101 protein-coding genes, 3 tRNA genes and 4 riboswitches (1 of these 108 running past the window's edge) are annotated in these 112,832 nt (G+C 66.7%); of the genes, 62 read left to right on the forward strand and 42 right to left on the reverse strand.

Going from position 1 to position 112,832, the window contains the following annotated elements:
- Positions 1-32 precede the first annotated feature (32 nt).
- On the reverse strand, positions 33-1,061 hold the full coding sequence (locus tag ACIPVK_RS06480) for an ABC transporter substrate-binding protein (protein ID WP_407611244.1): 1,029 nt from the start codon (positions 1,059-1,061) through the stop codon (positions 33-35).
- A gap of 109 nt (positions 1,062-1,170) precedes the next feature.
- Here ACIPVK_RS06480 and ACIPVK_RS06485 point away from each other — a divergent pair, with 109 nt between their 5' ends.
- Both ACIPVK_RS06485 and ACIPVK_RS06490 read left to right on the forward strand, forming a co-directional pair.
- Positions 1,171-2,283 (forward strand): iron chelate uptake ABC transporter family permease subunit, encoded by a 1,113-nt coding sequence (locus ACIPVK_RS06485; protein WP_407611144.1) that lies wholly within the window; start codon positions 1,171-1,173, stop codon positions 2,281-2,283.
- Positions 2,280-3,344 carry a FecCD family ABC transporter permease gene (locus ACIPVK_RS06490; RefSeq protein ID WP_407611145.1) on the forward strand — a complete coding sequence of 355 codons (1,065 nt, stop codon included), beginning with the start codon at positions 2,280-2,282 and terminating at the stop codon, positions 3,342-3,344. Before ACIPVK_RS06485 ends, ACIPVK_RS06490 begins: the two co-directional genes overlap by 4 nt.
- Here ACIPVK_RS06490 and ACIPVK_RS06495 read toward each other — a convergent pair.
- Genes ACIPVK_RS06495 through ACIPVK_RS06505 form a run of 3 tightly spaced genes read right to left on the reverse strand, consistent with a single transcriptional unit; the run spans position 3,341 to position 7,984 of the window.
- Positions 3,341-5,095, reverse strand: coding sequence for a glycoside hydrolase family 13 protein (locus ACIPVK_RS06495; RefSeq protein ID WP_407611146.1), 1,755 nt, complete (start codon positions 5,093-5,095; stop codon positions 3,341-3,343). The two genes, ACIPVK_RS06490 and ACIPVK_RS06495, sit on opposite strands and share 4 nt — an antisense overlap.
- 52 nt (positions 5,096-5,147) lie before the next feature.
- Positions 5,148-6,179: a LacI family DNA-binding transcriptional regulator gene (locus ACIPVK_RS06500; protein WP_407611147.1), complete on the reverse strand. Its 1,032-nt coding sequence runs from the start codon at positions 6,177-6,179 to the stop codon at positions 5,148-5,150.
- Between the two features lie 53 nt (positions 6,180-6,232).
- Positions 6,233-7,984 (reverse strand): glycoside hydrolase family 13 protein, encoded by a 1,752-nt coding sequence (locus ACIPVK_RS06505; RefSeq protein WP_407611148.1) that lies wholly within the window; start codon positions 7,982-7,984, stop codon positions 6,233-6,235.
- Positions 7,985-8,263: 279 nt separating this feature from the next.
- Here ACIPVK_RS06505 and ACIPVK_RS06510 point away from each other — a divergent pair, with 279 nt between their 5' ends.
- The 4 genes from ACIPVK_RS06510 (at position 8,264) to ACIPVK_RS06525 (ending at position 14,179) form a co-directional block, all read left to right on the forward strand.
- Positions 8,264-9,583, forward strand: a complete 1,320-nt coding sequence (locus ACIPVK_RS06510) for an extracellular solute-binding protein (protein ID WP_407611149.1) — start codon at positions 8,264-8,266, stop codon at positions 9,581-9,583.
- Positions 9,584-9,726: 143 nt separating this feature from the next.
- Positions 9,727-11,340, forward strand: coding sequence for an ABC transporter permease subunit (locus ACIPVK_RS06515; protein ID WP_407611150.1), 1,614 nt, complete (start codon positions 9,727-9,729; stop codon positions 11,338-11,340).
- Positions 11,340-12,266, forward strand: coding sequence for a sugar ABC transporter permease (locus ACIPVK_RS06520; RefSeq protein WP_407611151.1), 927 nt, complete (start codon positions 11,340-11,342; stop codon positions 12,264-12,266). Before ACIPVK_RS06515 ends, ACIPVK_RS06520 begins: the two co-directional genes overlap by 1 nt.
- Positions 12,267-12,271: 5 nt before the next feature.
- On the forward strand, positions 12,272-14,179 hold the full coding sequence (locus tag ACIPVK_RS06525; RefSeq protein ID WP_407611152.1) for a glycoside hydrolase family 13 protein: 1,908 nt from the start codon (positions 12,272-12,274) through the stop codon (positions 14,177-14,179).
- Here the strand turns inward: ACIPVK_RS06525 and ACIPVK_RS06530 are convergent.
- From ACIPVK_RS06530 to ACIPVK_RS06555, 6 genes are all read right to left on the reverse strand, one after another.
- The gene (locus ACIPVK_RS06530; RefSeq protein ID WP_407611153.1) at positions 14,176-14,445 is read right to left on the reverse strand and encodes a hypothetical protein; all 270 of its coding nucleotides are present in this window, start codon (positions 14,443-14,445) and stop codon (positions 14,176-14,178) included. The two genes, ACIPVK_RS06525 and ACIPVK_RS06530, sit on opposite strands and share 4 nt — an antisense overlap.
- Before the next feature lie 173 nt (positions 14,446-14,618).
- Positions 14,619-14,777, reverse strand: a complete 159-nt coding sequence (locus tag ACIPVK_RS06535) for a hypothetical protein (protein ID WP_407611154.1) — start codon at positions 14,775-14,777, stop codon at positions 14,619-14,621.
- An 81-nt stretch (positions 14,778-14,858) separates the two neighbouring features.
- Positions 14,859-16,190: a DUF4032 domain-containing protein gene (locus ACIPVK_RS06540; RefSeq protein WP_407611155.1), complete on the reverse strand. Its 1,332-nt coding sequence runs from the start codon at positions 16,188-16,190 to the stop codon at positions 14,859-14,861.
- Between the two features lie 134 nt (positions 16,191-16,324).
- Positions 16,325-17,449, reverse strand: coding sequence for an ABC transporter ATP-binding protein (locus tag ACIPVK_RS06545; RefSeq protein ID WP_407611156.1), 1,125 nt, complete (start codon positions 17,447-17,449; stop codon positions 16,325-16,327).
- 56 nt (positions 17,450-17,505) lie between these two features.
- Positions 17,506-18,288, reverse strand: coding sequence for a trehalose-phosphatase (otsB, locus tag ACIPVK_RS06550; protein ID WP_407611157.1), 783 nt, complete (start codon positions 18,286-18,288; stop codon positions 17,506-17,508).
- A 154-nt stretch (positions 18,289-18,442) separates the two neighbouring features.
- Positions 18,443-19,918, reverse strand: coding sequence for a trehalose-6-phosphate synthase (locus tag ACIPVK_RS06555; RefSeq protein ID WP_407611158.1), 1,476 nt, complete (start codon positions 19,916-19,918; stop codon positions 18,443-18,445).
- Positions 19,919-20,070: 152 nt separating this feature from the next.
- On the opposite strand from ACIPVK_RS06555, the gene ACIPVK_RS06560 reads away from it, so the two are divergent.
- The 3 genes from ACIPVK_RS06560 (at position 20,071) to ACIPVK_RS06570 (ending at position 21,871) form a co-directional block, all read left to right on the forward strand.
- Positions 20,071-20,934: a DsbA family protein gene (locus ACIPVK_RS06560; protein WP_407611159.1), complete on the forward strand. Its 864-nt coding sequence runs from the start codon at positions 20,071-20,073 to the stop codon at positions 20,932-20,934.
- 172 nt (positions 20,935-21,106) lie between these two features.
- Positions 21,107-21,183 (forward strand) — tRNA-Thr (locus ACIPVK_RS06565).
- Between the two features lie 274 nt (positions 21,184-21,457).
- Complete coding sequence (locus ACIPVK_RS06570) at positions 21,458-21,871, forward strand: hypothetical protein (protein WP_407611160.1); 414 nt, start codon at positions 21,458-21,460, stop codon at positions 21,869-21,871.
- Between the two features lie 42 nt (positions 21,872-21,913).
- On the opposite strand, the gene ACIPVK_RS06575 is transcribed toward ACIPVK_RS06570, so the two are convergent.
- Positions 21,914-22,258, reverse strand: a complete 345-nt coding sequence (locus ACIPVK_RS06575) for a hypothetical protein (RefSeq protein WP_407611161.1) — start codon at positions 22,256-22,258, stop codon at positions 21,914-21,916.
- A gap of 178 nt (positions 22,259-22,436) precedes the next feature.
- Positions 22,437-23,351 carry a dihydrodipicolinate synthase family protein gene (locus ACIPVK_RS06580; protein WP_407611162.1) on the reverse strand — a complete coding sequence of 305 codons (915 nt, stop codon included), beginning with the start codon at positions 23,349-23,351 and terminating at the stop codon, positions 22,437-22,439.
- A 39-nt stretch (positions 23,352-23,390) separates the two neighbouring features.
- Here ACIPVK_RS06580 and ACIPVK_RS06585 point away from each other — a divergent pair, with 39 nt between their 5' ends.
- A complete protein-coding gene (locus ACIPVK_RS06585) occupies positions 23,391-23,690 on the forward strand; it encodes a hypothetical protein (RefSeq protein ID WP_407611163.1) in 300 nt (99 codons plus the stop codon).
- Between the two features lie 8 nt (positions 23,691-23,698).
- On the opposite strand, the gene ACIPVK_RS06590 is transcribed toward ACIPVK_RS06585, so the two are convergent.
- The gene (locus ACIPVK_RS06590) at positions 23,699-24,742 is read right to left on the reverse strand and encodes a LacI family DNA-binding transcriptional regulator (protein WP_407611164.1); all 1,044 of its coding nucleotides are present in this window, start codon (positions 24,740-24,742) and stop codon (positions 23,699-23,701) included.
- Positions 24,743-24,933: 191 nt separating this feature from the next.
- Here ACIPVK_RS06590 and ACIPVK_RS06595 point away from each other — a divergent pair, with 191 nt between their 5' ends.
- The 3 genes from ACIPVK_RS06595 to ACIPVK_RS06605 are packed head-to-tail and all read left to right on the forward strand — an operon-like array spanning position 24,934 to position 28,304.
- A complete protein-coding gene (locus tag ACIPVK_RS06595) occupies positions 24,934-25,914 on the forward strand; it encodes a nucleoside hydrolase (protein WP_407611165.1) in 981 nt (326 codons plus the stop codon).
- Positions 25,911-27,332, forward strand: a complete 1,422-nt coding sequence (locus ACIPVK_RS06600; protein ID WP_407611166.1) for an MFS transporter — start codon at positions 25,911-25,913, stop codon at positions 27,330-27,332. The genes ACIPVK_RS06595 and ACIPVK_RS06600 overlap by 4 nt, the downstream gene beginning before the upstream one ends.
- A complete protein-coding gene (locus ACIPVK_RS06605; RefSeq protein WP_407611167.1) occupies positions 27,333-28,304 on the forward strand; it encodes a ribokinase in 972 nt (323 codons plus the stop codon).
- 78 nt (positions 28,305-28,382) lie between these two features.
- On the opposite strand, the gene ACIPVK_RS06610 is transcribed toward ACIPVK_RS06605, so the two are convergent.
- Positions 28,383-28,832: a hypothetical protein gene (locus ACIPVK_RS06610; protein ID WP_407611168.1), complete on the reverse strand. Its 450-nt coding sequence runs from the start codon at positions 28,830-28,832 to the stop codon at positions 28,383-28,385.
- 24 nt (positions 28,833-28,856) lie between these two features.
- Positions 28,857-29,474 (reverse strand): hypothetical protein, encoded by a 618-nt coding sequence (locus ACIPVK_RS06615; protein ID WP_407611169.1) that lies wholly within the window; start codon positions 29,472-29,474, stop codon positions 28,857-28,859.
- A gap of 148 nt (positions 29,475-29,622) precedes the next feature.
- Here ACIPVK_RS06615 and ACIPVK_RS06620 point away from each other — a divergent pair, with 148 nt between their 5' ends.
- Entirely contained in the window at positions 29,623-30,903 is a 1,281-nt protein-coding gene (locus ACIPVK_RS06620) for a glycosyltransferase (RefSeq protein ID WP_407611170.1), read from the forward strand.
- Positions 30,904-31,027: 124 nt separating this feature from the next.
- Here ACIPVK_RS06620 and ACIPVK_RS06625 read toward each other — a convergent pair whose 3' ends face one another.
- Complete coding sequence (locus tag ACIPVK_RS06625; RefSeq protein ID WP_407611171.1) at positions 31,028-31,231, reverse strand: hypothetical protein; 204 nt, start codon at positions 31,229-31,231, stop codon at positions 31,028-31,030.
- A gap of 238 nt (positions 31,232-31,469) precedes the next feature.
- On the opposite strand from ACIPVK_RS06625, the gene ACIPVK_RS06630 reads away from it, so the two are divergent.
- Complete coding sequence (locus ACIPVK_RS06630; RefSeq protein ID WP_407611172.1) at positions 31,470-31,610, forward strand: hypothetical protein; 141 nt, start codon at positions 31,470-31,472, stop codon at positions 31,608-31,610.
- A 427-nt stretch (positions 31,611-32,037) separates the two neighbouring features.
- A complete protein-coding gene (locus ACIPVK_RS06635) occupies positions 32,038-33,609 on the forward strand; it encodes an acetyl-CoA hydrolase/transferase family protein (protein WP_407611173.1) in 1,572 nt (523 codons plus the stop codon).
- Positions 33,610-33,719: 110 nt separating this feature from the next.
- Here the strand turns inward: ACIPVK_RS06635 and ACIPVK_RS06640 are convergent, their stop codons facing one another.
- Positions 33,720-34,304 (reverse strand): GNAT family N-acetyltransferase, encoded by a 585-nt coding sequence (locus ACIPVK_RS06640; protein ID WP_407611174.1) that lies wholly within the window; start codon positions 34,302-34,304, stop codon positions 33,720-33,722.
- A gap of 478 nt (positions 34,305-34,782) precedes the next feature.
- Between ACIPVK_RS06640 and ACIPVK_RS06645 the strand changes: the two genes are divergently transcribed.
- Positions 34,783-34,859: transfer RNA gene (locus tag ACIPVK_RS06645), tRNA-Val, on the forward strand.
- 79 nt (positions 34,860-34,938) lie between these two features.
- On the opposite strand, the gene ACIPVK_RS06650 is transcribed toward ACIPVK_RS06645, so the two are convergent.
- Positions 34,939-35,997 carry an LLM class flavin-dependent oxidoreductase gene (locus ACIPVK_RS06650; RefSeq protein ID WP_407611175.1) on the reverse strand — a complete coding sequence of 353 codons (1,059 nt, stop codon included), beginning with the start codon at positions 35,995-35,997 and terminating at the stop codon, positions 34,939-34,941.
- 200 nt (positions 35,998-36,197) lie between these two features.
- Here ACIPVK_RS06650 and ACIPVK_RS06655 point away from each other — a divergent pair, with 200 nt between their 5' ends.
- Complete coding sequence (locus ACIPVK_RS06655; RefSeq protein ID WP_407611176.1) at positions 36,198-38,003, forward strand: threonine/serine exporter ThrE family protein; 1,806 nt, start codon at positions 36,198-36,200, stop codon at positions 38,001-38,003.
- On the opposite strand, the gene ACIPVK_RS06660 is transcribed toward ACIPVK_RS06655, so the two are convergent.
- On the reverse strand, positions 38,000-38,773 hold the full coding sequence (locus ACIPVK_RS06660; protein WP_407611177.1) for a uracil-DNA glycosylase: 774 nt from the start codon (positions 38,771-38,773) through the stop codon (positions 38,000-38,002). The genes ACIPVK_RS06655 and ACIPVK_RS06660 overlap by 4 nt on opposite strands.
- A 136-nt stretch (positions 38,774-38,909) precedes the next feature.
- Here ACIPVK_RS06660 and ACIPVK_RS06665 point away from each other — a divergent pair, with 136 nt between their 5' ends.
- From ACIPVK_RS06665 to ACIPVK_RS06680, 4 genes are all read left to right on the forward strand, one after another.
- Positions 38,910-39,206, forward strand: a complete 297-nt coding sequence (locus ACIPVK_RS06665; protein WP_407611178.1) for a DUF3263 domain-containing protein — start codon at positions 38,910-38,912, stop codon at positions 39,204-39,206.
- Between the two features lie 94 nt (positions 39,207-39,300).
- Positions 39,301-39,966 carry a LytR C-terminal domain-containing protein gene (locus tag ACIPVK_RS06670; protein ID WP_407611179.1) on the forward strand — a complete coding sequence of 222 codons (666 nt, stop codon included), beginning with the start codon at positions 39,301-39,303 and terminating at the stop codon, positions 39,964-39,966.
- A 280-nt stretch (positions 39,967-40,246) separates the two neighbouring features.
- Positions 40,247-41,884 carry a chaperonin GroEL gene (gene groL / locus ACIPVK_RS06675; RefSeq protein WP_407611180.1) on the forward strand — a complete coding sequence of 546 codons (1,638 nt, stop codon included), beginning with the start codon at positions 40,247-40,249 and terminating at the stop codon, positions 41,882-41,884.
- A gap of 246 nt (positions 41,885-42,130) precedes the next feature.
- Complete coding sequence (locus ACIPVK_RS06680) at positions 42,131-42,889, forward strand: phosphotransferase (RefSeq protein WP_407611181.1); 759 nt, start codon at positions 42,131-42,133, stop codon at positions 42,887-42,889.
- Positions 42,890-42,913: 24 nt separating this feature from the next.
- On the opposite strand, the gene ACIPVK_RS06685 is transcribed toward ACIPVK_RS06680, so the two are convergent.
- The 5 genes from ACIPVK_RS06685 to ACIPVK_RS06705 all read right to left on the reverse strand — a co-directional run bounded on the left by ACIPVK_RS06685 (position 42,914) and on the right by ACIPVK_RS06705 (position 46,939).
- Positions 42,914-43,810 carry a DUF4031 domain-containing protein gene (locus ACIPVK_RS06685; RefSeq protein WP_407611182.1) on the reverse strand — a complete coding sequence of 299 codons (897 nt, stop codon included), beginning with the start codon at positions 43,808-43,810 and terminating at the stop codon, positions 42,914-42,916.
- Between the two features lie 56 nt (positions 43,811-43,866).
- Positions 43,867-44,157 (reverse strand): WXG100 family type VII secretion target, encoded by a 291-nt coding sequence (locus ACIPVK_RS06690; RefSeq protein WP_113762778.1) that lies wholly within the window; start codon positions 44,155-44,157, stop codon positions 43,867-43,869.
- 182 nt (positions 44,158-44,339) lie between these two features.
- Positions 44,340-45,809 (reverse strand): ATP-binding protein, encoded by a 1,470-nt coding sequence (locus ACIPVK_RS06695; protein WP_407611183.1) that lies wholly within the window; start codon positions 45,807-45,809, stop codon positions 44,340-44,342.
- 52 nt (positions 45,810-45,861) lie between these two features.
- Complete coding sequence (locus ACIPVK_RS06700; RefSeq protein WP_113762776.1) at positions 45,862-46,572, reverse strand: response regulator transcription factor; 711 nt, start codon at positions 46,570-46,572, stop codon at positions 45,862-45,864.
- A 136-nt stretch (positions 46,573-46,708) separates the two neighbouring features.
- A complete protein-coding gene (locus ACIPVK_RS06705; protein WP_407611184.1) occupies positions 46,709-46,939 on the reverse strand; it encodes a hypothetical protein in 231 nt (76 codons plus the stop codon).
- A gap of 249 nt (positions 46,940-47,188) precedes the next feature.
- Here ACIPVK_RS06705 and ACIPVK_RS06710 point away from each other — a divergent pair, with 249 nt between their 5' ends.
- Both ACIPVK_RS06710 and ACIPVK_RS06715 read left to right on the forward strand, forming a co-directional pair.
- Complete coding sequence (locus ACIPVK_RS06710; RefSeq protein WP_407611185.1) at positions 47,189-47,572, forward strand: cold-shock protein; 384 nt, start codon at positions 47,189-47,191, stop codon at positions 47,570-47,572.
- Positions 47,573-47,576: 4 nt separating this feature from the next.
- Entirely contained in the window at positions 47,577-48,110 is a 534-nt protein-coding gene (locus ACIPVK_RS06715) for a DUF3027 domain-containing protein (protein ID WP_407611186.1), read from the forward strand.
- Between the two features lie 142 nt (positions 48,111-48,252).
- On the opposite strand, the gene serC is transcribed toward ACIPVK_RS06715, so the two are convergent.
- A complete protein-coding gene (gene serC / locus ACIPVK_RS06720) occupies positions 48,253-49,374 on the reverse strand; it encodes a phosphoserine transaminase (protein WP_407611187.1) in 1,122 nt (373 codons plus the stop codon).
- A 194-nt stretch (positions 49,375-49,568) separates the two neighbouring features.
- On the opposite strand from serC, the gene ACIPVK_RS06725 reads away from it, so the two are divergent.
- The 12 genes from ACIPVK_RS06725 (at position 49,569) to ACIPVK_RS06780 (ending at position 64,244) form a co-directional block, all read left to right on the forward strand.
- Positions 49,569-50,264, forward strand: coding sequence for a metal-dependent transcriptional regulator (locus tag ACIPVK_RS06725; protein WP_407611188.1), 696 nt, complete (start codon positions 49,569-49,571; stop codon positions 50,262-50,264).
- Between the two features lie 92 nt (positions 50,265-50,356).
- A riboswitch (cyclic di-AMP (ydaO/yuaA leader) is annotated at positions 50,357-50,531 on the forward strand.
- A gap of 87 nt (positions 50,532-50,618) precedes the next feature.
- The gene (locus ACIPVK_RS06730; protein ID WP_407611189.1) at positions 50,619-51,542 is read left to right on the forward strand and encodes a M23 family metallopeptidase; all 924 of its coding nucleotides are present in this window, start codon (positions 50,619-50,621) and stop codon (positions 51,540-51,542) included.
- Positions 51,543-51,661: 119 nt separating this feature from the next.
- Positions 51,662-51,823, forward strand: a riboswitch (cyclic di-AMP (ydaO/yuaA leader).
- A 5-nt stretch (positions 51,824-51,828) separates the two neighbouring features.
- Complete coding sequence (locus ACIPVK_RS06735) at positions 51,829-52,665, forward strand: C40 family peptidase (RefSeq protein ID WP_407611190.1); 837 nt, start codon at positions 51,829-51,831, stop codon at positions 52,663-52,665.
- Positions 52,666-53,266: 601 nt separating this feature from the next.
- A complete protein-coding gene (locus ACIPVK_RS06740; protein WP_407611191.1) occupies positions 53,267-53,863 on the forward strand; it encodes a DUF305 domain-containing protein in 597 nt (198 codons plus the stop codon).
- Positions 53,864-54,555: 692 nt separating this feature from the next.
- The gene (locus ACIPVK_RS06745; RefSeq protein ID WP_407611192.1) at positions 54,556-55,053 is read left to right on the forward strand and encodes an HNH endonuclease; all 498 of its coding nucleotides are present in this window, start codon (positions 54,556-54,558) and stop codon (positions 55,051-55,053) included.
- Entirely contained in the window at positions 55,050-55,718 is a 669-nt protein-coding gene (locus ACIPVK_RS06750; protein ID WP_407611193.1) for a molybdenum cofactor guanylyltransferase, read from the forward strand. The genes ACIPVK_RS06745 and ACIPVK_RS06750 overlap by 4 nt, the downstream gene beginning before the upstream one ends.
- Before the next feature lie 15 nt (positions 55,719-55,733).
- Positions 55,734-56,012, forward strand: coding sequence for a DUF6457 domain-containing protein (locus ACIPVK_RS06755; protein WP_407611194.1), 279 nt, complete (start codon positions 55,734-55,736; stop codon positions 56,010-56,012).
- A 10-nt stretch (positions 56,013-56,022) separates the two neighbouring features.
- Entirely contained in the window at positions 56,023-57,222 is a 1,200-nt protein-coding gene (locus ACIPVK_RS06760) for a molybdopterin molybdotransferase MoeA (protein ID WP_407611195.1), read from the forward strand.
- Between the two features lie 63 nt (positions 57,223-57,285).
- Positions 57,286-58,119, forward strand: a complete 834-nt coding sequence (gene fdhD / locus ACIPVK_RS06765; protein ID WP_407611196.1) for a formate dehydrogenase accessory sulfurtransferase FdhD — start codon at positions 57,286-57,288, stop codon at positions 58,117-58,119.
- A 76-nt stretch (positions 58,120-58,195) separates the two neighbouring features.
- Positions 58,196-60,517 carry an FdhF/YdeP family oxidoreductase gene (locus ACIPVK_RS06770; protein ID WP_407611197.1) on the forward strand — a complete coding sequence of 774 codons (2,322 nt, stop codon included), beginning with the start codon at positions 58,196-58,198 and terminating at the stop codon, positions 60,515-60,517.
- 362 nt (positions 60,518-60,879) lie between these two features.
- Positions 60,880-62,169, forward strand: a complete 1,290-nt coding sequence (locus ACIPVK_RS06775) for a hypothetical protein (protein ID WP_407611198.1) — start codon at positions 60,880-60,882, stop codon at positions 62,167-62,169.
- Positions 62,170-62,387: 218 nt separating this feature from the next.
- Complete coding sequence (locus ACIPVK_RS06780) at positions 62,388-64,244, forward strand: ABC transporter ATP-binding protein (protein WP_407611199.1); 1,857 nt, start codon at positions 62,388-62,390, stop codon at positions 64,242-64,244.
- Positions 64,245-64,254: 10 nt separating this feature from the next.
- Here ACIPVK_RS06780 and ACIPVK_RS06785 read toward each other — a convergent pair whose 3' ends face one another.
- Positions 64,255-64,656 (reverse strand): NUDIX hydrolase, encoded by a 402-nt coding sequence (locus ACIPVK_RS06785; RefSeq protein WP_407611200.1) that lies wholly within the window; start codon positions 64,654-64,656, stop codon positions 64,255-64,257.
- 209 nt (positions 64,657-64,865) lie between these two features.
- Between ACIPVK_RS06785 and ACIPVK_RS06790 the strand changes: the two genes are divergently transcribed.
- Positions 64,866-66,095 (forward strand): ROK family protein, encoded by a 1,230-nt coding sequence (locus tag ACIPVK_RS06790; protein ID WP_407611201.1) that lies wholly within the window; start codon positions 64,866-64,868, stop codon positions 66,093-66,095.
- Between the two features lie 726 nt (positions 66,096-66,821).
- Here ACIPVK_RS06790 and ACIPVK_RS06795 read toward each other — a convergent pair.
- Together ACIPVK_RS06795 and ACIPVK_RS06800 are read right to left on the reverse strand one after the other, a co-directional pair.
- Positions 66,822-66,898, reverse strand: a tRNA-Arg gene (locus ACIPVK_RS06795).
- A gap of 99 nt (positions 66,899-66,997) precedes the next feature.
- Complete coding sequence (locus tag ACIPVK_RS06800) at positions 66,998-67,633, reverse strand: hypothetical protein (RefSeq protein WP_407611202.1); 636 nt, start codon at positions 67,631-67,633, stop codon at positions 66,998-67,000.
- Between the two features lie 73 nt (positions 67,634-67,706).
- Between ACIPVK_RS06800 and pcrA the strand changes: the two genes are divergently transcribed.
- From pcrA to ACIPVK_RS06820, 4 genes are all read left to right on the forward strand, one after another.
- A complete protein-coding gene (pcrA, locus tag ACIPVK_RS06805; RefSeq protein WP_407611203.1) occupies positions 67,707-70,115 on the forward strand; it encodes a DNA helicase PcrA in 2,409 nt (802 codons plus the stop codon).
- Positions 70,116-70,354: 239 nt separating this feature from the next.
- Positions 70,355-71,524: an ADP-forming succinate--CoA ligase subunit beta gene (gene sucC / locus ACIPVK_RS06810; RefSeq protein WP_407611204.1), complete on the forward strand. Its 1,170-nt coding sequence runs from the start codon at positions 70,355-70,357 to the stop codon at positions 71,522-71,524.
- A gap of 16 nt (positions 71,525-71,540) precedes the next feature.
- Positions 71,541-72,443, forward strand: coding sequence for a succinate--CoA ligase subunit alpha (gene sucD, locus ACIPVK_RS06815; protein ID WP_264268515.1), 903 nt, complete (start codon positions 71,541-71,543; stop codon positions 72,441-72,443).
- 195 nt (positions 72,444-72,638) lie between these two features.
- A complete protein-coding gene (locus ACIPVK_RS06820) occupies positions 72,639-73,856 on the forward strand; it encodes an alpha-hydroxy-acid oxidizing protein (protein ID WP_407611205.1) in 1,218 nt (405 codons plus the stop codon).
- 93 nt (positions 73,857-73,949) lie between these two features.
- Here ACIPVK_RS06820 and ACIPVK_RS06825 read toward each other — a convergent pair whose 3' ends face one another.
- A complete protein-coding gene (locus ACIPVK_RS06825) occupies positions 73,950-75,158 on the reverse strand; it encodes a cytochrome P450 (RefSeq protein ID WP_407611206.1) in 1,209 nt (402 codons plus the stop codon).
- Positions 75,159-75,343: 185 nt separating this feature from the next.
- On the opposite strand from ACIPVK_RS06825, the gene ACIPVK_RS06830 reads away from it, so the two are divergent.
- The 7 genes from ACIPVK_RS06830 (at position 75,344) to ACIPVK_RS06860 (ending at position 82,755) form a co-directional block, all read left to right on the forward strand.
- Positions 75,344-76,129 carry an IclR family transcriptional regulator gene (locus tag ACIPVK_RS06830; RefSeq protein WP_407611207.1) on the forward strand — a complete coding sequence of 262 codons (786 nt, stop codon included), beginning with the start codon at positions 75,344-75,346 and terminating at the stop codon, positions 76,127-76,129.
- A complete protein-coding gene (hutH, locus tag ACIPVK_RS06835; RefSeq protein ID WP_407611208.1) occupies positions 76,107-77,783 on the forward strand; it encodes a histidine ammonia-lyase in 1,677 nt (558 codons plus the stop codon). Before ACIPVK_RS06830 ends, hutH begins: the two co-directional genes overlap by 23 nt.
- A gap of 161 nt (positions 77,784-77,944) precedes the next feature.
- The gene (locus ACIPVK_RS06840; protein ID WP_407611209.1) at positions 77,945-78,844 is read left to right on the forward strand and encodes an ABC transporter substrate-binding protein; all 900 of its coding nucleotides are present in this window, start codon (positions 77,945-77,947) and stop codon (positions 78,842-78,844) included.
- The gene (locus ACIPVK_RS06845; RefSeq protein ID WP_407611210.1) at positions 78,841-79,797 is read left to right on the forward strand and encodes an amino acid ABC transporter permease; all 957 of its coding nucleotides are present in this window, start codon (positions 78,841-78,843) and stop codon (positions 79,795-79,797) included. Before ACIPVK_RS06840 ends, ACIPVK_RS06845 begins: the two co-directional genes overlap by 4 nt.
- The gene (locus ACIPVK_RS06850; protein WP_407611211.1) at positions 79,794-80,561 is read left to right on the forward strand and encodes an amino acid ABC transporter ATP-binding protein; all 768 of its coding nucleotides are present in this window, start codon (positions 79,794-79,796) and stop codon (positions 80,559-80,561) included. Before ACIPVK_RS06845 ends, ACIPVK_RS06850 begins: the two co-directional genes overlap by 4 nt.
- Positions 80,562-80,599: 38 nt before the next feature.
- Positions 80,600-81,751, forward strand: a complete 1,152-nt coding sequence (locus ACIPVK_RS06855) for an aminotransferase class I/II-fold pyridoxal phosphate-dependent enzyme (protein WP_407611212.1) — start codon at positions 80,600-80,602, stop codon at positions 81,749-81,751.
- Positions 81,748-82,755, forward strand: coding sequence for a PDR/VanB family oxidoreductase (locus tag ACIPVK_RS06860; RefSeq protein ID WP_407611213.1), 1,008 nt, complete (start codon positions 81,748-81,750; stop codon positions 82,753-82,755). The genes ACIPVK_RS06855 and ACIPVK_RS06860 overlap by 4 nt, the downstream gene beginning before the upstream one ends.
- Before the next feature lie 18 nt (positions 82,756-82,773).
- On the opposite strand, the gene ACIPVK_RS06865 is transcribed toward ACIPVK_RS06860, so the two are convergent.
- The 3 genes from ACIPVK_RS06865 to ACIPVK_RS06875 form a co-directional block, all read right to left on the reverse strand.
- On the reverse strand, positions 82,774-83,058 hold the full coding sequence (locus tag ACIPVK_RS06865; protein ID WP_407611214.1) for a hypothetical protein: 285 nt from the start codon (positions 83,056-83,058) through the stop codon (positions 82,774-82,776).
- A 22-nt stretch (positions 83,059-83,080) separates the two neighbouring features.
- Positions 83,081-83,213: riboswitch (SAM riboswitch) on the reverse strand.
- Between the two features lie 107 nt (positions 83,214-83,320).
- On the reverse strand, positions 83,321-84,349 hold the full coding sequence (locus ACIPVK_RS06870; RefSeq protein WP_407611215.1) for an agmatine/peptidylarginine deiminase: 1,029 nt from the start codon (positions 84,347-84,349) through the stop codon (positions 83,321-83,323).
- Between the two features lie 199 nt (positions 84,350-84,548).
- A complete protein-coding gene (locus ACIPVK_RS06875; RefSeq protein WP_407611216.1) occupies positions 84,549-85,109 on the reverse strand; it encodes a carboxymuconolactone decarboxylase family protein in 561 nt (186 codons plus the stop codon).
- A 115-nt stretch (positions 85,110-85,224) separates the two neighbouring features.
- Here ACIPVK_RS06875 and ACIPVK_RS06880 point away from each other — a divergent pair, with 115 nt between their 5' ends.
- The 6 genes from ACIPVK_RS06880 (at position 85,225) to ACIPVK_RS06905 (ending at position 92,631) form a co-directional block, all read left to right on the forward strand.
- Complete coding sequence (locus ACIPVK_RS06880) at positions 85,225-85,806, forward strand: CGNR zinc finger domain-containing protein (RefSeq protein WP_407611217.1); 582 nt, start codon at positions 85,225-85,227, stop codon at positions 85,804-85,806.
- Positions 85,807-85,909: 103 nt separating this feature from the next.
- Positions 85,910-86,965, forward strand: a complete 1,056-nt coding sequence (locus ACIPVK_RS06885) for a zinc-dependent alcohol dehydrogenase family protein (RefSeq protein WP_407611218.1) — start codon at positions 85,910-85,912, stop codon at positions 86,963-86,965.
- Positions 86,966-87,138: 173 nt separating this feature from the next.
- Positions 87,139-88,545 (forward strand): Nramp family divalent metal transporter, encoded by a 1,407-nt coding sequence (locus ACIPVK_RS06890; RefSeq protein ID WP_407611219.1) that lies wholly within the window; start codon positions 87,139-87,141, stop codon positions 88,543-88,545.
- 36 nt (positions 88,546-88,581) lie between these two features.
- Positions 88,582-89,625 carry an L-idonate 5-dehydrogenase gene (locus ACIPVK_RS06895; protein ID WP_407611220.1) on the forward strand — a complete coding sequence of 348 codons (1,044 nt, stop codon included), beginning with the start codon at positions 88,582-88,584 and terminating at the stop codon, positions 89,623-89,625.
- A gap of 235 nt (positions 89,626-89,860) precedes the next feature.
- Positions 89,861-90,469 (forward strand): hypothetical protein, encoded by a 609-nt coding sequence (locus tag ACIPVK_RS06900; protein ID WP_407611221.1) that lies wholly within the window; start codon positions 89,861-89,863, stop codon positions 90,467-90,469.
- Positions 90,466-92,631 carry a bifunctional polysaccharide deacetylase/glycosyltransferase family 2 protein gene (locus ACIPVK_RS06905; protein ID WP_407611222.1) on the forward strand — a complete coding sequence of 722 codons (2,166 nt, stop codon included), beginning with the start codon at positions 90,466-90,468 and terminating at the stop codon, positions 92,629-92,631. The genes ACIPVK_RS06900 and ACIPVK_RS06905 overlap by 4 nt, the downstream gene beginning before the upstream one ends.
- Positions 92,632-92,652: 21 nt before the next feature.
- Here ACIPVK_RS06905 and ACIPVK_RS06910 read toward each other — a convergent pair whose 3' ends face one another.
- Positions 92,653-95,985 carry a DEAD/DEAH box helicase gene (locus tag ACIPVK_RS06910; protein WP_407611223.1) on the reverse strand — a complete coding sequence of 1,111 codons (3,333 nt, stop codon included), beginning with the start codon at positions 95,983-95,985 and terminating at the stop codon, positions 92,653-92,655.
- Positions 95,986-96,088: 103 nt separating this feature from the next.
- On the opposite strand from ACIPVK_RS06910, the gene ACIPVK_RS06915 reads away from it, so the two are divergent.
- Both ACIPVK_RS06915 and ACIPVK_RS06920 read left to right on the forward strand, forming a co-directional pair.
- Positions 96,089-97,294, forward strand: coding sequence for an LOG family protein (locus tag ACIPVK_RS06915; RefSeq protein ID WP_407611224.1), 1,206 nt, complete (start codon positions 96,089-96,091; stop codon positions 97,292-97,294).
- On the forward strand, positions 97,291-98,253 hold the full coding sequence (locus tag ACIPVK_RS06920) for an ROK family protein (protein ID WP_407611225.1): 963 nt from the start codon (positions 97,291-97,293) through the stop codon (positions 98,251-98,253). Before ACIPVK_RS06915 ends, ACIPVK_RS06920 begins: the two co-directional genes overlap by 4 nt.
- 102 nt (positions 98,254-98,355) lie before the next feature.
- Here the strand turns inward: ACIPVK_RS06920 and ACIPVK_RS06925 are convergent, their stop codons facing one another.
- The 5 genes from ACIPVK_RS06925 to ACIPVK_RS06945 all read right to left on the reverse strand — a co-directional run bounded on the left by ACIPVK_RS06925 (position 98,356) and on the right by ACIPVK_RS06945 (position 103,949).
- A complete protein-coding gene (locus ACIPVK_RS06925) occupies positions 98,356-99,762 on the reverse strand; it encodes a DUF222 domain-containing protein (protein ID WP_407611226.1) in 1,407 nt (468 codons plus the stop codon).
- 195 nt (positions 99,763-99,957) lie between these two features.
- Positions 99,958-101,061, reverse strand: coding sequence for a VIT1/CCC1 transporter family protein (locus tag ACIPVK_RS06930; RefSeq protein WP_407611227.1), 1,104 nt, complete (start codon positions 101,059-101,061; stop codon positions 99,958-99,960).
- Positions 101,062-101,300: 239 nt separating this feature from the next.
- Positions 101,301-101,573: a hypothetical protein gene (locus ACIPVK_RS06935; protein WP_407611228.1), complete on the reverse strand. Its 273-nt coding sequence runs from the start codon at positions 101,571-101,573 to the stop codon at positions 101,301-101,303.
- A 19-nt stretch (positions 101,574-101,592) separates the two neighbouring features.
- Positions 101,593-101,704, reverse strand: a riboswitch (SAM riboswitch).
- A 12-nt stretch (positions 101,705-101,716) separates the two neighbouring features.
- Entirely contained in the window at positions 101,717-102,295 is a 579-nt protein-coding gene (locus tag ACIPVK_RS06940) for a DinB family protein (RefSeq protein WP_407611229.1), read from the reverse strand.
- A gap of 127 nt (positions 102,296-102,422) precedes the next feature.
- Positions 102,423-103,949, reverse strand: coding sequence for a sodium:solute symporter (locus tag ACIPVK_RS06945; protein WP_407611230.1), 1,527 nt, complete (start codon positions 103,947-103,949; stop codon positions 102,423-102,425).
- A gap of 162 nt (positions 103,950-104,111) precedes the next feature.
- Here ACIPVK_RS06945 and ACIPVK_RS06950 point away from each other — a divergent pair, with 162 nt between their 5' ends.
- Positions 104,112-104,687 carry a cupin domain-containing protein gene (locus tag ACIPVK_RS06950; protein WP_407611231.1) on the forward strand — a complete coding sequence of 192 codons (576 nt, stop codon included), beginning with the start codon at positions 104,112-104,114 and terminating at the stop codon, positions 104,685-104,687.
- Here ACIPVK_RS06950 and ACIPVK_RS06955 read toward each other — a convergent pair.
- The gene (locus ACIPVK_RS06955) at positions 104,653-105,312 is read right to left on the reverse strand and encodes a VanZ family protein (protein WP_407611232.1); all 660 of its coding nucleotides are present in this window, start codon (positions 105,310-105,312) and stop codon (positions 104,653-104,655) included. The two genes, ACIPVK_RS06950 and ACIPVK_RS06955, sit on opposite strands and share 35 nt — an antisense overlap.
- A gap of 102 nt (positions 105,313-105,414) precedes the next feature.
- Positions 105,415-107,226: an amino acid transporter gene (locus ACIPVK_RS06960; RefSeq protein ID WP_407611245.1), complete on the reverse strand. Its 1,812-nt coding sequence runs from the start codon at positions 107,224-107,226 to the stop codon at positions 105,415-105,417.
- Between the two features lie 334 nt (positions 107,227-107,560).
- On the opposite strand from ACIPVK_RS06960, the gene ACIPVK_RS06965 reads away from it, so the two are divergent.
- From ACIPVK_RS06965 to ACIPVK_RS06985, 5 genes are all read left to right on the forward strand, one after another.
- Entirely contained in the window at positions 107,561-107,998 is a 438-nt protein-coding gene (locus tag ACIPVK_RS06965) for a hypothetical protein (RefSeq protein WP_407611233.1), read from the forward strand.
- A 58-nt stretch (positions 107,999-108,056) separates the two neighbouring features.
- The gene (locus ACIPVK_RS06970) at positions 108,057-108,521 is read left to right on the forward strand and encodes a hypothetical protein (protein WP_407611234.1); all 465 of its coding nucleotides are present in this window, start codon (positions 108,057-108,059) and stop codon (positions 108,519-108,521) included.
- A complete protein-coding gene (locus ACIPVK_RS06975) occupies positions 108,505-108,810 on the forward strand; it encodes a transcriptional regulator (RefSeq protein ID WP_407611235.1) in 306 nt (101 codons plus the stop codon). Before ACIPVK_RS06970 ends, ACIPVK_RS06975 begins: the two co-directional genes overlap by 17 nt.
- A 131-nt stretch (positions 108,811-108,941) precedes the next feature.
- On the forward strand, positions 108,942-109,931 hold the full coding sequence (speB, locus tag ACIPVK_RS06980) for an agmatinase (protein ID WP_407611236.1): 990 nt from the start codon (positions 108,942-108,944) through the stop codon (positions 109,929-109,931).
- A complete protein-coding gene (locus ACIPVK_RS06985; protein ID WP_407611237.1) occupies positions 109,928-111,613 on the forward strand; it encodes a thiamine pyrophosphate-binding protein in 1,686 nt (561 codons plus the stop codon). Before speB ends, ACIPVK_RS06985 begins: the two co-directional genes overlap by 4 nt.
- Before the next feature lie 75 nt (positions 111,614-111,688).
- On the opposite strand, the gene ACIPVK_RS06990 is transcribed toward ACIPVK_RS06985, so the two are convergent.
- Positions 111,689-112,450 carry a MerR family transcriptional regulator gene (locus ACIPVK_RS06990; RefSeq protein WP_407611238.1) on the reverse strand — a complete coding sequence of 254 codons (762 nt, stop codon included), beginning with the start codon at positions 112,448-112,450 and terminating at the stop codon, positions 111,689-111,691.
- 235 nt (positions 112,451-112,685) lie between these two features.
- Positions 112,686-112,832, reverse strand: the end of a protein-coding gene (locus ACIPVK_RS06995) for a formate/nitrite transporter family protein (protein WP_407611239.1). 687 nt of this gene lie beyond the right edge of the window; the window shows 147 of its 834 coding nt (coding positions 688-834); its start codon lies off the right edge, out of view; its stop codon occupies positions 112,686-112,688.

The following is a 112,832-nucleotide window of genomic DNA, read 5'->3' on the forward strand; positions in this document are numbered from 1 at the left end:
GGGCCCCCACACAAATCAAAAGGTTGGTCGGGTTACTTGACCAGGTAGCCGCGCAGGTCCTCGAGAACCAGTGAGGCGCCTGTCGGGCCAAGGCCCAGGAACCAGACGTCGTCGTTCACGCGCTGCACGTTGCCGGCCTTGACGGCCTCGAGCTTGTCCCAGATCGGGCCCTCGAGCGCGGCCTTTTCGCCGGTGGCCTCGGGGGTTCCGTACGAGGTGTAGAAGATCCAGTCCGAATCGGCCTCTGCGAGGTTCTCCGCGGAGATCTCCTTTGCCAGGTCGTCAATGTCCTGGTTCTCCGGGCGGGAGAGGCCCGCGTCGTCAAGGATCACGCCGATCAGCGAGGCGTTGCCGTAGAGGCGGACCTTTTCGGGCATGAAGCGCAACAGTGAGATCTTCGGATCGCCCTCAACGTCCTTGCCCAGCGCCGTGGCCTTGTCCTGGTAGGCGTTGAGCACCTCGACGGCCTTGGTCTCCTCGCCAAGGGCCGCAGCGGCGAGGCGGAAGTTTTCCTTCCACGGGTAGCCCGGGCGGATGGAGAAGACGGTCGGGGCGATCTGTGACAGCTGCGGGTAGAGCTTGTCGGCGCGCAGCTGCGAGCCGATGATCAAATCCGGCTTCAGCGCCGCGACGGCCTCGAGGTTCAGTTCCTGGATGGTGCCCACGGTCTTGGCGTCCTTGACCGCGTCGGCCAGGTAGCTGGGGATCGAGTTGGCGCCCTCGGTGGAAGGGATGCCGACCGGGGTGATGCCCAAGGAGAGCACTGCATCGAGTTCGCCGGTGTCCAGCACCACGACGCGCTCGGGCTTCTTGGCGATCTCGGTCTCGCCGTTGGCGTGGTTCAGGGTGCGCGGGAAGACCCCCGGTGCCACGTTGGCACCGAACTTGGCGGTCGCCTCGTCCGCGGTGGAGAATCGCTCGCCGCCTACCGCGACGTCGGAATTGCCCGGCGCGGTGTCGGTTGCACCGCCGGCTGCGCAGCCCGCGGTCAAGGCGATCAGGAATAGTGCGGCTGCTGCCTTGGCGGCGCCGAAGCGGGGCCTGCGGCTCGAAGGAATCAATTTCACCACGCAAATGTATCGTATTGATGTTGCCCGTGCCTAAGCGGCGTTGTTCGAGGGAGACGGCGACGCGGTAGTGTTGAACGGTTCGAAGCTAAGGAGACGATTCGTGGCCAGTCCCACCCCCGCTGCGGTGAACCCCGAAAACGGCCAAGCCAGCGGCGTAAACGACGATCGCCTGGGCTTGCCGTCTGCCTCGGGAACGTTGTTGCCCACGAAGATTCCGGGCGCACTTGCCCGCCGCATGGCACTTTTGGTCTGTTTCGGAATGTTGCTTGCACTGCTGGCGCTTTTATCCCTGGCGGTGGGATCCAAGCACATTGAGCTCTCGGTGGTCCTGGATGCGCTGCTGGCCCCGAACGACTCTGCGGACCACGCCATCATCCGTGACTCGCGGCTCCCGCGGGCGGTCCTGGGCGTCCTGGCCGGAAGCGCCCTGGGCATTGCCGGGGCACTGGTCCAATCCATGACTCGCAACGCGCTGGCCGAGCCGGGCATCCTCGGCGTGAACGCCGGCGCCTCGCTGGCCATCGTCATCGCCGTGGGCACCTTCGGGGTGGACGGGTTCAGCGGATACGTCTGGTTTGCCTTTGGCGGTGCGGTGCTGGCCACCGGCGCGGTGTACCTGGTCGGGATGGCCGGGGCACGCTCCAACGATCCGGTCCGCCTGGTGCTGGCCGGGGTGGCACTCGGCGCGGTGCTTTCCGGGATCGGCACCGCCCTGGCCCTGGTGCACCCCGCGGCCTTCGACCAGCTGCGCGCCTGGACCATCGGCTCGCTGGAGGGGCGCTCCACCGAGGTCCTGGCCCCGCTGGGAATCGCCGTGCTGGCTGGCTTCGTCCTGGCGTCCTTCACCGGCCGCTCGCTGAACGCGCTGGCGCTGGGGGACGACACGGCCCTGGCCCTGGGCTACAAGGTGGGACGGGCCCGCGTGCTGATCCTGCTCGCCGTCACGGTGCTGGCCGGCGCGGCAACCGCCGCGGTGGGGGCGATCAGCTTCCTGGGCCTGATGGCACCGCACCTGGCCCGCCGCTTCTCCGGTCCCGACGCCCGCTGGATGCTGGCCTACACCGCGGTGCTCGCCCCGATCATCCTGCTTGTCGCCGACGTGCTGGGCCGGGTCGTCATCCCCGGTGAACTCGAGGCCGGGGTGGTCTGCGCGTTCGTGGGCGCCCCGGTGCTGATCATGCTGGCCCGCCGCAGGAAGCCGGTGGCGGTATGAGCGCCGAGACCCGGGCCCGGACAACCAAGCCAGGGAACGGTTTCGTGAAGGTTCCCGGCAGGGCCCGGCGACTGGGCCGCGAGGCCGCGCTCTGCCTGCTGCTCTCGGCCCTGGCCGTGCTGTTCGCGCTGCTGGTGGTCGGCAGCGGCGACTACCCCATGGGGCCCGGAAAGGTGCTGGAGGTGATCCTTGGCGGCGGCCAGGGGCTGGAGAACACCATCGTGTTCCAGTGGCGTGCCCCGCGCGCCGTCGCCGCCCTGGCCTTCGGCGCCGCGCTGGGCGTCGCGGGCGCGGTGTTCCAGTCGCTGACCCGCAACCCGCTGGGATCCCCGGACATCATCGGCTTTTCCACCGGCGCCTACACCGGGGCGCTGCTGGCCCTGACCCTGGTCGGAGGCAGCTTCCTGGCGACCTCGCTCGGCGCGCTGGCCGGCGGCCTGTTGACCGCGGTCGCCGTGTACTTCCTGGCCTGGCGGCGCGGCTCGCACGGCTTCCGGCTGATCCTGGTGGGCATCGGGATTTCAGCGATGCTCGCGGCCCTGAACCAGTGGCTGGTGCTGCGCGCGGAGATCGAGGTGGCCATGGCCGCCGCGGTGTGGGGAGCCGGCACGCTAAACGGGGTCGGCTGGCCGGTGCTCGTTCCGGCGCTGGTCGCCATCGTCCCGATCCTGGTGCTCACCGTGGCCGGCGGCCCGAAGCTGAACATGCTGGAAATGGGGGACGACACCGCGACCGCGCTGGGCGTGCACGTCGAGCCCACCCGCCTGGCGATGATCGTGCTGGCGGTGTTGCTGACCGCCGCCACCACCGCGATCGCCGGGCCCATCGCCTTCGTGGCCCTGGTGGCGCCGCAGCTGGCCAAGCGGCTGAACCGGGCGGCGGGCATGCGTCTGCTCCCGGCCGCCTGCATGGGCGCGCTGTTGCTGGTGGCCAGCGACCTGGTGGCCCAGCGCGTGTTCGCGCCGGTGCAGCTGCCGGTGGGCGTGGTGACGGTGAGCATCGGCGGGATCTACCTGATCTGGCTGCTGGCCCGCGAGGGACGTGCCGCCAAGCGGAGCTAAGCGTCGGCGGAGCGCAGCCAGGCCGCCGCGTTGGCGCCCAGCAGCCCCTTCGCGGCCAGCGCCGGCCCGTCCGCGGCGGAGAAGAGCAACGGCTCTCCCTGCGGCAGCGGCACCGGGGCGCCGGAAAGGTTCAGCACGTTGACGGTGTCCCCGTTGCGGATGGCCAGGACCTCGGGCAGCTGAGGGTTGGCGTAGAAGGCCAGCGAGCCCAGTCCGAGGCCCAGTTCGCTGCGCAGGGCAAGGGCCTTGCGGTAGAGGTTCAGCGTGGAGGCAGGGTCCTCCTCCTGCACGTCGCGGGAGAACGCCGCCCAGTCGCCGGGCTGCGGAAGCCAGGTGTCCCCGGTGGGGGAAAACCCGTAGGCGGGGGCGTCGTGCACCCAGGGGAGCGGCACACGGCAGCCGTCACGCCCGGTCTTGGCCCCGTTGGTGCGTAGGAACCCCGGGTCCTGGCGATACTCGTCGGCCAGCGTGGTGTGGTCGCCCAGACCCAGCTCCTCGCCCTGGTAGAGGTAGGCGCCCCCGGGCAAGCCCAGCATGAACAAGGTGGCGGCGCGCGCCCGGGCCAGGCCCAGCACGGTGTCCGGCTGCGGGTCCCGCGGGCCGATTCCGTCGCCCAGATCCAGGGCCACGTGATCGAGCCCGAAGCGGGTGGCGTGGCGCGAGACGTCGTGGTTGGACAGCACCCAGGTGGTGGGCGCGCCGACGGTATCGAAGGCGGCCAGCGAGTCAGCGATGACGGTGGCCAGCGCGTCGCGGTCCCACAGGGTGCGCAGGTAGTCGAAGTTGAAGGACTGGTGCATCTGGCCCGGGGCCACCCAGTCGGCCAGGCGCGTCAGCGGGCGCACGTTGGCCTCCGAGCAGAGCACCGGCTCGCCCGGGTACTGATCGCAGATCTCCCGCCAGCGGGCGAAGACCTGGTGCAGTTCGGGCTGCCCGAACATGGGTGCGTCCGCGAAGGGGAAGCCTTCGCGCGGGGTGCCGTCCGGGGCCCCGCCCCAATCCGGCATCCCGTCCTTCTTGAACATGGCGTGGGCAACGTCGATCCGAAAGCCCCCGGCGCCGGCATCGAGCCAGAAGCGCAGCGTTTTTTCGAACTCTTCCTGCACCGCCGGGTTGCGCCAGTTGAAGTCGGGCTGGGTGGCGTCGAAAAGGTGGAAGTAGTACTGGCCGGGTGTGCCGTCGGGGTTCGGCACGCGGGTCCAGCCGGAGCCGCCGAAGAGCGAGAACCAGTTGTTCGGCGGAATGTTCCCGCCCTCGCCAAGCCCGTCCGCAAAGTGGAACATCGCGCGTTCGGCCGAGCCCGGTGCGGCGGCCAGCGCGGCCTGGAACAGCGCGTGTTCGTTGGAACAGTGGTTGGGGACGATGTCGATGATGATGCGGATGCCGAAGGACTTGGCGGTACGGATCAGCGTCTTGGCGTCCTCCATGGTGCCGAAGAGCGGATCCACGCCCCGGTAGTCGGAGACGTCGTAGCCGGCGTCCTTTTGCGGGGAGGGGAAGAAGGGGGAGAGCCAGATGGCGTCCACGCCCAGGGTCGCGATCTTCGGCAGCTCGGCGGTGATGCCGGCCAGGTCTCCCATGCCGGACCCGGTGGAGTCCTTGAAGGAGCGCGGGTAGATCTGGTAGATCACCGCGCGGCGCCACCACGCCTCGCCGGCCGGGGGCTCGTGCAGCACCGGCTGCAGGATGTAGGGCCGGGCATCAACTTCTTGGGCATCCGACGCGTTGGGCGCGTCCATGGGTAGCGACATGGGTTCAAGCCTATCTACTGGGCGGTGCAATGCTTCAGGGGCGGGACGTGGGTTACCTGGCAGCCGGAGGCGCGGTGGAGGTGCGCAGCACGAACTCGGTGGGGAAGAACTCGTCGGCCGGCGGCGTTCCGGCCGGCCCGTCCGCGCCGTCCTCGCCGAGCAGCTCCATGATGCGGGACACCGCTGCCTCGCCCTGGGCGGCGGGGTGCTGGGCAATGGTGGTCAGCCCGAAGAGCTCGCCGAGTTCGTGCCCGTCGATGCCGATGACAGAGAAGTCCCCGGGCAACGACAGGCCCAGGTCGCGGGCGGCCATGAGGGCGCCGAAGGCCATCTCGTCGGAGGCGCAGAGCAACGCGGTGGGCCGGCCGCGAGGGTTGGAGAGCAGGCTGCGGACCTTTTGGTAGGCCCCGGCCGTGGTGAAGTCGGCATCCAGCAGCCACTGCGGGTTCACCGCGATGTCAGCCTGGTCCAGCGCGTACTCGAAACCGTCCAGGCGCGCGCCGGGCAGCTTGAAGTCCACGTTGAACACGTCGGCGCCGCCCAGGAAGGCGATGTCGGTGTGGCCCAGGGAGACGAGGTGCTCGGTGGCCAGCGAGGCGATGTTGAAGTCGTCGACCCGGATGGTCCTCACCTCCGGCAACAGCCCGCCCAGGGCGACCAGCGGCTTGCCCACCGAACGCAGCTGGTGCAGCTCGGGCGCGGTGAGCTTCAGGGTGACGGTGATGACCGCGTCGAGCCGCTGGCGCATCAACAGGTCATGGAAAACCGCGTCGCGGTGCCGCTGCTCGCCGCTGGTGTTGTACAGCGTCAGGTCATAGCCGCGCTCGTTGAGTTCCTGCGTGGCGCCCTGCAGCACGTTGGCGTAGTACCAGCGCGAGACCGTGGGCATCACGACGCCGATGTTGCGGCTGCGCCCCGAGGCCAGGGAAGAGGCGTTGTAGGACAGGACGTAGCCCAGCTCCTTGGCCGCCCTGGCGACCGCCTCGCGGGAGGCCGCGGAGACCTTCCCGTTTCCGGACAGGGCGCGGGACACCGTGGCGACGGAGACCCCGGCGCGCAGGGCGACGTCCTTGATGCTTGCCATGATGTGCGGCTTCCTTGTCCTCGGGCGGTTGTGCTGTCTGCGGGCCGGCCGGCCTAGGCGTTGTCCCGGCGCAGCCACACGGCCGCATCCGGGTTCAGCGCCAAGCCGGGCCCGCCGTCCGGGGATCCGGCAAGCGCCGCGGCGGAGCTGGCCAGCAAGAGCTCGCCGGCCGGCAGCCGCACGGGGTCCGGGCCCAGGTTCAGCAGGACCAGCACCCCCGAATTTTCGAAGCCCAGCAGCCCTGGGCCGTCCGTCCCGTCAATCCAGTTTAGGTTGCCCAGTCCCAAGTTGTGCCCCAGGCGCAGGGCAAGCGCCCGGCGGTAGAAGTGCAGCGTGGAGCCGGGGTCGGCCTCTTGGGCCTGCCGGGTGGCCGCTTCCCAGCCCTCGGGCTGCGGCAGCCAGCCGGGGGCGTCGCCGAAGCCCAGGGACGGGGTCGAGTCGTTCCAGGGCAGCGGGACCCGGCAACCGTCGCGGCCCAGGCGCTCGCCGTTGGTGCGCGCGTAGGCGGGGTCCTGGCGGTATTCGTGGGGGAGCAGGGTGTGGTCGCCCAGCCCCAGCTCCTCGCCCTGGTAGAGGTAGGCGCCGCCCGGCAGTCCCAGCATGAACAGCGTGGCGGCACGGGCCCGGGCGAGCCCGAGCACCGGATCCGGCTGCACGTCCTCGGGGCCCAGCCCGTCTCCGGGGCGCAGCGCCGGGGCGGCGGCGCCCAGCCGGGTGGCGTGGCGGGGCACGTCGTGGTTGGACAGCACCCAGGTGCTGGGCGCTCCCACGGCGTCGAAGGCCTTCAGCGAGCGGGTGATGATGGCCTTCAGCGCGGCGGCGTCCCAAGAGGTGTGCAGGAACGGGAAGTTGAAGGACTGGTGCATCTCGTCCGGGCGCACCCAGTCGGCCATGGCCTCGATGGGGTGCACGTTGGCCTCGGCACACAACACGCGCTCGCCGTCGTACTCCTCGCAGATGGCCCGCCAGCGGCGGTAGACATCGTGCACGGCGGGTTGGCCGAACATCGGCGCATCGGCAAAGGGGTAGCCGGGGGAATCTGCGCCGTCGGCCCGGCCGTGCCAGTCGGGCAGCCCGGCGGCCTTGACGAGGGCGTGGGCCACGTCCACGCGGAACCCTCCGGCGCCGCGGTCAAGCCAGAACCGCAGGATCGATTCGAACTCGTCGCCGACCGCGGGGTTGTCCCAGTTGAAGTCCGGCTGGGAGGCGTCGAAGAGGTGCAGGTAGTACTGTCCGGGGCTGCCGTCCGGCTCGGAGATGCGGGTCCAGGCCGAGCCGCCGAAGTGGGACTGCCAGTTGTTGGGAGGCAACTGGCCGTCCTCTCCCCGCCCGTCGCGGAAGACGAACATGTCCCGGGCCGCCGACCCCGGAGGGGAGGCCAGGGCTTCGCGGAACAGCGCGTGTTCGTTGGAGCAGTGGTTGGGGACGAGGTCCACCAGGATCTTGACGTTGAGGCGGTTGGCCTCGGCGACCAGATCATCGAAGTCCGCCAGCGAACCGAAAAGCGGGTCAACGGCGCGGTAGTCGGAGACGTCGTAGCCGGCATCCTTTTGCGGGGAGGCAAAGAACGGGGAGAGCCAGACGGCGTCGACGCCGAGGGAGGCAATGTGGTGCAGCTCTGCGGTGATGCCGGGCAGGTCGCCGATGCCGTTGCCCGTGGTGTCCCGGAAGGAGCGCGGATAGATCTGGTAGATGACCGAGCGGCGCCACCACTCGGTGCCGCTCGAAGGCGCATGGGCCGCGTCCCCAAATCGGGTCTCCGCGTGGGTCTGTGGGGTCGCTGGGCGCTCGTCGGTCTGTGACATGCGCTCAATCATATCGACGAAACCGTCAAAAGTGGAAGCGTTTCCATGATTTCAGTTTTGGCACGCAGTTCCGGGCGGGGCGCGGGGGAGGGTCGCTGTGCCCCGGGTTTGCGCACACGGTTAGGCGATTACTTGATCGTATCGGCATCACGGTCGAGTGGCCGGTAAAAACTTCTTCATTGTGATCTGGACGACAGCAGTGGAAGCGTTTACACTAAATCTCACGACACCAGCGCCGATCGCATCACCGGGCGCACAACACTCGAAAGAGGAACCATCATGACGGGAAACAACACACCCGGTGCACGTCTCACGCGCCGCACCTTCACCCTGGGTGCGGTCGGCGCCCTCTCGGCGCTGGCACTGACCGCCTGCGGCGGCGGTGCACCGGCTTCCGCACCCTCGAGCAGTGCGGCCGCCACCAGCGCCGCGGCCAGCGTACCGGCCACCGGAACCAGCCTGACCCTGTGGGTCGATGCCGAGCGCTCGCCGGCGCTGAAGGACATCGCCGCCAAGTTCAAGGCCGAAAAGGGCATCGACGTCAAGCTGGTCGTCAAGGACTTCGCCGCCGTCCGCGACGACTTCATCACCCAGGCGCCCACCGGGAAGGGCCCGGACATCATGGTCGGCCCGCACGACTGGTTGGGCAAGCTGGTGCAGAACGGCGTGGTGGCCCCGGTGCAGCTTGGCGACAAGGCCGGGACCTTCGCCGAAAGCTCCATCAAGGCCATGACCTACGACGGGCAGACCTACGGCGTTCCCTACTCCATCGAGAACGTCGCGCTGATCCGCAACACGAAGCTCGCGCCCGAGGCCAAGACGACGCTGGACGAGGTCCTCGCCGAGGGCAAGAAGGCCGTTGCCGCGGGCGACGCGAAGTTCCCGTTCCTGCTCGGACTCGATCCCAAGCAGGCCGACCCGTACCACCTCTACCCGCTGCAGACCTCCCTCGGGGCCCCGGTCTTCGCCCAGAACGCCGACGGCAGCTACGACGCCAGCCAGCTGACCCTGGACAACGAGGGCGGCAAGAAGTTCGCCCAGCTCCTGGCGGACCTCGGCGACAAGGGCTCCAAGGTCCTGAACTCCAACATCACCGGCGACATCGCCAAGGAGAAGTTCCTGGCCGGGGAATCCCCGTACTTCCTCACCGGCCCGTGGAACGTCCCCGACATCGAGGCCAAGGGAATCAAGTTCGCCGTCGATCCGCTGCCCACCGCGGGCGACCAACCCGCCCAGCCTTTCATCGGCGTGAACGGGTTCTTCATCTCCGCCAAGTCGAAGAATGCCCTGGCGGCCAACGAATTCGTGGTCAACTACCTCTCGCAGCAAGACGCGCAGGACGAGCTGTTCAAGGTCGGCGGACGCCCGCCGGCACTGACCGCATCCTTCGAGAAGGCCGCCAGCGACCCGGTGGTCAAGGCCTTCGGCGAGATCGGCGCCAACGGCGTTCCGATGCCAGCGGTCCCGGCCATGGACGCCGTCTGGGCCGACTGGGGCGGAACCGAGCTGAACCTGATCAAGGGCAAGGAATCCGACCCGGCCGCGGCCTGGTCCAAGATGACGGCCAACATCGAGAAGAAGATTGCCGGCGGCAAGTAGCCGCCCGCATTGATCCACGGTAGCGGGGAACCGGTGGTGCGTCCCCCGTGCGCACCACCGGTTCCCCGCAACCGGGCCAGGGCCCCGCTGCCCGACACACATCGCCGGACGGCGGTCGATCGCACAAGGAAAGATGTTGGACCATGGTTGAAATCGAAGAAAAGCCCAGCACGGCACCGCCGCGGCGCAACGGAAGGCTGCCACGCTCCGCAGGCCGCGGCCCCGATTCCCTCGGCGGCATCCTCGCCAAGATCATCCTGCTGGGCATCACCGATGCCGTGGCCGCCTTCGTCCTCTTCCAACTGGCGCTCAGCAATGAATGGCTGATCTTCGGGATCTCCCTGCTCACCACGCTGGCCATCAACTGGATCTACCTGCGGCGCGGCGGACTGCCGGCCAAGTACCTGGCACCCGGGGTCATCTTCCTGCTGGTCTTCCAGGTCTTCGTGATGATCTTCTCCACCTACATCGCCTTCACCAACTACGGCGACGGGCACAACTCCACCAAGGCCGACGCGATTGCCTCCATCCAGCTCTCGGCCTCCGAGCGTGTTCCGGACTCCCCGCAATTCCCCACCTCGGTGCTGGAAAAGGACGGCAGCTACTTCCTGCTGGTCACCACCCCCGAGGGCGAGGCAAGGCTCGGCTCCGCCGACAAGCCCCTGGAGACCGTCACCCCCTCGGCCACCGGCCCCACGGGGGCGGCCACCGGCGTGGAAGGCTACACGACCCTGGACTTCACGAACCTCCTGGCGCACCAGCAGGAAATCACCTCGCTCACGGTGCCGATCAGTGAAAACCCCGAGGAAGGCGCGCTGAAGACCGCCGACGGCTCCACCTCCTACGTCTACACGCCCAAGCTCAAGTACGACGCGAACGCCGACACCTTCACCGACACCGCCACCGGGCTCACCTACGCCGATAACGGCCGCGGTTCCTTCGTGGCCGAGGACGGCACCGCGCTGAACACCGGCTGGAAGGTCAACGTGGGACTGGACAACTTCCAGCGCGCGTTCACCGACCCGAACCTCCAGGGCCCGTTGCTGCAGGTCATCGCCTGGACCTTCGCCTTCGCCATCCTCTCGGTGGCGACCACTTTCGCCCTCGGACTCTTCCTGGCCATCACCTTCAACCGGGCGGACCTGAAGGGGCAAAAGATCTACCGGATCCTGATGATCCTTCCCTACGCCTTCCCGGCATTCCTCTCCGGGCTGGTCTGGTCGGGCCTGCTGAACCCGGAGTTCGGGTTCATCAACAACGCCCTGCTCGGCGGGGCCGACATCCCCTGGCTCACCGACCCGGTGCTGGCCAAGGTCTCGGTGCTCATGGTGAACCTCTGGCTGGGCTACCCGTACATGTTCCTGGTCTGCACCGGCGCCCTGCAGTCGCTGCCCGAGGAAGTCGACGAAGCGGCCCGCATGGACGGGGCCAGCGTGTGGAAGATCTTCACTGCCATCAAGCTCCCGCTGCTGTTGGTCTCCCTGGCGCCGCTGCTGATCTCCTCCTTCGCCTTCAACTTCAACAACTTCAACGTGATCTTCATGCTCACCGGCGGCGGGCCGCGCTTCGACGGCACCACCTTTGACATCGGCTCCACCGACATATTGATCACCATGGTGTACAAGATCGCCTTCGGCACCGGCACCGGCCGCGACTACGGACTGGCCAGCGCGCTGGCCATCCTGATCTTCATCATCGTCGCCGTGGTGTCAGCGCTGAGCTTCAAGAAGACCAAGGCCCTGGAGGAATTGAACTAATGAGCACCACCACCGCACCCCGGAGCACGGCGCTCGACCGCCTGCCCGCCCCGGCCCGGGAAAACAAGCCCACGTTCGGGCAGTGGTTCAAGTCCAAGGGCTGGCGCCACCTGGTCGCCATCGCCGCCACCGCCTTCTCCGTCTTCCCGCTGCTCTATGTGCTCTCCGCGGCGCTGAACCCCACCGGCACGATGGCCGGGGCCAGCACGATGTTCACCGAGTTCGGCACCGGCAACTTCGAGGCGCTCTTCGCCAACCGGGAACGGCCCTTCGGCCGCTGGTTCGCCAACACCCTGGTCATCGGCCTGGTCACCTCCGCGGCCACGGTGTTCCTCGGTGCGCTGGCTGCCTATGCGTTCTCCCGGATGCGCTTCACGGGCCGCCGGGTCGGGCTGCTGACCCTGTTGCTGCTGCAGATGTTCCCGCAGCTGCTGACCGTGGTGGCGATCTTCCTGCTGCTGAACTTCATCGGCGACATCATTCCGGCCCTCGGCCTGGGCTCCCAGCTCGGGCTGATCATGGTCTACCTGGGCGGGGCCCTGGGCGTGAACACCTACCTGATGTACGGCTTCTTCAACACCGTCCCGATGTCGCTGGACGAATCCGCGCGCATCGACGGGGCCAGCCACGTGCAGGTGTTCTTCAAGATCATCCTGCCGCTGGTCACCCCGATCCTCGCGGTCGTGGGCCTGCTGACCTTCATCGGCATCTCCTCCGAGTTCGTGATCGCCTCGGTGGTGCTCACGGATCCGGAGTCGCAGACCCTGGCGGTCGGCCTGTACTCCTACGTTGCCCAGCAGCGCAGCGAGAACTGGGGCGTCTTCGCCGCCGGCGCGGTGATTGCCGCGGTTCCGGTGATGACGCTCTTCCTCTTCCTGCAGCGCTACATCACCTCCGGCCTGACCGCCGGCGGCGTCAAGGGGTAGCGCCCATGCCCGGCACCCTGATGCACGCCATCGACTCGACGCTGTCCCTGCAGCCGCACCACGACGGATCGACCGCCTACGTGGCCGGGCCACCGGCTCCGCGGGTGGGTCGGGAACTGCGCGTGCGGCTGCGGGTCCCGGCGGGCGCCGCGGCACCGGTCGCGGTGTGGCTGCGCAGCCTGCGCGACGGGGAACCGCACCTGGAACGGGCGGCCGCGGCGCCGGGCGACGGCACCCACCACTTCTTCGAAGCCCCGCTGCCGATGGTGAATCCGGTGCAGCGCTACCGCTGGTACCTGCAGTACCGTGACGGCGACGGTGCGGATCACTACCGTTGGCTCAACGCCGCGGGCCTGCACCGCCGCGACGTGCCCGACGCCCTGGATTTCAGGATCCATGCGGGGCGCGGGACCCCGGATTGGGTCAAGGAATCGATCATGTACCAGGTGTTCCCCGACAGGTTCGCGAACTCCGGCGCCGAAAAGCCCGCGGCGGGCTGGATGGTCGCCTGCGACTGGGACACCGAAGTGCAGGGAAGCGGTGCCGACACGTCGAGGCAGTTCTACGGCGGCGACCTGCCCGGGATCGAAGGCAAGCTCGAGCACGTGCTCTCCCTGGGCGCGACGGTGCTCTACCTGACCCCGATCTTCCCCGCGGCCTCCAACCACCGCTACGACGCCTCCTCCTTCGACGTGGTCGACCCGCTGCTCGGCGGGGATGCGGCCCTGGTTTCGCTGGTGGCCGCCGCCCACGCCCGCGGCCTGCGGGTCGTGGGCGACCTGACCACCAACCACACCGGGGCCGGGCACCACTGGTTCGTCGACGCGTACCGGAATCCCGGGGCGCCCACGGGGGAGTACTACTACTTCAACGAGGACAACAGCGAATACGAGGCGTGGCTGGGCGTGCCCACCCTGCCCAAGCTGAACTGGAACTCTGCCGCGCTGCGCGAGCGCTTCATCCTGGCCGAGGACTCCGTGGCGGTGCGCTGGCTCAAGGAGCCCTTCAACCTCGACGGCTGGCGCATCGACGTGGGGAACATGACAGGCCGGCGCGGGAGCGACGACCTGAACCACGAGGTCGCGCGGATGCTGCGCGAGCGTCTCGAGGAGGTGAAGCCCGGGGCCATGCTGCTGGCCGAATCGACCTCCGACGCGGCGCACGACGTGCCGGGCGACGGCTGGCAGGGAGTGGTGAGCTACAGCAATTTCACCCGGCCGCTGTGGCAATGGCTGGCCAGGGATCCGGACCCCGAGGCGTTCAAGTGGTTCTTCGGGTTGCCGCAGCCGGGCCCGGCGCGCATCGACACGGCCGACTTCGTGGCGACGCACCGGGAAATGTCTGCCGGCTTCAGCTGGGAGGTCCGGCTGGCCAACGCCAACGCGCTGGACACCCACGACACCGCCCGGGCCGCCAGCCACATGATCGACGGCGGCCAGGAAATCGCCGCCTGTGCGCAATTCACGTTCCCGGGGATCCCGCTGGTGTTTGCCGGGGATGAATTCGGGCTGCACGGCTACAACGGCGAGGATTCCCGCACCCCCATGCCTTGGGATGCCCCGGAGAAATGGGGCAGGGACCTGCGCCCGCTCTACGCCGAGCTGGCGGCCCTGCGATCCAACCACCGGGCGTTGGTTGACGGCTCGTTGCGCTGGATTATCGCCGAGGAAAACCTGCTCGTTTATGTCCGGGAGCATGCGACCGGCTCAGTGCTGTGCGTATTGGCCCGGGGAGTGGTCCCGGAAACCACGTTGGGCCAAGCCATGCGGCTGGTCGGCGAACCGGGAAGCCCTCTTGCCTCGGTGGGAACCGTGCCGGGGCTGGTGGTGAACGAACCGGGGGAGCTGCAGGTCAGCGCGGCAGGTCCCGGTGCTTCCTTCCACCTGGCCACCGCAAGTGGGTCGTGGGGTTAGCGAGCGGGGGCCGAATCCTGGACGCGGACCAGAGAACGCTCGGTCACGGCGCTCCCCGCGGCGAATACCAAGATGGCGACAAGGATCGGCAGGAACCCGCCGAACCCGTCGTCGGAGGGTAGCCGGAGGTTCAACAACACATAGGCTGCCACTGCCACGGCCAGCCAGAGAACCAAGCTCAACAGCTTCCTGCGCAACGGGACGCCTGCCCACAGCGGTACTTCGCCAGCCGCATGTTCTGCGCTGAACCCAAGCCATTTCAACATCGGAATCAATTCCCTTCGTGATCGGCCGCGGTCGCCCCTAGTCGTTTTCGTATGTCCTGTGTCGACGCGGACACGGGGGTGACCCCTGGTTTTCAGCCTATATGGACCGCGGACCCAACGGACTGCCATTGGTGGCATCGCGAGAGAACAGAAGCATTTGCTAGCCGCTGCATCTAGCGAGTGCCGGCATATTGCTTTGCCGCGCCGAGCTCCTTGGACGCGCTGAACTCGTCGGCGGGCGCATCTTCTTGGTACTCGACCTGCTCCAGCTGGTACTCCGACGCCAGCGCATCATGTTTCTCGCGCGCGAAACAAAGGCGGAATGCGGCCACTTAGTGGGCGACAACGCTTCTGGTTGAAATGTCACCCAGATTTGAGTTCGTCCTTCTTCGGAAGACCACGCTGACGGCCTTCTACGTGGTTGAAGACTGCTCTTCCGGGCCATACACCAGCCGGGCCTCGTCCCTCCGGTGGCGCAGCACGGCCTCCACGTAGGACGCGACGGCCTCCTCCATGGGGACGTTGGAGCCGCGTGCCTCGGAAATGTACCAACGGTGCTCAAGGACCTCGTGCACGATCTGGGCCGGCTCCAGCTTGCCGTGGAACTCGCGGGGGATGGCCCCGGTGATCCGGTCAAAGACGTCGGTGACCCAACGGGCCGCGGCAATTTCCTCATCCGCCTCCGGGTGCTTCTTGGCCCGGTAGGCGTCCAGGTCGTTGAGCAGCCTGCGGGCCTGTCCCTCCTCCACGTCCAGTCCGGTGAGCCGCAGGAGCCTGCGGGTGTGGTGCCCGGCATCCACGACCTTGGGCTGGATGAGCAACTGGCCGCCGTCGGGGGAGGTCTTGAGGCTGATCTCCTCCACGTCGAAGCCGAGTTCGTTTAGCCTGCGGATGCGCTCGTCGACCCGCCAGCGTTCGGAAAGGTCGAAGGATTCCTTGTCGTTGAGCTCGGCCCAGAGCCCGCGGTAGGCGTGCAGGATGTCCTCGCTGGTGGCCACCGGGTCCACGGTGTCCTCAATGAGCCCGGCTTCCATCAGGTCCATGAGCTCCCCGGCGATGTTCACCCGGGCGATTTCCAGGTCGTATTCTCGCTGGCCGGACGACAGCTCGGGGTAGAGCTCCCCGGTTTCCGCATCCACCAAGTACGCGGCGAAGGACTCTGCGTCGCGCCGGAACAACGTGTTGGACAGGGACACGTCTCCCCAGTAGAACCCGATCAGGTGCAGGCGGACCAGCAGGAGCGCCTGGGCGTCGATGAGCCGGGTGAGGGTTTCCCGGCGCAGCTTCTGGGAAAACAGGGCGCGGTAGGGCAGTGAGTATTTCAGGTGCCGGGTGACCAGCACCGGGTCAAGGTCGTTGCCGTCGGTGTCGGTGCGCCCGGTGATCACCGCGACGGGTTCCACGCAGGGGGCGGCGAGCCGGCGCAGCTTGCGCAGCATGTGGTATTCGTGCCGGGCCACGTGCTCGCCGGTTTCCTTGATGGCAATGACCGCCTTGCCCATCATGGCGAAGCGCACCACGTGGCGGGAGATGCCGCGCGGCAGCGGGGCCAGCGTGTCGCTCGGCCAGTCTTCCAAGGGGATTTGCCATGGCAGGTTCAGCAGGCCCGGATCCGCCGTGGCCGCGGTGATGGACAGCGAGCCGGCAACGGGCGACGTGGCGGCCGGGGCGGAATCTCGCGGCAACTTGCCGTTTTGGGCGTGGTCGGTGGGCTCGTCGTGCCAGCTGGCGGTGTGGCGAATCATGGCGTGTGCCGTCCCTTGGTGCAGTTATGAGGGGAATGGGGAAGCGGGAATGCAAAGGCGGCCGCACCCAGCGCTGGGCTGAATACGGCCGCCATTGGCAGTAATCGTGCAATCACACGATAGCGGGCAAGGTCCTAGGCCTCGCTGCCCACCTGTGCGTGTGCGCCGTTTCGGGACGGCTCGGCCAGTCGCTCGCCGGAAGCGGTGTCAAAGAGGTGGACGTGTCCGATCTTTGGCGCCACGTGGATGGTGTCGCCCTTGAACGGGGGCTTGCGGCCATCGACACGCACGACCATCTGGTATTCGGTGCCGCCCACCGTGGTGTGACCGTAGACGTAAGCATCGGCACCGAGTTCCTCGACCACATCGACCTCGACGGCAAGGCCCTCGTTCTCCGAGACCTGGTCCAGGTCCTCGGGCCGCACGCCCAGGGTGACCGAGTTGCCGGTTGCCGCCTCCAGGGTCGAGGAAGCCACCGGGTAGATGGATCCTCCGAAGGCCACGCCGCCGTCGGCCACCGGAAGCTCCAGCAGGTTCATGGCGGGGGAACCGATGAACCCGGCAACGAAGACGTTGGAGGGACGGTCGTAAAGTTCGCGCGGGGTTCCGACCTGCTGCAGCAATCCGTCCTTGAGCACCGCGACGCGGTCGCCCATGGTCAGCGCCTCGACCTGGTCGTGGGTCACATACACGGTGGTGACGCCCAGTCGGCGGGTCAGAGAGGCGATTTGCGTGCGGGTCTGCACGCGCAGCTTGGCATCGAGGTTGGACAGCGGCTCATCCATGAGGAAGACCTGCGGGCTTCGCACGATGGCGCGACCCATGGCAACGCGCTGGCGCTGGCCACCGGAGAGGGCCTTCGGCTTGCGATCCAGGTAGTCCTCGAGGTCGAGAAGCTTGGCCGCCTCCTGGACGCGGCGGGCACGCTCTTCCTTGTCGATGCCGGCGATTTTCAGGGCGAAGCCCATGTTGTCGGCGACGGACATGTGCGGGTACAGCGCGTAGTTCTGGAAGACCATGGCAATGTCGCGGTCCTTGGGCGGGACGTTGGTGACGTCGCGGTCGCCAATGAGGATGCGTCCGGAGTTCACGTCCTCGAGGCCGGCGAGCATGCGCAGCGTGGTGGACTTTCCGCAGCCGGAGGGGCCGACAAGGACCAGGAATTCGCCATCGGCGATTTCCAGGGAGATCTTGTCCACGGAAGGCGTGGTGGCTCCGGGGTAAATGCGGGTGGCCTGGTCAAAAGTTACTGATGCCATGAGGCAGCGATCCTTTCACGGGCAGGTACGTGCCCGACGGTCCGTAGTGAATGGAATCACAAGCTTCTCATATCAAGGACCAATTCCAAAAGGGCCGGCAATTCCCCGGGTCCATTAAGACGGAATTCCGCCTTGGATTTCCCCGAACCAATCTTTACGCCGATATCTCCGGGGCGAAGCGCTGCAAAGGCATCCTCGTCCGTGACATCGTCGCCGGCAAACAACACGGTGGAGGCGTCGGCAACCTCGCGCAGCCAGTTCAGCCCGTCGCCCTTGGTGCCCACCAGCACGCTGGCCTCCAGGACCGCCTTGCCGTCCAGTGCCTGCAGGTTCTCGACGCCGTCCAACTGCTCGTGGGCGGCCCGCAGCGCCGCAGAGGCAACTTCGGGGTCGGCCTGCCGCACATGCAGGACGACCGAGGCGGGCTTGTACTCAAGTGAGGTTCCCGGACTGGACGAGGAGACGGCTTCCAGGATTTCGGTGGCCCGGGCCAGTGCGGACGTTTGCGCGGGGCTGAGATCGATGTGTTCGTCCTCCGCGTCAAAGTCCGCCGGGGCCCAGCGTTCGGTGCCGTGGCTGCCCACCAACAGGGTTTGCTCCGGCGGGTTGCCAACAGCGCGCAGCGAGGCCAGGTCGCGGCCGGAAATCACGGCGGTTACCGTGTTTTCGAGGGCGGCGAGCTTGGCCAGTGCCTCGGAGGCGGCCGGCAACGGGCGGGCGTCCTCGGGGCGGTCGACCAAGGGGGCCATGGTTCCGTCGAAGTCAACTGCTACGAGCAGGATCGGGGTTTCGACAAGGGATTCAATGGCATCGGCGAGGTCTGGGGAAATGGGACTCATGGGTAACCGGCTGATCCTTTCGGGCATTCGGGGAGGGGCAATGAGGGGGCGCCCGGGTCACTTGTCTCGAGGCAGGACCGGGGCGGTAAATGCAACGCGCGGATGCAAGAAGGAAGAATCTTCCTTTTGCACCCGCGCCATGACACCAATGAGCCTAGACCAGGGTGTCCACGGGCAGGGGCTGGGCCAGCGATGAAAGGAATGTCTGGGACCACCGCGCCACATCGTGGTCCCGCAGGTGCCGGCGCATGCGCCGCATCCGACGGGCCGAGTCCTGCGGGTCCATGCGCAGGGCACGCATGATCCCGGACTTCATCCCGTCGATGTCGTGCGGGTTCACCAGCACGGCCTGGGTGAGCTGGTCGGCGGCACCGGTGAACTCGGAGAGCACCAGCATGCCGGTGTCGTCGGTGTGGGCCGCAACGAACTCCTTGGCCACCAGGTTCATGCCGTCGCGCAGGGAAGTCACCAACATGATGTCCGCGGCCAGGTAAAGGGCAATCATTTCCCGCAGCGGGTAGGAATGGTGCAGGTAGCGGATGGCCGTGTGCTCCATGGTGTCGTGCTCGCCGTTCAGGTTGCCGACCATGAGCTCGACCTGGTCCTTGAGCTGCTGGTAGCGCTCGACATTCTCGCGGCTCGGGCTGGCGACCTGGACCAGGCAGGCCTCGCCGACGTGTATGGAACCGTCGGCCAAGAGCTCGCCATACGCCTTGAGCCGGTGGCGGATGCCCTTGGTGTAATCGAGGCGGTCCACACCGAGCATAATGGTCTTCGGGTTGCCCAGTTCCTGCCGGATCTGCTTGGCCCGTGCCATGATTTCGGGGTCGTGGGCCAGCTCGGCGACCTGCTGGGTGTCGATGGAGATGGGGTGTGCCTCGGCGCGGCAGATGTTTCGGGTCGAGCCGCTGTCCTCGGTCGAGGCCGGCGGGATCGCCAGCGAGCCCTTGACCGTGCGGTCGGTGTAGCGGCGCATGCAGCGCAGGAAGTTGCTGGCGTCCGCGGTGCGCTGGAAGCCCACCACGTCGGCACCCGCCAGTCCCTCGAGGATCTGCTTGCGCCAGGGCAGCTGGGAGAAGATGCCGGGGGAGGGGAAGGGAATGTGGTTGAAGAATCCGATGCGCAGATCCGGGCGGGCCTCGCGCAGGAGCTTGGGCACCAACTGCAGCTGGTAGTCCTGCACCCATACGGTGGCGCCCTCCTTGGCGACGCTGGCGGTGGCGTCGGCGAAGCGCTTGTTGACCTTCTTGTAGTTGTCCCACCACGTTCGGTGGAACTCCGGGGGCACGATCACGTCGTGGTAGAGCGGCCAGAGCGTGGAGTTGGAGAACCCTTCGTAATACAGCTCCAGGTCGCACTCCTCCAGGGGGACGGGGATCAGATGGATCCCGTCGTTTTCGAAGGGTTCCAGTTCTTCATCGGTGGCTCCGTGCCAGCCGACCCAGGCGCCGTCGGATTCCTGCATGACAGGTGCGATGGCGGTGACAAGCCCGCCGGGGGAACGCCGCCACGACAATTCGCCGTCTTCCCCCTGCATTCGGTCCACCGGCAGCCGATTGGCCACCACGATGAAGTCGTAGCTCGATTTATCGCTACCGGATGCGTGTTCAAATGCGATATCCGCTTGCATGTTGACCCTCCATTCCTAGCTCAAGATTAATCTTGAGCTTAGGGGAACAGCGTGACGTAAGCGACACCGTGGCGCTAAGCTACGCCAGCGCCGTAGCCTAAACTGATTGGGTCGGGGGAGTACCAAACCAATCTCAAAGGACGTTTTGACCTATGGCATCCAATAGCCAGCGGCCGAGCAAGGCCGAGCGGACAGCAAGTGCGCGCGAGCAGGCGCAGAGTATGCGCATCACCCAAGAAGCCGCTGACAAGCGCAAGTCTCTGTTCATCAAGCTGGGTGTGCTGGTGGCCGTCCTTGCAGTGATTGCCCTGATCGTTGGCATCGTCCTGCAAAACAATGCCGGCAAGGTCGCCGATTCCGGAGCCGCGCCCAAGGGCGGCAACGCTGCCGGCGGCATTACGCTCACCTCGGACACAACCGTCGCCGACACCTCCGGAATCACGGTGGACGTCACCAAGGCCGGTACGAGGCCGACCGAGGCGAAGCCGGACGCCCCGCGCGACGCCAAGGTTGCGGCCAAGGGCGACCCGATCAATATCTTGCTCTACGTCGACGTCAACTGCGTGCACTGCGCCGACTTCGAGACCCAGTACGCCGACCAGATCGGCAATTGGCTGGCAGCCGGGGACGTGCAGGTCGAGTACCGCAACGTGGCTTACCTGGATGCCGGATCGCCGACCAACTTCTCCTCACGTGGCGCCAACGCGCTTGCCTGCGTAGCGGACCAGGCCCCGGCGTCCTACCTCCCGTTCGCCAAGGCAATGTTTGCGCACTACCCGCAGGGTGAAATGAAGAACGCCGAACTGGCCCAACTGGCCAAGGACAATGGCGCGGACGTCGCCGACTGCATCAACGACGGAACCTTCCGCTCGTTCGTGAAGTTCACCGACGAGGCGTCCCGCGTGGACGCGATTGCCGGAACCCCGAGCGTCTTCATCCAGGGCAAGAAGTGGGATTCGGTCGCCGAGCCCGACTTCGTGGGCGTCGTCAACGCGGCGATCGCAGCCAACCAGTAAGAACCCGGAAGCCGGACCATCGTTGGGTGGGGTGGCTCGCCGTGAGTTGGCGAACCACCCCACCGACGTTCTTGGCACAATGCCGGCCGGCATCCCCGTTTCATGCTGCGGGGAAATGTCGGTTACGCTAGTTCCTGCACTTGGGTCGTGAAAGTCCGTACCCAGGCAGCATGCCTCCTTAGCTCAGTTGGCCAGAGCATCGCTCTTGTAAAGCGAGGGTCGCCGGTTCGAATCCGGCAGGGGGCTCCACCGAAAATCGCTACTTCCCTGTTGACATATGGGAAGTAGCGATTTTGGTTTAACGACGCTGAAGCGCGTTTTGCGGCCGGTTGCGGCCCCTGAAATGCCGTGACGGGCATGGACCGCTTTCAGCCGGTGACTCCATGGCGAGCGGACCTTTGGCCGAGCTGCAGTGGGACAAGCAAAGCGAATCGACAGACGTTCCATTGCGGTTCGAGTTCGTTGGCGGAATGAACGGGAACAAGTACTATTCCGTCGAGTCGTCCCCACCATCCGTGGGGTCGTGGTCACCGCGGAGCGGCTCAAGTTCCGCGTCCTTCGACCATTCCGTTTTCTGCACCCGAAGCTCCGGGTTGTCCCGCGCGATCATTTGCAAAGTACCGTCATCGGGAAGATGTTGTTTCGAGTCCCGCTGAGGCTCCGTGAGGCGGTTCGCCGGCGCTTTTCAATCGCATGTTTTCGCATCGCTCATCAGGCATGCCAGGTGGAGAATGGAAATATGTGGAAGGCGTCAAACGGCCACTTCTGGGCGCTCATCGTGGCACTGTATTTTCTGGAATACGGTGTGTGGCAACTTGCCGCCGAGGAACTGGTGGGTGGAATCATTTTCATCGTGATGGCGCTCGTATGGGTTGCGCTTGCCAGAATGCAGTACCGCAAGACACATGCGAAACGAAGCGGCGGCGACGGCACATAGCTTGAGCGTCTCCCGTGGCCGTAACGGCTCCGCCACTCATTGCTACGAAACAGGCGTGCCCTGGCGAGCCGTCCGGTCCAAGCGCTCGGTTGCACGGCGAAGCCTTCGATTTCGCGCCGCACCGCTGAGCTTGCCGTAAGCGCGCAGCAACCGGGGCACGATGACATAGACCGCCATCGGGACGACCACCAAGGTGAGCACGAGGGCGCGCAGGACGGGATGCCAGGATTCGGCAAACCAGCCCATGACGGTCATGCCGAGTGCAACCATGGGGAAAATCGCGGTCCAGGTGAGTGCAGCCCGCACGTGCACCGAGGGGACGCCGGGGTTGCGATGATGGTGTGTGTCGGTTTCATCGGCGGCCAGCGCCTTGCCTTCGTGCTCCATGTAATCTCCAAAATCCTGTTGATTCTGCCTTGCGCCGGCCGCTGGACTCGTCAGAAGTCGGCCGCGTGTCCGGACAGGCAACGCCGTCAACCTTACCGTTAGGCGAATGCCCCATGTTGCGGAAGCGATCGGGCACCTGCCTGCCGAAGTTCTCTTGCGCCGGAGCCATGCTCGACGGTCAGATTCGGGTGCTGATGCCGATTTCGGCCAGGGCATTGCGCACCGCGAGACGCCCGTTGTTGTCCAGGCCCCTGACCGGTTTCGGCAGGTTGCCCGGCTTCACCAATCCGAGCTCTTCGGCGACGGCCGAGGCAACCCGGTAACTCCCGTGGCGGGCAAAGAGCGTCCACAACGGTTCCATGTTCCGGGACAGCGAGCGTGCCAGCTCGGCGTCGCCCGCTGCGGCGGCACGCGTGATCGCCAGGCACCGCTCGGGCAGGAGCCCCGCGATGACGCTGTACCAGGCATCGGAGCCGGCAAGCAGGCCGTTGGCGGCCGCGCCGTCACCGCTGACGCCGATCGTCACGTGCCCGGGAACAAGCGCGCGGAGGGCGGAAATGCGGGCCCTCGCTTCGTCGGGGTCGGATGGCGCCGGCGGAATCTTGATTGACGCGATTCCCTTCAGCTGCGCAATCCGCCCGTGCAACTCGTCGCTGAAGTTCACTCTCGTCGTGGCCGGGTTGTCGTAGACAACCAGCGGCACCGACAGGTTCGCCGAGACGTCCTCGTAGAGCCCGAAAACCTCGTCATCGGTCAGTGGTTGGTATGTCATCGGGGCCAGCAAGACGGCGGCGGCACCGCTGTTCTGGGCGTCCTCCACATTGTGCAGCACCTCCCGCGTACTCAGTGCACCCACCCCGATGAGCACCGGAATGTCTCCGGCGCCCTGGACGGCCAAGGTCGCGGCACGGGCACGTTCGGCCCGGTCCAGGTACGCGTAGCTGCCGGTGGAGCCGAGGGCGCAGATCGAGTCGACGCCGGCGGACGCGAGCCTGCCGACCAGGCGTTCGAAGGCCGGCTCGTCAATGCCCGAGTCGGACAGAGGCGTCAGGGGGAAGGCGCTGAGCCCGGTGAACATCGATTCTGGCTTCATGATTCCTGAGGATATCGCAATGCCGTTACGCTGCTGCCCTTGGCCGCGCTTGCCGCGCCCGATGATGCCGGCTCCCTGCGCGAGCGGACGCGGCGCCTGGCCGCCGTGGGGCTGGATTACCCGGTCGTCCTGGCATGGATGGCCGTGCTCGGCGTGGTCTTGAGCGTCGTTTTTCCGGACCCGCGGGCAACTGTCCGACACCCCGGGAGCCATCCGGGAATGAACGTGGCAAGGGTCGCTGCGGTTCCCTGCATCGTGATGGCGTTTGCCACCGGACGCGGACCGCACGATGCGGCGGCGGGAACACAGGTCCGGCTATGGACGGTACCTTCCGCCTGAGGAACGCTTCAGGCCCCGAGGGTTGATCCGCGCACCATGAGCGTGCTCTCCAGCGTGACCTGCCGGTTGTCCAGGTCCTCCCCGCCAATGAGCCGCAGCAGCTGCTCGGCGGCCCGCCGGCCCAGGAGCTCGCCGGGCAGGTGCACGCTGGTCAAGCCGGGGGAGCTGGTCATCGAATAGGGCAGGTCGTCGAAGCCGGTCACGGCCAGTTCGCCGGGGATCGAGATCCCTGCGGCGCGGGCTTCCTGCAGCACGCCATAGGCGTGGGTGTCGGTTGCGCAAACCACGGCCGTCACCCCGGCCTTCTTCCACCGCGGCCAGGCCTCGGCAAAGGCGTTGGCTGCCAGGCCGACATTGATGGTGGTGGCAGTCAGGGCTCCCTCGGGTGCCTCCAGGCCCAGTGCGCTTGCTGCCTCGAGGAAGGCGGTGCGGCGCACCTCAAAGGTGGTGGTTCCGGTGGTGCCGTCGATATAGGCAACCTTCGTGTGGCCGGCGGCCGCGAGATGCTCGGCCAGGAGTCGTCCGCCCTGGGCAACGTCGAGGTTCACCGCGGGGACTTCGGGCCCGAAGCCCGGGGCATCGAGCAGCACCAAGGGTCCGGGGGCCGAAAGCTCTTCGAGGAACGAGGGGTCCGGCGCGTCAACCAGCAGTCCGGCCGGGCGCAATCCCAGAAGGCGCCGGGTGTCGTCGGCGCTGGGCAGCTGGCCGGCATCCGTGACCGAGAGCAGCAGCTGGTAGTGGGAGCCCAGCGCGGCGCGCACCCCGGCGATGACCGTGGCAAAGAACGGGTTGGAAATGTCGGGGGCCACCATGATGACCGTGTTGCTGACCCCGCGCGCCAGAGAACTGCCGATCCCGTCCACCACGTACCCGAGTTCCCGGATGGCCTCGCGGACCTTGGTCTCGTTTCCGGGCGAGACCCGGCCGCGGGCCTTGCCGTTGGCAACCAGGGAAACCGTGGCGGTGGAGACCCCCGCGCGCTCGGCCACCATGGCGGCCGTGACCCGTCGCCGGATGGGTGCCGTGGCGCGCGGCTTTTGGGTCGAATGCATGGCTTTTATCTTAGTCGAGTCGGGGTATTCCGGACCCTCCGGGCGTCAAGCGTTTGACTAGGAGATTTCCGAGGCCCAAGTTAAGCGTTTGACGGGGGACGCGGAAAGGTGCCAGAATTCGGGAGAAACAGCATTTCCTTTCCGCGGGCGTGAGCCGGCGGAAAGCTATCCCCGAAGATGTGGAGAAAACCATGGGCGCACCCATCGCGACAACCGAGCCGCGGAAAATCATCCTCGACTGCGATCCCGGACACGACGACGCCGTTGCCATCCTGCTGGCTCACGGCAGCCCCGCGATCGAGCTGCTTGCCGTCACCACCGTGGTCGGCAACCAGACGCTGGCCAAGGTCACCAAGAACGCCCTGGCAACCGGAACCATCGCCGGCATCACCGGCGTCCCCTTCGCCGCCGGCTGCGACCGCCCGCTGGTGCGCACCATCGAAAACGCCCCGGACATCCACGGCGAATCCGGGATGGACGGACCCAAGCAGCCCGAATCCGCCATCGAACTGGACCCCCGCCACGCCGTCGACCTGATCATCGACACCATCATGGCCCACGAGCCGGGCACCGTCACCCTGGTCCCCACCGGCGGGCTGACCAACATCGCCATGGCCGCCCGCAAGGAACCGCGCATCGTTGAACGCGTGAAGGAAGTCGTCCTCATGGGCGGCGGCTACCACGTGGGCAACTGGAGCGCCGTGGCCGAATTCAACATCATCATCGACCCCGAGGCCGCACACATCGTCTTCAACGAGAAGTGGCCGGTGGTCATGGTCGGGCTCGATTTGACCCACCAGGCGCTGGCCACCGACGAGGTCGTCGCCCAGATCGAGGCAGTGGGCACCGGCCCGGCCAAGTTCGTGCGCGAACTCATGGACTTCTTCAAGGCAACCTACAAGGACGCCCAGGGCTTCGACTTCCCGCCGGTCCACGACCCCTGCGCCGTTGCCTACGTCATTGACCCGACCATTGTCACCACCCGCAAGGTGCCCGTGAACATCGAACTCACCGGGACCTTGACCCTGGGCATGACGGTCGCGGATTTCCGCGCCCCGGCCCCCGCAGACTGCCACACCTCGGTGGCAGTGGACCTCGACCACGAGCGCTTCTGGAACCTGGTGACCGACGCCCTGGTGCGCATCGGCGACGTCGAGCTCGCAACCGCATGAGCGCCCTGACCGAAAAGGCCACTGCCAACCGCGGCGGTGCCGCGGCGCTGACCGCCGCTCTGCTCACCGCCTGCGTGGCGTTCCAGCTCAACGCCTCCATGCTCAGCCCCGCGCTGGTCACCATGGGCGAGGAACTGGGCACCGACCAGGCCGCCATCGGCCTGTCGCAGACCTGGTTCTTCACCACCGCCGCGCTCTTCTCCCTCTTCCTGCCCCGCCTTTCCGACGTGGTGGGACGCAAGCGCATCCTGGTCATCATGATGCTGCTGACCGCCGTCGGCTCCGTGGTCGCGGCCCTGGCCCCGAACATCGGCTGGCTCTTCGCCGGCCGCATCATCCAGGGCATCTCCGGCCCCACCGTGCCGCTGGCCCTGCTGATGTTGCGTAGCGCCGTGCCCAACCCGCGCCGCTACGGCACCCTCATGGGCCTGATCCTTGCCGTCAACGGCGGGGTCGCCGGCGTGGACTCCTTCCTCGGCGGCTACCTTGCAGAGAACCACGGTTTCCGCTCCATCTTCTGGTTCATGGTCGTGCTGGCGGTCCTGGCTGCCGCGGCAGTGGCTCTGCTGACCCGCGAGTCCAAGCCGCAGGCCGGCACCAAGATGGACTGGCTCGGCGTGTTCTTCATCGTCGTGGCCGTCGGCGCCCTGCTTACGTCCCTGAACGAGGCAGCCAAGCTGGTCAGCGGCATCGACCCGGACACCGTGATCACCTCCCTGGTGCTGCTGGCCCTGGCCGCCGCGGCCTTCTACGGCTTCTGGGCCACCGAGAAGCGCGTGGCCGAGCCGATGGTGCAGCTCGAGCACCTGCGCCAGCGCGCCACCTGGGCTCCGCTGCTGACCACGGTGCTGACCATGACCGGGATCTTCGCCGTCATCAACGGCATCGTCCCTGCCTACGTGCAGGCCGCGGGGCCCGGCTTCGGGGTCGGGCCCACCCAGACAGCGCTGCTGATCCTCACCCCCTATGCGCTGCTGGGCTGGGTCTTCGGACCCATCAGCGGGCGCCTGGCCCCGGTGTGGGGATATAACAAGGTGCTGCGCATCGGCATGCTTGGCTCCGTCGCGGCGTTGTTGGTCATCGTGTTCTTCGGCATGGATTCGCTGCCACTGATGGTTGCCGGCACCGCGCTGCTGGGCATCATGTACGCGGGCACCGCCAACATCATGCTCAACGGCCTGGGCGTGGTGCTTTCGCCGAAGGGCAACCCCGGCTTCCTGCCGGGCATGAACGCCGGCGCCTTCAACCTGGGTGCCGGGCTGAGCTTCCTGGTGCTGCCCGCGGTTCTTGTGGGAACCTCGTCCCTGGGCGACCGCGCCTCCTACGTGACCGTGGTGGTGGTCGGCCTGGTCATCACCGTGGCGGCCTTCGCCGCCTCGTTGCTGATCCCCAAGCCCGTCGACGCAGAGGTGAAGTAATTGGATACCCAAGCCCCAGGCAACCAGCCCGGCAAGATCGTGGTGGTCGGCTCGCTGAACGCGGACCTGACCATCTACACCCAGCGCCTGCCGTCCCCGGGGGAGACCCTGCACGGTGAGGGCTTCACCGTGAACCCCGGCGGCAAGAGCGCCAACCAGGCCGTTGCGGCCGGCCGGCTCGGGGCCAAGGTGTCCCTGGTGGGCGCCGTGGGCCGGGATGCCAACGGGACCATGCTGCTCGAATCCTGCGCCGCGGCAAACGTGGACGTCAGCGGCGTGCGCCGCGCCGACGGCGTGGAGACCGGCGTTGCCGTGGTCACCGTGGACGCGCAGGGGGAGAACACCATCGTGTATTCCGCCGGCGCCAACGGCACCCTGACTCCCGGCGACATCGCCGCTTCCGCCTCCGCCTTCGAGGGCGCCGCGGTGCTCTGCCTGTGCCTGGAGGTCGGACTGGACACCGTCGAGGCCGCGGCGAAGGCCGGCGCGGACGCCGGCGCGAAGGTGCTGCTAAACCTTTCCCCGTACGCCTCGATCCCGGCCAGCCTGGCCCGGCTCTCCAACGTGTTGCTGGTCAACGCGCACGAGGCCTCGCAATTCCTGGACGGGGAGCGAATCCCGGAACCCGACGCCGAGGCCCCGGCCTGGGAACCGGTGCTGGAGCGGCTGGTGGCCCGCGGGCTGCCAAGCGCCGTGGTGACCCTCGGCGCCCAGGGCTCGGTGGTGCTGGACTCGACCGCCGAGGCGGGGAATCGCATTGTCCGCATCGCCCCGACCCGCGTCGACGCGGTGGACACCACCGGTGCGGGAGACGCCTTCACCGGCGGGCTTGCGGCACGCCTGGCCGCCGGCGACGCGCTGGCCGATGCGGCAGCCTTTGCCTCGGTGGGTGCCGCACTGGCGGCCACCAAGAAGGGCACGCAGGCAGCCTACCCGGATGCCGCCGCGGTCAACGCCAGGCTCAACGCCTAGCCGTTTTCCCCCCAAAAAAACGCCGGATCCCTCCCGGACCTTTCCCCGGGAGGGATCCGGCGTTAAGGCGGAAGTCGCTCAGTCCAGGGTCAGCGTCGAGGTGGCATCGGACTCGGCGTGCACCAGGGTGAGGGTGATCGGACGCGCCGTCACCGAGTCCGGAAAAGACAACTCGTGCGTGGTCGCGGCCATGTCCGCGGTGCACGGACCGGACCCGCCGGAGGATTCAAGATGCAGCTCGATGCCCTCGATGCCCTCGATGCCCTCGGTGCCAACCGCCTCCATGGTGCTCACCACCGTCGGACAGGACGAGCTGCCCCACGTGATGAGCGCAAACCGGCTGCCGTCCTCGAGCCCGAGCACCGAGGTCTGCTCCCAGGGGACCGCCGAACGTTGGGCTTCGGTCAACGAGGTGGGAAGGCCCCGCTCCACGCGCTCGGCCACGCTCGCGGGGCCCGAGCAACCCGCCAGCAGCAGGGCTGCCGCCATGATTCCGGCGAGCCGGGCGCGGTGCCTCGTTGCCTTCATCGGTGCACTCTTTTCCACGCCTGCTCAGAGCAACGGTGCCGGCGCCTTGGTGAGGGTGATGGTGTCGCGCCCGCGCATGCCCTCGAAGCGGTACTCGCCCCAGCGGACCGACTGCGACTGCTCGTGCTCCACGGCGCTCCAGTCCCAGCCGAGCACCGCGGGGGAGTCGCGGCCGCATTGCGGAGGGTAGGACTCCATGACGGCTGTGCAGTACACGGGACCGGTCCCGTTGTCCAGCACCATGCCGGCGAAAGGCCTCCCGGCGGCAGGTGAAAGCGCGATGAGCAGCGCGAGGACAGCGAGCACGAGCGCCACCGGTGTCATCGCGTAGCGTTCCGGCTTGGATCGGGAGATCGCATTCATCACCACCCCGAGAGCGAGGTACCCGAACACGACCCAGCTGCCCACCCGGGAGAAGCCCTCCGGAAACACGTTGAGCATTCCGGCACGGTCCAGGGCGAGCACCGCGATGAAACCGTAGACCAGAATGGAGAGCGCGGAGGCGACCCGGTAGCCCGTCGGCAGCGTCCCGGGGTGTTGCCCGCCCCACGCGAACCGGCCCCACGGGGCTCCGAGCGCCAGGGCAACCTGGAAGAGTGCCAGCAGGAGAAGCACTGCGACGAAAACGACGGCGGTGGTCATGGACGGAAGCCTACTCTGCTCCGGCGAATTGGGGATGTCGGGCGGTAAGCGGCGATCTCCACGGGCGTTCCCGGAGTGCACGGTGCAGGAAATAAACGGGTACTGGCACGGATGTTGCACGTCATACCCGCGGCGTACCGTTGCTGCCATGAGCGATCCCACTGGCAGGCCCCGGGGCGCAGGGCCCGCTACGGAAACCACGCGCCGCACCTACCTTTTCGCACTCAAGGACGCAGGCGGCACGGTTCCGCCGGAACTTGGCGTCGCCCGCCGGCTCGCGCGCCGCGGCCACGAGGTCGTGATGCTCGGCGACAATTCCATGGCGGATGAGGCAACCGGAGCAGGGGCCACTTTCCGCTCGTGGACCGATGGTGAAACGGGCGAGATTCGCGACTGGGCGCTGCACACCCCGATGGGCCTGGCCCGCGACATGTTCCAAAACATGATCGGGGGACCGGCGCCCCAGCAGGCGCGGGACACCGTGGCGGCCATCGACGAGGTGCGGCCGGACCTCGTGCTGACGTCGTTCTTCGCTTTCGGCGCCATGGTTGCGGCGGAGTCGCGCGCGGTTCCCTTCGATGTCCTGCTGCCAAACACCTACCCGCTGCCCGCCAAGGGCATGCCGCAAGTGGGCACCGGCTTCGCCCCTGCGAAAGGTGCGCTGGGCGCACTGCGCGACCGCTTGACGACTTTCGGCGGCACCAGGCTGATCGACAGGTACGCACTGGCGCCCTTGAACGAACTGCGCGCCGAACACCGGCTGGCCCCGGTCTCCAATACGTGGGAACAGGTTCACCATGCCAGACGCCAGCTGATTCTCACCTCGTCCGCCTTCGATTTCCCCGCCGAGCTTCCGGCCAACGCCCGCTACGTGGGGCCGATCCTCGATGACCCGGCATGGACATCCAATGCCCCGTGGGCGCCACCGGCAGGCGACCAGCCGCTGGTCCTGGTGGCCATGTCCTCGACCTTCCAGAACCACGTCCAGTGCATGCAGCGGATCGTGGACGCTCTCGGGAGCCTCCCGGTGCGCGGACTGGTGACCACGGGCCCCGCGATCAACCCCGAGGAGATCCGCGCGCCGGCCAATGTCACCGTCGTGGCCGCCGCACCCCACCACCAGGCGATGGCACGCTCCAGCCTGGTCGTCACGCACGGCGGCCACGGCACCGTGGTCAAGGCGTTGGCCGCGGGACTGCCGCTAGTCATCCTGCACCACGGCCGCGACCAATCCGGCAACGCCATCCGGGTCACCTCCCGGGGAGCCGGCATCGCGGTTCCGCGTGGCTCCGCTGCACCCCGGATCGCGAAGGCCATCGCGAAGGTCCTGGCGACCGACAGCTACCGAAAGGCCGCGGTGCAGCTCGGTGGGGCAATCGCGCGGGACGCCGCCAACGGTTCGCTCCTGCTGGACGAAGTCGAATGTTGAATGCCATGGGCGAATCGGGCATGAGCCGGAAACATGAGGTGCCAGCCGATTTGTCTATCTAGTACAAATGTGCGATAGTTAGAGATCTCCTTAAGGGTTGCTAGAAGAGCGTGGACAGTCGAATTTATTCGCACAGCCGCTCAGATACACCGTGCGCACCCTTGGGCGGAACGGACAGTTGGGCCGGGATGAATTTGTCAGGACCGGATGCAGTGCTGATGGCAGTGACAGCAAATCCCCCGGCACCACGCTCTGCAGCTTGAATCGAAAACAGGCTGCGCGAATCGAAGAAACAAGCCTGCCAGAAATCTTTGCTGACATGCTCCATGCACTTCGTTTCTGATGTCGATTGCACGTTGGACCCAGCCGGTCAAAGGACCGGCGGGTCAACGAGGATTGTTCGAATAACGGCGGGCCCTTCCATCGATGCGGAGGGCACGCAACAGCACCAATCGGAATGTGCCAACTGTTCGACGCCTCCCGGCGTCGGACACGGCGCATCCGGCGGTGGACGACGCAGGGTAGACCCGTCGAATCGCCGCACTGTCATGAAAGGATGGATCACAATGACACCAGGTCATGAAGCACTAATCATTACTGCCTTCACGATGATCGGCTTGCTAAGCGTCCTGACCTTTGCCATGGTCTGGCGCTACCGCAAGGCCCACAAAAAGCACGAGGAACCAGGCGCCGAGAAGGCAGCATAAGAGTGTGGTTGGCACGGGAATGAACGGCCCGGGCCAATGAACAAGGAAACGGGTGTGCCCGCCATTGATTTGGCAGGTGCACCCGTTTTCGTTTGCCCGGCCGATTGAAGTCTTGGCGGCGGCGCCCGCCGAGGAGCACTCCGCGAAGCCCATGGACAGGTCTTCTTCGCCGGGCCTACAGGTCGAGCTGCCGGGCCGGTTGCCCGGGCCAATGAGGGCCCAACGGGTGGCAGCCACGGCACCGAAGCACAGCATCGCCCACAGCATTTTTCGTCGCCCATCGATCTCGACATGGCATCCGCGCCCCGCAATGCCCCCTGCCAGTCACCGCAAATACCGGCCGACTCACCGAACCGTCCGGCGGTTCGCCCTGCGGAATGGGCGAAGTGGCCCAAATGTGACCCGTCCACGGGCTAAAGTGGCGCAGATGACACGAAGCAACGTGTGTCACACATCTTCAGGAAGGGCAGCCGTGCACGATCGGATCCAATACTCCAAGTTCCTCGACCTTCGAATGTCGGCCGAACAGGCCGCTGCCTTGGTCAAGCCGGGCATGACGGTGGCCATGAGCGGCTTCACCGGCGCAGGCTACCCGAAGGCAGTCCCGGGCGCGCTCGCGGCCCTCATGGAAAAGGAGCAGGCCTCCGGGAATCCGTTCAAGATCAACGTGCTCACCGGGGCCTCGACGGCCCCGGAACTCGACGGAGTGCTGGCCCGCGCCGGCGGCATGGAGCTGCGACTGCCCTACATGTCCGACCCGGAGCTGCGCCGCCGCATCAACGACGGCGAGATGGAATACATGGACATCCACCTCTCCCACGTCGCCCAGCACGCCTGGTTCGGGTTCTACGGCAAGATCGACCTGGCAGTCATCGAGGTCGTGGGCATCAAGGAGGACGGCAGCCTGATTCCGTCCTCGTCCGTGGGCAACAACAAGACCTGGCTCGACATGGCCGACAAGGTCATCATCGAGGTCAACACGCAGCAGTCCGCCGCCATGGAGGGCATGCACGACATCTACTACGGCACCGCGTTGCCCCCGCACCGCCGGCCCATCGAGATGACCACCGCCGACCAGCGGATCGGCGAGCCCTACCTGCGCGTGGACCCGGCCAAGATCGTCGCCGTGGTGGAAACCAACGCCCCGGACAGGCTGTCCCCGTTCGCCCCGGTCGATGAAACCAGCACGCAGATCGCGGACCACCTGCTGGATTTCCTTGACCACGAGATCCGTGCGGGACGACTGACGGACAAGCTGCTGCCGTTGCAGTCGGGCGTGGGAAACATCGCCAACGCGGTGCTCGCCGGGTTGGCGCGCGGCGGCTACAAGGGCCTTCAGGCCTACACCGAGGTCATCCAGGACGGCATGCTGTCCCTGCTCAAGGACGGAACCCTGGGCTTCGCCTCGGCCACCTCCTTCTCCCTGTCCGCCGACGGCATCGACGAGTTCAACGCGCACGTGGACTTCTACCGCGAACGCATCCTGCTGCGCCCGCAAGAAATCTCCAACCACCCGGAGCTGGTGCGCCGGCTGGGGTGCATCGCCCTGAACGGCATGATCGAGGCCGACATCTACGGCAACGTGAACTCCACCAACGTGGTCGGATCGCACGTCATGAACGGCATCGGCGGCTCGGGCGACTTCGCCCGCAACGGCTACCTCTCGGTGTTCATGTCCCCGTCGACCGCCAAGGGCGGGAAGATCTCCGGCATCGTGCCGATGGCAAGCCACGTCGACCACACCGAGCACGACACCATGATCCTGATTACCGAACAGGGACTGGCCGACCTGCGCGGGCTCTCGCCCAAGCAGCGTGCCCAGGTGGTCATCGACAAGTGCGCGGCCCCGGAGTACCGCCCGATGCTGCAGGACTACTTCGACCGCGCCAAGGTGGGCAGCTACGGCAAGCACACCCCGCACCTTTTGGGCGAGGCGCTGTCCTGGCACCAGCGCTACATCGACAGCGGGGACATGCGCCCGACCGCCGAAAAGGCCTAAGGCCACGGAACAGGTCGGCGACATGGAGAAGCCCGTCCGGTGCGCGTCCCGCGAGGGAGCGCACCGGACGGGCTTCATGCCGTTTGCCTGCCGCGCGGGAGCCGGTGCAGCTATGCCGGAACGGCGCTTCCCTGGTCCGGCCCGAGGGCCAGGGGGCGTTGCAGGGACGGTTCCTGCGGCAGCACGGTGTTCGGCTGGGCGGGGACCAGCGGGGCCAGGCCCATGCCGGTGCGGTACCAGGAGGACTCGGTGGACACCCAGATGGTCATGGGCAGCCCGGTGAAGTGGCCGGTGTACTCGCGTTCCGGCGTCCACCTCTCCGAGCGCTCGTAGTAGCCCCACGATGCCTGGTTGCGGTTGTCGATCACCGTGATCGGGGTGCCGCCCATGGACAGCGCGTAGGTAAGACGCGCCTCGGCCATGTACTGGCGGATGCCCAGCCTTCGGTAGGCGGGGTGCACGAACATGCCGCCAAGCTCCATGGGGCTGGGAACCAGGGTCGGAGCCGTCACGGAGGTGTGCACGATGCCCACGCCTACCCGCGTGCCCTCGTGCAGCGCGGTGACCACGAACCGGGCATGGTCCATGCGTTCGTGCCAGCGGGCATCGGGATTCAGGGCGAGCGCGGAGAGGGCATCGCGTTCGAAGCCGGTGGGCGCGGAATAAGACAGGGAGTACTCAATGATGGGAAGCACTGGGAGCGGTCCTCTAAGTGAAAAAGAGAGCGAACAAAAGAAGTGGTTCCCGGAACTACGCCGGGCCGGTTCTTTGGCCGGTAGGGGACCGCTGCCGGCGGTTCCCGGCAGCTTCCTTGTAGGGCCCAGTTTGGGCGTCGAAGAATTCGACAGTGAAATTATTACCCGCCGAAAGCCCCGTTGTAAACACAGCTCCCGGGCGACGCGCCGGACTCCTCGAATCGTTCGCCGGAATGCGCGGATCCAAGGGCGAAAATGGCCCGGAATACCGCGGGTTTTGGCGGTTTTGCGGGACGGTGGGTTCACCAACAATTCACCTGCGAATTTCCTGCCCGGGCGTGGCACCAAAATGGAGGAATGGAAGGCGGTGGTGCGAGGCGGATGCGGGGGAGGATGCGAGGGTACGCCTCGCGCCGATTTGGCGTGCACCGTGGTGCTCGGCTAATCTTGCTAGGTACTCCTTTGGGAGAGACGACCCGGTTCTTTAGCTCAGTTGGTTAGAGCGCTCGCTTCACACGCGAGAGGTCAGCAGTTCGAGTCTGCTAAGAACCACCAACAGAAAAGAACCCCGGATTTCCGGGGTTCTTTTCGTTAAGCCTGCCGCATCGGCGCCGGCAGCAGGGCCGACGCAGGACTACTTCGCCTCGAGCATCTCCAGGACCAGGGGCTTGACCTTGGTCCCCAGCAGTTCAATGCTGCGCATCATGGTCTCGTGCGGCAGGGAGCCGGCCGAATACTTGATGTCGGCACGCGAGAGGCCAAGGCCGTTCGCAAAGTGCGCGATCTTCTTCGCCACGGTCTCCGGGCTGCCGGCCAGCAAGGATCCCTCGGGGCCGGTCGAGGCTTCGAAGCGCATGCGGCTTGCCGGCGGCCAGCCGCGCTCGGCCCCCAGGCGGTCCATGGTGGTCTTGTAGTGAGGCCACAGCAGATCCATGGCTTCGGTGTCGGTGTCGGCGACCAGGCCGTGGAAGTGCGCGCCGATCTTCTGCGGCTGGTGGCCGAACTCCTCCAGCGAGCGCTTGTAGAGCCGGGTCAACGGCTCGAAGGCCATGGGCTGCCCGCCAATGATGGCCAGGAACAGCGGAAGTCCGTGCTTGGCCGCGCGCACCACCGATTCGGGGCTGCCGCCCACGCCCACCCAGGCATCCAGCCTGCCGTGCTCTATGGGCGGGTAGACCGACTGGCTCCGCAGTGCCGAGCGGGTCTGGCCGGACCAGCTGACAGGTTCGCCCTTGCGCAGTTTTGCGAACAGGGCGAGCTTCTCCTCGAAGAGCAGCTCGTAGTCGGAAAGCTCGTAGCCGAAGAGCGGGAAGGACTCGATGAAGGAACCGCGGCCCAGGATGACTTCGGCGCGGCCGTTGGACAGGCCGTCGACCGTGGCGAAGCGTTCGTAGACGCGCACCGGGTCATCCGAGCTCAGCACCGTCACCGCGGAACCCAGCTTGATCGTCTCGGTCACCGAGGCGATGGCCCCCAGGACCACTTCCGGGGCGGAGACCGAGTAGTCGTCGCGGTGGTGCTCGCCAACCCCGAAGAAGTCAAGTCCCGCGGCCTCGGCGGCCCTGGCCTCGGCGACCACGTTGCGGAGCACCTGGGCGGGGTGAAGCGGGGTGCCATTGGGGTCGTTGGTGATGTCGCCGAAGGTCTCGACGCCGATCTCAAATTGCTGGGTGTTCGGGGTGGACTCACTCATGGTTTCCCGTCGCTCTCCTGTCGAAAGTTATATGCGTTTGCATTCATTATGGCTCAACTCCGGAGATCGTGCGGATATTCCCGGGGCCGGTCCGGGCACTGTGTCCAAATAGTCAAATGTGAGTTGTGCGGTCCTTGGATCAATGCACCATAAAGCGGCGGTATGGTGGGTGGGAACAAGCGCAATCGACAGGAGGAAGCGTGTCTTCAGGTAAGGGGCCGGACACCACCGCCCCGGCATCACCGGGCGAGGATCCCAGCCCGCAGGTCTCGAGCATTCGACGTGTCCAGACACGTGAAATGGTCCACATCACCCAGGCCCTGAAGGACGCTGCCGCACACGCACAAAAGGCCCCTAAGATCCCCGCCATCGACACGCCCGCGAGCGGCACGCCTGGCGTCGCACCGGCGCCCGCGAAGCCCGTCGCCAGGCAAGCCGGCAAGCCCTCGGGAAGGCCGGCCGCCAAGCGGCCCAAGCCGCCCAAGGCGCCGAAGCCGGCCCGGCCCGCCAAACGGCCGCAGCCCACCACCTTGGCCCAGGACGCCATCAACGCGAAGACCGGGCAGGTCGGCATCACCTCCAGCGGCGCCCCGGCCCTGCCGCCGCGCGCCAACCCTGCCGCCAAGCGCATGATCTCGCGCTGGCTGGCCTCCGACACCCCGCCCACCCAGGCGTTCAACATCGTCGAACGGCTCAAGGGAACCCCCTATGCCAACCCGAAGGTGAACGCGGCACAGGATGCGTCGGCGCGCAAGACCCTGGAATTCGCACTGGACCTGGCCGAAACGATGTTCCGCTATGGCGCCGGTGCCCTGGAAGTGGAGACCAGTGTCATTGCCGTGACGGCTGCCCTTGGGTTGAGCTACACGGACGTGGACATCACCAACCAGTCGATCCACCTGAACTTCGCCCCGCCGGAAGGCGAGTCGTTTTCCATGTTGCGCGTGGTGCGTTCCTGGACCAACAACTTTGCCGGTCTGGCGGAGGTCCACCGGTTGGTTTCCGACATCGTCTCCGGGGGCGTGACCCGGCAGCAGTCGGTGGACCGGCTGCGGGCCATCTCGCGCCGGCCCAAGCCGTTCCCGCGCTGGATGGTCTCCGCAGCCTCCGGCGCCTTTGCCGCGCTCTTCGTGATCTTCATCGGCGGCTCCCTGCCCGGGGCTGCCCTGGCCTTCGTCTCCTCCGTGGCGGTCGGGCAGATCCTCAAGTACGCCGCGCGTTGGCGCGTGCCCGAGTTCTTCTCGGTTGCCACCGCGAGCTTCGTCATCACGGCCATCGCGGTGCTCTTCCACGCCCTGAACGCGCCCATGGACCCGGCGCTGGTGGTCGCCGGCGGCATCCTGCTGTTGCTGCCCTCGGCCAGGTTTGTCTCGGCCCTGCAGGATGCGATCAACGGGTTCCCAGTCACCGCCGCCGGGCGCTTTTTCTCCGCGGCGCTGACCTATGCCGCGATCCTGACCGGCATCATGACCGCCCTGGTCTGCGCCGAACTGCTCGGCGCGCCGGAACTGGATGTGCGGGTCATCGACACGATTTCCTATCCCGGCTGGCTGTTGGCTGCCCTGGTGGTGGCGGCGGTCATCGCCGGCGCGGTCACCGAGCAGTCCGATCCCAAGCTCCTGCTGCCCATCGGGGCCATCGCCCTGCTGGGCTACCTGATCCTGCTGGGCATCCAGGCCCTGGGCGTGGGGGACCGGGCGGCGCCCGCGGTTGCGGCGACCTTCGTCGGCCTGGCCGGGCGCTGGGTGGCATACAAGATGCGCGCCCCGCAGCTGGTGCTCGCGGCCCCCGCCATCGTGTTCCTGCTGCCCGGGTTGATGATCTTCCGTTCCATGTACGGGATCGTCTTTGACGTCGCCGACATGTCCGGGGCCATGGTGCAGATGTTCACCGCCTTCACCATCATGATGGCCATAGCGGGCGGCGTCGTCTTCGGAGACACCCTGGCCCGCCCGCTGATCGGCGCCGAGGCGCTCGCCGAGCGCCGCAATATCCGCCGCCGCTAGGCCCTGGGAACCGTCAGGGGCAGCGCCCAGTCGATGGGCGTGCCGCCGGCCGCCACCAGCAGTTCGTTGGCACGGGTGAAGGGCCGGGAACCGAAGAAACCGTGCCGCGCCGAAAGCGGCGAGGGGTGGGCCGAGGCGATGATCGGGATCGAGCCCAGTGCCGGCGCCAGCGCTTGGGCGTCCTTGCCCCACAGGATCGCCACCAGCGGACCCCCGCGTGCGGCCAGCGCGGCCATGGCGGCATCGGTGACGGCCTCCCATCCCAGCTTCCGGTGCGAGCCGGCGGCCCCGGCCCCCACCGTCAGCACCCGGTTCAGCAGCACCACGCCCTGGTCGGCCCACGCGGAGAGGTCCCCGTGCGCCGGGACCTGCACGCCGGTGTCGGCGTGCAGCTCGATGTAGATGTTCTTCAGGCTGCGCGGCAGCGGGCGCACCTGCGGCAGGGCGGAAAAGCTCAACCCCATGGAATGCCCCGGCGTGGGGTAGGGGTCTTGGCCCATGACCAGGACCCGGGCCTCGGCCAGCGGGCGGCTGAAGGCCCGCAGGATGTTCGCGGGCGCGGGCAGGATGCGCTCGCCGGAGGCCCGCCGGGTCTCCAGCTCCCGGGCCAGGGACATCAGCTTGTCTTCCACCGGGGCCAGCGCCTCGGCCCAGTCGGCCGCCACGAAGCCGCCGGCCACGGCCTCGGCGAGCCCGCGGCCGAAGGGGAAGGCGGTGGTGTCGGGCGTCGGCTCGGGGAGCTCGAAGAGGGGCGTTTCGCGGGTGTCCATGACATACATTGTGGGCAGATGCCCAGCCGGATGGGCAAACGGTCCGTGGGTGCGACACGTTAGAATAGTTACAGTTGGGGCAGATTGCCCGGTGGTTCACCGTGAACCGGGGAACCGGATTGTTGAGGGAAGTGCAATGTCATCCGAGGCACTTGGGCTCGAGTTCGAGCTTGACGAATCCAGCGGGCTGGACGAGCGTTCCCAGCGGATTCTCGCGCTGGAACGCCAGTGGTGGAAGTATGCGGGGGCCAAGGAGCAGGCCATCTCGGAAATGTTTTCCATCTCGCCCACCAACTACTACCAGCTGCTGAATACGCTCATCGACACGGACGCGGCGCTGGCCCATGACCCCATGCTGGTCAAGCGATTGCGTAGACTCAGATCGACGAGGCATCGCGCTCGGTCGGAGAAACGTCTCGGAACCGAGGCATGATTGCAACGCACGTCGGGCGTTTCGGGGCCCGGCCGCGCTTGCATTCCCGCACGCGCGCATGCCCACACTGCAAGCCACATCACCGAGGACGGGCATGACCAACTATCCGCGCGATGAATTTGATCGCGTCCCAGAGTTCAGCAACCGTAGCGGATCGCACCGCGAAAACGGCTGGGCTGCCGCCGCATCCGTGGGCGGGGCCCGATCCGGCTTGCGTTGGCTGATGGTCTTCGGGGCGATTGCCCTGGTGGTGGGACTCTTCTCCTTCATGGTCCTGCCCAAGCTCACGGGCACCCCGAGCGACCCGGCATCCGTTGCCGCCAGCTCCTCGGGCACGCAGGAAGCCACTGCGCCGTCCGAGGCGTCGGAATCGCCGTCCAAGTCCGAGGCCAGCGAAAAGCCGGCCGAAAGCGAATCGGCCGAGTCCGCCGACTCCAGCGAAGCAGGCTCCTCCACCGAGGCCAGCGAAACCCCCCTGGCTGAAGACGTGGACTCTTCCATGGCCATGGGCGTCTACAACGGGGCGACGGTCGGCGGCCTTGCCGGCAAGGCGCGCACGGAACTGCAGAACGCCGGTTTCAGCAATGTCGTCGCTTCGAACTGGACCAAGAAGGTCACGTACTCCACGGTCTACTTCCGCTCCGAGACCCACCGGCCCACCGCGGAGGCCGCGGCCGAGGAACTCGGCATCACCTCGGTCATGCAAAGCGCCAACATCCCCGGCAACATCGCCATCGTGCTGGGAAGCAACTTCCGCTAGGGAGCGCCGCGCCGCAATACGCTTATGGCAAAGTCGCACAGCTTGCACTCCGGATGGTTGAGTGCCAAGATTTGTATTAGCACTCGCACGTCCCGACTGCTAATTCGATCGAAGTTTTGAGCGGATACCTGCGGCTTCGGGGCGGTGTTTGAGTGAGTCCTTGACCAAGGCAGCGAGAAGCTTTTGCGATCGTCCCATGACATCGTGGATTCTTCGTCCGTCGCGGGCGTTGCCTCAGGTCGTAGATACGCATGAACGTCCCGAAAGGACATAAGCCGCTATGGCCAAAATCATTGCATTTGATGAGGAAGCACGCCGCGGCCTTGAGCGCGGCCTGAACATCCTGGCTGACGCCGTCAAGGTCACCCTTGGCCCGCGTGGACGCAACGTCGTTCTGGAAAAGAAGTGGGGCGCCCCCACGATCACCAACGACGGTGTCTCCATTGCCAAGGAGATCGAGCTCGAGGATCCGTACGAGAAGATCGGTGCGGAACTCGTCAAGGAAGTTGCCAAGAAGACCGACGACGTCGCAGGCGACGGCACCACCACCGCCACCGTTCTCGCCCAGGCACTGGTCAAGGAAGGCCTGCGCAACGTTGCCGCCGGCGCCGACCCGCTGTCCCTGAAGCGCGGCATCGAGAAGGCCGTCGAGGCCGTCACCGCCGAGCTGCTGGCTTCCGCCAAGGAAATCGAGACCAAGGAAGAGATCGCCGCCACCGCATCGATCTCCGCCGGTGACAACGAAATCGGCGCCCTGATCGCCGAGGCACTGGACAAGGTCGGCAAGGAAGGTGTCATCACCGTCGAGGAGTCGAACACCTTCGGCCTCGAGCTTGAGCTCACCGAGGGCATGCGCTTCGACAAGGGCTACATCTCGGCCTACTTCGTCACCGACAACGAGCGCCAGGAAACGGTTCTTGAAGATCCGTACATCCTGATCGTCAACTCGAAGATCACCAACGTCAAGGACATGGTTTCGATCCTTGAGAAGGTCATGCAGTCGAACAAGCCGCTGCTGATCATCGCCGAGGACATCGAGGGCGAAGCCCTTGCCACCCTGATCGTGAACAAGATCCGTGGCCTGTTCAAGTCCGTCGCCGTCAAGGCTCCGGGCTTCGGCGACCGCCGCAAGGCCATGCTGGCCGACATCGCCATCCTCACCGGTGGCCAGGTCATCTCCGAGGAGATCGGCCTGAAGCTCGAAAACGCCACCATCGACCTGCTGGGCTCCGCCCGCAAGGTTGTTGTCACCAAGGACGAGACCACCATCGTCGAGGGTGCGGGCGACGCCGAGGAGATCGCCGGTCGCGTGAACCAGATTCGCGCCGAGATCGAGAACTCCGATTCGGACTACGACCGCGAGAAGCTGCAGGAACGCCTGGCCAAGCTGGCCGGCGGCGTTGCAGTCATCAAGGCCGGTGCCGCAACCGAGGTTGAGCTCAAGGAGCGCAAGCACCGCATCGAAGATGCAGTGCGCAACGCCAAGGCAGCCGTCGAGGAAGGCATCGTCGCCGGTGGCGGCGTGGCCCTCATCCAGGCCGGCGCAACCGCATTCGCCAAGCTGCAGCTGACGGGCGACGAGGCAACCGGTGCGAACATCGTTCGCGTTGCCATCGAAGCGCCGCTGAAGCAGATCGCCTTCAACGCCGGCCTGGAGCCGGGCGTTGTCGCCGACAAGGTCAAGGGCCTGCCGGCCGGTCACGGCCTGAACGCCGCCACCGGTGAGTACGTCGACCTGCTGGCAGCAGGCGTGAACGACCCGGTAAAGGTCACGCGCTCTGCCCTGCAGAACGCCGCCTCCATTGCCGGTCTGTTCCTGACCACCGAAGCCGTTGTCGCCGACAAGCCGGTTCCGGCCGGCGCAGCAGCACCGGGTGGCGACGACATGGGCGGCATGGGCGGCATGGGCGGATTCTAATCCCCCTGCCACACATCGCCTCGTGCGTTAGCAGTACCTAGCTGAGACCGTGAGCCGCTTTCCCGCGGTGTACCGTTCCTTCCCTTGGGAGGACGGAACACCATGCGGGAAGGCGGCTTGCGGCGTTAACGGGGGGAACGGGACCGGGCGAAACGGAAACGACTCGGGGGCTTGGTCCCAACCAGGCTCCCCTGTCGATACCTCCGGGCACCCCGGCGCGCGACCGCGCGGCATTAGGATGGGCCCATGCCGGACATCGAGCAGACGCTGGCCGGCGGGCATGCCGCCGGGGAAGTGCTGCGCATTGGCGGGACGGTGCGCAAGCCCTGGCTTGGAAGCACGCCATCGGTTCAACGGTTCATGGCCCACCTGCGCGACCAGGGTCTCGCCGAGGTCCCGCGGCCATTGGGCCGGGACGCGCAAGGCCGGCAGGTCACGGAATTTGTTCCCGGGACGCCTGCGCCTCATGACCGGCCCCTGCCGCTGGAGGAGCTGGAAGATGTCGGGCGCCGGATCCGGCGGATCCACGACGCCGCCGAAAGCTTCGAGCGTTCCCCGGAGGATTCCTGGTCCACCCTGATTCCGGTTCCCCACGCGAACCTGATTTGCCACAACGACCTCGCCCCCTGGAACCTCGTTGCCGGGGAGCCCCCGGCCTTCATCGACTGGGACGGCGCCGGACCGAGCACCCGGCTGTGGGACCTGGCCTATGCCGCGCAGTCGTTCGCCTTCCTCGTCGCCGGCGAGGATCCCGGACGGGCGGCGGCGCGGCTGCGGGCGCTGGTCCTCGACGGATACCGGGCCGACGCCGACCTGCGCGCCCAACTGCCCGGTGCCCTTAGGAAGCGGACCCTGGCCATGCACGATTTCCTCCGCGATGCCCATCGCCGGGACTTTCAGCCGTGGGGTGGGATGTTCGTCGGCGGGCATGGCCGGCACTGGGCGGGCGCCGCCCGTTTCGTGAGTGAAAACGAATCCCGCTGGGCAGCGGCCCTGGCGCCGTAAGGCGGCATGGCAGGGGGCCGAGGCCTACGGCGACAGGGCTTCCAGCTCTGCCAGCTCCGCGGACAGGTTGGCCCGCGCCGCATCTTCCCAGAGCGCCCGGCCCGGTTCGCTTGAGTAGAGGGAACCGCCGTCCAGCAGTCCGCGCAGGATCGCGGAGCGCCCGCGGGTGAAATCGGCGTCGGGCACGTGGGCGTATTCACGGCGCACCGCCTCGGCATATCGCCGGTAGGCGGCCTTCGGCCGGGCCAGCACCTCCAGGTCCGCGTCGCAGAGCAGGGCCCCGGCGCCGTCGCCCGGCGCGGGCTTGTGTGTCTTGGTGAGCAGGACCAGGCGCACGACCTCGTCCACCACCGGCGAGGCGATGCCGCGGCCGGGCAGGCGCGCGGACGCCAGCGCGGCCGAATCCTCCTCATCGGTTGCCGTGCCGCGGTACACCGCGTCGTGGAACCACGCCGCCAGGTACACCGGAAGGTGTGCCTGCGCGGAGGAGGCCCCACCGGTCAGGGTGTCCAGGGCCGTCAGGACCGCCAGCAGGTGCGCCCGGTCGTGGTAGACGCGCTGCTCCTGGCTCCAACACCCCAGCAGTTCGCGGCCCAGCTCCGGGGCGTCGAGCCGCAGGGCGTCCCAGCGGGCGAGCAGCACGGCGTCGAGTCGTTCGGGCCGTTCCTTGGCGCGCACGCGCAGCCCCGAGGCTATGAGCCGCCGCACCAGCTCGGTGGCCGGGAGCGGGACGGCACCGGCCGCGACCAGGTCGTCGTAGCGCTCCAGCGGCACGTCGTAATGGTCGCGGTCGAAGGCGCGCTCGGGCAGGCCCCGGTCCCGGGCAAAGGCGTGCAATTCGCGAAGCGATGCATCGGAGACCAGATGCGAAAAGAGCGTTCCGTGGGCCGGCCAGGACGGGGGATCAATGAGGATGGACACGTCCCCAGACTAATACGCGCTTGTGCCCCGCCCCGGCAACCTGCCACCGATAGGTGTCAGTACGTGAACAGGGACGCGTTGGCGGCCTCGGCCTCGTCGTATTGCACCGAGGCCCGGTTCAGCGCGGTGCCGATGGAGGAGAGGGATTCCTCCACACGGGCCTGGGTGTTGCGCCAGTCCGCCACCACGGACTGGAAGTTGGCCGAGGCCGCACCCTGCCAGGTGCCCTGCAGGTCCTGCAGCGAGGAGGTCAGCGAGTTCACCTCCGCCCGTACGCGCTCGATGGTGGCATGCAGGTTCATGGACCGGGCCTGCATTTCGTTGGTGTTGGCGGCAAAGGTGCTCATGATTGGCTTCACTCCCGTGCAATGGCGGATCGGCTCCGGGCCAGGGGAAGCGCTCCCGTGCGGGGCCCGGAGGGAAGCGCGCCATGGTTGGATGCGTGCCTCCGTTTTCAGGCTAGAACCGGCACACCCCGCTGCGGACCAAGGCCGCAACGGGGTGTGGATAACGCGTGGGGAACGTGGTTCTAGTCGTCCTCGTCGTCCTCGGGGTCTTCCTCGGGTGCGACGTACGGCAGGTGGATCGACAGGGTGGCCCCGCCGCCCGGGGTGTCGCTAAGCCGGATGGATCCGTCGTGTTGTGCGGCGATCGCCGCGACGATGGCCAGGCCCAGCCCGGTGCCCCCGGTCTCGCGCTGGCGCGAGGAATCGGCGCGGTAGAACCGCTCGAAGACCCGTCCGGCATCGTCCTCGGAGATGCCCGGGCCGTGGTCGCGGATTTCCAGCACCGCGTCCGAGCGCCCGTCGATGACCGGCTTGACGCCCACGGCGATCTCGATGTCGCTGCCCTCGGGGGTGTAGCGCAGGGCGTTGGTCATCAGGTTGGCCACAATCTGCCGCAGCCGGGCCTCGTCCCCGCTGGTCGGCGCCGGTTGCGGGGCCCCGCCGTCCAGGCCGATCAGGCGCACCCTGCGGTCCACGGCGTTGACCCGGGTGTCCTCGGCGGCGTCGCCGGCCAGCAGGAGCAGGTCGACGGGCTTGCGCTCCAGCGGGCGCTGCTCGTCGAGCCGCGCCAGGGTCAGCAGGTCCTCCACGAGCTGGGCCATGCGCTTGGACTCGGCCTCGATACGCCCCATCGCGGTGCGCAGCGCCTCCGGGTCGTTGAGCCCGCCCTGCCGGTAGAACTCCGAGTACCCCTGGATGGTCACCAGCGGGGTGCGCAGCTCGTGGGAGGCGTCCTGGATGAAGCGGCGCATCTTGCGCTCGGAGGCGGCCCGCCCGCGGAAGGCGTGCTCGATGTGTGCCAGCATCGCGTTCAGCGAGCGCGAGAGCCGCCCTACCTCCGTCTCCGGGGGGTAGTCCTCCACGCGGCGGGAAAGGTCCCCGGCGGCAATGGCAGCGGCGGTGCGTTCGACGCGCAGCAGCGGCAGCAGGGCCCGGGTGGTGATGCCGTAGGCGATCATCGACATCAGCAGCGTGGCCAGCATGCCGGTGGACATCACCAGCATCGTGGCCTTGGTGACGGTGTCCTGCACCGAGGTCATAGGCAGGGCATAGATGAGGTCGTAGTCGGTGCGCGGCAGGTCCACGATGCGCACGCGCCACCCGGCCGAGCCCAGGTTGGTGCCGCGCACCGAGATCGAGGCGGCCGGATCCTCCCGCAGCCGCTCGATGGCCTCGGTCTCGACGTCGGGGGAATCCAGCGGCTTGTTGTCCGCGGCGGCCTTGCGCGGCATGGTGTAGAGGATCTCGCCGGATTCGTTGCGCAGGTCCCCGTAGAAGCGGGCAAGCCCGTTGGACCGGGGGTTGATGTCGGCGATGCCCGCATAGTCGTTGAGCATGGTGGCGGTGATGGTCGCGCTGTTGGACTTCAGGTCCGTGTCCAGCTGGGCGGTGAGCATCAGCCGCAGCGACTGGGCGGAGCCGACGGCCGTGACCCCGATGCCCGCAATCATCAGGGCGCTCATGAGGGCCACGAGCTTGGTCCGCAACGACACCTGTCGCCAGAATCTGCGGGCACTTTCCACGTGGGGGAACCGGCCTTTCGTCTTAGCGGCGGTCGGCGGTCCGCATGAGGTAGCCGACACCGCGCTTGGTCTGGATCAGCGAGGGCCACTCGGGGCGCGAGTCGATCTTGCGGCGCAGGTAGGAAATGTAGGACTCCACGATGGAGGCGTCCCCGTTGAAATCGTATTCCCACACGTGGTCAAGGATCTGCGCCTTGGACAGCACCCTGTTGGGGTTCATCATCAAGTAGCGCAGCAACTTGAACTCGGTGGGGGAGAGCTCGATGACCTCGCCGGAGCGGCGGACCTCGTGCGCGTCGTCGTCCAGCTCGAGGTCATCCACCCGGATCACCGCGCTGTCTTCCTCGGCCGGCTGGGTGCGGCGCAGCACCGCGCGGATGCGGGCCACGACCTCGTCGAGGCTGAAGGGCTTGGTGACGTAGTCGTCCCCGCCCACGGTCAGCCCGGTGACCTTGTCCTCGGTGTCGTCGCGTGCGGTGAGGAAAAGCACCGGGAAGTGCTTGCCGGCGGCGCGCAGCCGGCGGGTGATGGTGAATCCGTCCATGTCCGGGAGCATCACGTCGAGCACGGCCAGGTCGGGGGTGTCCGCTTCCACCGCGGCCAGCGCCTCGCGGCCGTTTGCCGCCGCAACCACCTCAAAGCCCGCGAAACGCAGGGAGGTGGAAAGCAATTCACGGATGTTTGGTTCGTCGTCGACGACCAGGAGCTTTGCTTCGGGGGTTTTGGCATTCATGTTTACCAGTCTGCAACCGCTATCTGTAAGAATCCTGTGTGTTCCTTGTGCGGGCAAGGACACCCGGCCCGAAGATCGCCCCCAAGTTGCCCGGAGCCTGCAGGGTGCCGGGGAAGGTCCTCGGCGGCGCGGTGCGCTAGCGGGAGCGGCGGCGCTCGCGGAAGTTCAGCACCAGGATCACCATGAGCAGGATGAATGCCAGCGGCAATCCGTAGAGCGACACGGCAATCAGTGCCGGGGCGGGGGCCAGCTGCATCGCGTACTGGATGAGGATGACGACCAGGGCCGCGAGCGAGATGATGGCGACGCCGCCGGCCAGGAAGGTCAGGATGCGCTGGGATGCTGGGGTGTCGGCGGTGGTGTTCACCCCTTAAAACTACCGCGCACCCGCGAAAGAACCACATTGGGTCCCGGTCCGCAGGTGGGAAGGGGCAATGCCGCTGATGTCGTACCCTAGAAGATATAGACTTCCCCGGACGCATGAGCCCGCCCGCAAGCCCCCATCGGGGGACGGGCTGCGTGGTTTCGCGCCGGGAGATCGCCAGAAATGGGGACACGGAACATTCTTCACCCCCTGTCGTTGCCCCATTGAGACGCAAGAACGAGGTAGTTAGACGTGCCAACCGGCAAAGTGAAATGGTACGAACCCTCCAAGGGGTTCGGGTTCCTGGTAACCGACGAGGGCCAGGAAGTGTATTTGAACGCCTCGGCGCTGCCCGCGGGCACGACCGAGCTGCGTGCCGGCACCCGCATGGAATTCGGAATCGCCGAAGGCCGCAAGGGAGCCCAGGCCCTGAGTGTTCGCATCATTGACGACGCGCCCTCCGTCACCCGTGCCAAGCGCAAGCCGGCCGAGGACACCGCCGCGCTGATCGAGGACCTGATCAAGGTGCTCGACTCGGTCTCCAACGGACTGCGCAGGGGCCGTTACCCGGAAAAAGCCCAGGGTGCCAAGGTCGCAGCAGTGCTGCGCGCCGTAGCCGACGATTTGGATGCCTGATCCCATGGCCCGCAAAGCAATACTCGATACGACACTGGCCAAGGCCGTGGACCACGCACGCAAGGCGCTGTTGGAAATCACCGACGACGCAAGCATCGGCGAACACCTTGAGGCCGTCAACGACGGCGAACGCCTGGTGACCCACCGCTTCGAAGCCCTGCTGCCCGGCTACGAGGGCTGGAGCTGGTTTGCGACCCTGACACGCATCCCGCGCGCCCAGGCCAAGGACCTTACGGTGTGCGAGGTCGGGATCCTTCCCGGCGAAGACGCACTTCTAGCACCGGCCTGGGTGCCGTGGGCCGAGCGCGTCCGCCCGGAGGAAATGGACGCCGAGCGTCGCGCCGCAGAGGAAGCCGCGGCCGCGTCGGACGGCACCGATGGCGATGCCGACACCGAGGCGCCCGACGAGTCCAGCCCGGCCGAAGCACAAGCCGAGTCCCCGGAAGAGAGCCAGTACTCGGAGGCCCCGGCCGACGAGGCTCCGGCGGACGAGGCACCCGTCGACGCGGACGACGACGCGGACGCCGACACCAAGTAGCAGGATAAACATCCAGGCGACAAGTCACCTGGATTGTTCAAGGGAGCGGGCAGCGTTCATCGCCGCCCGCTCCCTTTGCCCTTGCTCCGGAGGGCTCGGGGCAAAAATCAGGGCGCCGTCCCGACTGTTCCCCCGGAGGGAACTAGCTGTTCTTCAGCACGTACTCGATGCACTTGAGCAGGGCAGAGACGTCCTCGGGCTCGATGGCCACGAAGGTCGCCACGCGCAGCTGGTTGCGGCCGAGCTTGCGGTACGGTTCGACATCCACCACGCCGTTGGCGCGCAGCGTCTTGGCCACCGCAGCGGCATCGATCGAATCGTCGAAGTCGATCGTGGCAATGACGTTGGAACGTTCCTCGGGGGCGGCGACGTACGGGGTCGCCACCTCGGAGGCCTCGGCCCAGTCGTAGATGCGGGAGGCGGAGTCGGCCGTGCGGGCGGCGGCGAACTTCAGGCCGCCGTTGGCGTTGAGCCACTGCACCTGGGCGTTGAGCGAGACCAAGGTGGAGAGGGCCGGGGTGTTGTAGGTCTGGTTCAGGCGCGAGTTGTCGATGGCCGTCTTCAGGTTCAGGAAGTCCGGGATCCAGCGGCCGGAGGCTGCGATCTCCTCGGCCCGGGCGATTGCCGCGGGGGAGAAGAGGGCAATCCACAGGCCGCCGTCGGAGGCGAAGTTCTTCTGCGGGGCGAAGTAGTACACATCGGCCTGCGAGACATCGACGTCCAGGCCGCCGGCGGCGGAAGTCGCGTCAATGAGGACCAGGGATCCCTCGTCGGCACCTTCGACACGGTGCACCGGTGCCGCAACGCCCGTGGAGGTCTCGTTTTGGGGCCAAGCGTATACATCCACGCCGGTTTCGGCCACGGGGACCGGGCGGGTGCCGGGTTCGGAGGTGATGATCGTGGACGGTTCCAGGAACGGCGCCTTGTTGGTGGCGGCGGCGAACTTCGAGCCGAACTCGCCGAAGGACAGGTGCTGGGCCTTGTTGCGGACCAGGCCGAAGGCGGCGATGTCCCAGAAGGCGGTTGACCCGCCCACGCCCAGGACCACTTCATAGTCGGCCGGGGCGTTGAAGAAGGTCTTGAGGCCCTCTTGGATGTCGCGGACCAGGTTCTTCACGGGGGCCTGGCGGTGCGAGGTTCCCAAGAGCTGCGTTCCCGCGTCGACGAGTGCCTGGACCTGCTCGGGGCGGACCTTGGAGGGTCCGGCGCCAAATCGGCCGTCGACGGGCAAGAGGTCTTGGGGAATAGTCACGCCGGTGCTCATGTTGCTCCTCATAAGGGGGTTTTACGCTTTGACACTTCCGCTGCCGCAAACCAATGCGCATTGAGGGTGCCCAGTGGTTCAATAATCTCGCACTCCGGGGCCCAATGTGTAATAGCGAGACGCCAATGTGAACGCGGGTAGAGTGAAAGCGTAGTGAACTCTTGTAACAATCAACCCATGCGGGAGCTGCAAACGTGTCAGATTTGATCGATACCACCGAAATGTACCTGCGCACCATCCTGGAACTCCAGGAGGAGGGCATCATTGCCCTGCGCGCGCGTATTGCCGAGCGACTTGGGCATTCCGGGCCCACGGTCTCGCAGACGGTGGCCCGCATGGAACGCGACGGGCTGGTCGTGGTGACCACCGACCGCCACCTCGAACTGACCGAGCACGGCGCCGAGGTAGCCACCGGCGTGATGCGCAAGCACCGCCTGGCCGAGCGCCTGTTGGCAGATGTCATTGGCCTGGAGTGGGAGTACGTCCACGAGGAGGCCTGCCGTTGGGAGCACGTGATGAGCGAGCGCGTGGAGCAGCGGCTGTACAAGTTGCTCGGTGCGCCCGAGGCCTCTCCCTATGGAAACCCGATCCCCGGGCTCGAGACGTTGGGAGGCCCGGGGCTGGCGGAAATCTCCGTAGGTGTCCAAAGTCTCGATTCGGCCCTGATCGACGGAAACCTGGGCCCTGTCCGGGTGGAGCGCCTGGCCGAAACGATCCAGGTGGAACCCGAGCTGCTGGTCCAGCTTGATGAGGGCGGCATCCGCCCGGGTGCCCTAGTCACCTTAGAAAGGGCCGGAGAATACGTGGTCGTTCGGGTGGAGGGAATCGAGGGCGCGCTGGAGCTTCCGACCGAAGTCAGCGCCCACGTGTTTGTCCGCCGCATGGATTGATAACGGAATTGTAACTTTGGCATAAATCCCGGTAGTGTTTTGCGTTGGGTTGCACTTAGGTAACCTAGTCCCGATCCGATTCGCATAACCCTGCCGGCGGATCGCGGAGTCAGAATTTTCGGTAGGGGCGGAGGACCCATTCAACCGTTCCTGGTCTTGGACCATGGATCTTGGGGTGAAGCTGAGTCCGCCTTGGTGGGCTCTGCCGAGTTGATCTCATGACTCGAATCCGACAGCTAACTTCGCAGGCGATACATGAGAGGTTGACATTTGACTCAGCAGCACACCGCCGGCCGCCGTCGTGCGTCCGGACCCGTTGATGCTTCGCCTGCTGAAGGTTCACTAGAGCAGATCGTGGACACCGCATTGAGCGGTGAAACCACCACCCGACGTGCCGGTCGACGCGCCCTGAGCGTGGTCCCGGATTCCGTCGAGTCCCCTGAAGCCACGCAGTACACCGGCCGACGCTTTGTGGCCGGCCTGCGGTACGGCGTATCTCCGGACGCGGCAGCCATTGCCGCCACCGAGATCCCCGCCGCTCTTGCCGCGACCGCCGCACCGGTTGCCGCTCCGGTCGAGGCCGACGAGCTGGACAACGTCCTGAAGCTCGCGCCCCGGACACCGCGCACCCGCCTCGGTTTCACGCACAAGCTTGCCGCAGTCGCGGCCGTTTCCGGCCTGGCGTTCGCCGCCGCCTCACCCGCGAAGGATGCCGAGACGGCAACCGCGGGCACCGAGCGCGTGGCCCAGTCCGTCGTGGTCGACGTCAAGGCACCTGCCGGTGAAGAGGTCAAGATCGAGCGCGCCTCGGTGACCAGTGAATTCACCAAGGAAGACCAGCTGGCAACGATCATGACCGCTGCCGGCGGAGACGTCACCAAGATCGCCGCCGGCGGAGTGCTGGCACAGCCGGTGGACAACATCCGATTGACGTCGCGCTTCGGCCACCGCAAGAATCCAACAGGCCCGGGGTACATGAACCACAACGGCCTGGACTACGCCGTTCCGATGGGCACCCCGATCAAGGCCAGTGCCGCCGGAACCGTCGTGCAGGCCGCCTGGGCGGGCCACTCCGGCTTCCGCGTGGAGATCGACCACGGCAACGGCTTGCACACCAGCTACAACCACAACTCGGCCCTGAAGGTCTCCGTAGGACAAAAGGTCAAGCGTGGCGAGGTCGTCTCCTTGAGTGGCAGCACGGGCAACTCAACCGGTCCCCACCTGCACCTCGAGGTCATCGTCAACGGCAAGTGGGTAAACCCCGAAGGCTGGTTATAACGGCAATTGTCACCGTTCCGTGATCAGAACGTGACTTTTGGATTCGCTTCATATATTCTAAGTAAGTGATCAGGGAACAACCCTGCTCGCCGCCGCGGGAAGTGCCGAGCACTGCCAGCCCACGGTGTCCGTTCAAAACTCGTTTGGCAGTGGCGGGGGACCCACATTTCGGTTTCCGTACAGGAAGCCTTGGGGTTAAGTAGTTCGGCCTGGCGGCCGGATTGCCGAGTGACTCCCACTCGAACCCGACAGCTCACCTCGCAGGCATCAGGAGAGGCATTACTACGTGACTACACGTCAAGCATTGGGCCGCCACCGCGCGACCGCAGTTCGGACCAACCCGCTAGAGTCCATCTCGAAGGCAGTCGCCTCGAACGCTGGATCGGTTGGCCGCCAGGCCGCAGTCATTGCAGCCGCATCGGGTCTCGTACTGACCCTCGGTGTTCCGGCAGCTCAGGGAAACGTTTCCCGCGATGCAAGCGCGGTTCCCGTTGAAGGCCTTTCCGCAGAGCGCGTAGCCGTCAAGGCCGTTTCGGTCTCGGCTTCCAAGGCCAAGGACCTGAGCATCGAACGCGCAGCGTTCACCTCCAAGCCCGCGCCGGCCCCCGTGGTCATCGCAGTGGCCAACGAGGTCTCCACGCGTTCCAACGACACCGCTCCGGTGACTCGTTCCAGCAACAACTCGGACGCCAGTGCGCCGATGACCCGCTCGAACCGCGATTCCGCACCGACGACCTCCGCGGCCCCCAAGGTCAAGAGCGACTCGATGAACACCGCCAACCTCTCGGGTATTGCGGCAACCGCAGCCAAGTACGTGGGCGTTCCGTACGTATGGGGCGGCAGCACCCCCTCGGGCTGGGATTGCTCCGGCTTCGTCCAGTACGTTTACGCGCAGCACGGCATCAACATTGCCCGCGGCACCTCGGCTATCCGCGCCTCGGGCCAGTTCGTCCGCACCAGCTCCCCGAAGCCGGGCGACCTGGTCTTCCAGAACGGTGGCGGCCACGTCGGCATCTACCTCGGCGGCGGCAAGATGATCGGTGCACAGAACCCGACCGTCGACACCATCCTCCACGACGTCTCCCGCAACCCCCTCTACGGTTACTACACCCTCGCGGGCTAAGCTCAAGCGTTCCAAGGCCTCCGGCCGATCCGCAGGGATCGATCGGAGGCCTTGTTGTTTAACACCCATGGAGCGATACCCCGGATGGGTATAGGGTGGTCATGTGAAAATGTTGCAGCCGAGCACCGCCCCGTGGCCAAGGCGCCCCGGCGTGCGCTGGCTCTTGCTCTGCGTATTCTTTGTGGGTCTGTTCTCCATGCATGTTCTAGGCACGCCCCGGAGCTCCGCAGCCGAGCACGAAACCCACGGCGTGAACCACGGATACGCCACGCACGCCGCTGCCCACATCGAATCCCCGACAACCCTCGAAGGCCGAAGCACGACCCAGGCACCGGGTCACGACCTAGGGGTCGGCCTTGGCGAATGCACCGTTGCCGGGGCCTGTGCCTTGGGCCTGCTGCTGCTTGCCTTCAGGCTTGCCCTGCCCGCAGCGGGAACCAAGGGGTCGCGGACCTGGCACATGTACCGGCACCTCGGTTTGTTTCCACGGTTGGACTGCGTCCCGCCCTCTCCCTCGTCACAACGGCTCGGCATCTGCCGCAGATGAGAGACCCGGACATCGCACCGGACCAAATGTCTCATCCAACGCAAGGAAAAGCCGTTGAAAAACTCCAAAACCACATCGTCGATTTCCGCTGCCTTCCTGGCGGGTTCCCTGCTACTGGCTGGCTGCGCGCCTGCCGCCACGGAACACACCGGCACGGACCATGCCGCCGGCAAGGAAGCCTCCCGGCAGGCCCCCGATGAGCACCACAACAGCGCCGACACAATGTTCGCGCAAATGATGATCCCGCACCACGAACAAGCGGTGGAGATGAGCGAAATCATGCTGGACAAGGACTCCCTGAGTCCGGAACTGGCCAAGCTCGCCACGGAAATCAAGCAAGCACAGGCACCGGAGATCTCGTTGATGGAATCCTGGCTGGCTGCCTGGGGAGAGCCGCGCACGATCGGCCACGACATGGAGATGGACGGAATGCTCGGCACGGCCGAGCTTGACGCGCTCAAGTCATCCCGGGGAAGCAAGGCCGAGGAACTCTTCCTGCAGCAAATGATCGAGCATCATCTGGGTGCCACGAAAATGGCCGAGGAAGCGCTGGCCTCCGGCAAGGACCCCAAAGTGCTGGAGCTGTCGGGCGATATCATCTCCACACAGAACGCCGAAATCAGCCAGATGCGAGAAATGCTGAAGAAGTAGGCAGGCGCCAGGGCCATCAAATTGCCCCCGCCAAGAACTCCCTGTTCCTTAAGCTCTCGCTGATCGGGCCCTGGTCCTGACCTGCTGCACCTCCACGGCTGTCTCGTGCTGGCAACGACCGAACACTGTACTTGGCGGTCCACCGACGACGGGAAAACCTTCAGCGACCCGGACCCTGGTGCGCCGGTTTTGCAGAAGGGGGCCCTGTCCGGCCAGATCGCTGTGGGTTTCACACCGGACAACGCGGCGTGGACCAGCGCCGACGGTGGAGTGGGCTGGAACGAGGGCGCTCGGGCCGCTGGCGTGGTTGACGGGGGTGGCACCGGACGCGGACGGGAAGCATATCTGGGTCTCCAGCTCCGCCGGTGTCGAGCATTCGACCAATGCGGCCAAGGGGTTCACGGTTCGCCTTACGCCGGGCCGCTGTCCCGGGATCCTCCGGCCCGGGCACGGCCCGGCGCCAGGGAATGAGCCCCGGGGTCCACTGCCCGCTACATGTGCCCGGGGTGTACGGCGGGGAAAATTATGGTGGCAATTTCAACTGGTTTCGCCAAAAAGCGCGCAAAACGGCGGTTTCTTGTTTTAGGCTAGGGCACAGGAGCCAAAGCCGAGTGCCGCGTGCGCCACCGTGAGGGACTTCCGTCGTGGACGGGTCCCTCTGTTGCGCCGGGTCAGGATCTAAGGATGCGCGTATGCGAACCCTAGTACTGAATGCAGGATTTGAACCGCTGGCGGTCATCACCTTCCGCCGGGCGCTTCTCCTTGTCCTCACCGGGAAGGCCACCGTACTTGCCGATGACGACCGCGACCCGGTCGTGGGAGTGAACCAGGTGATGCCCCGGCCCACGGTGATCCTGCTCAACCGTTACATCCGGCTTCCCTACCGCAACACCGTCAATGTCTCGCGCCGCGGGGTGCTGCGCCGCGACGGGCACCGCTGCGGCTACTGCGGGCGCAGCGCGAACACGATCGACCACATCATGCCGCGGAGCCGCGGCGGGGAGGATTCGTGGGAGAATTTAGTAGCGGCATGCCAGGGCTGCAACAGCGCCAAGGGAGACCGGACGCTGGCACAGCTTGGCTGGAAGCTACGGTTCGCCCCGAGCCGACCGCGTGGCGCCCAATGGTTCATCACCGAACTTGAGCGCCCCGCAGAAGCTTGGAGTCCCTTCTTACGGAGTGCAGCATGAAATTCGATGCGATCATCGTGGCCGGCGGCCGCGGGTCCCGCCTGGGCGGGGTCAGCAAGCCCCTTCTTGAACACCGCGGCGAAACGCTGCTGGAGCATTCCCTGAACGCCGTCCGCGACGCACAGGCCATCGCGGTGGTCGGTGCGCACGCGTTGGCCGAGGCCGTCACCAGGTACATGGACGCCGCTCCGGATTTCCAGCGCGTGATCATCACCCGCGAATACCCCACCTTTGCCGGCCCTGCGGCGGCGGTCGCCGCCGGGCGGGCCGCCCTGGACGACGGGCCGGACGACGAAAACGCGCAGCGCCAGAACCAGGCATCCGAGTTGACCGTGGTGTTGGCCTCGGACCTGTTGGATCCCGGACCGGTCGTGGCCGCGCTGCTTGCCGCCACCGAGAACCCCGTCGAGGGCGTCGAGGCCTGGGTGCCGCAGGATGCCGCCGGCGTGCTCCAGACGCTCTCCTGCGCCATTCTCACGCCTTCCCTGCGCCAGGCGATCGACCAGGCCGCCGAACCCCGCGGAAGTCTCGAAAATGCATCAATGATGCGTCTGCTTGCTACAGTGCAGATGGAACGCCTGAAGCTTCCCGACGCGGACTTCAGCGACATCGATACGCCCGGGGATGCCGGGCGGCACGGGATAGCGGTGGCCAACGGCCACTGACAAGGAGAACGCACAATGCCTGCAGCCGAACTTGAGGAATGGGTCAAGGAACTCTTGACGGCCTTTGAACTCACCGACACCCAGGTAGACATCGATCAGGTGCTTTCGCTTGCAGGGGTTGCCGCACACACCATCGTCCGTCCCGCGGCGCCGCTGACCACCTACCTGGCCGGCTACGCGGCGGGCCTTGCCGTCGGCAGCGCCCGGTCCGGTGAAAAACCCGCCATGGACGCGGCCGATTCGCTGGCCCGCGCCGTCCTTGCCACACGCGCAACTTCCCCCGAAAACGCCTAGTAAAGGCACCATGAAAGACCACCAGTGGGCCGCCGCGCGCCATGATGCCCGCGCGCTCGGCACCCGGATTGCCGGCACCCCCGAAACCGTGCCCCTGCACCTGGCCGGCGGGCGCATCCTGGCCACCGACATGGTGGCCGCGTACCCGATGCCGCATTGCGCCACCTCCGCGATGGACGGCTATGCGGTCAACGGCCCCGGGCCATGGCGGTTGCTCCAGGCGCATGCCGCCAACCCCGGGGCGGGGGACCGGGTGGATCTGACTGCCGGCGAGGCCACCGCCGTGGTCACCGGGTCCCTGATCCCCGAGGGCACCACGTCCATCCTGCGCGTCGAGCACTCGACGCTCCTGGGCACCACGCTCACCGGAGATCGGACATTGCAGGCGCGCGCGGACATCCGGCCCTCCGGCACCGAGGCCGCCGCGGGTGACCTGCTGGCGGCCGCCGGCACCCGCCTGCGGGCCGGCGTCATCGCCACCGCGGCGGTGGCTGGCCACGACGAGCTCCCGCTCGCGGCCGTCCCGGCCGTGCACCTGGTGTTCACCGGCGACGAGGTCATCACCTCCGGGCACCCGGCCCCGGGCCAGGTCCGTGACGGGTTCTCCCCGGTGCTTCCCCAGGTCGTCTCCGAGCTCGGTGGCAGGGTTGCCAGCAGTGCCCGCATTGGGGACACCCTTGAGGCCACGATTGCCGCGATTGACGGTGAGGCGGCCCGGGCCGTCTCCCTGGTGGTGACCACCGGCGGCACCGGGTTCTCCGACCGCGACTTCGTGCGCGCCGCGGTGCGGGCCATCGGCGGGGTCGAAGCCATCTCCTCGATCGCCATGCGGCCCGGCCACCCCTCCATGGTCGCGGTCCTGCCCGGAAACCGGCTGCTGGTGGCGCTGCCCGGGAACCCGTTGGCGGCGCTCATGGCCGTGGCGACGCTCATCGACCCGATCCTGCGCGGGGCCTGCGGCAGAGAATTGGCCGGGCTCCGTTCCGCGCCCTCGGCCACGGACTTCGCCCCGCTGCCGGGCCGGACCCGGCTTGTCCCGGCCCGCTGGGTCCCGGATGCCGGCGGCACCGGCCCCGACGTGCTGGCACCGGCCGAGCACGTGGCACCTGCCATGCTCCGCGGCCTGGCGGCTGCGGACGCCATCCTGGTGGTGGGGCCCGATGGCGCCACGGCCGGCTCGCCGGTGCCCTATCTTCGGTTACCTTGGTAGGTGTGCGGTCGCCGCACCGCGCAAGGTGGGGACGCGGCCAAGGCAAGGAAAGGCAATGAGGACATGGGACGGAAAATAGCCCGCAGGCGCATCGTCCGCGCAACGCTGGAGGGTGCACGGATCGCCCGCGAGGAAAAGCTCGCGGTCGAGGAACCCCTGGAAATACGCTTTAACGGCACTTCCTTCACCACCTCCATGCGCACCCCGGGAGACGATTTCGACATGGTTGCCGGCTTCCTGCTCGCGGAGGGAATCATCAGCCGCACCGAGCACCTGGTCTCCATGCGATATTGCGCCGGAACCGATGAGGACGGGAACCAGACCTTCAACGTGATCGACGTGCAGGTCGGATTCGGCGCCCAACCGCCGGACCTCTCCGCGGCACGGAACGTGGTGACGTCCTCGGCCTGCGGCATCTGTGGCACCAACTCCATCGACGAGGTCTCCAAGAAATCTTCCTATCCGCTGGACCCCGCACGGGGCCATGTGGACGTCAAGGTGCTGCTGGGCCTGCCCGACACCTTGCGCGAGGCCCAAAGCCTTTTCAGCGCCACCGGGGGAGTTCACGCCGCCGGGCTGTTCACCACCGCCGGGGAGCTGCTGGTGCTGCGTGAGGATGTGGGGCGGCACAACGCGGTGGACAAGGTCATCGGGGCGGGGCTGCGCGAGCAAAAATTACCGCTTCATGACACCATTCTCCAGGTCTCGGGGCGTGCATCCTTCGAACTGGTGCAAAAGGCCGCGATGGCCGGGATTCCGGTGCTTTCGGCCGTCAGCGCGCCGTCTTCGCTGGCAGTGGAATTGGCCGATGAAACCGGGTTGACGCTTGCGGCTTTCTCCCGGGGTAGTACGGTGAACTTATATACGCATGCCGACAGGGTGAAGACCGGCTCCTAGAACGAATCGGGCGCCCGGCTTTCTCGGCACGCGCGCGACTACGGTCCGCAACACCGCACATCGACGTGGAGGATACATGCATCGGCCAGCCCCAACGCAGGACATCATCGAGGACGACCTGAAAGTCACCGAGCCAAAACGCAGCGCGGCCGGGGTCAAGGCCGTGATGGTGTCCCTGGAACGCGGGTTTTCCGAGGCGGGCGTGAGCCGCACCCTGAGTTCCATGCTGCGCATCAACCAGCGCGGCGGCTTCGACTGCCCGGGTTGCGCCTGGCCCGAATCCATCACCGGGGCGCGCAAGCCGGCCGAGTTCTGCGAGAACGGCGCCAAGGCAATCGCCGAGGAGGCCAGCGCCCGCACGGTGACCCCCGAATGGTGGGCCAAGCACCCCATCAACGTCCTGCGCGAGAAGACCGAGTACTGGCTCGGTTCCCAGGGCCGGATCACCGAACCCATGATCATCCGAGAGGGCGAGAGCCACTACACGCCCATCACCTGGGCGCAGGCCTTCGCCACCATCGGCGAGCACGTGAACGCGACGACGCCGGAGCGGTGCGTCTTCTACACCTCGGGGCGCACCGCCAACGAGACGGCGTTCATGTACCAGTTGCTGGCGCGCTCGCTGGGCACCAACAACCTGCCAGACTGCTCCAACATGTGCCACGAATCCTCCGGTTCGGCGTTGAACCCCACCATCGGGATCGGCAAGGGCACCGTTTCCCTCGAGGACTTCGAGCACGCCGAACTGATCTTCGTCATCGGCCAGAACCCCGGAACGAACCACCCCCGGATGCTCTCCGCCCTCGCCGACGCCCGCAAACGCGGCGCCCACATCGTCGCGGTCAACCCGCTGCCGGAGGCGGGCTTCTTCGGGTTCAAGGACCCGCAGACCGTCGGCGGCATGCTCGGACGCGCCGATGACATCAGCGACCACTTCCTGCAGATCAAGGTCGGCGGGGACCTTGCCCTCTTCCAGGCCTTCGGCCACCTGCTCTTCGAGGCCGAGGCCAAGAACCCCGGCACCGTGATCGACAAGGCATTCATCGACTCCGCCACCGATGGCTACGAGGCCTACAAGGAAGCGCGCTCCACGCTGGACTGGGAAGCCACCGAGGAAGCCACCGGGCTCACGCGAGCCGAAATCACCACCGTGGCCAACCTGCTCATCAAGTCCAAGGCCTCCATATTCTGCTGGGCGCTGGGCCTGACGCAGCAGCCCCACTCGGTGCCGACGCTGAAGGAGATCATCAACCTCCTGCTGGTTCAGGGAAACTTCGGCAAGCCCGGCGCCGGTGCCTGTCCGGTGCGAGGACACTCCAACGTCCAGGGTGACCGGACCATGGGCATCTGGGAGAAGCCCGGCGAGGGGTTGCTGGCCGCCCTTGATGCCGAGTTCAACATCGATTCCCCGCGCGCCCACGGCTACGACTCGACCGAGGCCCTGCTGGCCTTCGAGCAGGACGACGTGGACGTGTTCGTGTCCATGGGCGGCAACTTTGCCCTGGCAAACTCGGAAACCGAGGCACTCGAAGCGGGCATGCAGCGCGCCAAGCTGACCGTGCACATCTCCACCAAGCCCAACCGCTCCCACGTGGTGCACGGGCAGACCTCACTGATCCTGCCCACCCTTGGACGCACCGACCGGGACGACAAGCACTCCGGCGGACCCCAGTTCCTTTCGGTGGAAGACTCCATGTCGGTCATCCACTCCACCCAGGGCCGGCTCAAGCCGGTCTCCGAGCACCTGCTGGCCGAACCGGTCATCGTGGCGCGCATGGCACAGGCCATCCTGGGGGAGGACCACGCGGTCGACTGGAAGGCCATGGCCGAGGACTACGACGTCATCCGCGACCACATCTCGCGGGTGCTGCCGGGCTTCGAGGACTTCAACAGGCGTGTGCGCGGCCGCAACGGCTTCGTGCTGCCCAACCCGCCGCGTGACACCCGGTCCTTCGCCACCGACATCGGCAAGGGAAAGTTCACGGTCTCACCCTTCGAAGCGCTGTCCGCCCCGGCAGGGCACCTGATCCTTCAGACCATGCGCAGCCACGACCAGTACAACACCACGTTCTACGGTTTAGACGACCGCTACCGCGGAATCAAGGACGGCCGCCGGGTCATCCTGATCAACCCGCAGGACCTTGTCGAGCTCGGCCTTCAGGACAAGGCCCTGGTGGATGTCATTTCCACCTTCGGCGGCACCGAGCGCCGCGCCAACCGCTTCCGGCTGGTTTCCTACCCGACCGCCAAGGGCTGCGCCGCCGCCTACTTCCCCGAGGCCAATGCGCTGGTCCACCGCGACCTGGTGGCCCGCGAGTCCAACACCCCCGGGTTCAAGGCGATCACGGTGCGCTTCGTGCCACACGAACTGGCCCCGGGCCCGACGCTCGACAGCTAGCAATTTCCGGCGTGCGAAGCCAATGCCATTCAAGGACCTGCCCAAGAACAGGCCCTTGAATGGCATTGCCTGTTTCCGCGCCCTGAATCCGGATCCATGGCCGGTGGCGCGGCTTCGCAATGCCGCGGCAGCCCGAGCTGGTTTTCCCCGGGCCGTCCCGACGCGGAATGGACGCGAGAAAATCGCGGCGAGCCAAAACCCGGACCGCTTCGCGGACCGGTCCGATCTCCCCACCTGAAGACGAGACAAGGTACTGGTCAAGTCCGGGTTGAGTGCAACGGTCAAACCCGGTGGGGGCAACTTTGGTTTGGTGGGCAATTTCTCGATGACCTTGCGCGGTTCATCGGCTAATATCGTGGCTAATGAGCACCACGCTTCCTTCGGGCCTTCCCGGTGGTCCCACGGCGCATCCCACGTTCCCAAGGAGCATTGCCATCCGCCTCCCTGTCCTGGTCTTCGCCGCCGCGCTGGTATTGGCGCTGGTTGTTCCTGCCCCGGCCCTCGCCACCGGCCGGCCCGCCGGAACCGCGTACTCCGTTTCCGTCGCTGCCGCGACTCCGCCGACAGTCGTACGGAAGGCTGCGGCCACGCCGCCGGTGCAGTACCAGGTCAAGAAATCGGCCCCCTTGCGTGCGACGGCCTCGGCATCCGGCCGGAAGCTGGCCACCGTCAAGCAGGGCGCGTTCCTGGTCACCCTTTCCACCAAGCGTGGCTGGGTCCGGGCCAGCGTCGAAGGGAAGACCGGATGGTTCCCGCTGGCCAACACCAAAAGGCTTCAGCAGCACCGGCATGAGGCACTCCGGAAGACGAGCCTGCGCAAGTCCCCGGGCAAGGGCGCCGTGGTGGCGGTAGTAGCCCGGGGCCAAGCGCTGGTGTCCACGGGGCGGACCAGCGGGACCCACACCCAGCTCTACGCCGGAGGCAAGACCGGGTGGGCGAGGACCGCCGACATCCGACGGTCGATCGTGGCCAAGTACCAGACGTCCTCCGCCACCGCGCTGTATGCCTCGGCCCGTTCCGTCAAGCAGCTGGCGAGGATCCCGGCAGACTACACACTTGGCAGCCTGACCAATGCCCGGTCCAACGGCCGCGTTGAGGTCGTGTACGCAGGGAGCACCGGCTGGGTCAAGTCCTCCAAGGCAGCCAAGGTCGCGGGCAACGTCCGGCTCGGCAGGCTGAGCTGGGAAGCCTCGGCGGCAAAGAACATTGCCAAGTGGTGCAGGGGCGTGCCCATCACCGCAGGCCCGAACCGGCCCAACGAGGCCGAGGCCAGCGGCTGGATTGGCAACATGAAGGAAAGAATCAGCCTGGACACGAACGGGTTCCGCGGGAAGAAGCTCGACCCGAACCATCCCCTGGCCATTTCCATCCAGTACCACGAGTGTGCCCACATCCTGCAGTACCGTGCCTACAAGTACGATTTCACCCGCATGGACAGGGCCATGGACAAGGTCTACGGCAAACCCCGGACGGCCGCCGGGACCGAGCACATGGCAGATTGCATGGCAGTGGCCATGGGCGCCAGGCTCAAGGGCTCCGAGGCCGATCCCCGCTCGGGATACACGACCACGTGGTACTCGGGATACGGCGGGGCCTGCACGTCCCGACACCTGGCTGCGGCCAGGACGCTCATCGCCGGCAGGGCGCTCTAACCGGGCGGAAGGCGCCCCGAACTTGGCCCTGTTCCGTCCCCGCTGACCCTGGCCTCCGGAACCGGCCGCCGGGCGGGGAAGAATCGGGGCGTCCGGGTGGTTATGTCGGTGGCGGGGACATGCGTAGGCTTGCCCACGATCGATGACGTTTTAGATGCCTGGCGGGTTTTTCCGCGAGGTGCGGCAACACAACCTGGCTGGATGGCGAGAACAAAAACATGAGCATGGAAACTGCGGCCTGGCATTCGTTGTGGCGAATGTCCGGACCGGACAAGGGCAAGGCATATGCAGCCACGACACCGCGGCGGGTGCTGGCCTTTGCCGCGAGCTACAGGAACCGGTTGCTGGTCTTTGTACTGTTCTCGGTGTTCTCGGCCGTCCTGGCGGTGATCACCCCGGTGTTGGCCGGCCGCGTGGTCGACGCCATCGTCGCACAGACCGGGATCCAGGTGGTGCTGAAGCTGGCCGGGATCATTGCGGTGGTTGCCGTGCTGGACGCCGTCGTCTCGCTGGTGGTGCGATGGTTTTCCTCAAAGCTGGGCGAGGGGATCATTTTCGACCTCCGCACCGCGGTCTTTGACCACGTGCAGAAGATGCCCGTGGCCTTCTTTACCCGCACGCGTACAGGCGCCCTGGTCAGCCGGCTGAACAACGACGTGATCGGCGCCCAGTCCGCGTTCGCCGGAACCCTCTCGGGTCTGGTGTCCAACACCGTGGCGCTGCTGTTGACCGCAGGCGTCATGTTCTCCACCTCCTGGCAGGTCACGGCGCTCGCGCTGGTGCTGCTACCCGTGTTCCTGTTCCCCGCACGCCACTTCGGCAAGTCGCTGGCGCTGCTGCGCAAGGAATCGGCGGACCTGAATGCCTCCATGGGCACCCAGATGACCGAGCGCTTCTCCGCCCCCGGCGCGACCTTGATAAAGCTCTTCGGGCGCCCGGCAGACGAATCGGCGCAATTTGCCACCCGCGCGGGACGCGTGCGGGACATCGGGGTGAAGATGGCCATGCGCCAGTTCTTCTTCGTCTCCATGCTCACCCTGGTCGCCGCATTGGCCCTTGCGCTGGTGTACGGGCTCGGGGGCGTCTACGCGATGCGCGGCCAGTTGGCAGCCGGCGACGTGGTGGTCTTGGCATTGCTGCTGACCCGGCTCTACGCCCCGCTGACCGCACTGGCCAATGCCAGGGTGGAAATCACCAGCGCCCTGGTGAGCTTTGACCGCGTCTTTGAGATCCTCGACCTCGAGCCCCTGATCCACGACGCGCCCCATGCTCGGGTCCTGGATCCGGGCCCCGTATCGGTGAAGTTCTCCAACGTGTCCTTCGCCTACCCCAGTGCCGAGAAGGTTTCGCTGGCATCCCTGGAAGACGTCGCGGTGCTTGACACCCGGGGCGGGGAAACAGTGCTGCACGGCATCGACTTCGAGATCCCGGCCGGGACCACGGTGGCGCTGGTCGGCTCCTCGGGGGCCGGGAAGTCCACGATCGCCTCGCTGCTGGCACGCCTCTACGACGTCGATTCGGGCAGCGTAGAACTGGCCGGGACGGACATCCGTGAGCTCAAGCTCGACTCGTTGCGCTCCACCGTTTCGATGGTCACCCAGGACGGCCACCTGTTCCACGAGACCATCGGATCCAACCTTCGCCTGGCCAAGCCGGAGGCCAGCGACGCGGAACTCTGGCAGGCGCTGCGGCGGGCCCGGTTGGAACCCACCATCGAAGCACTTCCCGACGGGCTGGACACCGTGGTGGGGGAGCGTGGCTACCGGCTTTCGGGCGGGGAGCGCCAGCGCATGACCATTGCGCGGCTGCTGTTGGCCGCCCCGCAGGTGGTCATTCTCGACGAGGCCACCGCGGCACTTGATTCCTCCAACGAGGCTGCTGTCCAGGCCGCCCTGGCCGAGGCCCTGGAAAACCGGACGGCCCTGGTGATCGCCCACCGGCTCTCCACCATCCGCACCGCCGACTTGATTCTGGTCATTGAGGATGGGCGGATCGCCGAACGCGGCACCCACGCCGAGCTCTTGGAGGCACGCGGCCGGTACGCCGAATTGCACGACACGCAGTTCGCGCAGTAGAGCCGGGGAATCAAAGTCCCAGCAAGTCGGGCAGGACTTTCTCGCGCAGCAACGGCGCGATGTCTGTTCGGGCCAAGGCCGCTGCCGGGTCGAGCCACAGCATCTGCTCGATTTCTGCCTGGATCCTCGGAGTCTCGCGGGTCCGCGTGGCGAATAGGTGGGCGTGGATGTCGGTGTCGGCTTCGTTGGCGGCCGGCCCCTTCCACATGCCCATGGAGGTGACCTGGCCGGAAGTGAAAACCAGGTCCAGTTCCTCTTGCACTTCGCGCAATACCGCCGCCATGGGGCTTTCGCCGGGTTCGAGCTTTCCCCCGGGTTGCATGAACATGCTGGTCCCCTCCTTGCGCACCAGAAGGATGCGTCCGGAGGGGTCTAGTAGTTGCAGGGCTGCGATGGTTAGAATTTTTGGCACAACTCGAGCTTAACAAGCACCAAAAGCACTGGCGGTGGTGGTAGCGTGCTTTGAGAACAGGTCGCGGGGCGCGTTTTTCCATTTAATCGTGGATACTGGAGTCAGTTCGTCAACTGGCCATGTTCTCGGAACCTCACTAGTCATTGGGGACGGAGTGGTTCGGGCACGGTCAATGGGGGATCAAATGTGGATCTACAAATGGAGAATTGATGCAGCGGGGCACCAACTTAGGTCGACTCGGGGATTTTAATCAGGCGGTCATTTTTGAATCGATTCGTCGTGCGGTCGACGGGGTCAGTCGCGTAGAGCTCGCGGGCTCCACCGGACTTTCCCCACAGACCATTTCAAATGTCGTGCGCCGCCTTCTGGACGAAGGCCTGGTCCGCGAGGACCGTACGATTGTGTCCGGCCCGGGCAAGCCGCGCACTGTCTTGGAGCTTGAGGCCAACCGCATGGTTGCCGTGGGCATCCACCTTGATCCCGGTGTGATCACCGTGGTGATCTTGAACCTGCGGGGTGAAATCCTGCACTCGCGTCGCTTGGATATTCCCGCCGTGGAGAACCCGGAAAAGACCATCGAATCCATGGCACTGACCGTGGACGAGATTATTGCGGAATCGGGCGTGCCGCGCTCCAACGTGCTCGGCGTCGGAGTCGTCGTACCCGGCCCCCTGGATCCGGAACGCGGGGTCATGATCGATCCGCCTCTGCTTGACGGCTGGAAAGACGTCGACATGGTCGAACCCCTGCAGCGGCTGCTCAAGCTCGACGTTGTCATTGAAAAGGACACCATTGCCGCCTCCATCGCGGAACAGTGGAAAGGCAACGACGCCGAGCGAGACAACTTCGTCACGATGTATGTCGGCGCTGGAATCGGCGCAGGCATGGTCCTGAACGGGGAAGTACACCGCGGCATCAGCAACAACGCAGGCGAGATCGGGCACTACTCCACCGGCGTTGTCGCCCAGGAATGCGACATTTGCGGCCGCAACGACTGCCTGCATGCCTCCTTGGCATTCAACATGATTGCGCAGAAGGCTCGCGAGCGCGGCCTGAACCTCACGGTGCCCGATGACGGCAACGCGGCAGAGCGCGCGGCCGGCATGAGGGAAATCGTGGGCCTGGCGAAATCCGGGAACGAGGCCGCCGTGGAACTGATTCGCGAATGCATGGGCCACGTGGGCCAGGTTGCCGGACAGCTCTGCAACACCCTCGACATCGGATTGGTGATCTTGGCCGGTCCCCTGTGGTCCGAGGTCGGCGAATGGTGCCTCGAAGACGTGCGTGCGATCATCAACGAACGATTCAGCTCCAAGAACGTCCACACGATCGAGGTGCGCTCCTCGACGCTTGGCCACGAAGTCGGTGCAATTGGCGGCGCTTGCGCGATCATGGATGCGAGCCTGTCGCCAAAAGCCGCGGCGCTGTTGCTGCGCTAAACGGTCGAATATTACGTCAAGGGGTCGTTCATTACCGTTTTGAACGACCCTTTGACTTATTACTCATGAGTCAGTTGACAAACTTTCTCTAATGAATTTAGATGACCATTAAGAGTTGGTGGCAACCGAGCTGCCCACCGTTGTTTTCGTGTTGGTCTTGTTTATCCGCGAACGCAGTGCGTGGGGGAACGGCAGGTCGGCTGCTGGGGACCCAACTCTTAACGCCGTCGACCGGTGCCGTAGGATGTAATGGGAGTTATCCCACGGATTCACCGGTCGACGGCACTCCCTTTTAACCTTCCATCTCGACGTCTTTCGGGCTGATGGACGACAAGGCGACCCGGTCATTGCGGCGGAGCCCCGACGGGTCGGCATGTATGCCGCGTCTCCAATTTTCCTTGCACTGGTGTTCAGGTGTATCGCCAATCCTGCCGGCGCAGTGGACAGGACCTCGCACCCAGCGCGCGTGAGACATCCGCGCCGCCCTCGGCGTCCTTCGCAAAGAATCGCCCAGGCTTCTTCGGGGCGACTGCCTGCATCGATAAGGTTCTCTTCGGCAGCCTCAGTGATCGCCAGGGCGAGAACCATCGTTCTGCGGGTCCACGGAAGTATTTGGGCCAAGGGGGCAGTCGCGTCCGGAAGCCCTCGGGAGCAGGAGCCTGGACGGGGGCGCAAACCTCGGCTTAAACAACACGCGACCTGCAAATATGCAGGTCGCGTGTGCTGTGGTGCCCCTGGCCGGAATTGAACCGACGGCCTACTCTTTAGGAGAGAGTCGCTCTATCCAACTGAGCTACAGAGGCCCGTTTCGTCAAAGACGATCCGAATCAATTCTAACGGCATCTTCACGAAACGTGGTTAATGCGGCGCCGCGCGCCGGACGGCGCCACGCAACCACAGGCCTAGAGCAGCCCCCGCTTGGATAGTTCCCACTTCTCGCGGAACGTGCGCACAAATGAAGCAACGAGCACGCCCATCAGGATCGCCGCCGTCGCAAAGAGCAGGATCCACCGGGTGGTGGTCAGCGTGGAGGCCAGTGACACGGCGGCCGGATCCAGCGTGCCGATGAACAAGGCATCGATGGCCCGGTTCTCCCACAGGTCGACTACCGCAAAGGCCATGGGAACCAACCACAGAAGCCAGCGGCCCGCGCCGCGGGCGGTGTTGATGTTCACTGCCAGCATGGTGATCAACGCCAGGAACAGCGGAAAGAGCAGTCCTGCGGTCTTGTGCACGTAGTTCAACTGCCCGGCGGCGTCGGCATCCATGGCCTGGCGCAACGCCTCGACATGCTCCAGGGAATAGCCGCCGATCATTTGGTCGGGCATGGTCAGTCCGTTGGACAAGTCGGTCATCTGGTTTAGCACCAGCAGGTGGAAGTACCCGAAGAGGAAGAGCGTGACGACCAATCCGGCAATCAGGATCAAGTTGGCGTTTCCCGCAGCCTTCTCCGGCGATCGCTGCGTCGAGGGATTGACCGGCGGGGCAACCGGCGCAGGACGGTTGTACTGTTTCTTTTTCTTCTGTGACTTGGCCATAGCCCCAATTATGCCGCCAATCGGTCCCTACCCGGCCAACCCGTGGCCGCACCGCCGTAGACTAGGGCGCATCATGGATTTCCTTTTCGATGACTTCGTCGCGCCCGCTCCAGCCCCACACCTGCCAGGCACCCAAGAGCTGCTTGCCGGTTTGAACCCCGAGCAAGAGCAGGCAGTCAAACATGCCGGCTCCCCGTTGCTGATCGTCGCCGGGGCAGGGTCGGGCAAGACCCGGGTGCTTTCCCACCGCATTGCCTACCTCCTGGCCACGGGACGGGCGCGTCCGCACGAGATCCTTGCCATCACCTTTACCAACAAGGCCGCGGCCGAAATGCGCGAACGCATCGCCGCACTGGTGGGCGAGGACGTGGCAAAGAAAATGTGGGTTTCCACCTTCCACTCCTCGTGCGTGCGCATCCTGCGCCGCGAGGCGGCCTCGGTGGGACTGAAGTCCAGCTTCTCCATCTACGACTCCGCCGATTCCCTGCGCCTGATCACCATGGTGGCCAAGGGGCTGGAGCTGGATCCGAAGAGGTTCACGCCCAAGTCCATCGCGCACAAGATCTCCGCGCTGAAAAACGAACTCATCGACGATGAGCAATACGCTGCCACCGTTTCCAGCAACGACCCGTTCGCCTCCGCGGTCCTCCAGGTGTACCGCGGCTACACCGAGCGCTTGCGAGCCGCGAACGCCTTGGACTTCGATGACCTGATCGCCCACGTGGTCAACATCTTCCGCGCCTTCCCTGCGGTCGCGGACAACTACCGCCGGCGGTTCCGCCATGTCATGGTCGACGAATACCAGGACACCAACCACGCCCAGTACGCCTTGGTGCGCGAGCTGACAGGACCGGACGGACCGACCCCCGGCGGGGAACTGACCGTGGTGGGCGACTCGGACCAGTCGATCTATGCCTTCCGCGGCGCGGACATCCGGAACATCAACGAGTTCTCCAAGGACTACCCGGACGCCGAAACCATCAAGCTCGAGCAGAACTACCGCTCCACGCAGACCATCCTCTCGGCCGCCAACGAGGTCATCAAGCGCAACCCGGACCGCCCCGAAAAGCGCTTGTGGACCGCCGAGGGCGACGGCGAGCTGATCATTGGCTACGTCGGGGAATCCGAGTCGGACGAGGCCCGCTGGATCGCCGACGAGATCCTGCGCCTGAACGACGAGGAAAACATCCGTCCCGGGGACGTTGCGGTGTTCTACCGCACCAACGCACAATCGCGTTCCCTCGAGGAGCAGTTGATCCGCGTGGACCTGAAGTACAAGGTCATTGGCGGGACCCGCTTCTATGACCGCAAGGAAGTCAAGGACGCCCTGGCCTACCTGCGGGTGCTGGTGAACCCGGAAGACGACATCAACGTCAGGCGCATCCTCAACGAGCCCAAGCGCGGCATCGGGGACCGGGCCGAATACTCGGTGGCCGCACTTGCCGAACGCGAGCGGATCTCCTTCATGGAAGCGCTGCGCCGCGCCGAAGACGCCCCCGGGCTGGGGACGCGCGGCCAAAACATGGTCGGCGCATTCGTGAAGATCATGGACGACCTTGCCGTGGTCGCCGAGGGCTCGGGCCCCGCCGAGGCGCTGGAAGCGGTGCTGGAGCAGACCGGATACCTGGAGATGCTCCGGTCCTCCAACGACCCGCAGGATGAATCCCGCGTCGAAAACCTCGCCGAACTTGTGGCCGTGGTGCGGGACTTCATGAAGGAGAATCCCGAGGGAACGCTCACCGATTTCCTGGAACGTGTCGCGCTGGTGGCCGACGCCGACTCCATCCCCGAGGCGCCGAGCGATGCCGAGGGCGTCGACATGGCCCACCGTGAGGGAATGGTCACGCTCATGACCTTGCATACGGCCAAGGGGCTGGAATTCCCCGTGGTCTTCCTCACCGGCATGGAGCACGGGATCTTCCCGCACCAGCGCTCGCTGACGGACGAGAAGGAACTGGCGGAGGAACGCCGGCTGGCCTACGTGGGGCTCACCCGTGCCCGCCAGCGCCTCTATTTGACGCGCGCCGAATACCGGAGCCTGTGGGGCCAGTCCCAATACAACCCGGCCAGCCAGTTCCTCGAGGAGATTCCCGGGAACCTGGTGGACTGGAAGCGCGAGGGCACCAAGCGGGCAAGCTTTGATTCCTTCGGCGGGCGCAACAACTTTGCCACCAGCCGCTACGAGTCAGGTTCCTATTGGGGGGCCGGCTCCGGGGCCAGCACCGGCGGCGGGAGGCTTTCCGGGGCCCCGGAAATCCACACGCTGAGCACCGCGCCGGTGGCGCGGGCCAAGGGCCGCGTGCAACCGAACAAGGAAATCATCGCCCTGAGCGTGGGGGACAAGGTGACTCATGGCACCTTCGGGCAGGGTGTGGTCCTGGCGCTTGAGGGGGCCGGGGACAAGACCGTGGCGAAGGTTAAGTTTGCCGATGCGGAGAAGCGGCTGTTGCTTCGATATGCTCCGCTATCCAAGCTTGACTAGCCCGTTCATGGGCTTTGCCCGTGTCGGTGGCGGGGCCCGGATGGGTGGGGTTGTGGCAGTGGTCACGCACCCCCTGGCTCTACGGTTTGTAGAACTGTGTCAATGGGCGCGAACGCGTTAGGCTGAGGACGGAGCCTGGCCTTATCCCAGGTTGGGCTCTACCCCCTCGATGCATGGAATCGTATCTACGGAGCCATGCCTTGAGTCAGCATAGACTTCGACAAGAAGGACACAAGCCCGTGGACCTGTATGAATACCAGGCGCGCGATATGTTCGAGTCGCACGGCGTACCCGTGCTGGCCGGCATCGTTGCCTACACTCCTGAAGAAGCCAAGGCCGCAGCCGAGAAAATCGGCGGCGTCGTGGTTGTTAAAGCCCAGGTAAAGGTCGGAGGCCGCGGCAAGGCCGGTGGCGTCAAGGTCGCAAAGACCGCCGATGAGGCATTCGCATACGCAACCGACATTCTCGGCATGGACATCAAGGGCCACACCGTGAACAAGGTCATGATCGCCCAGGGCGCCGACATCGCCGAGGAGTTCTACTTCTCGGTGCTGCTGGACCGCGCGAACCGCAACTACCTGGCCATGTGCTCGGTTGAAGGCGGCATGGAAATCGAGGAGCTCGCCGTTGAGCGTCCCGAGGCCCTGGCCCGCGTTGCAGTCGACCCGGCCGTGGGCATCGACCAGGCCAAGGCCGACGAAATCGTCGCCACCGCCGGTTTCGCTCCGGAGCTGGCAGACAAGGTTGCAGCCACCATCATCAAGCTGTGGGACGTCTTCAAGAAGGAAGACGCAACCCTGGTTGAGGTCAACCCGTTGGTTCGCACCGGCGCCGGCGACATCGTCGCCCTCGACGGCAAGGTCTCCATCGACGAGAACGCCGAGTTCCGCCACCCGCACCACGTCGAGCTCGAGGACAAGGACGCAGCGGACCCGCTCGAGGCCAAGGCCAAGGCCATGGACCTGAACTACGTCAAGCTTGACGGCGAAGTTGGCATCATCGGCAACGGTGCAGGCCTGGTCATGTCGACCCTTGACGTCGTGGCATACGCCGGCGAAAACCACGGCAACGTGAAGCCCGCCAACTTCCTGGACATCGGCGGTGGAGCATCCGCCGAGGTCATGGCCGCCGGCCTGGACGTCATCCTGAACGACAAGCAGGTCAAGTCGGTCTTCGTGAACGTCTTCGGTGGCATCACCGCGTGTGACGCCGTTGCCAAGGGCATTGTCGGCGCACTCGCCGAGCTCGGTTCCTCCGCCAACAAGCCGCTGGTCGTGCGCCTCGACGGCAACAACGTCGAAGAGGGCCGCCGCATCCTGGCCGAGGCCAACCACCCGTTGGTCACCCTGGCAGCAACCATGGACGAGGGCGCCGACAAGGCCGCCGAGCTCGCCAACGCAGCGAAGTAAGTAGGGATACGCGAACATGAGCATTTACCTTAACAAGGACTCCAAGGTCATCGTTCAGGGCATCACCGGTGGCGAGGGTACCAAGCACACCGCTCTGATGCTGAAGGCCGGCACCAACGTCGTCGGCGGCGTCAACGCCCGCAAGGCCGGCACCACCGTGCTGCACGGCGACAAGGAAATCAAGGTCTTCGGCGCAGTGGCGGAAGCCATGGCCGAAACCGGCGCAGACGTTTCCATCGTCTTCGTTCCGCCGGCATTCACCAAGGATGCAGTCGTTGAGGCCATCGAGGCAGGCATCGGCCTGGTCGTTGTCATCACCGAGGGTGTTCCGGTTCAGGATTCGGCCGAGTTCTGGGCACTTGCCCAGTCCAAGGTCGACGCCGACGGCAACCAGGTCACCCGCATCATCGGCCCGAACTGCCCCGGCATCATCACCCCGGGTGAGGCACTGGTCGGCATCACGCCGAACAACATCACCCAGAAGGGCCCGATCGGCTTGGTCTCCAAGTCCGGCACCCTGACCTACCAGATGATGTACGAACTGCGCGACCTGGGCTTCTCCACCGCCATCGGCATCGGCGGCGACCCGGTCATCGGCACCACCCACATCGACGCCCTGGCTGCGTTCGAGGCGGACCCGGAGACCAAGGCCATCGTCATGATCGGCGAAATCGGCGGCGACGCCGAAGAGCGTGCAGCCGACTTCATCAAGGCCAACGTCACCAAGCCGGTCGTCGGCTACGTGGCAGGCTTCACCGCTCCCGAGGGCAAGACCATGGGCCACGCTGGCGCCATCGTCTCGGGCTCGGCCGGTACGGCTCAGGCCAAGAAGGAAGCACTTGAGGCAGCCGGCGTGAAGGTCGGCAAGACCCCGTCGGAAACCGCAACGCTGCTGCGCGAAGTTTTCGCCGCCCTCTAAGGCACCTGTAGTATCCGCTGACGGCGGTTGGACATCCGGTTTTCCGGTGGCCAACCGCCGTTCGCCGTTAAGCGCCGACCGGCCTCGGCCGCTTCCCGCCCCGCGGGAACGAAGTTTGCGCGCCATGCCGCGCCGATGCCTAGGATGCGTGGAGGACAGTGTCCTCCACGCTCGAAAGGCAGGCCGCTTCGCATCATGAAACGTTCCCTCACCCGGCTTCCGGCAGCCCTCGCCCAGTTGAAATTCAAGTCATGGCCGAAACCGGGCAAGGGCCCGGCGAGCGGGGCGCTGAACCTGGAAGACCTGCGACGGCTTGCCAAGCGCCGCACTCCCACTGCGGCCTTCGACTATGCGGATGGCGGTTCCTACGCCGAAGAGGCCCTGGAACGGAACTACCGTGCGTACCGGAACACCGAGTTGCTCCCCGGGGTCCTGCGCGACGTCAGCGCGGTGGACCCCTCCGTGGCCGTGGCCGGTGGGCGATTCTCGTTGCCCGTGGGCATCGCCCCCACCGGACTGACGCGCCTGATGCATGCCGCCGGAGAACGCGCCGGGGCAGCGGCAGCGGCACGGCACAACATACCCTTCACCCTTTCCACCATGGGCACCGTGTCCATCGAGGAAACCGCCGCCGCGGCGCCACAGGGCACCCGCTGGTTCCAGCTGTACCTCGGCCAGGACCGTGCGGCGTCCCTGGCCATGATGCGCCGGGCCCGGGAAGCCGGCTACAGTGCCCTGCTCCTGACGGTGGACACCGCCGTGACGTCCGCCCGCTTTCGGGACCAGCGAAACGGCATGACGCTGCCGCCGACCCTCGGTGCGCGAACCATGCTCGATGCGCTCAGGCGCCCCGGCTGGTGCCTGGACTTCCTCACGACCGAACCGCTGGGCTTTGCAAACTTTCCGGACAACACGGGAAACGTCAGTGCCCGGTTCAACACGATGTTTGACGCATCCCTGAACTACACCGATCTCGGCTGGGTGCGGGAGGCGTGGCCGGGCACCTTGATCGTCAAGGGAGTGCAGGGCCCGGAGGACGCGGTGGCATGCTTCGGGCACGGCGTCGACGGCGTGGTGGTCTCCAACCATGGCGGACGCCAGCTGGACAGGGCGCCGGTGCCGGTGTTGCAGCTGCCTGCCATCCGTGCGGCCGTGGGACCGGACCGGCTCATCATCGCCGATTCGGGAATCATGAGCGGCGGCGACGTGGTGGCGACGCTGGCCGCAGGGGCGAACTTCACCCTCATCGGCAGGGCCTACCTCTACGGTTTGATGGCCGGGGGACAGGCAGGGGTTGAACGCGCCCTGGAGATCCTCGAACGGGAGATCCGGCAGACCATGGCCCTGCTGGGCGTGCGCACCCTGGCGGAACTAGGTCCGCAACATGTGCGCGTGGGCGTGGAGGAGGGGTAAATCCGCCGGCATAGCTGCACCCGACCGGCGCGTTGTCCCCGCAAACCGCTCTGGGAACACCGCGCCGGTCGCTTCCACGAAGGCCATGGCCACCTAAGCGGCTGCGACCCTCACCGGAATGGATTTCCAGCCGCGCAGCGTGGTGTGCATGAATTGCTCGGGCTCGGCCGTCAACTCGATGCTCTTCACCCGGCGCGCCAGTTCGGTGATGAGCACATCCATTTCGAGTCGCGACAGCGGCTGGCCCACGCACTGGTGGATGCCCATGCCGAATGCCAGGTGCCCGCCCGCTGCACGGGCGATATCGTACTCGTTCGCCGTCGGCCCCCAGCGCCGCTCGTCGCGGTTCGCTGCGCCAACGAATACCGCGACCTTGGTATCGGCCGGGATGGCCATGCCCCCGATTTCCGCGGCCTGGCTCGTCGTGCGGTAGAAGGACTGAAACGGCGACTCGTAGCGGAAGGCCTCGTCGATGGCGAACTTCACGAGCTTGGGATTCTCGTGGACCTTCGCGTATTGCCCGGGGTGGCGGACCAAGGCCAGCAACGTGGCTCCCAGCGAGAAGATCGTGGTGTCCAGGCCTGCCGATAACATGGCGCGCACCAGTAGCGGTGCCTGGTCCGTGGTGATCTCGCCGCGGTCTGCGTAGTCCCAGATCTGCGCACCCAGGCTGCCGGGGCGCAGCCGTTCACGGGCGGTATTGGCCATGGCCCAGTCGTTGGTGCCGGCCCCGGCGGAAAAATGCTCCCTGGCCAGGGGCGTGTCAGGTCCGAAGGTGGAGAAATTGGCAGCGCCCAGCGCCAGGAGGTTCTCGGCCCGGCCCTCGCGCGGAATACCGACGGCATCCCCAAACGCGCGCAGGGGGAAAACCTCCGACAGGTCCTTGACCAGGTCGAATTCCCCGCGCTCCAGCAGCTCGTCGACCAGCTCGGTGGCGTACTCCTCGAAACCCGCGCGCAGCGAACGGACCCCGCGGGGTGAGATGACTCCGGCTATGGCATGGCGCATCTGGGTGTGGATCGGGGGATCCGATTCCATGATGCCCTGAGCCCGCCAGCTGGGTTCGCGGTGAAGGTTCCGCGGCCCGGCGCCCGCGCCGGAGATGAAGGTCCGATAGTCCTCCAGGACTTCCTTGCACTCATCGAAGCGCGTCACGGCCAAGACATCGTGCTCCTTGAGCAGTACAACCGGGCCGGCGTCGCGCATGCGTTCAAAGAGCCCATAGGGATCGGCCAAATGCGCCGGGGAATAGGGGTCTTCCGTAAATATCGGCGCTGTGGCAGCGGCCAGGGTCGAGTCCATGGGTACCTCCCGAGATCGTGGTGACTGCCCTCAACCTAGCGCGCCGCGGTTCAGCGAGTAAGCGTGGTTCTCACTATGTGAGAGTCGGAATTGTCCTTCGCTCCCGCAGCGTGCAACATCGAATCAGTGCGCAAGAATATGTCGCGCATCACACCGCATCTTGGGTTGGAAGGGAGGCTTGGGACATGTCAACGTCTTTTGAACGGGGATTGAGAATCCTGACCGAGGTCATTGAACACGGAGACGCCTCGGTCGAGGCCGTGGCCAGGAAGCTCGGCATTCCCGCAAGCTCCGCGTACCGCTATTTCAAGGTGCTGCGCGAACAGGATTTTGTCTGCGAGGAAGACGGACGCTACCGGCCGGGCCCGGTGCTTCTTAGGTCCGCCGGCCGCCACCATGCCCAGTCCTACCTCGCCGAGGTGGGCAATGCGGTGCTTCGCGAAATCGTGGACCAGGTCGGGGAAACGGCCGTGATGATTGTGCGGATTGGTTCCCAGGCCATGTGCCTTCGGCGTGTGGAGCCGGAGAAGTCCCTGAAATACTCCTTCGCCGTCAACGAATTGCTGCCGCTGCATGCCGGGGCGGGGCAGCGGGTGCTGCTGGCCTGGGCACCCCCCGAAGTGGTTCACGAGGTGCTCACCGGATCCATGACCCGGTTTACCGCCAAGACCATGAACCGCGAGCAAGTCCTGGCGTCCATTCCACAGACCCGGTCCTCCGGATATGTGCTTTCCCGCGGCGAACTGGATCAGGGATCGCTGTCCATCGCCGTCCCGGTGACCAGCCAGGGAGAAGTCGTCTGCTCGATCAACGTCGCCGGTCCCGAGGGGACGTGCGGTTCTCGCTTCTGGATCTCCTCCACGCTGCGCGTCATGCAGGAATCGGCGAACAAACTTACCCAGGCATTGCAAGAGTGCACGCCGAACAAATCAACCAGGGAGACCCTTGATGACTACAGCAGTATTGGCTGAAACGGCACCGGTGACCATTGGCGTTCACCGTGCCACGCTCGACGACCTCATTCAGGTGGCCCGGCATCGACGCCCCGTAATCATCGATGATGCGGTCTTCGACGCCATGGCCCCCAGCCGGGAATGGCTGGACGGCATCGTCGATGCGATGGGACCGGGCAAGCAGACACCGCCGATCTACTCCATCAACACCGGGTTCGGGTCATTGGCCGGACGCAAGGCCTTCGCCGAGCCGGCCGACGCCGCCGAACTGTCCCGGCGCCTGGTGCTCTCAAACGCCGCGGGCGTGGGGCGTCACGTGGACGAGGAAGTCGTGCGGGCGACGATGTTCATCCGCATCGTCAGCCTGACCCAGGGCTACTCCGGGGTCCGCCCGGAAATCGTCACCACCCTGGCCCGGATGCTCAATGCGGGGGTCTGCCCGGCGATTCCGGAGTACGGCTCGCTCGGCGCCTCTGGCGACCTCATCCCGCTGGCGCACGTGGCCATCGTGATGTCCCGGTCGCATACCGGCGAGGACATGGAGCTGGATTCGGGGGAGGCCCTGCTGGACGGCAAGGTGGTCAGCGGCATCGCCGCGATGCGCCATGCCGGCATCGAGCGGCTCCCGCTGGGGGCCAAGGACGGACTCGCCCTGCTCAACGGCACCTCGTTCTCCTGCGCCCAGGCGGCACTGGCCCTCCACGACGCGCAGAACCTGCTGGAAACGGCGCAGATCACCGCGGCCATGACCATCGAGGCGCTCATGGGGTTCGGTGACGCCTTCATTGATGAGTTGCACCAGGCCCGCGGCCAGCGCGGACAAATCGAGGTCGCCGCGCGCATTCGCGAACTGCTGTCGGGGTCCACCCTCATTGACGGCAACGCGTCAACTGACCCGGTCCGCCAGCCGCCCCAGGATGCCTACTCGCTGCGCTGCATCCCGCAGGTCTTTGGCCCGATCAAGGACACCTTGGCCTTCGCGGCCGGGATCATCGACAACGAAATCAACGCGGCCACCGACAACCCGCTGATTTTCCCGTCGCTGCCCGACACCCGCAAACTCAAGGCCGTCTCGGGAGGGAACTTCCACGCCGAGTACGTGGCCTTCGCCGCCGACTTCATCTCCATCGTGGTCACCGAGATCGGCAACATCACCGAACGCCGGCTCTTCCGACTTGACGACGGAACGCTGAACCGGTGGCTGCCCGACATGCTCATCGACAGCGAACAAACGGGCATGGATTGCGGCTACATGCTGCCGCAATACCTGGCCGCGGCACTGGTGTCCGACTGCAAGACCCTGGCCCACCCCGACTCGGTCGATTCCATCCCCACTTGCGCCAACCAGGAAGACCACGTCTCAATGGCCAACAACGCCGGACGGCACGCCCGGCAGATCGTCGCCAACATCGAATCCGTGGTCGGCATCGAATTGCTCATGGCCGCCCAGGCGCTGGAACTGCGTGCCGCGCACCCCGACACCGGGGATGCCAGCCCGGGCGCGGCAAGCGCCGCCGCACTGGCCCTGGTGCGGGGCAGCAAGTCGGCCGACGGGCGGCCGATCGACCACATCCGCGCCGACGTGGTCATGTATCCACGCATCCGGAAGGCCCTGGACCTGGTGCACAGCGGATCGGTCGTTGAAACCGTGAACAAGGTTCTCGCCGGCTAGCCGAACAACCCAGCAACGCCCCCAGCGCACCGCCCAGGTCGGTGGCTCTACTGCCCATGCCCAAAAAGCCCGTGCCCGTCACGGAATCCGACGGATTCACCCACATGAAAGTCCCCATCCGCTCCAGCAGTTCAGAACGCATCAATCAGGAGGAACCCATCATGAAAAACTCCACGCGCACCATCCGTTCCGGCGCACTTGGTGCACTTGCCCTGGCCGGCATGCTCGCGCTCTCCGCCTGCGGCGGGACCGCGGAAGCCGAGAATCCGGCCGCAGCCAACGCAAGTGCGCCCCTGTTTAGCCAACTGCCGGAGAAGGTCCAAAAATCCGGGGCCATCAACGTGGCCAGCAACGTCGAGTACCCTCCATTCGAATCCTTTGACACGGACGGCACCACCGTCATCGGCATCGACAGGGAAATCGCCGACGAGCTGGAGAAGCAGTTGGGCGTCACCATGGACTTCGACAACATCGCCTTCGACGCGATCATCCCGGGCCTTGCCTCGGCACGATACGACATGGCCATGTCGGCGATGTCAGACACCGTCGAACGTCAGAAGCAGGTCAACTTCATCGACTACTTCTCCGCGGGAGGAGGCATCATGACCTCGGCCGCGAACGCCGAGAAGCTCAAGACGCTGGATGACCTGTGCGGCTCCCACGTGGGCATCGTGAAGGGCACCACCGAGGACGCCGACGCCGCCGAGGCCTCCAAGAAGTGTGAGGAAGCCGGCAAGCAGGCGGTCAAGGTCACGATCTTCGCCGGACAGAACCAGGCCGTGCTGGCCCTGCAGTCAAACCGCGTGGACGCCTTCCTGGTCGATTCGACCTCCGGGTCGGTCATTGCCGCCGAGTCCAAGGGCGCGCTGGCAATGGGCGAACGCTACCAGGACCTTGCCTTCGGCATAGTCTTCCCCAAGGACCAGGAACAGCTCATGAACACCATCCAAAAGGGACTCGAGGCCATCAAGGCCGACGGCAGCTACGACAAGATCCTGGCCAAGTACAACATGGCCGACCACACCATGGAGTCCTTCCCCGTCAACGGGGTCAAGCAATGACAACTCGGGCCCCGGAACCACAGGCGAACGGGCTGGTCATCGTGCCGGCCCGCTATCTGGGCCGCTGGATTGCCGCGGTGGCAGTCGTCGGCATCCTGCTGATGCTGATCTACTCGATGTTTGCCAACGAACGCTTCCACTGGGACGTGGTGGGCGAGTACCTCTTCGCCAAGCCGGTGCTGGCGGGCCTGGGCCGGACCCTGATGCTCACGGCGATCTCGATGCTCATCGGCATCGTGCTGGGGATCGTGGTGGCGGTGTGCAGGCTCTCTGCGAACCCGATCCTGTCCACCGCGGCCTGGGCGTACTCGTGGTTCTTCCGCGGGACGCCACTGATGGTGCAGCTGCTCTTCTGGTTCTTCCTGGCGGCACTGATCCCCAACATCGGGCTTGGAATCCCGTTCGGACCGGAGCTGCTGAGCATCGACACCAACTCGGTGATTTCCCCGTTCACCGCCGCGCTCTTGGGCCTGAGCCTCAATGAGGGCGCGTACATGGGAGAGATCGTGCGTTCGGGCATCCGGTCCATCGCCTCGGGCCAGACCGAGGCGGCGAAGGCGATCGGGATGTCCAGGATGCAGACCATGCGACGGGTGATCCTGCCGCAGGCCATGCGCGTGATCATCCCGCCGACCGGCAACGAGACCATCGGCATGCTCAAGTACACCTCCTTGGTCATCGTCATCGGGTACTCGGAGCTGTTGACCAGCGTTTCGATCATCTACTCGCGCAATTTCCAGACCATTCCGCTGCTCATCGTGGCGGCCATCTGGTACCTGGCGGTCACTGCGGTGCTTTCCGTGGGCCAGTACTTCGTCGAACGCCACTTTGAACGGGGCTTCTCGCCCATCAAGGGCAAGAAGCCCGCGGCGCCCGCGGCCTCGGCAGCCGGCCCCGGAGCGGGACCAATGGCAGCGCCAAGCATCGAGCCGGAATTGGAGCCAAGCAAATGAAAGAACCAGTCCTGCGCGCCCACAATGTGCGCAAGTCCTTCGGCCACCTGGAAATCCTCAAGGGCATCACCCTGGAGGTGCAGGCCGGACAGGTCGCGTGCCTGCTGGGGCCCTCCGGCTCGGGCAAGAGCACGTTCCTGCGGTGCATCAACCACCTGGAAAAAATCAGCGGCGGAGAAATGTGGGTCCACGGGGAGCGCATTGGATACCGCCGTTCGGGGAACAAGCTGCACGAGCTGAAGGAAAACGAAACGGCCAGGCAGCGTGCATCCGTCGGCATGGTCTTCCAGCAATTCAACCTGTTTCCGCACCGGACCGCCCTGGAAAACGTGATCGAGGGACCGACCATCGTGCAGCGCAAATCGCGCGCGAAGGCCTTGGCCGAGGGCATGGAACTGCTGGACCGGGTGGGATTGGCCGACAAGTACCAGCACTACCCCGCGCAGCTCTCCGGGGGGCAGCAGCAACGCGTGGCCATCGCCCGGGCCCTTGCCCTGAAGCCAAAGCTCATGCTCTTCGACGAGCCGACCTCCGCCCTCGACCCGGAGCTGGTGGGGGAGGTGCTGGAGGTCATGACATCCCTGGCGGCTTCGGGGATGACCATGATCGTGGTGACCCACGAAATGGGCTTCGCCAAGGAAGTCGGGGACGTCGTGCACTTCATGGCGGACGGGCAGCTGGTGGAGTCCGGCAGCCCCCGCCAGGTCCTGGAGGACCCCCGCGAACCCCGAACCCAGGCCTTCCTGTCCAAGGTCTTGGCCTAAGGGCGTCGATGGAATCCGCCGGGAGAAGGAAGGACCAGATGTCCCACGGGCAATCCGGCGCAGGCGAGGCGACTCCACGGCCGCGCAACCTGGTGGACCTGCTGCCGAACTATTCGCGCTCGCCGGCCGCGGGGAAGGTGCGGTGGGTGGCTTCCTCCAACGAATCCTGGATGTCGCCCTCGCCCGCTGCCCTCCAGGCCATGGCGGCCAGCGTGCAACGCTCCAACCGCTATCCGAGCCTGGCCGGGGACCGGCTGGTGGCCGCGCTGTCCGACACGCTTGGGCTGCCCGGCACCCAGGTTGCGGTGGGGGCAGGGTCCCTGGCCCTGCTGGGCCAGGTCCTTGCCGCGTTCGCCGGGCCGGGCGACGAGGTGCTGTACGCCTGGCGCAGCTATGAGGCATATCCGATCCTGGTCACGCTGGCAGGGGCCCGGGGCGTCCAGGTGCCGCTGGACGCGGCCCATCGCCACGACCCGGAGGCCATGCTCCGGGCCATCACCGAACGCACCGCGGTGGTGCTGCTGTGCAACCCCAACAACCCCACCGGAACGGTGCTGGGGATCGGCGAGGTCGATTCCTTCCTCGCGAGGGTTCCGGGCCGGGTGCTCGTGGTGCTCGACGAGGCCTACATCGAGTTCTCCGGATCCAGTGGGGACACCCTGACGCTGCTGCGGAAGCACCCGAACCTGGTCATCCTGCGGACCTTCTCCAAGGCCCATGCCCTGGCCGGGGCGCGGGCCGGATACCTGCTGGGAGAGGAGGGCATCGTCCGCGCCATTCGCAAGGTGGCCCCGCCCTTCGGGCTGAGCGCGGTGGCAGAGGCCGGCGCCGTGGCGGCACTCGCCGACACCGACTACCTGTTCGGCACCGTGGCCGCGGTGGCGGGCGAACGCGAATTCCTGCACCGGGAACTGGAGGCCCGCGGTTTTCGCGTCCCATGCAGCGGAGGCAACTTCCTCTGGATCCCGGAAGACGGCCGGCCGGCGGCGGTCATCGAACGCGCGTGCGCCGCGCACGGGGTTTCGGTCCGGGCCTTCGACGGCGCGGGTGTGAGAGTGACCATTGGCCCGCGTCTGGCCTCCCTCGCAGTCCTCGCCGCCTTGGACGAGCCGGCAGCGGCGCGGCCCCCTCAAACGCCGCAGACAGTACCCACCACCCACCCAATCCACAGCACTGGAGGTGCATCGTGATCAGCACAAGTGAAAAGCACGTCATCGAGGAACCGGTGGCGACCACCCAGACGAGCGAGGACGGGTTCTTCGTCGTGGACGTGGTGGACATCCGGCGGGAATCCGAGTCGGTGCTCTCCCTGGGCATTGCCCGCCCGGATGGTCTCGCCCTGCCGGACTGGGGTCCGGGATCGCACGTCGACGTCATGCTCCCCAACGGGCTGCTGCGCCAATACTCCCTGTGTTCCGCCCCCGGGGACCCGCGCTGGCGTTTGGGGGTGTTGCGGGAGCCCGCCGGCCGCGGCGGATCCGCCTACATCCACGACCAACTGAAGCCCGGCGAGCAGCTGCGCGTCAGGAGCCCGCGCAACAACTTCGTGCTCGGGCCCGCAGCCGAATACGTGTTCATCGCCGGCGGCATAGGCATCACGCCCATCCTGCCCATGCTGCGCGCGGCCGAGGCCTCCGGGGTACCGTGGCGCCTTGTCTATCTGGGGCGCAGCCGCAGCTCCATGGCCTTCACCGGCGAACTGGCGCAGTACGGCGAGAAGGTCCACGTGCACGCGGACGATGAGTCCGGGCTCTATCCCCTGGGTGGGCTGCTCGGCGACCCGGCGGCGGGATTCCACGCCTACGTGTGCGGCCCCGGCCCGCTACTGGACTACATCGCCACGCTCACCTCCGGTTGGCAGGACCCCGCACGGTTCCACTTCGAACGCTTTGTCGCCGACCCGACCGCGAGCGCGCCCGCCGCGGGAGACCATGAATTCACCGTGGAGACGACCGAGGGACTTGAAGTGCAGGTTCCGGTGGGCACCAGCATCCTCACCGCACTGGAAGAAGTCGGGGTGCGGGTGCTGAACTCCTGCCGGGAGGGCATCTGCGGGACCTGCGAGACCCCGGTTCTCTCGGGGGAGATCGACCACCGCGATTCGCTGCTCAGCGATCAGGAGCGGGAGGCCGGCGACACCATGATGATCTGCGTGTCGCGCTGCAAGGGCGGGCGCCTGGTGCTGGACATCTAGCACCCTGCCCCCCGGGCGTCAGGCGCGCAGGCGGAAGAACGAACTGCCGACCAGCTCGTGCGCCCCGGGCAGCAGGACCACCAGCAGCTCGGGGTTGAACTGGCCCTCGACGGGCCCGTGGCCCTCCAGGGCCGCCGAGAGCTTGTGCGGGGCCAGCGCCTCCAGCAACCACTCGTCGGGACCGGCACCCACGTGTAGCAGGTCGGTCTCGGCATCGAGGTTGAGCCAGGCGGTGATCCAGTCGCCGGCGAAGCGCGGCAGCGGGTTCGCTGTGGGGGATGAGGTCAGGGTGGGGCTGTACATGAAGTGCACACGTCCTTGGGGTTCGTTGTCCTTGCCCCTCCGCGCGGGATGCGCGACGGGGCCGCTTCGTCATCCGAACCACCCACCGTGCAACTATGGGGTTGGTATCTGGGAAAGGTCGGAGCCTTGCCTTGCGGCAGCCAGAATTCGTGAAGCTGTACCAACCCTACGGCGAAGCGGGGACACTTTGCCAGCGCGGGCGTGCGGGGAGCAACAAACGGTCATCTGTGACGGGGAGTGCCCCTGCCTTCCCGAAAGGGGTTCACTTCACCGTCGGCATCGGCTCCTGCTGGGTGATGCAGTGGATGCCGCCGCCGCGGGCGAAGAGCTCGCGGGCATCGACGCCCACCACCGTGCGCCCCGGGTAGGCGTCGGCAAGGACGGCAAGGGCCTTTTCGTCGTTGGGGTCGTTGAAGGTGCAGGCCACCACGCCGTCGTTGACGACCAGATGGTTGATGTAGCTGTAGTCCACGAACCCCTCGGCGTCGCGCAGCGTCGCCGGTGCCGGGACCTCGATGACGGTGAATTCGCGGCCCTGCGCATCGGTGGCGCCGTGGAAGGATGCGGCGATTTCCCGGCTGACCGCGTAGTCCGGGTGCTCGGGGTCCTCCTGCATGTGCACCAGCACGGTGCCCGGGGAGGGGAGCGTCGCGGCGATGTCCACGTGCCCGCGGGTGCCCAACTCCTCGCTGTCGCGGGTCAGCCCGCGCGGGAGCCAGTGCACCTTGGCCGCGCCCAGGGTGCGCGCGAACTCCGCTTCGACCTCGGCCTTGGTGATGCCGGGGTTGCGCCCGGGATCCAGCTGCACGGTCTCGGTGGCCAGCACCGTGCCCTGCCCGTCCGTGTGGATGCCGCCGCCCTCGTTGACCAGGGTCGAGGCGACGCGGGGCACGCCGGCCCACTCTGCCACCCGCTTGCCGATCAACGCGTCCTTGTCCCAGGCCGCCCAGTCCTGGGCGCCCCAGCCGTTGAACACCCAGTCGATGGCCGCGAGGCCGCCGTCCTCGTCCGTGACGAAGGTCGGTCCGATGTCGCGCATCCATGCGTCGTTGAGTTCGGCCGTGCGGATCTCGATGCGCTCATCGAGGTAGCGTGCGGCAATTTCCACGTCCGCGGGGTCCACCACCATGATGACCGGTGCGAACCCGGCCACCGCGTGGGCCACGTTGGCCCAGGTCGAGCGGGCCGCGTGCGCCTCGGCCTCGGTGTCGCCCAGCGTGTATCCCTCGTGGGGGAAGGCCATCCAGACGCGCTTCTGGGCCGAGGTCTCGGCGGGCATTGACCAGCTCATGATGCGTGCTCCTGCAGGGGTCGGTGGTGCGCGAGGCAACAGGGCCCGGCAAGGGGCACATGGGATCGGCGTCACACTAAATGAATGTCGTTCGTTTATTATGGCGGCTGCGCGAGGCATGCGCAAGGGGTGCCCCGTGAAACGCACCGGGCCCGCCGGCCGGCGATTCCGGCGGCGGGCCCGTGGCTGGGCTGGCGTCCTAGGCCATGGCGCCCTGGAGGTCCGCGGCGCGGACTGTGGGGAAGTCGATGTCGACCGCGGCGGCCTTGTTGTAGAAGTTGGTCAGCGTGTTCAGTGCGACGGCGGCGACGATCTCGCCGATTTCCTCGTCGGTGGCGCCGGCGGTGCGCACCGCGGTGAACTGCTCCTTGGTGACCGCGCCCCGGGTCTCGAGGATGGCGGCGGCGAACTTCAGCACTGCGTCGGTCTTGGGGTCCGCGGCCCGGGCACGGCGGGCGTCGAGGATCTCGTCCTTGCCCAGTCCGGCCTGGTGGGTGCCGGTGTAGGTGTGGACCGAGAGGCAGTAGTCGCAGGCGTTGGCCTGCGCGGTGGTCAGGGCGAGGCGTTCGCGCGTCACGGCGTCCAGGGCGCCGCCGGCCAGAGCGGCGGAGAGGCGGAGGTAGCCCTTGAGTGCGGCGGGGCTGTTGGCCATGGCCTTGGCCATGTTCGGGACGGCCCCCATGGCGCCCTGGACCTGCTTGAGCAGGGTCGCGGCGGTGCCCTCGGCGGTTTCCGGCTGGATGAATTCAATGCGTGACATGTTTGGCTCCTCGGTCGATTGTTCTTACGGTTTGGCTGGCGTCCAAACGTTAGAACGAGTAAAACACAATCTTCTCACGGTTGCAAATCACTGTTACCATAAGAATATGACGTTGATGTATGAAGGGGGCGCGCCCCTGCTGCGCGATGCGCTGGCGCTGGACCTGGCGAACACCCACTATGCGGTGCGCGGCAAGGCGGCCGAGGGCCTGCGGTCCGCGGCCGACCTCGACGCCTGGCTGCATGCACTGATGCCTGAACTGGCGGCGGGGGGCGGCGTCGGCGATCCCGGACAGCGGGACCTGGAGAGGTTCCTCGCACTGCGCTCCGCGGTGCGCGGGGTGTCCGCCACGCTGGTCTCCGGGGAACCCGTGTCGCCGGGCGACGCCGCCGCCGTCAATGCCGCAGCGCAGGCCGCCCCGTCCTGTCCGCAGCTGGAGCTGGGCCCCGACGGGACGCTCGCCGCGGGGGAGCTCACCGCCGCACCGGTGCTGGATGTGGCGCTGGCCGCGCTGGCGGCAGACGCCGTCGGGCTGTTCACCGGCGAACGGGCCGCGCGCCTGCGCGCCTGCCAGGCCCCGGGGTGCCCGCTCTTCTTCCTCAAGGACCACCCGCGGCGCGAATGGTGCTCCCCGGCCTGCGGCGCGCGCGTCCGCTCCTCGCGGGCCTACCGGAAGCGGACCGCCGCCTCCGCCTAGCGGGTCCGAAGCGATCCGCCGCCGGTTGCCGCGTCCGTGGCGCGGGGAGCCCCCGGGCATAGGCTGGAACCATTGCCGGCCCACCACCTTGCGGAGGAACCCCATGCGCGCCACCCTGATCCACGGACCGCGGGACATCCGCGTCGAGGACTGCCCAGAGCCCACCCTGCTCGCCGACACCGACGCCATCGTGCGCGTCACCGCCGCCTGCGTGTGCGGCTCGGACCTGTGGCCCTACCGCGGAGTCAGCCAAACGCCCAGGCCCCGGCGCATCGGCCACGAATTCATCGGCCGTATTGCCGCGGTCGGCGAAGGGGTTTCAACGCTGGCAGTGGGCGACTTCGTGGTGGCCCCGTGGGCCAACAGCTGCGGCACCTGCCCGCCGTGCCGCGACGGCGTCCAGGTCGCCTGCGAACACCGTGCCCACTGGGGCGGCGCCGACGAATTCGGCCTGCCCGTGGACGGCGGACAGGGCGAGGCGGTGCGGGTGCCCAACGCGGACGGCACGCTCGTCGCGGTGCCGGGGGTCACCGAGCCCGACGAGGCGCTGTCCAAGTCGCTGCTGGCGCTCTCCGACGTGATGGGCACCGGGCACCATGCCGCACTGGGGGCCCGTGTGGCTCCGGGCCGCAGCGTGGTGGTCGTCGGCGACGGGGCCGTGGGGCTCTGCGGGGTGCTCGCGGCCAGGCGGCTGGGTGCCACGCGCATCATCGCCATGTCCCGGCATGCGGACCGCGCGGCCCTGGCCAGGGAATTCGGGGCCACCGACGTGGTCGCCGAACGCGGTGCCGAGGCGGCGGCCAGGGTGCGCGAACTGCTCGGGGGAGTGCTGGCGGACTCGGTGCTCGAGTGCGTGGGCACCGCCGAATCCATGGACCAGGCGCTGCGCTGCACCCGGCCCGGTGGGGCGCTGGGCTTCGTGGGCGTCCCGCACGGGGACGACCCGCTGCCGATCTCCGTGCTTTTTTCCAAGAACATCTCGGTGGCCGGCGGGGCCGCCAGCACCCGGGCCTACCTGCCCGAACTGCTCACCGACGTGCTGGCCGGAAGCATCAACCCGGGCCTGGTCTTCGACGCTGTCATGGACCTCGAGCGGGCACCGGAGGCCTACGCGGCCATGGACGGGCGCCGCGCCATCAAGGTGATGCTCATTCCGTAACGTAACGGCCCGCAGCGGCCGTATATTTGTTTGTGAGCTGCGTGGCAAATATCATACTTATTGGTTCATTTGGCGATCGCTACGCGAGGTCAATACCTGCCGGCCCAAAACGCCGCGGGGGAACCCGATGATTTTCGGCCTTCTGGGCCGGTTGCACACCTCAAAGGAGCGGTATGTCTGTCACCAACCCCGCGTCGCGCCAGCTTGGCGACGATACGGTCGATCCGTACGCGTTGGATCCGGCCTCGATCCAGGATCCGCCCACCCGCTGGCGGGACCGGTTCAAGTTCCTGGGCCCCGGCATGATCACCTCGGCCGCCGTCGTCGGATCCGGCGAGCTGCTCACCGCCACGACGCTCGGTGCCAAGGCCGGCTTCATGCTGCTGTGGCTGGTGCTGGCCTCCACCTTCATCAAGGTCTGGGTGCAGATCGAATTGGGCCGCTGGTCCATCTCCACCGGCAAGGTCGCGGTGACCGGCTACGACGAGGTCCCGCCGCGGATCGGCAAGCGCGGCTGGATGGCCTGGCTCATCCTGTTGATGTTCGTGCAGTTCCTCACCAGCCAGGCCGGCGTCATCACCGCCTCGGCCTTCGCGTTCTCCTCGCTGCTGCCCATCGGGCCGGACCCGTACTCGTTCCTCTCCATCGGATCCTGGGTGGCCATCCTGGTGGTCATCGCCATCGCGATCCACCTGGGCAACAAGTACGTCGTGGTCGAGGGCATCTCCACGGTGCTGGTCTTCCTGGTGACGATCTTCGCCGTGGTGATGGTCTTCGCCATCCAGGGCACCGAGTTCAGCTGGAACGCCGGGGACTTGGCCGAGGGCATGCGCTTCCAGATTGCGCTGGGCTCCATGGGCGTGGCCCTGTCGATGTTCGGACTCACCGGTGTGGGCGCCGGCGAGATCACCGCCTACACCTACTGGTGCGTGGAAAAGGGCTACGCGGCCTGGACCGGACCGAACGACGGCTCCGAGGCCTGGGTCAAGCGCGCCCGCGGCTGGATCTCCGTGATGAAGCTCGACGCCTGGGTCTCCTGGGTCGTCTACACCGTGTCCACCGCCGCCCTGTACATGCTCGGCGCCGCGGTGCTGCACCCGCAGGGACTGGAGCCCAAGGGCGACGAAGTCATGACGACGATCTCGTCCATCTTCTCCACCACCGTCGGCCAATGGGGCGCCGTGGTGTTCCTGGTCGGCGCCGGCGTCGCCCTGTTCAAGACCATCATCGCCAACGTCCCCTCCCTGGGCCGCCAGGTCGGCAACACCTTGGCGGTGTTCGGTGCCTTCGACTGGAACAACCGCAAGCAGCGCGACCGCTGGATGCGCGTGATCATGATCGTGCTGCCCATCGTCTGGGGCTTGTTCGGCACCGTCGTCTCCTCCCCGCTGGCCCTGGTGGTCTTCGCAGGGATCCTCAACGCCATCTTCCTGATGGGTGTTGCCGCGGCAACCATCTACCTCTCGCACAAGCAGACCGACCCGCGCGTCAAGGACGGCAAGGCGTTCACCGCGATGCTCATCCTCTCCGCCGTGGCCGTCTTCTTCGTCGGCGTCATGGGTCTGGTCAACACGTTCTAGGGCGCCGCACGGCGCAGTATAAAGGAGTACCTTCGCATGCAGGCAGTAGTTGTGCACGGCAAGGACGACCTGCGGGTCGAGGACATCGCGGACCCCGTCTGCGGCGACAGCGAGGTCCTGGTGGCCATCCAATGGGGCGGGATCTGCGGTTCGGACATCGCCTACTGGAAGTCCGGGACCTCGGGCACCGCGGTGCTCAAGGCCCCGCTGGTGCTGGGCCACGAGGTCTCCGGAACGGTCGCCGAAATCGGTGCCGACGCCGCGGCAGCACTGGCCGAGCGCGGGATCCAGGTCGGCACCCCGGTGACGATCCACCCCGCGACCCTCGTCGGCGAGCACCAGGTGCCCGCCGAAACCGCCGGGCGCACCAACCTCTGGCCCGAGGTGCGCTACTTCGGCTCCGCGGCGTTCGAGCCCCACGAGCAGGGCGGCTTCAGCCGCTTCCGCGCGGTGCGACCGGACCAGCTGCGCGTGGTCCCCGCCGGGGTCTCGCTCAAGGAAGCCGCGCTGGCCGAGCCCTTCGCCGTGGCGCTGCATGCGGTGTCCCGGGCCGGGGACGTGGCAGGGAAGACCGTGCTGGTCAACGGCGCCGGCCCGATCGGCGCGCTGGCCGTTGCGGCGGCCAAGGCCGGCGGCGCCGCGCGCGTGATCGCCGCGGACCTCTCCGACGCGGCCCTGGACATCGCCGTGCGGATGGGCGCCGACGAGACCGTGAACCCGGCCGCCGGCGGCGTGCTGCCCCGTGACGTCGACGTGGCCATCGAGGCCTCCGGCGCCCCGCGGGCCCTGGGCGGCGTCATCGCCGCGGTGCGCCGCGGCGGGGTGCTGGTGCAGGTCGGGAACCTGCCCGCCGGGGAAATCTCCGCGGCGCTGGGCAACATCGTGACCCGCGAGATCGACTACCGCGGCTCCTACCGCTTCGTCGAGGAGATCACCGAGGCACTGGAACTCATGGCCGCCGGCGTCGACGTCTCCCCGCTGATGACCCACGAGGTCACGCTCACCGAGGCGGTGGAGGGGTTCGCGCTGGCCGCCGACCGCACCTCGGGCTCCTCGAAGGTCATGATCCGGCTGGACTAAGGCGGCCCCGGACCGCCGAAGATGCGGGTTTCGGCGGGGTTTTCCCGCGGCACCGGGTGCTCCGGGGCCGGCGCCCGCGTAACGTGTGGGGGAACTCTCTTTCCGGGCCGGGCGGCCCGGCACGGCGCGGATCGCGTAGCCGGAGGTGGGCCCGGAATTGCGTTTCCGGGCCACCGGGTCTTGCGATCGTGATCATTTTGTGACATTTGCCGAAGTGTATTAGCGTTGGATTGCGATGCCAGCTTTTACTGAAACACCTGTCCGAGGATCGTCCGCCGCAACAAGTGAACCAGTATTCGTCGACCCGTCGGGCCGACGACTCCAGCGTGTCAAGAAGATCGGCGCGGCGGCCATCGGTCTGATGTCGGTGTATGTGCTGCTGATCCTGTTCGCGTTCCTCGGCGGCTCCACGGTTGCTGCACCGGCCCTGCCCCCGAATCCCGGAGCCGCGGCCGCCGGTCCGGAGGCCGCGAGTTCTCCGCGCCCCACGCCGTCTCCGTCGAGCCACGAGGCGGCACCGGCCGCCGCCACCTCCGGAACAAACGGCTCCGGCCCGAGTGCGGAGGTTCGGAGCACTGGCGCCGCCCAGGGCTCCGCCGAGACCGAGACCGCCGCCGGCCCTGCGGAAACCCCGGGCGCCGAGGCGGGGACCAGCGCCGCGCCCACGAGCGCCGCTCCCGCCAGCGCGGAACCCGCCAGCGCGGAGCCCACGAGCGCGGAACCGAGCCCCGGCAGCGAGCCGACGGCCCCCGGAAAGAGCGCCACGGCACCGGGCCGAAGCACCACCGCCCCGGGCCATGACGCCACCGGCCCGGCCAAACCCACGCAGACGGCCCGCCCATGAGTTCGGCACGCAGGGCCGCGCGCACCGGTGGCATCGGGACGCACTGGGTGCTCATGGCGGCCATCCTGCTGACGCTGGGGCTGTCATTGGCCGTGCAGGGCTACATGAACCACCTCTCCGGCATCGGCGACGTCCCCGCACCGGCGAGCCGCGGGACCGGAAACGTCCCCGGGGCGGTCTCGGAAGGCGGCCCCATCGTGGACCCCCGCGGGGACGGCGTCCGCACGGCGACCCCGGCCGACCACTCGGTGGCCCTGACGTTCGACGACGGTCCGGACCCGGTGTGGACGCCGAAGATCCTCGACGTCCTGCGTGAACACGGCACCCATGCCACCTTCTTCGTCACCGGCACCGCGGCGATCAAGCACCCCGAGCTCATCCGGCGGATGGAGGCCGAGGGCCACGAGATCGGGATCCAGACACTCACGCACACCGACCTCGCCACCGCCCCCTCGTGGAGGCGCCAACTCGAGGTCCGGGGCGCCCAGAAGGTGGTTGCCGGGATCACGGGGCACTCGCCGTCCCTGCTGCGCCCGCCGCACCTCTCGGGCAACGCCGCCATCACCGACGCGCAATGGGCGGCCATGGACGCGGCCGCCGACGACGAGGGGGTCCTCACGGTCCTGAGCACCGTCAACAGCGGCGACAAGATCAGCCCGGGAGCGGACGTGATCACGGGCCTGATGATGCAACAGGGCAAGAGCGGGCAAGTCGTCCTGATGCACGACGGCGGGGGCAACAGGTCCCAGACCGTCGAGGCGCTGTCCTCGGCCCTTGGCAAGCAGGAGAAGTCCGGCCACCGCTTCACCACGGTCGGCGACTCGATCGGGGTGGACAGCACCCGGGAGGCTTCCGTTGTCGACACCCTCATCGGCAAGGCCTTCATCTGGGGGATCCGGTTCACCGATGCCGTCGTCGTGGCCATCTCCTGGGCGCTCGTGGCCGCCGGAGTGGTGACGCTCATGCGCGTCGTCCTGGTGATGATCGTGGCCGCCCGGCACCGCCGGGCCGAGCGGCGCAAGCGCGAGGCAGAGCGGGACCGCGGCTTCTTCGAGCACCCGATGCGCACCGAGGTTTTGGAGCCGGTCAGCGTGATCGTTCCGGCCTACAACGAAGCCGCCGGCATCGAGGCGGCCGTGCGCTCCATCGCAGCCTCGAGCCACCCGGTGCAGGTCATCGTCGTCGACGACGGGTCCACGGACGACACCGCCGACATCGTCGAGGCGCTCGGACTGCCGAACGTCGAACTCATCCGCAAGGAGAACGGCGGGAAGCCCTCGGCGCTGAACGCCGGCATCGCCGCGGCCAGGCACGACATCGTGGTGATGGTCGACGGCGACACCGTCTTCGAGCTCGACACCGTCCAGGTCCTCATCCAGCGTTTCGCCGATCCGCGGGTGGGCGCCATCTCCGGCAACACCAAGATCGCCAACCGCGGCGGCATCCTCGGCGCGTGGCAGCACATCGAATACGTCGTCGGGTTCAACCTGGACCGCCGGCTGTTCGACGTCGCCGAATGCATGCCCACGGTCCCCGGTGCGATCGGTGCGTTCCGCCGCGAGGCCCTGGCCGCGGTGGGCGGCGTCAGCGACGACACCCTGGCCGAGGACACCGACCTGACCATGGCCCTGTGCCGCGACGGCTGGCGGGTCGTGTACGAGGACGAGGCCCGCGCCTGGACCGAGGCGCCGGCAACCCTCGGCGCCCTGTGGAAGCAGCGCTACCGCTGGTGCTACGGCACGCTGCAGGCCATGTGGAAGCACCGCGGGGCCGTCGCCCAGGGCGGGGCCGCCGGCAAGCTGGGGCGCCGGGGGCTGGGCTACCTGATGCTCTTCCAGGTGCTGCTTCCGCTCTTCGCGCCCGTGGTCGACGTCTTCGCGATCTACGGACTGGTGTTCCTGGACCCGGTCCGCATTGCGGCGCTCTGGCTGGGCTTCCTGCTGATCCAGTTCATCATGGCCGCCTACGCGTTCAGGCTCGACCGCGAGCCGATCGGCCCCCTGTGGACCGTGCCGCTGCAGCAGTTCGTGTACCGGCAAATGATGTACCTGGTGGTGATCCAGTCGGTGGTCACCGCGCTGGCGGGCGTCCGCCTGCGCTGGCACCGGATGCAGCGCTACGGTTCCCTGCGCGTCCCGGCGGGCGCCGAGGGCCGGTCCTAGGGCCGGTCCCCGGACCCGTTCCTAGCGCAGCAGCTCGCGGATGTCGTCCGCGTTGAGCACCTTGCCGAAGCCCGCGCCCTCGTCCATCACCGAGGAGATCAGCTGGCGCTTGGAATCCTGCAGCGCCACCACCTTCTCCTCGATGGTGTTCTTGGCGACCATCCGGTAGACCATCACGTTGCGGGTCTGCCCGATGCGGTGCGCCCGGTCCACGGCCTGCGACTCCGCGGCCGGGTTCCACCACGGGTCCAGCAGGAAGCAGTAGTCGGCCTCGGTGAGGTTCAGCCCGAAGCCGCCGGCCTTCAGCGAGATCAGGAACACCGGGGCGGCGCCGGACTTGAAGGAGTCGATGACCTCGGAGCGCTTGCGCGTGGAGCCGTCCAGGTAGGCGTAGGGCACGCCCGCGGCATCCAGCCGGTCCGCGGCCTTCTTCAGGAAGGAGGTGAACTGGGAGAAGATCAGCGCGCGGTGGCCCTCGGCCAAAACGTCCTCGAGCTGCTCGAAGAGCACGTCCAGCTTGGCGCTGGGCACGTGCGCGTATTCCGGGTCCACCAGCGAGGCATCCAGCGAGAGCATGCGCAGCAGGGTGAGGGACTGGAAGATCGTGAACCGGTTCTTGTCCATGTCATCGACCAGGCGCAGCACCTTCTGGCGCTCGCGCTGCAGGTGCGTGTCGTAGACCCGGCGGTGCTCCTCGCCCAGCTGGACGTGCAGCACCTGTTCCTGCTTCGGCGGCAGGTCGGTGACCACCGCGTCCTTGGTGCGGCGCAGCATGAACGGGCGGATCCGCCGGCGCAGCCGCACCAGCGGCTCGGGCAGGCCCTGGCGTTCGATGGGGCGCTGGTAGTTCTCCGCGAAGCGCACCGCGGAGGGGAAGAGCCCGGGGGAGACGATCGCGAAGATCGACCAGAGTTCCATGAGGTTGTTTTCCATGGGCGTGCCGGTGATCGCCAGCTTGAAGCGGGCCGGCATGTCCCGGGCCACGTGGTGCGCCTTGGTGGCCTTGTTCTTCACGAACTGGGCCTCGTCCAGGATCAGCCCGGCCCAGGGGATGTCCGCGTACGCATCGTCGTCCAGGCGCAGCAGCGTGTAGGAGGTGACCACCACGTCGTAGTCCTTGGCCAGGGCCGCCAGCGAGGCCGGGGCGCGCGACTCGGTGTCGGTGATCGCCACAACCCGCAGGGAGGGGGCGAAGCGCGCGGCCTCGTCCTTCCAGTTGGAGACCACCGAGGTGGGGGCGACCACCAGGAAGGGGGCGCGCACGCCGGCCTGGGCGCTGATGCCCTCGAAGGCTTCGGGGTTCTCCCACACCTGGTGCGCGTGCAGGATCAGCGCCAGGGTCTGCAGGGTCTTGCCCAGGCCCATGTCATCGGCCAGCACCCCGCCCAGTCCGTTGCGCCAGAGCGTGGCCAGCCAGCCGAAGCCCTCCACCTGGTAGGGGCGCAGCGTCGCATTCAGCGTGCCGGGCAGGTCGGCGACCTCGGTGGTCTTCAGGTTCACCAGAGAGTTCAGCGCGCCCACCCACGCGTCCGGCCCCTCGATGCGGGAAGCCAGGTCCTCGAGTTCCTCCCACATGGAGAACTGGTAGGGGGTCAGCGAGATGTCCGCTTCCTTGTCCTTCATGTCCCGCAGCCCGCCGGCTTCGGAGACCAGGGCGCGCAGCTTGTCGAAGAGCGGGTCGGTGAGGGAGAAGTAGCTGCGGTCCGGCATCAGCAGCTTGGTCTGTCCCTGGATCAGGGCGCGCAGGATGTCGGCGAAGGGGATCTGCCGCTCGCCGATGGAGATCAGCAGGCCCAGGTCGAACCAGTCGCGGCGGTCCGATTCCACGGTGGTGATGACCAGCTCGGGGGCCTCGGTGAGTTCGTGGAACTCCGGGCGGGTCCCGGACTCGGAGAGCACCAGGTCCTTGACCTCGGCGAGTTCCGGCAGCACGCGGCGCACGAAGTCGATGACGTCCAGGCCCTGGAAGTGCCGGGGACCGAGCACCGAGGACTCGAAGGCCGGGTGCCGGTTCAGGATCGCCAGCACGGCGGATTCCAGTGCGGACTCCGCCGGGGTGTCGCGGTCCGCGGCATCGACGACCATGCCGTTGTAGTCGAAGACCCAGTCCACGTCGACGGTTTCCCGCGAGCCGTAGCGGATCTTGGCCACCAGCTTGGGCGGCAGCACCGCGGGCAGCTCGACGGAGGCGTCGGGGCTGGTGACCTTCAGCTTGCGCGCCAGGCGCGGGTAGACGCGGGAGAAGAACTCCTCGGTTTCCGCCTCCGGCACGTTCAGGGCCTCGGGGTGGTGCAGCAGGGCAAGCTCGCTGTGGCTCAGCCCGCCGGGGACCTGGCCCAGGAGGATCTCGGTGTGGTCCTCGGTGGCCACGTACACGCCGTGGTTGCCGATGGAGCCGGCGGCGGTGTGCGCATCGAGGATGAAGTTGTGTCCGCCCAGGGACACCGCGGGGGCCAGGGCCAGGCCGTCCGCCGCCGCCTGCGTTCCCAGTGCCACCTGCGCGGGGGAGGCCAGCAGGATCCTGGTGTTGGTGCGCATGCCGACCAGCGCCACGCCCAGGGTCCTGGCCTCGGCCAGCAGTTCCCAGAGCAGGGCGGAGGAGTACTCGTCGAGGTAGAGCCAGTCGTTGTCCTCGCCGAAGTAGAGTTCCCCCTTGGCGCGGTGCAGCGGCACGAACTGGCAGAACCAGCGGTGCTGTTCGACATCCAGGTTCAACCCGAAGGTCTTGAAGCTGATGGTGTTCCAGCGCAGGTTCGACCGCGCCCAGCGGTCGTCCCCGGAACGCACCACGGGGCGCACGCCCAGGCGCCAGCGCCGGGAGGCGGCCTTCAGCTGCCCCACCCCGGAGCCGGGAGCCCACTGCTGGTGGGCCGAAAGCGTGGTGTCCTGCAGCTCGAACTGCAGGCCCATCTGCAGCACCGGGTGCTTGGAATTCGGTCCGCCCAGGGACTTGGCCGTCGCCGGGGCCGGGGCCAGCAGCTGCTGCAGGGACTGCTGCCAGGCCGGGACCGCGACCGCGGTGTTGCGGTACACCACGTCCTTGGCGCGCAGGTGCATCGAGTTGGAGTAGATGAGCACCGCCGCCACGTGTCGGCACTTGGGTGCTTCCCCGCAGGGGCAGGTGGCGTCGTCGATGACGCGCTCGCCCTTTTTCATCGCCAGCGCGATGCGCGCGGCGCGTGCGGGCTCCCCGTCCTCGGAGACCGTTCCGGCCAGGACCTGCGCATCCGGATCCCACAGGAACTCGCTCAGCGCGGCGTCGGTGGCCAGCACCTTGCCGCGGGTGAAGGAGACACCGCCGACGACACGCAGGACTTCACGCGCGTCGACCATGGGAAAAGCAGATTCGGTCATCCTGCCATCGTTTCACGTTCGGCACCCCAGCACGAACCCGGACGGGTCCAAATGCAACATGATTGCGCGCCCGGGACCCAAAAGTCGCCTAGTCTAAGTTGTCATGAACAGCACTCCGGCCCTGCACCCGCTCCCGCGCGTCATCGAGATTGCGTCGCTGGCCGATTTCGACCGGCACGCGGCCACCGCGCTTGCCCTCACCGACAAGCGCCTGTCCGCCTCGATGCACGGCTGGCACGTGCAGTCGGTGGACCTGCGTGCACGCGGCGCGGTGCTGGAGAAGCTGCGTTCGGCCGGTTCGGTGTTCATGGGCTGCGAGATCGAGGGCAAGATCGAGCGGCGCCTGCGCGGGGGCGGGGCCTTGGTGTTCCCCGAGATCCCCGGGCTGCCCTTCGACCCCTACCGCGGGGAGCTGTACTCCGGGGGAGAGCTCTATGCAGGCCTGGAGGCCGGGCACTACGAGTCGGTGCCCGACGCGCGGATCTATGCCTGGCTCTCCCACCGCTACGGGGCCGGGGCCCACGACGCGCTGAACGCCGCGCTGTCCTCCACGCTGCACGACCACTCCATCGGTTCGCGGCTGGAATCCCAGATCCGCGACGGCGCGCTGGCCCACGCCCCGCTGGTCGGGGTCATGGGCGGGCACGCCCAGCAGCGCGGCAGCGCCGGATACGCGACGGCGGCTCGGCTCGGCCACGCGCTCTCCGGTGCGGGGTTCATCGTGGCCACCGGCGGCGGGCCCGGGGCCATGGAGGCCGCGAACCTGGGTGCCTACCTGGGCGCGGGAAGCGCCGAGAACCTGGCCGAGGCGCTGGAGATGCTGGCGGCGGAGCCCGGCTTCGCCCCGTCGGTGACCCGCTGGGCGCGTGCCGCCGCACTGGTGCGCAAGCGCTGGCCCTCGGGCTTGGCGAACCTGGGGATCCCCACCTGGTTCTACGGGCACGAGCCACCGAACATGTTCGCCACCCACATCGCCAAGTACTTTGCCAATGCCACCCGCGAGGCGGTGCTGCTGGAAAAGTGCTCCGGGGGCATCGTGTTCCTGCCCGGCGCCGCCGGGACGGTGCAGGAAATCTTCCAGGACGCCTGCGAGAACTTCTACGGGGCCGAAGGCAGCATCAGCCCGATGGTGCTGGTGGGCGTCGAACACTGGACCCGGACGCTGCCGGCCTACCCGCTGCTGGCAGAACTGTCCCGGGGCCGGGCGATGGAGGAGAAGGTCTTCCTGGTCGATGACCCGGCCGAGGCCGTGAGCATCCTGGTGGAGCTCAACGACGGCTCGATCTCCGGTGTGCGGGGGCTGGCGTGAGTCCCGCGGCGCCCGCCATTGGCATCGACATCGGAGGCACCAAGATTGCCGCCGGGCTGGTCGATGGCCAGGGCCGGGTTTCCCTGCATGCCCGGCACGCCACGGTCGGACACGACCCGGCCGGGGTCCTGGACAACGTGGCTTCACTGGTAGCCGAGCTTGGCGCCGCGTATCCGGAGGCAGCGGTCGGCGTCGGCGCTGCCGGTTGGATTGACCAGGCCGGAGGAACGGTGCTTTTCTCACCGCACCTGGCCTGGCGCAACGAGCCGCTGCGCGAGAAGCTCGAGGCGGCCACCGGCAGGCAGGTGCTGCTGTGCAACGATGCGGATGCCGCCGGCTGGGCCGAATACCGCTTCGGTGCCGCCCGCGGGCAAGACCACGTGGTTTGCCTGACCCTCGGCACGGGGATCGGCGGATCGATCGTCATCGACGGAAAGCTGCAGCGCGGACGGTTCGGGGTCGCGGCCGAGTTCGGGCACCAGACGATCGTGCCCGGCGGACAGCGTTGCGCCTGCGGGAACCGCGGATGCTGGGAGCAATACGCGTCGGGCAATGCGCTGGCCCGCGAGGGGCGCAGTCTCATGGCGGTCCATTCGCCGGTAGCCCATGCCCTGCGCGAAGCCGCAGGGAACGATCCCCGCCTGGTGACAGGGGAACTTGTCACGTCGCTCGCCGCGGCCGGGGATCCGGCATGCCGCGAATTGCTCATCGAGGCCGGCCAATGGCTGGGCCGGGGGATAGCGAACCTGGCCGCCGTGTTGGATCCGGGGATGTTCGTCATTGGTGGTGGGCTGGGCGCCGCGGTTCCGTTGCTGGTGGAAACCGCCGAGGCCACGTACCAGGAAAACCTGAGTGGGCGCGGATACCGGCCCTTTGCGGAAGTCACTCGTGCCGAGCTGGGCGCCGATGCGGGTTTGGTGGGTGCTGCCGACCTGGCCCGCAGGGCGCTCGCCGGCTGATTCATGGCCTCCTGCGGCCCTGGGCTCATGGGTGTGCCGGGGATGCGTGCGTGCATCCCCGGTGGCGTAGGGTGTGGGTTTCCCGCCCGTGGCGGCGGGTGGCTAAATCCGCTGGGGTGGCCGGCGCATGCCGCTGCCGGGCCGTGGTGGCGGAGCCGTGGAGGTGTAGCTGTGGCCGCTGGGGGTAGTGATTTTGAAGGAATGGCGGCCCCGTCCGGGCAGTGGTTCCTCGTGCCAGCCGGGCGCTTCCTTGGTCCGGTTGCATGTTCGACAGCGGCCAGAACCATTGATCTCGGTGGTTTTTCCATTGCGGCGAACCTGCAGGACGTGGTCGAGTTCCTCGATGCGGCCGTTGCAGTGAGGGGTGCGGCAGCGCTGGTCGCGAAGGGTGATGAAGCGCTTGAGATTTCCGGCGAAGCTGCGGGCCGCGGAGTCCATGGCGACCAGCTTGCCGGTGTCGGGGGTGGCGTAGAGGCGCCGGCACCAGGTGTCCAGTGGGTCCTCCGGGTCGCCGGCCACCAGTGACCGGGCCTTGGTGGCACTGATGTATCCGTGGCCCGGGATCAGCGCCGGTTCGTCGCCGTCGCCGGTGAGGCTCTCTGCGTCCATCATCAGCAGTAGCTCCACTGGTCGGGAACCGGTGGCCTTGGTGTCGGTGATCGCCTCGAAGACGGTGTCTGCCGCAACCTGGGCGTTGGTGCGCTCGTCCCCGGGCTCCCGGGGACGAGCGGTTTCGCGGCTGAGTACCTGCAGGATGGGAACGCCCTGGTCCAAGGGGAATTCGCCGACGATCCGCACGGTGTTTTCATTCACCTGGTATCCGCTGACATACCGCTTCTCGGTGGCGTCTTCTTCCTCTTGCTCGGCGGTTTCAGGTTCCAGAATAAGGGCCCAGTAGTTGACCATCTCACGTAGCGAAGCGGTCCCGGCTTCGAAGCAGGTGTGGGGGTCCTCCCACAACAGCTCGTCGATCATTCTCCGGTTTTCGATCTTGAGGTTCCGGGTGCCGCTAATGACCACGTGTGCCTGGTCCCAGGTCATGATGCCCTGGCGCAGGCCCTGACGGGAGCGCGGCAGATCTTTGGCGAGGATCCGGAAGTCGTTGGTTCGTTTGGCCCCGCTCCGCGGGGACAGATGCATCGCCAGGGCAACGTCCCCGCTGGAGCCCCAGGCGGGGTTCGTCTCCTTGACCCCTGCCCGCTGCCGATCGGCGACCAGGGAATCCTGGTAGGCGACACTGTGGTCGGCCTGCTTCGCCGTGGCGGCGCATTTCAAGGTTTCCAGTGCGCCGACGGCGGTCACCGCCTCATGGGTTCCTGTCAGTACCGGGGCTCCGTTCACCGCGGCGGCCAGGGACAGGATCCCGTCGGTTCCGGTGCGGGCCAAGTGTTCGGCAACCAAGGCGTCCATGTCAGCCCCGTCGGCCAGCAGCGCCTCGTAGCCTAGGTTCCTGCCGCCACCACCGCTGGTGACGGCGGAAGGGGTGCCGTTCGATGACGTCGTTGCCATACCTCTATTTTAGAACCGGTCACCTACAATTGGAAGATATTTTCATGAATATTAGAAAATATGTTCTAGTGAGGGTGGGGGCCGCCCACCCTTCCCGTCGAGTGCCTTCCCGCTCGGGCGCAGCCGGGAAAGATGCCGCCAAAACCCCGATCCCGGGAAACGGCGGCACATGCCGTTGTTCCTGCGGTGGGACCCCTAGGCCACGGAGCTGCCGAAGAGCAGGCCGAGGACGTAGGTGACCGCCGCGGCGCCCAGGCCGATGGCCAGCTGGCGCAGTCCGCGCTTGGCCGGGGAAGCGCCGGAAAGCAAGCCGACCACGCCGCCGGTGGCCAGCAGGGCGATGCCCACCAGCACCGCGGAGAGCAGGATCGCGGGGGTGCCGCCCATGCCGAAGATGAACGGCAGGATCGGGATGACAGCCCCGGAGGCAAAGAAGCAGAAGGACGCGGAAGCCGCACCCATGGCGGAACCGATTTCCTCGTGCTCCCGGGTATCGGCGGCAACCTTGAGCTCGGAGCGCAGGGACGTGGAGGGGTTGCAGTCGCAGGAGTAGATGCCCATGCGTTCGGCGGCCCGGTGCGCCGCGTCCTCGTCGCTCATGCCGCGGGCCTTGTAGACCAGTACCAGCTCGTTGGCATCCAGGTCGAGGTCCGGCGCCGCGGCCAGGGTCACCTCCGTGGGCTTGGAAGCCAGGAGCAGCTCGCGCTGGGAGCGCACCGAGACGTATTCGCCCGCGGCCATCGACAGGGCGCCGGCGAGCAGCCCGGCGATGCCGGAGAAGAGCACGAAGGTGGTTGCCACGCCGGTGGCGCCGATGCCCATGACCAGGGCCAGGTTGGAGACCAGGCCGTCGTTGGCGCCGAAGACCGCCGCGCGGAAGTTGCCCGAAAGCCGATTGCGGCCGCGGGTGGCCAGGCCGCGCACGACCTCCTCGTGGACGAGTTCGTCGGCGGCCATCTGGCGGCTGGCATCGGTGTCTGCGGCATAGGGGGAGTTGCCCTCGGCGCGCTGGGCCAGGGCCAGGACGAAGACCGAGCCGAAGTGCCGGGCCAGGAAGCGGAGCATGGTGCGCCGGATCGAGGGCCGGGTGCGCTTCTCGGCCTGCTCGCCCAGCAGCGAGCGCCAGTGTTCCTCGTGGCGGGTTTCTGCGGCTGCAAGTCCCAGCAGGACCGCGCGTTCCTCGCCCTGGCGCTTGTTGGCCAGCTCGCGGTAGACCGCGCCCTCGGCGATTTCGTCGGCCAGGTACTGGCGCCAGCGCTTGATCTGGGCGGGAGTGGGGGTTGGCGCTTGTTGCGTCATGCTCTCATCCTCATGTGGGCGTTCACGGCCCCGGGAGGCCATGAGGTGGGGAGGCCCAGCAGGAATACTTTGTGGGTACGTTGAGCCTCGGGCCACCAGGGTGGACCGAAGGTCTCGTTCGCCCAAGGCCGGGCTGGATTGCCCGTGGCCTCAGGTGGTTTGCCGGGTTACAACGCTGTAACCAGTATGTCGACGCACCGCTTTCCCGCCATTTCGGCGGGCCTGGGAACTACTCCCCTTCAACCCACGAGTGTAGCGCTCGGGAGGGCAAGTGAAAATTCGCTGAGACTAAAAATCCGGGCCTGGCCAGCCGGCTTTCCGGCCCGGGGAACACGCACCGACAGCTCCCCGGTGCGGGCGTCGAAGCGCGGCGAACCGACGGCGTTGGCCAGGGCCGCGGCCAGGGCCGGGGCATCGGCAACATGGTAGCTGTGCCAGGAACCCGCCAGTCGCAGTTCAACGACCGAGCGGTGGACATCGAGCAGGGGCAAAACGGAGATGGAAGATGCCATGGCGGGGGAGGCGGCCTTTCGTCAGCTCTTGCCGGGGCCAAGTGGTCCGCGGCCGCTTCTTCATCCGAACCACCCATGAACCTGGGGTTGGTGTGCGTCTTAGTCGGAGCTTGCCGACGCATCTCGTGAAGCTGGTGACAACTTTACCGCGATTCGGAGGCCCGCAGGATATTTGCCTGCAATTCCTTCCATGCCGAGTCGTCGTAGGGCGGCATGTTGGTGATGTCCCGGCGCAGCCCGGTGGAACCGTCGATGAGCTCCCGCAGGATGTCTGCATGCCCCGCGTGGCGTGCGGTCTCCACGTTCATGTGCAGCAGCAGGCGTCCGAGCGTGGTGTCGCGTTTCTCCGGCGCCCACCAGGGAACCGTTGCCGGGGCGTCCAGCGGGAGGGCCTCGATGTTGCGGTTGGCCGCGTCGATGGCCCGGCGGTAGAAGGCCAGGATCTCGGCGCACGGGACATCCGCGGGGACCCACATGTCGGCGCTGACTTCGGGATCGGCCATCAGTGCGTCGTAGCGTCCATCGTCGACCGTGAATCCGAGGCATCCCACGAAGTATCCGTACTCGACGGAGGCCAGGTGCTGGATCAGGCCCAGGATATTGGTTCCCGAGCCAACCATGGGGCGGGTCATTTCCCGCTCGCTGAGCCCTTCGACCTTCCAGAGCATTGCTTCGCGGGTGTTGTTCAGGTACGTGGCGAGGTGGTCCTTGAGATCGTCCATGGAGCCCAGCCTAGGAGCGCGGCGGCCCGGCTGGGAAGGGCGGCCGCAAAAACAGCGAAGCCCGTCCTCGCGGCGTGCGCGACGACGGGCTTCCTTGGTGCTGCGTTTCCGGGCGGGGAATCCGGCGCTAGTGCCCGCCGACTTCGGTGAGGTCGGCACCCTCGGTGTCGCCCTGCCCGGCGACCCGCGCGTTCCACCGGGTGATGACCGATGCATCGGTGGGCCGGGTGAGCAGGGAGACGACGACGAAGGTCAGCGCGGAAGCAATGAGCCCGTAGTAGATCGGCTCGTTGGCGTAGATGCCGTCGAAGCGCTGCTCGGCGCCGATCTCCAGGACGATCATGGTGCCCAGCGTGACGATGGATCCGGCAGCCATGGAGGCGGCCGCGCCCAGCCCGTTCCCTCGCTTCCAGATCAGCCCGCCGATGATGGCCACCAGCAGCCCGCCGACCAGGATGTCGTAGGCAATGGTCAGTGCCGCGACCACGTCGGAGACCATGATGGCCAGAACGATCGTGACCACTCCCAGCAACAGCACCCAGATGCGGTTGGCGCGCACGTCGTGCTCGGGGTTTTCGTTGCTGTTCACGTGCAGCTGCTTGCCGAACCAGCTGGCCACGAACGGGGTGACGTCGGTGCGGGCCACGGTGGCCGCGGCGATCAGGGCACCGGAGGCGGTGGACATCATGGCTGCGACCGCGGCTGCCAGCACCAGGCCGCCGACGGCGACGGGCAGCAGCTGCGTGGCGACCTCCGCGTAGACCACGTCCTTGTTGGTGTCGGCGCCGATGATGTCCGGCAGGGCGACCTTGGCGGCCATGCCGATGATGGCGCCGGCGGCGCCGTAGAGCACGCAGTAGATGCCGGCGGTGGTGCCGCCCCAGCGGGCCACCTTCGGGGTCTTGGCGGTGAAGACGCGCTGCCAGATGTCCTGGCCGATGAGCAGGCCCAGGGTGTAGACCACGAAGTAGGTGATGATGGACTGCACGCCGATGCCGGTGAAGCTGAAGAACTCGTCCCCGATGCGCTCGCGGATCCCATTCATGCCGCCGGCGGCGTTCAGGGCGAAGGGAAGCATCAGGAAGAAGATGCCCACGGTCTTGATGACAAACTGGACCTGGTCGGCCAGGGTGATGGACCACATGCCGCCGATGGTGGAGTAGATGACCACGATGACCCCGCCGATGGCGATGGCCATCCAGCGTTCCCAGCCGAAGAGGACCACGAAGATCGTCGCGTAGGCGCTGGTGGAGGTGGCGCAGAGCATCAGCGTGTAGGCGAGCATGACGATGCCCGAGGTGTTGGTCGCCGACTTGCTGCCGTAGCGCAGGGTGAGCATCTGCGAGACCGTGAAGATCTTCAGGCGCTGCAGCGTGGGGGCGAAGAGCAGCGAGAGCAGGATGACTCCGGCTCCGATCGCCACGACCAGCCACATCCCGGAGATGCCCCACTTGTAGCCCAGGCCAACGCCGCCCACGGTGGAGGCCCCGCCCAGGACCACCGCCGCCATGGTCCCGGTGTACAGGAACGGGCCCAGCCGCCGGCCGGCCACGAGGTAGTCGCTGCTGTTCTTGGTGCGCGATTTTCCCCACCAGCCGAAGATGAGCATGGCCGCCAGGTAGGCGGCGACAATCGTGCCATTGATGAATTCCATGAGGGTGCGCCTTATGTTGGGAACGGGACCGGAAGGCAACGCGGGGTGCCTGATAGTAAACTTTTGTTGTTCTACAGGCTAATGTGAGGTGTCGCACACGTCAATTGCGCCTAAGCTGGATGAACCCAATATTTCTTTGAGCCCCCATGGAGACCCGTGCCAATGAAAGCCCTGCCCGTCGAGCCCAGCAGTGCTTCCCTGGCCATTGGCTCGCGGATCCGGGCGGCGCGGCATGCCCAGCGCCTGACCATCGACCAGGTTGCCGAATCCACGGGGCTGACCAAGGGTTTTCTCTCCCGGGTGGAACGCGATCTGACGAGCCCGTCGGTGGCATCGCTGGTGACCCTGTGCCAGGTGCTCTCGATGGAGGTCGGCGAGCTCTTCACGCAGCCTGACACGCACGTGGTCAGGCTCGCCGACGCGCCGCGGATCTCGATGGGCGGCAAGGGCATCGTCGAGCAGTTGGTGACGGCGCGTTCGGAGCGCCGCCTGCAGGTGATTCGCGCGGTCATCGCCCCGCACGGGGAGGGCGAGAAGGAGCTCTACGCGGTGGATTGCGAAGTCGAGGTGCTCCACGTGCTTGCGGGGCGCTTCGTGTTGATTTTCGCGAACGAGCGCTTCGACCTCGAGGCGGGGGACACCGTGACCTTCCCCGGGCGCGAGCCGCACAGCTGGATGAACCCGACGGGCGAGGAAGCCGTCGTCACCTGGACGCTGGTCCCCGCCGCATCGCGCTAGGACCGGTTGCCCAACCCGCGGAAAAGACCTCCAGCAACCACTGCCCGCAGGCCGCTTGTTCGGGCACGGAGTGCGTTGAGATGGCCGCTGCGTCCCGCGGCGGCGCATAGCGCAGGGGGGAAGCAACGAAAATCCCGGTCAAAAGCAGGGCGAACACGGTCCCGATCGTGCAGAGCCGTGTCATGACCGCGGTCGTCCTCGCCTGAAGCCGGCGCCGCGCCCAGGCGAGCAGGCCGATCCCGGCCAGTCCGCCCGCGGTGTTGACGACAAGGTCGGTGGCATCCGAACTCCCAAGGGCCAGGACGTACTGGGTGAGCTCCAGCGCCGCGCTCGCCCCGGCGACCACGCCTGCGGCCTTCCACCACTGCCGTGACGGCGCGAGCAGGCCAAGGTAGAGACCGAAGGGCGCGAAGAGCAGGAAATTCGCGACGACTTCGAAAGGTGCGCTCGCACCGAACCCGGAACCGGGGGCGAACGGGACCAACTTGAGTTGGCGAAGCGCGCCGCCGCCGACGTGCGGGACCTCGAGCTTCCACAGCACGATCCAGGCGAGTAAGCCGAGATAGGCAACGAACAGCGCGACCAACAAGGCACGCCCGCCCCCTCGGGACGGATTCTTTTCCACGGCAGACCCACCAGGCTCCACGACAAACGACAGGGACCTTGCAATCCTAGGCCGTGTTGGCAAGCCCGCGGCGCGCTTTGCCTGGCGTGAGGGTCCGATGCCCTAGCCCACGTGCACCCAGGGACGCTTGCTGATCGCAGGTTCGGCCTCGCGCAGCACCTCGCGGGTCAGCGGGGCGATCTCGCCCTGGCCCAGGAAGATGAAGCGCAACAGGTTGCGCACCGGGTTCCCCTCGGTCCAGCGGAAGTAGATGTGCGGCATCACGCCCGTCTTGTCGCGGATTTCAAGGCAGATCGCGGCAATGGCGGTGGGGACGGAGGGCGCCTCGGCCTGCAGGATCTTGTACCCATGCCGGGTGGTCCCGGAAACCGAAATGTCCTGGGCGAAGTCCGAGAAGTCCGAGACCTTGATCTCGATGAAGACCACGGGCGCATCCTCGGGCAGGTGGCTGGCCATCCTGGCGTGGGCAAGCTTGTGCCGGTAGCGGGCCGCCGAGAGACGGACCGGCTCATGGGCGATGATCCGCACCATCGAATCCCGGCTGGAAGTCTCGATGATCCTTACGGCTTCCTCGTCCAATGTCACCGAGGTGGCCCGCAACTCCGTGGAACGGCGGAAACGCGAAACCAGGGAGACGACGATGATCCCGGCGATGAAAAACCCCGCAATCCGGATGCCGTCGGGGCGTTCGACGACATTGGCCCCGGTGGTGTAAATGAAGATGACCGAGGTGATGCCGAAGCCAATGGTCCGCCACCGCTGTCCCTGGCGCTTGGCGGAGATGGTCACCGCCACCGCGGCCGAAGCCATGAGGACCAGCACGCCTGTGGCGTATGCGGCGCCCTGGGCGTCGACGCTTGCCTCGAAGAGGATGGTGATGGCCACGGCGATGGCAATGAGCACCAGCACCAGCGGCCGGATGGCCCGGGCCCACTCCGGGGCCATGCCGAAGCGCGGCAGATACCGGGGGATGAGGTTGAGCATCCCCGCCAGGGCGGAGGCCCCGGCGAACCACAGGACTAGGATCGTGGACAGGTCGTAGATGCTGCCGAACCCATCGCCGAGCATCGAATGGGCCAGGAACGACAGGGCGCGGCCGTTGGCCTCGCCACCGGGCTGGAATTCCGGGGCGGGAATCAGCAGGGTGGTGACCACCGAGGAGAAGACCAGGAACACGCTCATGGTCAGTGCCGCGGTGAGCAGAAGTTTCCTGGCCCCGGCGACGCGTCCGCGCGGATTGGCCTCGGTGTCCCCGGCGCCATTTCGGATTTGGGGCATCACTGCCACCCCGGTTTCGAAGCCGGACAGGCCCAAGGCCAGCTTGGGGAAAACGATCAGGGCGATGGCAATCATCATCCAGGGATTTGAATGCGTGGCCGTCAGGTTCAGCCACCAGTGATCCACGGGGGCGGGGTTGTTCACCAGTGACGCCACCGCAACGGCAATGACGACGAGGTTGAGCAACAGGTAGGTGGCGACCAAGCCAACGGCCAGCCCAATGACTTCATGGAAGCCGCGCAGGAACAATGCCCCGAGCAACAGGATGAGGACCAGCGTAATGGTGACTTGTTGCCCATGGAACCAACTCGGGGCGAACGGGTTCTCAATGATGTGAGCCGTGGCGTCCGCCGAGGAGAGCGTAATGGTGATCATGAAGTCCGTGGCGGCGAAGCCCAGCAGCACCAGGACAAATAGCTTGCCCTTCCAGTGTGGCAGCAGGCGCTCGAGCATGGAGATCGACCCTTGGCCGTGCGGGGATTCATTGGCCACGCGGCGATAGACGGGAAGCGCAGCGCACAGGGTGACGGCCACGAGCAGTAGCGTGGCCAGCGGGGCCAATGCCCCGGCCGCCAGCGCGGCAATGGCGGGCTGGTAGCCGAGCGTTGAAAAGTAGTCGAGGCCCGAGAGGCACATGACCTGCCACCAGCGGTGCCCGGTCGGCTTGGCACCGGGGGTTTCGGCATGTTCGTGACCTGCGTCGGTGTCCTTCAGCCACCTCGAAAGGCGCGTTGGCTGGGGTTGGGATCGTGCGGGCGAAACAGGTCTGGGAAAGCCCGAAATTTTCTTCACGAGAGGGAACGCTACTCCTGCGTCAATGGGTCTGGATATAGCTGCTGACAAATAGTTTTGGTGATGTGCGCGACAGTTCCTACTTTGACATTTCCCCTGCGAAAAGCAACCATTTTGTAGCGGCATACGCAGGGAGGTCGTTCCCTGGGTTGCACCCGCCTGCTTAAGGACAATGCTTGTGAGTTCCCTGCCCGAAGATCCCGCCTCGGTTCCTTGGCGACCCAAGCGGCTCTGGGCACCTTGGTGGCTCGCGTTGATTCTGGGCTCGGCAGTCGGCGTCACGTTGACATTGCTTCGGGCCTCCAGGGCCTACGTGATTCCCGGGGCGATCGCCCTGGCCGTAATCATCATCGTGATCAGCGTCGCCACGATCCTGCGCCGGCAATTCCACCCGGAGGCCCTGGAGCCCCCGATGTCGCTGTCCTATTTATTGTGGATGGTGCTGTTGATATTTCTTGTGGGTCCTATCCAGGTGATGCTGCTGCCGACGAATCCACAGGAAATCATCGCGAAGGCTCTGGCTTTGTCCGTGGGAATCTCCGTCTGCATGTACGCGGCCGATCGCGCCTTGTTTGCCGGATTTTCGAGACGCAAGGGTCCCAGGCAAACTGCCTGACGTTTGCCTTTCCCGAATGGAAAGACGAGACTTTCCGTAACGGAAAGTGAGGGCTTGCGTGTCCGACGAAAAGTCCTGGCCCGCGGGGCTTGATCCACGCGAGGCGCTCGCCGAGGTCGACGGCGTCTCCGGGGCCATGGTGCACTCCACCGAGGCCCCTCGCGGCCTTATGCTTGCACTCGTGCTTGTCGTGTCGACCATCGTGGCACTGGTAAATGTCATTTCATGGCCCGCCCTTCTTGGCGTGGGTGCGCTCTTGGTGTCATTGGGCGTTTGGTACCTGCTCGTGATGCGCAAGCGGCCCAAGCCGCGCCCCATCCTGAGCCACTCGGGACCCTACGTGTTGAACGCGTTCTTGCTCATGCTCGTCATGCAGGCCGGCCGATTTTGGGTGCCGCGGTCGTGGTGGGAAGTTGCCGCCAAGTGGGTTGTCGTCTTTGCCGTTTGTTGGTACGCCATGTCCCGCATGCGGGCTGCCGCCATCAAGAGCCGACTCGAGGACGCCAATGAGCGCCCCGTCTAATCCGGCCGCGTTTGACGACCTGATCCACGCGCCCGTGCGCCTGCGCATCTGCGCTTCCCTGGCTCCGGTGCAGTGGGTCGAATTTGCCCAGCTGCGCGATGCGCTGGGGATTGCCGACTCGGTGTTGAGCAAGCACCTCAAGCAGCTGGTTGATGCGCACTATGCCCATATCGAGCGCTTCGCCAAGGGCGGGCGCAGCCATGTCAGGGTGGCGCTGACCTTAGGCGGGCGCAGGGCCTATGTCGGGCACGTGTCGGCGTTGCGGGCCATGCTCGACAGCGAGTTGTAACGGCGGGATGACCTTCGAGCCTTGACTGTAAGTCGCGCCACAAATAGCATACAGGGCAACGGTTGTTTCATATTGAGCAACAAGGCATGTTCGGCGCCCGGTGCTGCCGGAAACCCCTAAGGGAGAAGATCGTGGAAGAAATCCGCATTGAAGACAACGGAAACATCGGGCCCATCGATGCCTCCAAGATTCCACGTTTCGCCGGCCTGGGGACCTACGCCAGGCTCCCGCGCATCGACCAGGTCCCGGCCGCCGACATCAAGGTCGTGGGTGTCCCGTTCGATGCAGGCGTTTCCTACAGGCCAGGTGCCCGCTTCGGTTCCACGCACATCCGTGAATCCTCCCGGCTGCTGCGCCCCTACAACCCGGCACTGAAGGTCTCGCCCTTTGCCCAGGCCCAGGTGGTCGACGCCGGGGACATGGCGGTGAACCCGTTCAACATCAACGAGGCCATCGAGACCATCCAGCAAAACGCATTGGACCTGACCGCCGACGGCTCGACGCTGGTGACCCTGGGCGGGGACCATACCATCGCGCTGCCGCTGCTGCGCGCCGCAGCGGAACGCGCGGGGAACCCCGTGGCCATGCTGCACTTCGACGCGCACCTGGACACCTGGGACACCTACTTCGGTGCCGAGTACACCCACGGCACGCCCTTCCGCCGCGCGGTGGAGGAGGGCATCCTCGACACCGAGGCCATCTCCCACGTGGGCACCCGCGGTCCGCTCTACGGCAAGAAGGACCTGGAAGACGACAAGCGCTTCGGCTTCGGCATCGTGACCAGCTCGGACGTCTACTACCAGGGCGTCACCGAAATCGTGCACAAGCTGCGCGACCGGATCGGCAACCGCCCGCTCTACATCTCCGTGGACATCGACGTGCTGGACCCGGCCCACGCCCCGGGCACCGGAACGCCCGAGGCCGGCGGCATCACCAGCCGCGAACTGCTTGAGATCATCCGCGGACTGCGCGGCATGAACATCGTGGGCGCCGACATCGTCGAGGTCGCCCCCGCATACGACCACGCCGAAATGACCGGCGTTGCCGCTTCGCACGTCGCCTACGACCTGATCTCGCTGATCAGTGACAAGCGCGCCACCGACAAGGCCGCCAAGGCATGAGCCAGAACGACATCGACGAGGTGGGCACGCGCAACGGCGGGGACCTGGTCATCGAGACCCTCGAGGCACTGGGTGCCCACACGGTCTTCGGCATCCCCGGCCAGCACGCGCTGGGACTCTTCGACGCGCTCTCGCGCTCGAAGCTGCACTTCGTCTCCTCCCGCGTGGAAAACAACTCCGCCTTCGCCGCCGACGGCTATGCCCGGGCCACCGGGGAGGTCGGGGTGCTCTTCCTCTCCACCGGGCCCGGCGCGCTGACCTCCCTGGCCGGGCTGCAGGAGGCCTACGCCACGAGCGTGCCCATGGTGGTGGTCGCCAGCCAGATCCCGCTGGACGGGCTCGGCGCCCGGCGCAAGGGGATGCTGCACCAGCTCGATGACCAGAAGGCCTCCGCGGCCAACGTCACCAAGTCCCAGCGCACCGTGCACCACGCCTCCGGCATCCCCTCGGCCATCCAGGACGCCTGGGCCGATGCGATCACCGTGCCGCAGGGCCCGGTCTGGGTCGAGGTCCCGCAGGACGTGCTGCTGGCCCCGGTGCTGGTGCCGCCGGTCATCGACGCGCTGGCCGAGGCCTACGAGCACCCGCCCCGCGTGGAGCTCATCGACGAGGCGGTCCGCTGGCTCGCCAAGGCCAGCCGCCCGGTGATCGTGGCCGGGGGAGGGGTGCGCCGGGCAGGGGCGCAGGGCGCGCTGCTCGCGGTGGCCGAGACGCTGCGCGCCCCGGTTCTCTGCTCGCCCGGCGGCAACGGCGCCTTCGGCTGGAACCACCCGCTGTCCCTGCAGTCCTGGGTCGAGGACCGCCACGTCACCGAGGTCCTGGAGGACGCGGACGTGCTGATCGTGGTGGGTTCGGCCCTCGGCGAGGTCACCAGCAACTACTTCACCCTGGAGCCGCGCGGGCACCTGATCCAGATCGACGCCGAGCCGCGCGTGCTCGAATCCAACCGTCCCGCCCTGGGCATCCGGGCCGACGCCAAGGCGGCGCTGGAATACCTGGGCGAGGCGCTGGGCAAGCTCGAGGGCGGGACCGCCGCCGACTGGCACGGGCAGAGCCCCGAAGCGGTCGTGGCCGAGACCCTGGCCAAGGTCGCGGCGAGGCTCGATGCCCAGGACCTGGCCAAGGAACGCACATTCATGGCGGACATCCGTCAAGCTGTGCCCGATGACATGCAGACCTTCTGGGACATGACCATCTCCGCCTACTGGGGCTGGAGCTGCTGGGATGCCAAGAGCGGCGAATTCCACTCCGCGCAGGGCGCCGGCGGCCTGGGCTTCGGCTTCCCCTCCGCCATCGGCGGGGCGCTGGGGCTGCAGGTCGCGGGCAAGACGCCGGCGCAGGCGCGCGTACTGGCGGTCTCGGGAGATGGCTCGGCCATGTACTCGATTGCCGAGCTGGCAACCGCCAGGCAGCACAATGCGCCGGTCACCTGGCTGATCGTCGATGACGGCGGCTACGGGATCCTGCGCGAATACATGGTCGGGACCTTCGGCAAGGCCACCGCCACCGAGCTGGTGCGCCCCGACTTCGTGGCGCTGGCGCAGTCCTTCGGGGTTCCGGCCCGCTTGGTCGAGCCGGAAAACGTGCGCGAGGCACTCGAAGAGTCCTTCGCCGCCGAGGGCCCCAACGTCGTGGTGGTGCAGACGCTGCTGAAGATGTTCGCGCCGACCCACCTGGGCTAGCTGCCACACCTCCATGCGGCGGCGCGGGCCCCCGGACCGATGCATGAGTCGGTCCGGGGGCCCGCACTTTTTCGCCTAGGGCAGGGTTCCGACATAGGCCGTCAGGGCGTCGCGCACGAAGGACGCGCCCTCGACTCCGCCGTAGTTCGCGGCGAACCTCTCGTCCGCCACATACATCTCCGCCAGTCCCAGGACGTAGGCCTTGGTGTCGGCCCGCGGGTCCGACGCCGGGGTCCCCGGAATGCCAGTCAGCCATTCGACATGGCGCCGGGCCAAGTCCTGGGCCCGAGGGGAATCCGGGGTGGTTCCGGCGTCCCTGGCCGCGGCGATCCAGGCGCTGCCCAACTCCTTGGCCATCAGCTTCCAGGATTCCTGCCCATCCTTGCCCAGGGAGCGCCACCAGGCGTCGGAACGGGCGTAGGGATCCTTGCCCCAGCGCTGTTCCACTTCTTGCTGGTGCACCGTGTGGTCAAATCCGTCAAACATGTCCTCTGCCATGAGCTTCCCTCTTCCTTGCAGTGAATCGATGGTGTGTTGCACCGCAGTGATCTGCCGTGCCAAACGATCCTGTTCGAGCCGCAGCATGGCCAAATGCGTCGTCAAGGCCGAGGCCTCGTCCGCTTCGGCCTTGATGACCTCGGAGATCTGCGGAAGGCCGAGTCCCAGCTCGCGTAGCAACAGGACGCGCTGCAGCCGGATCAGTGACGCCTCGTCGTAGTACCGGTACCCGTTGTGCCCGATGCGGCTGGGCGGCAGCAGCCCGATGTCGTCGTAGTGGCGCAGCGTGCGGCTGGTGGTGCCGGCAAGCTTGGCGACCTGTTGTATCGACCGTTCCATGAAATCAACGGTAATTCTTGACGCGACGTCAATGTCAAGGGGGTGCGGACGCAGGGTTCGAGGGCCACCCGCCACAGGTGCCGCTTCAGCTTGCATGTGGGAGATCCAGGCAACGAGAGAGCAACGTCCCGGCTATCAGGTCCTCTCATGTTGGGCCCGGGAATCGGTTCCCCCGCGTTGAAGGCTGGAATCCCAATGGGGCGCCCGTGCTCACCGGTGAATCGCCTTGCGCGCGTTACCGTGCCGCTTCCGGATCCTCTGGCGCCTTGTCCCGGCGTTCACGAATCAGATCCTTGTTTCGCACCAACCGCAAGACGGTGACAAGGAGCAGTCCTCCGAGAATGTTGAACAGCAACGAATAGCCAAACCAGCCCAGCCAATC

Source organism: Paeniglutamicibacter sp. MACA_103, from assembly GCF_045798555.1.
Lineage (GTDB): Bacteria > Actinomycetota > Actinomycetes > Actinomycetales > Micrococcaceae > Paeniglutamicibacter.

Coding starts and splice junctions, on each gene's coding strand:
- ACIPVK_RS06520 (WP_407611151.1), top strand. CDS start 11,340: ATGAGCACCACCACCGCACCCCGGAGCACGGCGCTCGACCGCCTGCCC.
- ACIPVK_RS06545 (WP_407611156.1), bottom strand. CDS start 17,449: ATGGCATCAGTAACTTTTGACCAGGCCACCCGCATTTACCCCGGAGCC.
- ACIPVK_RS06825 (WP_407611206.1), bottom strand. CDS start 75,158: ATGGACTCGACCCTGGCCGCTGCCACAGCGCCGATATTTACGGAAGAC.
- pcrA (WP_407611203.1), top strand. CDS start 67,707: ATGGATTTCCTTTTCGATGACTTCGTCGCGCCCGCTCCAGCCCCACAC.
- ACIPVK_RS06510 (WP_407611149.1), top strand. CDS start 8,264: ATGACGGGAAACAACACACCCGGTGCACGTCTCACGCGCCGCACCTTC.
- ACIPVK_RS06650 (WP_407611175.1), bottom strand. CDS start 35,997: ATGAGTGAGTCCACCCCGAACACCCAGCAATTTGAGATCGGCGTCGAG.
- ACIPVK_RS06600 (WP_407611166.1), top strand. CDS start 25,911: ATGAGCGCCCTGACCGAAAAGGCCACTGCCAACCGCGGCGGTGCCGCG.
- ACIPVK_RS06880 (WP_407611217.1), top strand. CDS start 85,225: ATGTATGAAGGGGGCGCGCCCCTGCTGCGCGATGCGCTGGCGCTGGAC.
- ACIPVK_RS06845 (WP_407611210.1), top strand. CDS start 78,841: ATGACAACTCGGGCCCCGGAACCACAGGCGAACGGGCTGGTCATCGTG.
- ACIPVK_RS06760 (WP_407611195.1), top strand. CDS start 56,023: ATGAAAGACCACCAGTGGGCCGCCGCGCGCCATGATGCCCGCGCGCTC.
- ACIPVK_RS06500 (WP_407611147.1), bottom strand. CDS start 6,179: ATGGCAAGCATCAAGGACGTCGCCCTGCGCGCCGGGGTCTCCGTCGCC.
- ACIPVK_RS06490 (WP_407611145.1), top strand. CDS start 2,280: ATGAGCGCCGAGACCCGGGCCCGGACAACCAAGCCAGGGAACGGTTTC.
- ACIPVK_RS06940 (WP_407611229.1), bottom strand. CDS start 102,295: ATGGACGATCTCAAGGACCACCTCGCCACGTACCTGAACAACACCCGC.
- ACIPVK_RS06770 (WP_407611197.1), top strand. CDS start 58,196: ATGCATCGGCCAGCCCCAACGCAGGACATCATCGAGGACGACCTGAAA.
- ACIPVK_RS06505 (WP_407611148.1), bottom strand. CDS start 7,984: ATGTCACAGACCGACGAGCGCCCAGCGACCCCACAGACCCACGCGGAG.
- ACIPVK_RS06855 (WP_407611212.1), top strand. CDS start 80,600: ATGTCCCACGGGCAATCCGGCGCAGGCGAGGCGACTCCACGGCCGCGC.
- otsB (WP_407611157.1), bottom strand. CDS start 18,288: ATGAGTCCCATTTCCCCAGACCTCGCCGATGCCATTGAATCCCTTGTC.
- ACIPVK_RS06665 (WP_407611178.1), top strand. CDS start 38,910: ATGTCATCCGAGGCACTTGGGCTCGAGTTCGAGCTTGACGAATCCAGC.
- ACIPVK_RS06775 (WP_407611198.1), top strand. CDS start 60,880: ATGAGCACCACGCTTCCTTCGGGCCTTCCCGGTGGTCCCACGGCGCAT.
- ACIPVK_RS06800 (WP_407611202.1), bottom strand. CDS start 67,633: ATGGCCAAGTCACAGAAGAAAAAGAAACAGTACAACCGTCCTGCGCCG.
- ACIPVK_RS06590 (WP_407611164.1), bottom strand. CDS start 24,742: ATGCATTCGACCCAAAAGCCGCGCGCCACGGCACCCATCCGGCGACGG.
- ACIPVK_RS06530 (WP_407611153.1), bottom strand. CDS start 14,445: ATGTTGAAATGGCTTGGGTTCAGCGCAGAACATGCGGCTGGCGAAGTA.
- ACIPVK_RS06935 (WP_407611228.1), bottom strand. CDS start 101,573: ATGGCATCTTCCATCTCCGTTTTGCCCCTGCTCGATGTCCACCGCTCG.
- ACIPVK_RS06990 (WP_407611238.1), bottom strand. CDS start 112,450: ATGGAACGGTCGATACAACAGGTCGCCAAGCTTGCCGGCACCACCAGC.
- ACIPVK_RS06610 (WP_407611168.1), bottom strand. CDS start 28,832: ATGAAGGCAACGAGGCACCGCGCCCGGCTCGCCGGAATCATGGCGGCA.
- ACIPVK_RS06580 (WP_407611162.1), bottom strand. CDS start 23,351: ATGAAGCCAGAATCGATGTTCACCGGGCTCAGCGCCTTCCCCCTGACG.
- ACIPVK_RS06680 (WP_407611181.1), top strand. CDS start 42,131: ATGCCGGACATCGAGCAGACGCTGGCCGGCGGGCATGCCGCCGGGGAA.
- ACIPVK_RS06820 (WP_407611205.1), top strand. CDS start 72,639: ATGAAACGTTCCCTCACCCGGCTTCCGGCAGCCCTCGCCCAGTTGAAA.
- ACIPVK_RS06670 (WP_407611179.1), top strand. CDS start 39,301: ATGACCAACTATCCGCGCGATGAATTTGATCGCGTCCCAGAGTTCAGC.
- sucD (WP_264268515.1), top strand. CDS start 71,541: ATGAGCATTTACCTTAACAAGGACTCCAAGGTCATCGTTCAGGGCATC.
- ACIPVK_RS06895 (WP_407611220.1), top strand. CDS start 88,582: ATGCAGGCAGTAGTTGTGCACGGCAAGGACGACCTGCGGGTCGAGGAC.
- ACIPVK_RS06830 (WP_407611207.1), top strand. CDS start 75,344: ATGTCAACGTCTTTTGAACGGGGATTGAGAATCCTGACCGAGGTCATT.
- ACIPVK_RS06925 (WP_407611226.1), bottom strand. CDS start 99,762: ATGGCAACGACGTCATCGAACGGCACCCCTTCCGCCGTCACCAGCGGT.
- ACIPVK_RS06840 (WP_407611209.1), top strand. CDS start 77,945: ATGAAAAACTCCACGCGCACCATCCGTTCCGGCGCACTTGGTGCACTT.
- ACIPVK_RS06985 (WP_407611237.1), top strand. CDS start 109,928: ATGAGCCAGAACGACATCGACGAGGTGGGCACGCGCAACGGCGGGGAC.
- ACIPVK_RS06595 (WP_407611165.1), top strand. CDS start 24,934: ATGGGCGCACCCATCGCGACAACCGAGCCGCGGAAAATCATCCTCGAC.
- ACIPVK_RS06715 (WP_407611186.1), top strand. CDS start 47,577: ATGGCCCGCAAAGCAATACTCGATACGACACTGGCCAAGGCCGTGGAC.
- hutH (WP_407611208.1), top strand. CDS start 76,107: ATGACTACAGCAGTATTGGCTGAAACGGCACCGGTGACCATTGGCGTT.
- ACIPVK_RS06950 (WP_407611231.1), top strand. CDS start 104,112: ATGAAAGCCCTGCCCGTCGAGCCCAGCAGTGCTTCCCTGGCCATTGGC.
- ACIPVK_RS06660 (WP_407611177.1), bottom strand. CDS start 38,773: ATGGACACCCGCGAAACGCCCCTCTTCGAGCTCCCCGAGCCGACGCCC.
- ACIPVK_RS06630 (WP_407611172.1), top strand. CDS start 31,470: ATGACACCAGGTCATGAAGCACTAATCATTACTGCCTTCACGATGATC.
- ACIPVK_RS06905 (WP_407611222.1), top strand. CDS start 90,466: ATGAGTTCGGCACGCAGGGCCGCGCGCACCGGTGGCATCGGGACGCAC.
- ACIPVK_RS06865 (WP_407611214.1), bottom strand. CDS start 83,058: ATGTACAGCCCCACCCTGACCTCATCCCCCACAGCGAACCCGCTGCCG.
- ACIPVK_RS06930 (WP_407611227.1), bottom strand. CDS start 101,061: ATGACGCAACAAGCGCCAACCCCCACTCCCGCCCAGATCAAGCGCTGG.
- ACIPVK_RS06690 (WP_113762778.1), bottom strand. CDS start 44,157: ATGAGCACCTTTGCCGCCAACACCAACGAAATGCAGGCCCGGTCCATG.
- ACIPVK_RS06755 (WP_407611194.1), top strand. CDS start 55,734: ATGCCTGCAGCCGAACTTGAGGAATGGGTCAAGGAACTCTTGACGGCC.
- ACIPVK_RS06890 (WP_407611219.1), top strand. CDS start 87,139: ATGTCTGTCACCAACCCCGCGTCGCGCCAGCTTGGCGACGATACGGTC.
- ACIPVK_RS06700 (WP_113762776.1), bottom strand. CDS start 46,572: ATGAATGCCAAAACCCCCGAAGCAAAGCTCCTGGTCGTCGACGACGAA.
- ACIPVK_RS06750 (WP_407611193.1), top strand. CDS start 55,050: ATGAAATTCGATGCGATCATCGTGGCCGGCGGCCGCGGGTCCCGCCTG.
- ACIPVK_RS06615 (WP_407611169.1), bottom strand. CDS start 29,474: ATGACCACCGCCGTCGTTTTCGTCGCAGTGCTTCTCCTGCTGGCACTC.
- groL (WP_407611180.1), top strand. CDS start 40,247: ATGGCCAAAATCATTGCATTTGATGAGGAAGCACGCCGCGGCCTTGAG.
- ACIPVK_RS06515 (WP_407611150.1), top strand. CDS start 9,727: ATGGTTGAAATCGAAGAAAAGCCCAGCACGGCACCGCCGCGGCGCAAC.
- ACIPVK_RS06885 (WP_407611218.1), top strand. CDS start 85,910: ATGCGCGCCACCCTGATCCACGGACCGCGGGACATCCGCGTCGAGGAC.
- ACIPVK_RS06945 (WP_407611230.1), bottom strand. CDS start 103,949: ATGGAATTCATCAATGGCACGATTGTCGCCGCCTACCTGGCGGCCATG.
- ACIPVK_RS06870 (WP_407611215.1), bottom strand. CDS start 84,349: ATGAGCTGGTCAATGCCCGCCGAGACCTCGGCCCAGAAGCGCGTCTGG.
- ACIPVK_RS06495 (WP_407611146.1), bottom strand. CDS start 5,095: ATGTCGCTACCCATGGACGCGCCCAACGCGTCGGATGCCCAAGAAGTT.
- ACIPVK_RS06780 (WP_407611199.1), top strand. CDS start 62,388: ATGAGCATGGAAACTGCGGCCTGGCATTCGTTGTGGCGAATGTCCGGA.
- ACIPVK_RS06910 (WP_407611223.1), bottom strand. CDS start 95,985: ATGACCGAATCTGCTTTTCCCATGGTCGACGCGCGTGAAGTCCTGCGT.
- ACIPVK_RS06620 (WP_407611170.1), top strand. CDS start 29,623: ATGAGCGATCCCACTGGCAGGCCCCGGGGCGCAGGGCCCGCTACGGAA.
- ACIPVK_RS06555 (WP_407611158.1), bottom strand. CDS start 19,918: ATGCAAGCGGATATCGCATTTGAACACGCATCCGGTAGCGATAAATCG.
- ACIPVK_RS06625 (WP_407611171.1), bottom strand. CDS start 31,231: ATGGAGCATGTCAGCAAAGATTTCTGGCAGGCTTGTTTCTTCGATTCG.
- ACIPVK_RS06560 (WP_407611159.1), top strand. CDS start 20,071: ATGGCATCCAATAGCCAGCGGCCGAGCAAGGCCGAGCGGACAGCAAGT.
- ACIPVK_RS06960 (WP_407611245.1), bottom strand. CDS start 107,226: ATGTGCCTCTCGGGCCTCGACTACTTTTCAACGCTCGGCTACCAGCCC.
- ACIPVK_RS06745 (WP_407611192.1), top strand. CDS start 54,556: ATGCGAACCCTAGTACTGAATGCAGGATTTGAACCGCTGGCGGTCATC.
- ACIPVK_RS06850 (WP_407611211.1), top strand. CDS start 79,794: ATGAAAGAACCAGTCCTGCGCGCCCACAATGTGCGCAAGTCCTTCGGC.
- ACIPVK_RS06525 (WP_407611152.1), top strand. CDS start 12,272: ATGCCCGGCACCCTGATGCACGCCATCGACTCGACGCTGTCCCTGCAG.
- fdhD (WP_407611196.1), top strand. CDS start 57,286: ATGGGACGGAAAATAGCCCGCAGGCGCATCGTCCGCGCAACGCTGGAG.
- ACIPVK_RS06575 (WP_407611161.1), bottom strand. CDS start 22,258: ATGGAGCACGAAGGCAAGGCGCTGGCCGCCGATGAAACCGACACACAC.
- ACIPVK_RS06635 (WP_407611173.1), top strand. CDS start 32,038: ATGACACGAAGCAACGTGTGTCACACATCTTCAGGAAGGGCAGCCGTG.
- ACIPVK_RS06915 (WP_407611224.1), top strand. CDS start 96,089: ATGAACAGCACTCCGGCCCTGCACCCGCTCCCGCGCGTCATCGAGATT.
- ACIPVK_RS06900 (WP_407611221.1), top strand. CDS start 89,861: ATGCCAGCTTTTACTGAAACACCTGTCCGAGGATCGTCCGCCGCAACA.
- serC (WP_407611187.1), bottom strand. CDS start 49,374: ATGAGCACCGGCGTGACTATTCCCCAAGACCTCTTGCCCGTCGACGGC.
- ACIPVK_RS06540 (WP_407611155.1), bottom strand. CDS start 16,190: ATGATTCGCCACACCGCCAGCTGGCACGACGAGCCCACCGACCACGCC.
- ACIPVK_RS06790 (WP_407611201.1), top strand. CDS start 64,866: ATGCAGCGGGGCACCAACTTAGGTCGACTCGGGGATTTTAATCAGGCG.
- ACIPVK_RS06875 (WP_407611216.1), bottom strand. CDS start 85,109: ATGTCACGCATTGAATTCATCCAGCCGGAAACCGCCGAGGGCACCGCC.
- ACIPVK_RS06975 (WP_407611235.1), top strand. CDS start 108,505: ATGAGCGCCCCGTCTAATCCGGCCGCGTTTGACGACCTGATCCACGCG.